Origin of the sequence: Caballeronia sp. S22, assembly GCF_964261745.1 — a bacterium.
GTDB classification, from domain to species: Bacteria; Pseudomonadota; Gammaproteobacteria; order Burkholderiales; family Burkholderiaceae; genus Caballeronia; species Caballeronia jiangsuensis.
This window is the reverse complement of the sequence record NZ_OZ180035.1, coordinates 739,488-853,618: the sequence shown is the minus strand read 5'-3', so window position 1 is coordinate 853,618 and position 114,131 is coordinate 739,488. Positions and strand designations below refer to the sequence as shown.

The following is a 114,131-nucleotide window of genomic DNA, read 5'->3' as shown; positions in this document are numbered from 1 at the left end:
TTCGCGGCTGGCCTTTTCGGCGGCGCGGGACCGGTTATCGCCCGCGCGTCGAACGAAACCACGCGGCCGTGGCGGCCAGGCCTTCGTCGAGCGTTTGCGGCGCGTTCCAGCCGAGCGTGTCGCGGATGCGGCGCGAGTCGACCCGCAGGCTGCCGGTCAGCCGATCGATCTGCGCGGTCTTGCCGGCGACGCGCGCGACGCCGCGCAAGAGTCCGGCCGGCACCGGCACGAGCCGCGCGGGCTTGCCGAGATGCTCGCCGAGCTTGCGGGCGAGTTCGGCGACGCTCGGATCGTAGCCGTCGGTCACATGGAACAGGCGGCCCGCGGCGGCCGGATTGAGCGCGCATTCGATGCTCGCGCTCGCCAGATTGTCGACGGAGACGAGACTGCGACGCGCATCGATCGCGCCGAGCGGCAACGGCATGCCGCGTGCGATCGCGCGCATCATCGCGAGGAAGTTGGCGCGCACGCCGGGACCGTAGACGAGCGGCGGCCGCACGATCGCGACCTCCAGTCCCGTGCGGGTGCCGAATTCGAGCAGCGTCACTTCGGCTTCCGCCTTCGAGACGCCGTAGGCATCGGGCGGATTGCGCTCGTCGTCCTCGGTGAACGGGCGGCCCGAATCGCATTCGCCGAGCGCCTTGATGCTGCTCATCAGGACGAAACGCGTGACGCCGGCGCGCCGTGCGGCTTCGGCGGCGGCGAGCGTGCCGTCGACGTTGGTCGCGCGGTACGCGTTCAGCAGCGCCTCAGCGTCCTTATGCGCGGCGTCGGTCATCACATGGACGCGCGCGGCGAGGTGAATCACCGCATCGCAGCCAGCGAACGCGTCGGGCGCGATCGATTCGAGGCCGTCGATATGGCGGATATCGACGCCCGGCTCGCACTGCGCGTCATGCCGCACGAGTCCTGTCGCGCCGATGCCGCGCGCGAGCAGCCCACGGCTCACCGCACGGCCGACGAAGCCGTTGGCGCCGGTGATCGCGATACGTCGGCCGGTATCGCTCACAGCCACTTCCAGCCGAAGCGGTTGAAAAACCGGTACGCCGACGTGACGAAGAGCTTGATGTGCACGGAGCCCTTCTTCGCCGCGCCGCCGCCGTGATGCAGGATGCGCACCGACGGCACATAGGCGATGCGTGCGACGCGGCGCGTGCGCAGGCTCAGGTCGTAGTCCTCGAAATAGAGGAAATAGCGCGGATCGAAGCCGCCGAGCGATTCAAGCACGTCGGTGCGAAAGAGCATGAAGCAGCCGCTCACGATCGGCGGATCCCACACGATGTTCGTCTCGCCGATGACATCGCGCATCTCGTAGCGCGCGAGGCGTCCCGCGAACGGTTTGCGCAGCGCGGACGGCAGGAAGCCGCGCACGAAGAGATCGAGCACTGTGGGATAACGGCGGCAGAGAAACTGCTGACGGCCGTCGTCACCGCCGATCCACGGTGCGAGCAGGCCCGTCTCGGGCGAGTCGCGCAGGAAGGCGAGCGCGCGGCGCAGGCCGTCCGCGTTGAGCTCGACGTCGGGGTTCAGAATCAGGTGATAGCGGCTGTTGGCGCGCGCAATCGCGAGATTGTGGCCGCGCCCGTAGCCGACGTTCCCGTGCCCTTTCAGCACCACGGTGTCGAATTCGGCATCGGACGGGGTCGGCAGATCGGCGAGTTCGCCTGGATTGCCGTTGTCGATCAGATACAGACACGGGCGCCCGGCGACGTCGTGCAACTGCGCGAGCGCACTTTCGAGCGTTTCGATGGTGCGTGCGAGCAGCGCGGTATCGGGCCGGTAGACGACGATGGAGATGCTGAGGGTGATCGGTGATGCGTTCGCGTTCATCGGACAGAGGGGGTGTCCGCGCCACGAAAGGAAAACGGACCGCATCGACGAGTGGAAGACGCCAAGATTGTGCTCAATGTGGGGGCTTTCGGCAACCGCGCGGCTCTCGCAATCGCGCGTCGGCACGTCCGGGATGCGAAGGTGCGCGCCTCCCGGTCATCACTTGCCGCTTACTATTTGCGCAAACCTTATTCCACGGCGATGCTCGACCGCTTGTGGGAGTCGCCGACTTGGTCGCTGTATCGGGGTCGATCGAAATCGTCTCGATAATTTGTGCGGACCAGATCGATGGTTTCGTCGTCGTAGTAAGACGAAATCAGCTCGCCGGCGTCGGTTCTGTGCTCGTCGACGTTCTCTAGAAACGACAGAATCTCCAGACTGATCTCCGAGAAGATTATAGGCAGATCGGCGCTCAACGTCTCGAAACTGCCGACGAGATCGTAGTCCATCGGATAAATGCTCAGATGCGGATATTGAGGACGCCAGTGGCCGTTCATCGATTCGACAGGCTGCGCGCGAACCCGCCGCAGAAAGTCCACGAAAGTGACGACATCGTCGGGCGCGACATCGGCAACACCCGACTCCGCCATGAACGCTCGTCGGCGATTCAGACTCGCGGCGATCTTGTCCCGATAGGCGGACAGCACGCGCGTGAACGGGTTGCGAATCAGGCAGAATACTCGGCGCGAGTGCCCGATGAACTGACGGAGTTCGTCATCGTTCGCCGGCCAGCGAAGCAACGACTGATTCCGGTCATGAACGTTGAGGGTATCTGGCAAAGAGGCTACGGGCGGTTTTGAACGAATCCGGACGTGCCGAGCACTTCGATTAGTTTGTTCACTGAAGCCTCGATACTGAGCGAACTCGTGTTCAGAATCAGTTCGGGATTGAGCGGCTCTTCGTAGAGTGACGACACACCGGTGAAGTTCGGGATTTCTCCTCGTCGCGCGCGAGCATAGAGTCCTTTGCGATCACGCCGCTCGCAGGTGGAGAGAGGAGAGTTGACGAATACTTCGATAAATCCTTCGCCTATGATTTTGCGAGCGTTGGCACGCTGGGCAAACGTCGGGGAAATCAGCGCCACGATCACGATGAACCCTTGTTGCTTGAACAACTCGGCGACGTGCGCGATTCGACGCACGTTTTCATCGCGATCTTCGACCGTGTATCCCAGATCGGAATTGAGCCCGCCGCGCATCAGGTCTCCGTCCAGAATGATCGAATGCTCCTGAATGCTATCGAGCCATCTGAATAACGCATTGGCGAGGGTCGACTTGCCGGCGCCGGAAAGCCCGGTCATCCAGATAACCGCGCCGTTTCGCGAAGGGTCGGGCGTGCTTGCAATCTTTTGAATCGTCATTCGCTATTGCGCTCCCCATCAGCTTGCTTTAGCCCGTCGAACGAAGCGCGACTTGCTTTCAGCATCGTGTGATGTCCGGTTTCACTCAGCGATCCCGTGTCCAAATGAACTGTAGCCCATTACCAAGATTCAGCATCGCGTGCCTCGATCGCCGCGCCCGGAACACGCGCAGCCTTTACGCGGTCGGCCATTACGATGGGAATATTGCGCACGCGGCGTGCCGTATCGACAAAAGACCGTGAGCACAACAAATCAGTGTGATATCGGGGAAACCTTGAATGCGGGATCCACATTGGACGAGTTTAAATAATATCGACCGGCATCGCTATAGGTCAAGCAAGAAACTTGGCACTACATTTAGCCCCGATACGTATTCGATTTGACCCGATTACCGGAAAAGCCAGTCGAAGCTCGAAATAACTAAGCTCGACGCGGATAGCCAGTCCAATTATTAACGAATGTTACCAAAGCGCGGAAAGGCGAAAAATCCGCGATTCCGATTTAACTTCTGATCCACGCCGTGTCGCTTCGACTACGGAGCGTGGCAATGACGGTGAGCGCGTGATTCTACGCACGCGCCGCGTCTAACGGCTAGATACGCGAAGCGCGCGAAAGGCGGCAGCGGACGTTTCAGCTTGTGTTAAATTTCGTCACCTAGTAGAGTGTCGTGCCCTGTCGGAACGGCCCCTGACTTCATTTCGGTCCAAAAGCGGGCGATCCGCAGCGGGCTGACTGACCATATCCCGGATGAGCAAGCCCATTGTCGTCGATCTCGACGGTACGCTGATTTACTCAGACATCCTCGTCGAAAGCGGGTTCGCGTTCCTGCGATCGTTTCCGCAGAAGTTCTACAAGCCACTGCAATGGCTATCGAGCGGCGGCAAACCCGCGCTGAAGTCGCGCCTTGCCGAACACGTAAGCATCGACGTCACGACCCTGCCGTACAACGCGCAAGTCATCAACTGGCTGCGCGAAATGCGCGCTGCGGGCCGCACGATCGCGCTCGCAACGGCGAGTCATGAGGCCTTTGCGCGAAGTATTGCCGAGCATCTCGGCATCTTCGATCGCGTGTTCGCGACCGATGAGCACGTCAATCTCTCTTCGCATCGTAAGCGCGATCGGCTCGTCGAAGCGTATGGCGAGAAGGGTTTCGACTATGTCGGCAATTCGCGCGACGACATCGCTGTCTGGGCCGCCGCCGATCGCGCGTACGTGGTCAATCCGCATGCAGGCGTCGTGCGCGCGGCGTCGAAACACGACAACATCGAACAGGTCTTCGAGAATCGCCAGCCGACGCTCAGGGTCTGGGCGAAGTCGCTGCGTCTGCATCAGTGGCTCAAGAACTTGTTGATCTTCGTGCCATTGCTTGCGGGCCACAAGCTTGGCTCACCCGCGATAGTCGGCCTGTCCGTGCTTGCGTTCTTTGCGTTCGGGCTGTGCGCGTCGAGCGTTTATCTGCTCAATGACCTGCTCGACCTGGAAGACGACCGCCATCATCCAGTCAAGCGCAACCGTCCGCTCGCAGCCGGCACGATGCCACTGCTATGGGGAATGGCGCTCTGCCCCTTGTTGCTTATCGCCGCGTTCGGGATAGCGCTTGCGTTTCTGCCGTGGCGCTTCAACGCGGTGCTGCTCGGTTACTACGTATTGACGCTTGCGTATTCGCTTGCGCTCAAGCGTCATGTGATGGTCGATGTCGTTACGCTCGCCGCGCTCTATACGACGCGCATCATCGCGGGCGCCGCGGCGATAAGCGTGCATCTGACGTTCTGGCTGCTCGCCTTCTCGATGTTCTTCTTTCTGAGTCTCGCGCTCGTCAAGCGCTATACAGAGCTGCACGCGACGCTCAGAGCCGGGCGCGAAAAGACGCGCGGGCGCGGATATCTGTCGAGCGATCTCTCAGTGGTGTCGTCGCTCGGCACTGCCTCCGGCTATATCTCTGTGCTCGTACTCGCGATGTATATCCAGGACGAGCGCACGACGGCGCTGTATCGGCATCCGCAGTACATCTGGATCGCATGCCCGGTGATGCTTTACTGGATCAGCCGAGCGTGGGTCATCGCGCACCGCGGCGAAATGAACGACGATCCCATCGTGTTCGCGGCGCGCGATCGCATGAGCCTGCTCGTCGTCGCGCTGTGCGGCGTCGCGTTCTGGCTCGCGATCTGACCGATGAGCGATCTGCTCTCCTGGGGCCGCTACCCGCATCTGCCGCAGACGGCGCACGCCGCCCACTGGCGCGACGAAGCGCAGGCGCGATGGCACGACGTGCAGAGCGCGCACGGCACGACGCTCGCATTCGGCAATGGCCGCAGTTACGGCGACGTCTGCCTCGCCAGTTCGAATCATGTGTTCCAGACGCTCGCGCTCGATCGCATCATCAGCGCCGACTGGACGCGCGGCATCGTGCGCGCGGAGCCAGGCATCACCTTCGAGCAGATTCTCGCGATCGCGGTGCCGCGCGGCTGGATGCTGCCGGTCACGCCGGGCACGAAGTACGTGACGCTCGGCGGCGCCATCGCCAACGATGTGCACGGCAAGAATCATCACGTGCGCGGCACGTTCGGGCGGCATGTGCGCGCGTTCGGCCTCGCGCGCAGCGACGGTACATTGATCGAATGCTCACCTGAATCGAACACCGAGCTCTTCAGCGCGACGATCGGTGGCCTCGGGCTCACCGGTCTCATCCTGTGGGCCGAGTTCTCGTTGATGCCGATCCGCACGAGTCTCATCGACGTGACGAGCATCCGCTTCGGCAAGCTCGACGAGTTCTTCGATCTGTCGGAGGAGTACGACGCGAAGCATGAATACTGCGTCGCGTGGGTCGATTGCGCGAGCCGCGGACCCGCGCTCGGACGCGGCATTTTCATGGCGGGCGATCATGCGATTCACGGCTCGCTCGATGTCGAGCAACGCAACAAGCGCCGCGTGCCGTTCACGCCGCCCGTGTCGCTCATCAACGGCCTCACGCTGCGCGCGTTCAACGAACTGTATTACCGCAAGCAGCGCAAGCCGATCGAGATTTCGCGCGTCGGCTATGACGGATATTTCTATCCGCTCGACAGCCTGCTCGAATGGAATCGCATCTACGGGCCGTCGGGATTTCAGCAGTATCAGTGCGTCGTGCCGGCGGCGAGCGCGCGCGATGCGGTCCGCGCGATGCTCGATCGCATTTCGTCGAGCGGCACGGGTTCGTTCCTCGCGGTGCTCAAGCGTTGCGGGAACATTCCATCGCCGGGATTGCTGTCGTTTCCGATGGAAGGCACGTCGCTCGCGCTCGACTTTCCGCAGCACGAAATGCGCAACTCGTCACTCTTCGGCGCGCTCGATACGATCGTGCGCGAAGACGGCGGACGCATCTATCCGGCCAAGGACGCGCACATGTCGGGCGCCGATTTTCGCGCCGCCTATCCTCGATGGCAGCAACTCGAATCGCTCCGCGATCCGGCGATGCTGTCGCATTTCTGGAAACGAATGACCGGCCTATGAAGAACATCGTCATCGTGGGCGCCACGTCCGCCATTGCCATCGCCTGCGCGCGCGAATGGGCGACCAAGGGCGCGCGCTTCTTTCTCGTCGCGCGCAATCAGGAGCGCATGGAGCAGGTCGCCGCCGATCTGACCGCGCGCGGGGCTGCTTCGGCGGCTGTACATCGGCTCGATATCGACAAGCTCGACGATCACGCCGCGATGCTCGCCGACTGCGCCGCACAGATGGATTCGATCGATATCGTGCTGGTCGCGTCGGGCACGCTGCCGGATCAGGCGGTCTGCCAGAACGATCCTGCCGTCGCGGTGCGCGAGTTTCATACCAATGCGCTCTCGCTGATCGCGCTGATTACGCCGATCGCCAATCGGCTCGAAGTGCAGCGGCATGGCACGCTGGCGGTGATTTCGTCGGTGGCGGGCGATCGCGGGCGGCCGTCGAATTATCTTTATGGCAGCGCGAAGGCAGCGTTGCAGGCGTTTCTCGAAGGCTTGCGCGCGCGGCTTTTCAAAGTGGGCGTGCATGTGGTCGATATCAAGCCCGGCTTCGTCGCCACGCCGATGACCGCGGGTCTGCCGCTGCCGGGACCGCTCGTCGCGACGCCGGAGAAGGTCGCGAAGGATATCGTGCGCGGGATCGAAAGGAAGAGGGATGTGCTTTATACGCCGTGGTTCTGGTGGGGCATCATGCTGATCATTCGCAATGTGCCTCGTTTTGTGTTTAAGCGGGCTTCGCTCTAGGAAACAGGCGGAACACGTAGCGCTTGTAGCCAATCGCGAAACCGATGCGAACGCCTGCGTAGCGCATTTCGGTCGCGGTCATAAGCGACTTGAAGCGACCACGCAGCACACATTCCTGCAGCAACTTACAGCTGGCCGAATAGCCAACGCACGTAACGATCGACGCCTTCCTGAACGGTCAGAAACGGCGCGTCGTAACCCGCCGCGCGCAGGCGCGACTGGTCCGCCTGAGTGAAGCACTGATATTTGCCGCGCAGTGCGTCGGGGAACGGAATGTACTCGATGAGCCCGCGCTGCACCAGTTCCGCGAGCGACAGCGAAACTTCGCCGTTGAGCGCGCGCAACGAGTTCACGACCGTCGACGCGATATCGTTGAACGGCTGGGCGCGTCCCGTGCCGAGATTGAAGATGCCCGACTTCTCCGGATGATCGAAGAAGAACAGGTTCACCTTCACGACATCTTCGACCGAGATGAAATCGCGCGTCTGTTCGCCGGCCGCGTAGCCGTTGTACTCGCCGAAAAGCTTGACCTTGCCTTCCGAGCGGAACTGGTTGAAGTTGTGGAACGCAACCGAGGCCATGCGGCCCTTGTGCGTCTCGCGCTGTCCGTACACGTTGAAGTAGCGAAAGCCGACGATCTGACTCTGCGCCTTCGGCAATACCTGACGCACGATCTGATCGAAAAGGAATTTCGAGTAACCGTAGACATTGAGCGGCTTCTCGACTTCGCGCTCCTCGACGAAGCGGCTCGACCCGCCATAAGTCGCCGCCGACGACGCGTACAGGAACTGCGCGCGCTGCGCGAGGCACGCATCCATTACGTCGCGGCTGTAGCGGAAGTTGTTGTCCATCATGTAGCGGCCGTCGGTTTCCATCGTGTCCGAACAGGCGCCTTCATGGAACACCGCGCGCACCTTCCCGAAATCGCCGCGTTTGAAGCGCTCGACGAACTCGGTTTTATCGAGGTAATCGTCGATCTCGCAATCGACCAGATTCTTGAACTTGTCGGCGCGCGTGAGATTGTCGACCGCGATCACGCGGTTCTCGCCACGTTCGTTGAGCGCCTTGACGATATTGCTGCCGATGAACCCGGCAGCACCGGTAACGATGATGGTCATGATGAAGTTGAGCCGAGTCAGTGGTGATAAAGCCGACGCTTATTCCCGAAGATCGAAATGCGATCGGCGCGACTGCGATAACCGGTCGGTCATCGCGATACATGCGCGACGGCGTGCGATTCGCCGCCGAACGAACGAACGAACGACGGCATTTTGGCATGCGGACGCCCTATTATGAAAATCGATGCCGCAATCGACGACACCTGAGAAACGGTGGAATCTGGTCTGGCGTTCCCACGCGCCTTTGCGCGGTTTTGCTATCCTTTCCGCTTTGCGCGGTTCCGGGCATCAACGAATGCCGTTACCTTGCATTCATCAGCTCACGACAACGTTTCATCGCATGGACAATCCGATCACTCACCTTCACGAGCGCGCCCGCGGTACACGACTGCCGTCCGAGTCCGGTAGCGCCGCCCTACGCGCACACTATCTGAACGTCGTGCTGCCGATATGGCGTTGCTCGGGCTTCAATGCGGCGTTGGGCCTGCCATTCGAAGCCGTCTCGCCGGAAGATCACATGCCGCTGCCGCCCAAGCGCTATCGCGCGATGGCCTGTGCGCGACAACTCTTCGTATTTTCAGATATCGGAGATCTGGCACATGCGGCGACGCTCTTTGCATCGTTGCGGCACTATTTTCATGATAGTCAGAACGGTGGATGGTTCTACAGCGTCGATGCAAATGGCGCTCCGCTCGAGCGCCAAAAAGATCTCTACACGCATGCTTTCATCGTATTTGCCTGTGCGCATTATGCGAGGATCTCGGACACGAAAGCGGCGTTTGATGTCGTAGATGACACCGCGAAGCTCATCGAAGCGCGTTTCGCCGCCGGCGATGGAGTGCTCAATGCCGTGGTCTCCGAGGACTTCTGTGTGACGCAAACCGGACCGCTGCAGAATCCCGTGATGCACTTGGCCGAAGCTTGGTTGGCCGCGCGCGAGGCGACCGGCGACGCGAGCTACGACATTCGCCTTGCCATGCTCTTGAAAAGCGTCGTCCGCACGTTCGTCGATGAGACCACGGGCTGCATCGCCGAATTGCCGATCGGCTCGGTGGACAACCGGATCGAACCAGGCCATCAGTTCGAATGGTTCTTCCTGTGCATGGGAAGCGGCAATCCGGCGTTCATCTCGACGGGTCTCGACCAACGGCTCGCACGCGCATTCGAATTCGCCGAGCGGCATGGCGTGGACGAACGAACGGGCGCAGTGTACGCCGCGCTGGACGAAAAGGGCTGTGTAATCGACGACACGCAGCGCATCTGGCCGCAGACCGAGTACTTGCGCGCGCTCGCGACGCGGGGCATCGCCGCGGATACCCTCGGCGCGCAAATCGAACGATACCGCGCACGATTCCTGCACGCGCGAGGCTGGGTGGAAAGCCGTTCCGCAGACGGCGCCATTTCGCGCGCCGATATGCCTTCGACCACTGCGTACCACCTTGCCACGGCTTACGCTTCGTTGTTCAAGGCTACTGACGAACAATGAGCCTGCATCGTCATGTCGAGAGTCCGGCGTGATCTCGCCGACCAGGGCTGGCCGCGAACTCGTGAGAGAGGTCATCGATGACGGCTTTCCGGAGATTTTCATAGACGCTCCCATCTTCGTCTGCAAATTTCGCAATCCGAAGCGACTCTACGAGCGGGTCCAGGCCGGCGCGATCAAGCAGTTCACAGGATTTCGCGCCTCTATGAGCCGCCGGCCAACCCGACGCTGCGACTAAAGAACCGACGAGTTGTCCATCGACGAGGAAGTCCAGAAACTCTTGAGACTTGTCGGCCGTTCCTTGCTGCCGGACTAGACAGCAACCCTACGTAACGCTACAGGCCGCGCCCAGCCATCTTCGCGAGAAGGTCGTCCGCCAACAGGCCGTTCGCGTAATCTGAGACGTGATCGCCGTAGCTGTAAAGGAATTTTCCGTCCTTGCTGATCGGGCACACGCCTTTCGGCATGTCGCACAGAACGGACGCCGGATCATAGACGAGCATATCGGGATGCATTTCCTGAAGCCGCATCACGAGCCGGCGATAGTCCGCCGTAACCTGCAGATGTTTCGTCAACGGAATCGAGCACAGGTCAGGCAGGCCGTGTCTGCTCCATTCGACGAATTGCCGGCCGCCGGGAACGGTTGCGATATGACGCACCACGCACTGCTTCGGATCCGGCAAGGTCGGATTGTCGATGACGAAAATGACACGCTTGCCCGCGGCCTCCAGTGCGCTGATCGAATTGCTCAGGCCGTCGAGCGCGCCTGTCGGATCGACGCGCCCGCCCGCTTTCTTCGCCAGCGCGATATGGTCGACGTCCCGCATTGCAGCCGCTATGACGACCGTCTGTATGTTGCGGTCAGCCACCATCGACCGAAGTGCGACCTCATTGGCGGACAGGCATTGATCGAGCCCGCGGCCGGAGCGCGGCGACCTCGCTTCGGCGACTCCCGTGAACGGAGCGCAAGAGGCCCGGGAAATCATGGCCCATCGCTTGCCTTCGGATGACTTGCGTAGCGGCCCCCAGTACAGCGCTTCTGTCTTGCTGTCGCCCCACATCACGATGTGCGGCCTTTCGCGTTTATCCTGGACGCAAATCCAGCGAGTTTCCTCGTCCTTCGGGACGCCGCATCCGCCTTCGATGTAGATGTGTCCATCACCGTGCACCGCCGTCGCTGGATCGGGACCGCCAACGTATTTATCGCCGAATGTCGTGGATTCGTACTTGTTCACCGCGGCCCCGCAGCCGCTTACGATCATCAGGGCGACACACGGAAGGGCGACGCTCACCGAGCGGGAGCGTGCGAACCGAACGGGCTTCTCGATGAACAGGTAAGTGGCCCAGGCCAATAGCACACTGACGATGACGAGGGTGAAGCGCATCTGCGGCGCCGGTGCCTGTCCAGTCAGAATCGTGGTGAACGAGAGCAATGGCCAGTGCCACAGATAGAGCGGATAGCTGATCTTGCCGATCCACACCATCGGCCTCAGCGAGAGCAAGTGGCGATTCACCAGACAGTCCGGTCCCGCCCAGATCAGCGCGACGGCGCCCGCAACCGGCAGTAGCGCCCACCAGCCGGGAAACACGCTCGCGGCGGTTATCAAACAGACCGCGCAAACGATGAGCGCGAGTCCCGCGCACGAAACCAGTTCTTTCGCCAGCCTTGCGCCCTGACTCTCCCGCTTCGAAAGAACCGCCAGAAGTCCGCCCGCCGCCAATTCCCAAAATCGACTGAATGGCGAATAGAATGCGGCGGCTGGATGGCTGTGAACCTGTTGCACATTGAACGCGAACGAAGCCAGGAAACAAATCGCGATAGCAGCGATGAGTACCGGTCGACGCTTGTACGCCAGCCTCAGAATCAGCGGCCAAACGATATAGAACTGTTCTTCGATACCAATCGACCACAAGTGAAGGAGAGGCTTGACTTCGGCCGCACGGTCGAAATAGCCAGTCTCGCCCCACAGCGCCAGATTGGCGACAAAAGCCGCCCCGGCCGCGATGTCCCAGCCGAGCTTTTGCAATTCGTCTTTGAACAGGCAAAACCAGCCGGCCAAGCAAACCGCAACAAGAACGATCGTCAGAGCGGGGAAGATTCTTCTGATGCGGCGTCCATAAAACCCACCAAGGCTGTAGCGGCCACCGGTGAGATCGGAAAGCAGGATGCCAGTAATCAGAAACCCCGAAATTACAAAAAATACATCCACACCGACGAATCCGCCCTTGAGAAGCGATGGAAACGCATGGAACGCGACAACTAAAATAACAGCAATGGCCCGAAGGCCGTCGATATCACCGCGATACTTGTGCTGCCCTGCCGCTCCGTGCATTGGACCCGTCGACATCTTTCGCTTGAACTCTCAGTAAGTCAGTTGCGAGGGGAATTTTTCGCGCGAGTATTACACAGAATTTCGGACGCGGGACGTATATGGGGAGTGTCACGCCGAACTGCTGATTCGCGGTGCCGCCCCGCGTTCACGCCACGGGTCCGTACTTATCGAATAGGGCGTCGCGTCTCGCCCAAACCACGCTCGAAGTTCCTCCCGGGAGAGTCGTCGTCCCGCTGTGATACATTACGCGCTTCCTTGTTGCCCGGTCGTTATGATCAGACGAAACCCGCGAATCGTAATCGCCGGAGTTGTCCTCCATGCACGTACCTGGCCGCATTCACCGACCGCATGTCCTACGCTGCCGCGAGCAATCATCAATCGAACGCGGACCGGCGGCAGCCCTGACAATTCGATCAAGCCCGCATGAATATCGCCGTCCTCTATACCCTCTTCGCGATCGTGGCTACCGTGTCGAATATCGCCACGCAAGCTGTGGTCGTTCGCATCGCTCCCGGTGCCTGGGCAATACCCGCTTCGATCGCGGTCGGCACGGTGGTCGGCCTGGTCGTTAAATATGCGCTCGACAAGCGCTGGATCTTTCGCTGGAAACCCCAGAGCGCGCGTCACAACGCCGGCACCTTCCTGCTCTATGCGTTCACCGGAGTCTTCACGACGGCGATCTTCTGGGGCTGCGAATTTCTTTTCTCGCAGTTATCCGGCAGCGAGGGCGTGCGCTATATCGGCGGAGTCATCGGCCTGGCCATCGGCTATGTGCTCAAGTATCAGATGGATCGCGTCTACGTCTTCGCGGAGGTACGTCATGCGAGGCTGGCCCAACGTGCGACCATCGGGCTCGTGGTCGCGCTGCTGACCCTGACGATCGGCAAAATGTTCCTCATCGTCGAATCTCCGCAGATGATAGCCCTATCGAACAACTGGGATTTCATTCGCGTTGAGAGCTGCATGGGGCTATGGCAAGAGTATGGCGACGGCACGCCCAAGACCGAGTCGCATTTGAGCGCCCCCGTGAATCGGCTGATTCTCGATCGTGACGTAAAGATGGATTCGTGCGTGATCTCGATCGACGACATTTATCCGTATGTCGCGACGCGCTTCAGGAAGACCGGCGCACGTGTCGACTTTCGGGTCATCGGCACCCTGAAGTTCGTATCCGTCCTGATCGCCCTGGCCATGCTCCTCAGGCTCGCCCGCGACGCCAGAAGCAAACTGATCGTGTCCGCCATGTTCTTTGCCTCGTTTGGCGACATGATCTATCTGCTTTACTTCAATACGCTTTACAACGAATTCTCGCAGTTCCTGGGCGCATTTCTTTGCGCGACAACGTTATGGTTGTTGTGGACCGGCAGCACACGGTCGGTGCGCGCGACAATTTACGCGCTGGGATCCGGCGCGGTCCTTCTCGGTCTGTCCAAACAACAGTATTCCGGTCTCGCCACGCTGTTCGCCCTGATCGGCGCGCTGCTCGTATTCGTGCGATTCCGGTATCGCCGACCAGCCGTCGTTCTCGCCGTCGTCGGTCTCGCCTGTCCGGTGATTTTTTCGGCGGTGAATCCTTCGGATTACGGCTTGCCGCAGGCGATCAAGATGGCGAACATCACCGACACGATTCTGGGCGAAGTCCTTCCGCATGCATCGAACCGTGAGCAGGCGCTGAAGCTTTTGCATATGCCGCCCGAATGCGAACAAGGGATTGGGAAGACGTGGTACACGCCAGGAATGCAGGCGAATCATCCGTGCCCTTCGTTGATCAACGCAAGTCGAATTCGTCTCATCCCGCTCTTCGCCTTGCAGCCTCAGACGTTCTTCGGGCCGATGTCCGATGGGCTCGAGCGCGCCTACCCGGTTCCTGAAGGCGCATACGGAATATTCGAGCGTCCGGGCACGGCCGACAGTCCGCGTTACAAGATCGCCAAATATACGTCGCTGACGACTTACGTGAACATGCTGCCTGCCGGTCCGTTCCGATGGATCATGATCGCCGCCATGCTCTTTGGCGTCGCAGCCGCCATTCGATGCCTCGTGACCATCAAGCGCACGGGCGCGAGCGCCGAATTGCTCGTCGCCATAGGCGGCGTAACTGTCCTCTACGCCATTGCTTCCTCGGTATTTGGCGACGGTGTGTCGGACCTGACGCGACATACCATCATGTGGCCGTTCGGCTTGAGTCTCATCCTGATTGGCACAGCAGTCGCCGCAACCGAGCTGCTGCGGAAATCGCTCGATAATCCGAAGGAAAATCAGCGCCTCACCCAAAGACACGATTCCGCAACGATGTAGGCATGCCTCAGGGACGCGCGGAACATTCGCGCATCCCGCAGGACAAGGTCTGGGCACGCGCATGCGCAAGTCCACCTTGCAAATCGTTGCGACAATTTTTCGACAGGCCGACAGCCGCGAGGGCAGCGCCAGCGGATCCGGCGATCACAGGCAAGTTAAGACGGCTTCGAATCTGATTCGCGGTCGATCTGCCTGCTGCCTAGAGCAAGCCTGATCAGCCTGACGCCCTCATTTTCAGGGAAACACCGTGGTTTTCAGTTCCGCAATCTTCCTGTACGTGTTCCTGCCCATCACGCTGGCGCTGTACTACGCTCTCGCGCACAGACTCAAGAACATCCTGCTTCTGGCCGCCAGTCTGCTCTTTTACGCATGGGGCGATCCGCGCCATCTGCCCGTGATGGTCGGCTCCATCCTGTTCAACTGGTTCGTTGCACTGCTGATAGCGCGCGCCCCGTCCAGAAAACTGCAGTTCGCCATCTTGAGCGGCGGCGTGGCAACGAATCTGCTGTTTCTTGTGTTCTACAAATATTCTTTCTTTCTATCGGCGAACCTGGACTCGCTCGTCGGGCATCTCTTCGGCGCACATGCAAAGGTTTATCAGGTCGCGTTGCCGATCGGGATTTCGTTTTTTACATTCCACTCCATTTCTTATATAGTCGACGTCTATCGCAAAGACGCCGAAGCGCTCGCCAGCCCGCTCGACATGGGCGTGTACATCTCCCTGTTTCCGCAACTGATCGCCGGGCCGATCATTCGCTACCATGACATCGCCGAGCAGATTCTCCATCGTCGCAATACGCTTGAGCGCTTCAGTTCGGGCGTCGAGCGTTTCGCATTCGGCCTAGGAAAGAAGGTACTGATTGCGAACGTTCTCGGTCAGGTCGCCGACCAGGTGTTCGCCATTCCGCAGCATCAGATTTCGCCATCCATGGCGTGGTTCGGCATTGTTTGCTACACGCTGCAGATCTATTTCGACTTCTCGGGCTATTCGGATATGGCGATCGGACTTGCCCGCATGTTCGGCTTCGAATTGACCGAGAACTTCAACTACCCGTACATTGCCGCGTCAGTGCGAGAGTTCTGGCGGAGATGGCATATCTCGCTGTCCACATGGTTTCGGGATTATCTTTATATTCCGCTGGGCGGCAATCGCGCATCGTCCTTGCGTGTCAGCCTCAACCTCGTAACGGTCTTTCTGCTGTGCGGTCTGTGGCATGGCGCGAGCTGGAACTTTGTGATCTGGGGTGCGTTTCACGGCTCGCTGCTCGTGCTGGAGCGAACCGCCTTCGGAAGACGGCTGGACGCCCTTCCGCGATATATCGGACACACCTATACGATCCTGATGGTCATGATCGGATGGGTCTTTTTCCGGGCCGAGACACTCGGGTTCGCGTGCGCCTATATTGGCGCGCTCTTTGGCTTTACCGATGCTCACGGACTCGGGCCGCAAGTGGGCTTCTACTTCAACGCGCAGGTTCTTTCGACAATCGTCCTTGGCGGGATCCTATCCACACCCATCGCAATTTCGCTTGCCCGCGACTGGAACAATCGGCGCTTTCCCTCTCACGCGAACGAGCCGCTCCCTGCAGCCGTTCTTTCATACTCGTCGGCCCTAGGCGATCAAGGTATCTACTATATTCGCGTGGTCGTAACACTTTTCATTCTTGTGATCTGTGCCTCGGAACTAGCGGCCGGAACGTATAACCCCTTCATCTACTTCCGCTTCTAAGACGATGCGAACCAGGAACGCGGCCAATCTCATTCTGACGACGGTGTTCATTGCGGCAATCTCCGCGCCGCTACTCGGACTGTGGTCCGCCGACGAGAGCAACTCCGAGCAACGCAATCTTGCCAAATTTCCGTCGGCCGATCTGAGCGCCAGCGGCGTGGCGAATTTTCCAAAAGATTTTGACGCGTACGTCAATGACCGATTCGGCTTCCGCAATGAGTTGCTCAGTCTGCATAGCCAACTAATGTATCGGCTGTACCATCTTTCCGGTACCTCGCAGGTCATCGCGGGGCACGGAGACTGGCTATTCATCTCCGATGTCGGGAGCAAACCCGACATCGAACGACGAGCGCAGTTCACGGACGCGGAACTCAAGGACTGGGTCGAAAGCCTGAAACAGCGGTATTCCTGGCTGGCAAGCAAAGGAGTTCCCTACCGTTTCCTCGTGGGCCCGGACAAAAACACGATTTATCCGGAGTACCTCCCGGATCGCGTAAAAGGCCAGGGAATGTCGCGCGTGGAGAGTCTCGAACATGCGCTGGGAGACCAGCCGTTCTTCATCGATCCTACCCGGTCTCTACTCGCTCACAAGGCAGCAGCGCCGTTCGATCTGTACTTCCACACGGATACTCATTGGACTCAGTACGGCGCCTACGTCGGCTACCGGTCGCTGATGAAATCGCTGGATCCTTCCCGGCGCTTCTCCTACGACGATACTTCGTTCGAGTCGATTCCCGCTCTGGCCGCCACGGCCAACACGGGAACCGATATGTCGAAAATGATCCGCGTTGTGAAGACCGAACCGAGACAGGCTCCTGTCGAGACGCTTCCCGAGGAGTGCACCGAGCATCGTCAGGCCTTGTGGCCACTTGGCTTCTCGCTGCCTGACTATCCGCGCTCGATGTTCTCGACTCATTGTCCAGGCAAGCCGGGCACCGTTCTGGTTTTCCGTGACTCTTACTTCACGTCGATCGTGCCTTATCTTTCCCAGAACTACGGACGAGTCATTTACGCGTGGGTCATTCCAGACTCGAGTCTGCTGGCTAAGATGGTGCAGCAGGAGCGGCCATCGCTCGTGATCGAGGAGCGGGTGGAACGGTCGATGTATGCGGTGCCGAAGCCCGATCTTCCAGCGACGCTCGCCTCTCTTTCCGATCAACGCGAGTTTACGACCTACGAGAAGAACCTTCACCTGCGAATGAACGCGTTCCTGGGCGCGAATGTTCGCGTCGAAACGACACCTGAAGGTGTTCGGTTCATCGATGCGAACCGAGTCCTGGCTAAGACTGCTGCACGATCCAGCGCGAATGGCAACGTCGATTCCGTAGCGACGACCTCGTCCAACATTACGTACACCGGTTGGACTGCCTTGCGCGAGAAGAAACAGCTTGCGCAGTTCATCGTTGCGACGTCGGGAGACCAGGTGATCTACGTCGCTCCGGCCCAGAATTTCGAGAGACGCGATGTCGCAATGGCCCTGGATGAAGACTGGCTCCAACGTTCGGGCTTCGTTGTCGAGATCCCCCGCGAGTTCGCCCGCTCCGATCTCCGGCTCTACGCAGTGAACGGCGACGACGCATCCGCGATCAGCATGCCCGTCAACGCCACAGCAAAGGTGCAATGAGACGGCCACGACGGCCGGTGCAGCGTCACCGGCATTCATCGCCGCAGTAGTGCGTGCGACATCGTGCACCGGCGAAACGGAATACGAGGCGTGCTCTCGCACGCCTCGTATCTCTCCGGCGCCGTGCCTGCCGTCCTCACGAAGTCAGGCACCCCGGCATCGATCAGCTTAAACCACGCAGAATCCTGGCACGGATACGGCTTTTGAGCGAAGGCGCGGCTGGCGGCGGACCTGAAGGCGGCTCCGCGTTCCGCGCTGCCGCGTTCTTTGCCGCATGCAACGACGCTTTCAGCCCTTCACGATCCCGCCACAGCGCGGCCGATTGCAAACGTGCGGCTTGCAGGATGCGGAACGCGCCCTCGTCCTTCTCACGTTGAATCCGATTCAACAAGGCGAGCGCGCGCGCTTCGTCAGTGTCGCCACCGATGGAAAGCACCGTCTTGACGTCGTCGATGGCTGTGCGCGTCTCTTCGAGATATCGTCGGCCGTGGCGTCCGTCAGGTTCAAGGTAAGTCCCCTCGCACCACTCGTTCCACGAATGCAGGAAGACGATCCGCTCCTCGTCGGGATAGCGGTCGTAAGTGTCGAGCATCGCTTGGGACAGCCACAACTTGTATGCGTCGCCGCCCGTGTTCACGTGAACGATCGCACGTGAGCCGTAGCGTGCTGTGTTGTCCCAGGGCAGCATGACGGTCCGGAACCGTCGATACTCGGGAAAGGGCCGACTCATATGGAACTTGGCGAATTTCTCGTAATCCACAATCCGGCCCGTAAAATCTTCGCCTAGGCTGGGGAAATCCGCGTTCGCACTAAGGACTTCTTGCGGAATCACGTTGGACGGAATTTCGTAACTGGCATCGAAGCCAAGTTGCCGAGGCTGAACGGGCTCGCCGGTCCAGTCGTCAACCATGACCAGGTACACGCCCGGGAAGCCATGTCTGGCCACTTCGTCGCGCCAGATTTCCGTGGTTGCCAGAATGTCCGGGAACAGGTGAGCCTTGTAAATCATCAGCAGCGGCTTGCCGTTCACCTTTGTATAGCGATCGTCCTCGAACAGAGGCAACAGTTCGCGGATGAAGGCAAGGTCATCTTCCCGCGAATGCTGCTGCGCGATGATCACCTCGTTATTGCCGCCATCCCACCGCTTGCTCCAGTTCTCGTTGGCCCAAAGGAAAAAGAACGGCATCTTCAGGTCCGACTGAATGTAGTTCTCGATCGGCTTATAGAGAAGCTTCTTCCCGTGAAAATAGTAGTAGTAAAAGCAGAAACCCGTTATGCCATGCTGCAACGCGAGATCGACCTGCTGCCGCATGACCTCGAAAGCGCGCAAGTCATAGTAGCCAAGTTCACCCGGGATCTTCGGCTGGTAATGCCCATCGAACAGCGGCTTTGCCTTGATGACGTTATTCCACTCCGTGAACCCCGCGCCGTGCGCCCAGTCGTTCTCCGCGATCGGATGGAACTGCGGCAGGTAAAACGCGAATGTACGGGGAACGCCCTCCGGCACGCGGTCCTTGAGCATCAATGGCGCAGGCGGTTGCTCCAGCACGGCGGAAATACCTGGCTTATCCTCCGCGTAGACCGATTTGGGCTCGATCCACTTGTCGAACGATTGCAGGCTGGCAGAAAGGTGATTGGTGCGTTGCGCCTCACGGCCTTCCTTCTCGCCGAAACGGATGTAGTGGAGCAAAGGATTGAGGCCGGCATCAGCGACGTCCGGGTAGCGCTTGAGGTAGCCGGCCGCGTCGAAATCCGGTCCCGGAAGATAGCCCAACGGACCGCCCACAGAGAAATAATGCTCGGCGGGATCGAGACCCGAGGCCTCCGCATCGGGATGATGGAGGATATACCACGCGGCGTCGAACATGGACGATTCGCGCAGGGTGTTAAGTTCGCCCGCGTCGACATCAACGGCAACAAACGCGCTGGACCGCGAGGTGCCGGCAGCCGCGACCGGCTCCGCTCGCCGTTCGGCAGGCGCCCGCTGGCTCAGAACGTTGCTTACATATCTCGTAGCGTCGATGACCTCGTCGAGCGAGAGCTGCCGTGCGGGTCCCAGCAGATTGCGCACCAGCTTGAGCTCCGGTGCTTCGCTGCCATAGAGACCGGTATAGGGCGTGTACTGACGGAACGCGCCCATCCGTCCGAGCAGGACGACGCCCGGCGTCAGCACCGCGTTCGCGAGATGCGCGGGACCGCTGTCCACGCCAATGAAGAAGCGCGCCCGCCGGATAACTTCCGCCGTCTCGAGAATGCTTGTCTTGTTGAGCAGGTTCATCGCGAAACCGTTGAGCGGAGACGACTGTTCACCCTTGCTGACGCCGATCTCGACGACCTCGAGCTTCAGATCGTTCCTGATCCATTGCACAAGCGACTGCCAGTTTCTGCCGGTCCAGTCCTTCTCCAGATTGTTCGACTCCCGGTGGATGACGCAGTATTCCATTGGCAGATGCAGTGCATCTACGGCGACCTTTTGCGCGTCGCTCAAATAGAGGCGCGGCGCGGCCGACAGTTTCGGCAGGCCCGCGCCAACGCTGAACGCTTCCAGCAGCGCGCCGTAGTCAAGCCATTCGTAGGCGTTAATGAACGGATTGCCGTGCTCCTTGATCAGCGGAATGCGGCAATGCGAGCACAGACGGTAATTGACGTGAAGATCGATGATCTGATCGTAAGAACCATGTCGCGAGATCTTGATCCAGTCAGTCAGGCAATCGACCGCGACGGTCTCATCCACGTAGGGGTTCGAGTCGATCAGGTCCCGATAGGATCGGTTGACCACCCACGACAACTGGCAATTCGGATACTTGAGTTTCAGATATCGCGCGACTGGCTCGCACGCCACGATATCGCCGATATGCTCAACCAAACCAATGGCAATCCTCATCCTCACCTCGTGAATCATTTTTGTAGCGCGCGGCCATCGACCGTGGCGCGCGGTGTTTCAAAAGCCGCTCACGCACGCTTCCCGCGTATCAGTCGGCTGATTGCCCGCAATGGGGCCGTGAAACGCCAGCTCATCGAGCGACGCATTCCCTCGACGGCCGCTTCAGCCCTATCCGCGCGCTCACGCATCTCGCGCACCGCCTCTGTCATCCGGTGCACCTGGTTGCGCAACGCGTCCGATTCCATGCGAAGCTGTTCCAGCGATGCATCGGACTCCGTGCGAAGCTGTTCCAGCGACGCATCGGACTCCAAGCGAAGCCGTTCCACTCTGCGCTCCGCGACTGATTTCGCCTGCTCATGCTCCTCGCGCAGCGATTCGAGTGCGGTCCGCAGCGACTCATGCTCGCTTCGCAGGTCGTCCAGCGCGCGTTGCCTCTCATCGCACACCTGACGAATCAGGCGCGCCTCTTCCAGGCACATCAGACCGCCCGAGCGGGAAGCCGCGCCCTTTCGCAGGACTTCATGCTCGTATTGCGGCTTGTTCAGCAACGCCAGCGCAAGATCGTCCGCCGTTTCGATGTCGATGAGCAGTTCGCACGAACGCAACGCGTAGTCGGCGAAGGGATCATGGGCTGAATCCTCCACGGCGACCAGCGCCACTTCGCGCGCGCCGTCGAAGATGTTGACCGGATCACGCCGAAAATTATCTTCGTTGAACGCCCGTACCACGTGCGCGCGGACGCGATACCCGAAGGATCGCAGCACAGCGACGCTGCGCAGCCCGTCTTCCAGCGAATTGCATTCCGCGTAGATGACGGGTTTGCATCGCTGAACGGTGCGGCGTACACCGGATAGTACGACCTCCTCCATGCCCTCGACGTCAATTTTGATCAGCGAGCATGACGAGACGTTCAGATCGTCGATGGCAAGCGCATGAACGGCGAGCTCGTCGCGTCCGGCGAGCGTGTCATTTCCTGTCTGGCGCGTGACATCGCGCAATGACGCGCTTCCATAGCTGGCGGGTGAGGCAATGTCGATGGAAGGAATCACCTCTTCTCTTGCGCTCGACGACGCGATTGCGTTCTCGAGCCGCACGTTGTGCAAGCCATTCGCCGCGACGTTGCGCTGCAGCAGCTGGAAGCTGCGAGCCTGGGGCTCCACGGAGACGACGTGCCCGCTCGTTCCCACGTGCCGGGCAAATGCAAGGCTGTGCGTGCCGATGAAGGCGCCGACGTCGATTACCGTGTCCCCTTCCCTGACGACCGAGAGTACGAAGCTCAGTTCGTTCTCGGCCCACTCGCCATAGTTCCTCAGCGACTGACTGATCGCACCTGTGTCGTTCGCAAAAAACGTCACGGACCCGTGACGGGTCGATACTGTCTCAAACAGTTCTTCCGAATAACTCACACCTATCCTTAAGTCTGACCGACTGATTTGAGCTCATACGCATGTGCGCGGAGACCCATCGGCGAATTGCCCTGCAGCCGCCATGCGACAGGCGCGCTTCGCTAGAGGGAACGATGCCGGCTGCATTGACTGCGTTCTGCTGTGGTGCGCTTGTTGGGGTGGCCGGCACGCCCGATCAGCGCTCCCGCACCCACCGCCGACGAGGCGCAAAAAATCCCCGCAACGTCGGACAAAAGTCCTGATGGACGCCCGTCGCCTAACAGGTTCAAGCCCTCAGGGGCGTATCAGGGAACAACTCTGAATACTCGACGGTTGCTGTACCAATCTTGCCCACTACGATACCAGCGGCACGATTGGCATGCCGCACGGCGGACGCGAGAGACACGCCTGCGCCGATCATTGCCGCAAGCGTAGCGATGACGGTGTCGCCAGCGCCCGAAACATCATACACTTCACGCGCAACGGCCGGCTCATGCACGGCGCCCGCGTCGGTGTAGAGCGTCATGCCTTCTTCCGAGCGCGTCAGCAGCAGCGCCTCGAGGTCGAGCGCCGCGCGCAGTCGCTCGACACGATCACGAAGATCGTCCTCGGAGCTCCAGCGGCCGACGACCTGCATCAGCTCCGCCCGGTTCGGCGTGATGAGCGAAGCGCCGCGATAGCGTTCCCAGTCGTCGCCTTTAGGGTCGATGAGAACGGGCTTCTTCGCTGCCCGCGCGCTTTCGATCATCTTCGTGACATGCGTCAGACCCCCTTTCGCGTAGTCCGAAAGCAGCACGACATTGTGCCCGGGCAAGAGCGCTTCGAATTTCGTGAGTCCGGCCAGGAGCGCCTCGTGCGTCGGCCATTTCTCGAAATCGACCCGCAACAGTTGCTGCTGGCGTGAAAGGACACGGAGTTTGATCGTGGTAGGCAAGTCGGCATCGCGCTCGATGTGCGACTCGACCGCACTTTGCTCCAGCAACTCGATGATGCGCTCGGCCGCTTCGTCGTCGCCGATAACGCACAGCAAGCCGGCACGCGCGCCCAGAGCCGCTGCGTTGCGCGCAACGTTCGCGGCCGCGCCCAAGCGGTCCTCGGTCCGTTGCACGAGCACGACGGGAACCGGCGCTTCCGGCGAAATGCGGTTGACGTCGCCGAACCAGTAGCGGTCGAGCATGACGTCGCCGACGACGAGTACGCGGGCCGCGCGCAAAGCGTCGCGTTCCACGACAATGCTCGAGCGGTTCGCCGCTTCGGTATGTGAAGAATGAGTATTCAAAGCGATCGAAGCAGGGAAGTATCAACGCACAGACGACTATGCGAAAAGACCTAGCATTATAGTCGATGCCTGCTCGTCCAGAAGGTGCCGGACGAATGTCAACGCCTACGGCGCAAGCGCCTGACGAGACGCCGGCCTTGATGGGCCGCGGGTCTCACGCCCGGTACGGCAAGCACCCGGTCTACTACCCGCTCCACCACCGCACCGACGCGTTTGGACGCGGTCGGAGGCACAAAAGCCGCCGTCGATGCCATTGACAGTTGATCCAGCGCCCGCATGCGTTCGACCAGCGCGTCGTACGACACGGTCGCACGAGCCTGTTCGAGCGCATTAAAGACCTCCCGCGCGGAACGATCCCAGCCTCCACGCTCGCCCGGGGCCGCCGGCGCCTTCCAGCCCGGATCGCTGCGCTGCAGGTCGTCGATCAACTCGTCGGTCGTACAGTAATAGCGGATGTTGTCCGCACCCTTGATCGCCGGCGCCAGTTCGCGATACAGCGCCGAGTCGCGCACGAAGATGGGCCGCTCGCGGGCAAGCGCATGCAGGATCGGGAAGCCGAAGCCTTCGTAGTGGCTCGGGAAGATCACCGCTTCAGCGTCGACATAGAAACGCTCGAACACCTCGTTCGACAGATTTCCGCTTTCCGCGCATTTGACGTTCGCATGCGCCGGCGCCCCTTCGCCGTAACCCACCGCCATGATGGTGCGATCCGGGAACGCCGACGCGACGGCGTCGGCCGTCTGACGGACGAACTTGTGACTGAAGTGATTGCCGATGATGAAGATATGCGGCGCGACGCCCGCGGCGTGCGCGGCGGGTTGCGCGTACTCTGTCACGTCCAGCGAATGCCTCGATACCCGCCGGAGCACACGCGATCCCAGTCTGAATCGGCTGCTAATGCGTTCGAGCGTGTAGCGCGAATTTGTGAACAGCACGTCGATATGTCCGAACACGTACCGCCATATGTTGTGGTCGAACGTGAGGGAGAGGTAACCGCAATCGTACGAGATCGTGTCCAGCATGAATATGCCGACCACGGGGGCACGCTCGATCAACCGCGTGACCGAGTGAGTATCGAACGGCTGTCCGACGCGGACGATGGCTGACACTTTCGCGTTGCCGTCGTGTACGTCCAAACGCTCGACGTTGCCCAGTTTGTCCAGTTGATGGAATTTCCACGCCACCGCGTCCATGTACACGGCGATACGACAGTGTTTCGGCCAGCAACGGACTGCCGCCTCGAGCAATCTGATACCCGATTCGAAAGTACCATTGAAGAACGGGCCGAACGTCGAGAAGTCGAACGCGAACGTAAGGCTTCCGTTACGCGGCTCGACGTATTCCAGCAGCACCTCGGCGCGGTATTCCGGCGATGAGAAGTATCTGTGGATCATCGGCAGATATTCGGGATATCGCGACTGGAGGATCGGTGCATTCTTCGCTTCGCGTGCTTCTTTGGCACGCGCCGACTGCGCAAACGACTGCTCGCCCTGGTGCCACACGAATGCATGATTCGCCAGCACCGCCCGGTAACCACAGCGGCTGCCGCGCATCACGAGATCGTTCTCTTCGTTGTAGCCGGTACCGAAAACCGGATCGAAAAAACCCAGCTCGCTGAACACTGCCCATTTGATGAGCAGGCAGAACCCGACCGCCGTCGGGACGTACGAAAAACGCGGAAGCATGGACGAGCACCGGACGAAATCCGCGTAGCCGTCATGCATCGGCACATCGCCGTCGAGGGATGAATGCGGAAGCGTCGCAAGCGTGGCGTTATTGCTGCGCGGCGAGACGAAACCGAACATCGTGTCGAGCCGCGCGACCTGAATCATTTCACTCAGCGCGCCCGGAAACACGACCGTGTCCGAGTTCAGCAGAATGATGTCGGCGTGCGCCGCTTTCGCATCGGCGAAGGCTCGGTTGCACGTGCCGATGAACCCGAGGTTCGACGGATTCTCGACGATCGTCAGTTCGACTTCGCCGTCGTCGAAACGGCACGCGCTCAATGCGGCCCGCAACGGTGCGTAGTCGGGGCTGTCGTTGTAGAAGAAGACCTTCGCGCCCAGTTCGCGCAGTTCGCTCGACAACCGCTTCAGCGATTGAAATACCTGTGCGACCAACTCTTCCTTCTTGTAGAACGGCACGACGACATGAACCGCATCCGCGATACATGGCGTCCCGACAGCCGCGACCGGATCGGCGTCCGGCGCCACGAGCGCTTCCCGCAAGGAGGCGCGCGGACCTTCGGCTGGCTGCCCTGCCGCCAGCCCCGCGTCCACGGCAGCGCCCGGCTTGACGGAAACGCTGCCGGACATCGACGTTTTTTCGTGGGAGAGCGACTGAAGATGATGAGCAGTGTCCACGCGCTGCAGATCGCGTAAATCGAAGGCATCCGCCCGCTCGGCCGGCAGTAGCAGCAGCATGGCCTGTGCGCGGTCGCCGTAGACGTTGATCGTCGAACGGCGATAGTTGTCCGGGTTGAAAAGGTAGTCCGCGCAACCGAACGCCAGGTAGTCTGACAACGCCGGCCGCGCATCGAGGACAGCCGCCGCTGCGGCCCCCGTCGCGACGATCACGGGACGATGCGCACCAGGCACGGCGAACATCGCACCGCGCAGCCGGGCGGCGGCCGAAGCGTCGTCAAGCACGAGCAGATCGGCAGTCGGCAGCAGGGAAACAATGACGGGATCGGCATGCGTTGCATCAGTGCCGTCCGCATACTCGTGCACGGTAACGATGTCGGCCAGGTGGTTATGCTCGACGTTGGCACGCAGCGCGGCGCGCTTCAATGCGTCCGGCTCGAAGGCATGCACGTGCCCCGCGCCGCGCGTGAGGCGGGCGTATGCGACCGAGTGCGCGCCGATCGACGCGCCGGCCTCCACGACCACGCTCCCGACCCTCACGAACTTGCGCATCAGCGCGAATCGACGCTCGGCCCATTCACCGTAGTGGCGCAACGCTTCGGATTGTTCGTCGTCCTCGGGAACCGGCTGGAAGTAGCCGTACTTGCACTGAATCATCGCGTTTTTAACCATCAGTTGACATCGAACGATACGGACAGGGAGGGTGCGCCGAACGTGCCGTGAACGAGATTCGTCCCCAGTGCTGTCAGCACCATCACGTCGTGCATCAGATGATGCTGCACATGATCGCTGCCGGGGCCTTCCGCGAACGCGACGTCGATCGAATATTCGCCGCGTATCAGCGACGGGAAACGCATCTTGAACACTGCCTGCACCTGGGCGCCCGCTTCGATGCGAATGGCCCGGTCACGAAGATAGCTGTCCGTGCTCTCCGCGATGAGCTTCTGCGCCTTGTTGTCCTTTAAAACGAAGCCGATGGCGGGATACGCCATGTTCTTGGTCACTGTCGCACGTATCACGAGGCGCACCTGATCCTCGGAGTGAAACTCGCTGAGCGTGTTTCCGTCTTCGTCCTCGAAATGAGCGGCGACGATCTGCGCCCCGCCGAGGCCGAAACTGTCGCCGTCTTTTCGGAATGCCGACGCGTGATACGCAACGTGAGGCACGGTATCAAGCGCATAGCGCGTGACGTTGCGATTCGCGTCCGCGACCGCCGGCCTCGACAGCATCGGCTGACCGATGCCCGCGTCCGATCCATTCGGCTGCCCGGTTTCGCTCGTCAGCGATGCGGCCTTCTCTGAGTAGAGATCGCGCAGGTAGACCTTGGCGATTTCCTTAGGCGTGCCCGTCTGATAGGTGTACCGGTCACCCTCGCGTCGCAGGAGAATTGCCGATTCACATAGCGCATTGACGGCGCTCATGTCGTGACTGACGAACAGCAACGTGCCGCCCTTGTCCTTGAAGTCCAGCAGAAAGCGCATGCACTTCTGCTGGAAAAAGGCATCGCCGACACTCAATGCTTCATCGACGATGAGAATATCCGCATCCACATGCGCGATGACCGCAAACGCGAGCCGCACGAACATGCCGCTCGAATAGGTCTTGACGGGCTGATTGACGTAGTCGCCGATGCCCGCAAAAGTCACGATCGCTTCGAAACGCTGATCGATCTGCTCACGCGTCAGCCCATGCAGCGAGGCGGACAGATAGACATTCTCCCGGCCGGTGAACTCCGGGTTGAATCCGGCGCCGAGTTCCAGCAGCGCAGCCACCCGGCCACGCACGTCGATGCGCCCGTCGGTCGGCGTGAGCGTGCCACAGATCATCTGCAGAAGCGTCGACTTGCCCGCGCCGTTTCGTCCGATGATCGCGACGGTCTTGCCGCGTTCGACTGCGAATGATACGTCGCGCACCGCCCAGAACTCGCGGAAGTAGATTCGCCTGCCGCGCGCGAGCATTTGCAGGAGACGGTCCAGGGGCCTGTCGTAAATGTGATAACACTTACTTAGGTTTTCGACTGTGATCGCAAAATCAAAGGACATCTGCAAAGCCTTTACGAGTCCGCTCGAACCACGAGTAACCCAACCAGACGATAACGACGGACATAATTAGAACTGGGAAAAAAAGTTCGGGCGTGATGCCCTGGTGCCACATCAAGACCCGTCGCACCTGTTCGATGATCGGCACCAGCGGATTCAGTTCCGCGAGCGAACGAAACCTTGCCGGGATCGCATCGGCTGGATAGAAGATTGGTGTCATGAACATGAGCACGGTCGTAACGAGACCTGTGATCTGCGCGGTGTCGCGAATGAACACGCCCAGCGCAGAAAAAAACCAGGCGATGCCGAGCGCCAGCAGTACCAGAGGAATCAGGGCAACGGGAAACAGCAGCACCGTAACCGAGGGAACACCGATAGCGATCAGGTAAAACGCGAGCCACACAAGAAAGCTGACGAAAAGATGAAACAGCGATACCGCCACCGTGACGCAGGGTAGAATCTCGAGCGGAAAAACCACGCGCTTCACGTAGTTGGTATTCGAAAGGATGAGGGTCGGTGCCCGGTTCAGACATTCGGCGAACATATTGAAGACAAGCAGGCCGGAAAACAGGACGAGCGCAAACTCTGCTCTGGAACCTGTGCCGCCCGGCCAGCGAGACTGAAAGATGAGCCCGAACACGAACGTGTACACGGCCAGCATGAGGATGGGTTGAACGATCGACCAGAAGAGCCCGAGTACGGAGCCGCGGTAACGACCGAGCACTTCACGGACGGTCAGAGCCAGGATCAGTCGACGGTGCACTATGAGAGACCGCAACATCCTCTGCGGAGACGAAAGTAGATTCAGCATGTCACCTTGAATGACTGATGGCATGCGACGCGCAATTTCGCGCCGCATTCGATGACGCGACAGCAGCGGTCAACTGAACTGCACGCGACCGTAATTGTCTTGCAGACGGACGATATCGTCCTCGCCCAGATACGAGCCCGACTGCACTTCAATCATTTCCAGCGGCACCTTGCCAGGGTTTTCGAGGCGATGCGGTGTGCCGAGGGGAATGTAAGTCGATTGATTTTCGGACAGCAAGATGATGTCTTCGCCGTTGACCACGCGCGCCGTGCCGCTCACGACGATCCAGTGCTCAGCGCGGTGATAATGCAACTGCAGAGACAGCGAGGCGCCCGGATTCACCACGATACGTTTCACCTGGAAGCGATCGCCGCGATCCACGCCCTCATAGCTGCCCCACGGCCGATACACCTTGCGATGCGTCTGGCCTTCCGACCGTCCTTGCGCTTTCAGTTGCTCGACGACTTTCTTGACATCGTCCGCAGCGTCCTTCGCGGCGATCATGATGGCGTCCGCCGTTTCGACCACGATCAGATTGTCGACGCCGACAACGGACACCATTCGATGCTCGCTGCGCACGAAGGTATCGCGCGTGTTCAACGCGACGACATCGCCGGAGAACGTATTACCCTGTGCATCGCGTTCGCTTATTTCGGCGAGTGCGCTCCAAGTCCCGATGTCACTCCATCCGAGATCAGCTGCTTCGACCACGACCGAATGCTGCGTGTGCTCCATGACCATGTAGTCGATGGAGTCCGAGCGTGCGGCCGAGAAGCTCTCCGGATCCAGACGCAGGAAGTCGAGATCCTGTCGCGACTTGCCGACCGCTTCCTTCACATGCGCGAGCACATCCGGCGCGAACTTTTCGAGTTCGCTCAGGTAGGCGTCGGCCCGGAAAAGAAACATGCCACTGTTCCAGTAATGATCGCCGTTCGCGACGAATTGCTCCGCGCGCTCGAGGTTCGGCTTTTCCACGAACGCCGCGACGCGGTACGCCGAGTCTGCGTCGATAAGAGCTTCGCCGCGACGGATATAGCCGTAGCTCGTGCGCGGACCAGTCGGCCGGATGCCGAAAGTGACCAATTCACCGGCCGCCGCCTGCGTCAGTCCGCGTTGAATCGCTTCGCGGAAACGCTCCTTATGAAGGATGACGTGATCGGCGGGTAACACGAGCAGCGTCGCGTCAGGGTCCTGCCGAAGCGCGATCAGCGCCGCCGCCGAGATTGCCGGTCCCGTATTTCGACCGACGGGCTCCAACACGACGCGCGCGCCGTCGAACGCAAGTTGCCGCAACTGCTCCGCCACGAGAAACCGCTGTTCGTCGTTTGCAATGACGATGGGCGCCGCAACCTGCTCGAGGCCATCCAGACGCTTCACTGTCTGCTGAAGCAATGAAGACTCCCCATACAGATTCAAGAACTGCTTTGGGTAGCCGCTGCGAGACAGCGGCCACATGCGTGTGCCCGAGCCGCCGCAAAGCACAACTGGAGTAATCATCATACCTGTACTCAAAATTTATTCGCTCTTCCTTCCGCGCATGCCCAGGCTGAAACGCCAGGTGGCAAAGGTATAATTATCGCATGCGGGAAGAGTCGTGCGGCCGCGGCGGGTACGCATGCCAAATGCAGGACACCGACGCCATCGCCAACACGGTTCGCAACCGCCGCGGCAGTCACCGCATCCTTTCCGCAGATATCCAGTGTTGTCGCGACGCTTCGATGTCTTCCTCGGCGGTTGCGAACCCGACATCGTGTAGTTGCCGCGGCTCACCGGCAATATGTCGCGACGAATGGGCGGAGCTCCCGTCACCGTCATCAGGTCACGCAATTTGCATCAGCGGGCAGACGCGTTGCCTTCCGCGTTCGCAGGGCACCTTCGGCAGGCGCACACCGGCATTGGAGCGTGAATCACCGGCATCCGAACATGGCCTACGAAAAACTGAAAGAAAAATATACGGCGCCCGCCGCCATTGAGGAGGCGAACCAGGCCTCGCGCATCGCGGAACTCGAAGCCTTGCTCGCCGACGCGCTCGAAAACAGCAAGGCGAACAGCGTCCTTCAGAACAAGATCCTCGAACTCGAGACCGAACTCTCGGGCGTGCATGAGTCGCTTTCATGGCGAATCACGCGTCCTTTGCGCGCCCTGAACCGCCTCGGCACCGCATATTGTCTTGCCATTCAGACCGTCCGTCGACAGGTGTTGATGCGCGGCGGCCTGACGCATGCGCTCGCTTATTACGTATCGACCATTCGACGCGAAGGCATCGGCGGCATTCGCGCCCGAGTGGCCCGGCTGCAAAGCGGCATCGGATTCGCTGATGGACCGCCGTCCGACGAGGCATACGGGGAGTGGATCGCGCGCTATGACACCATCGACGACGAAGCTGTTCAGCGAATGCGCGCGGCCATGCAGGGCTTCGCCCGCCAGCCGCTGATCTCGGTGGTCGTACCGGTCTACAACAGCGACCCGGTGTTTCTGCAAGAGATGATCGAGTCGGTCCGGGCGCAGGTTTATCCGCACTGGGAGCTATGCATCGCCGACGATGCATCGACGAACCCCGAGGTACGCGACATCCTGCAGGCAGCAGCCGCGGCGGACAGCCGCATCAGACTCGCCTTTCGCAAAGAAAACGGTCACATTTCCGAGGCGAGCAATACAGCTCTGGCGCTCGCGACCGGCGAACTCGTGGCGCTGCTCGATCACGATGACGTGCTTCCGCCCCACGCGCTGTTTATGGTGGCTTTGTACAGCAACCGTCACCCGGATGCGCGCATGTTCTACAGCGACGAGGACAAACTCGACGCCGGCGGACGACGCACGATGCCGTTCTTCAAAAGCGACTGGAACCCGGAGATGTTCCTGTCGCGGAACATGTTCTCGCATCTTGGCGTCATCTCGCTCGATCTCATTCGTCAAGTCGGCGGCTTTCGCCGCGGCTTCGAAGGGAGTCAGGACTACGATCTGGCGTTGCGATGCGTCGAGGCGGTCGGCGACGGTGGAGTAGTCCACATTCCTCACATTCTTTATCACTGGCGCATCGTGCCGGGCAGCACTGCAGGAAGCGCCGGCGAGAAACCGTATGCCCAGATTGCGGCCCGCCGTGCCCTGGAGGAACATCTCATCCGCCAAAAACTGCCAGCGACGCTGGAAGAGCCGTCAGAACATCTGCCCGTCTTCCGGATTCGCTATGCAGTAGCGCAGCCGGAACCGCTCGTCACGATCATCGTTTCCACACGAGACGGCGGGGAACCGCTTCTAAGATGCCTCGGCAGCATCCGGAAGCGAACGATCTATCGGAATTACGAGATCATCGTGATCGAAAGCGGAAGCGAACACGCGAAGTCGTTAGCTTCGGTCGGAAGTCTCGGCCTTGCAGACAATGTGCGCGTGATCCACGACCCTTCGCCATTCAGTTTCGTGGCGTTGTGCAATCGTGCTGTGGCCGAGGCGCGAGGCGCCTATTTGTGCCTTCTGGATAGCGACATCGAAGTCATGTCGCCTGGCTGGCTCAACGAAATGGTGAGCCTCGCAGCGCGGCCCGGTACAGGCGCCGTCGGCGCGCGTCTCTGGTATCTGGACGGCAAATTGCGGCATGGCGGCTTCATCATCGGGCTGGGCGGCGTCGCGGGGCCAATGCATCACATGTTGGCACGCGGGCAGTCGGGCTATTTTCAGCGCGCCATCGTCACGCAGAATCTCTCCGCCGTCACGGCCGCGTGCCTCGTCGTCGGCAAGAAGGCTTACTACGAGGTGGGCGGTCTCGACGAGTCGCTTGCGCTGGCGTTCAATGACGTGGACTTCTGTCTGAGACTACTTGAAGCGGGCTACCGAAATGTGTGGACGCCGTATGCCGAGCTTCATCACCACGAGCCGGCGAGGCGCGGCTCGAATCTGGAGCCGGAGAAACAGCAGCGCTTCATGCAGGATATTCATTCGATGGAAGCTCGCTGGGGTCAGCGCTTTGGCTCTGATCCTGCGTACAACCCCAATTTGTCATTGGCTGTTGACGCTCAGCCCTTCACGCTTGCTTCCCCTCCCAGAGTCGGCCAGTTCGATTGACCGCGTCATGTCGAGCAGGCGCCGTTACGCAAGCGGTCCCAGCTTGCCCCGCCATCCGTCGGAGAGTCCGCGGATTGCCATCTTCAGATGCTTCATCCGTTCGGACGGAAACAGCGAATAAATAACGATTCGGATCGGCAACTTCATCAACTCAGTCGATTTCCAGCTAAACGGAAGATAAGGCCGCCGAATCAGCGCGATGGCGTTGCGAAACAGGTAGTAGTGCCGCAACGGACTGTGCATCGGATAAATGCGTCCGAGCACACGCACGGGTTCGCTGCCAAGTTCATGCGCCAGGCGGATCCAAGGCGCGCCCAGCACCCGAAAACCCGCGCGCTTTGCTCTCACGCACCATTCGAGATCGACAAAATCGATGAAAAGCGCATCGTCCATCGGGCCAATCGTCGACCAGTATTTCAGGTTGATGCAAGAACCCGAAGTGATCAGGAAATCGACATCGATCAGTTCGGACCCTTCGGGTGCGATACGTTCGAGCTTCCACGGCCGGAAACGGACAAACGGCGCCACGCCGCCTAGCCGCTTGTCTTCATAAGCAGGGCCGATCAACGCGACGCGATCGCCGGACGCGTTGGCGGCAGCGATGAGCGACGGCAATTCAGTCAGCAATTCGGACGGGGGCTCACTGTCCTGATCGAAGAGAATGGCGGATTCAGCGCCCCGGCGAAGCAACGCCTCCACACCCTGGTTGAGCGCCCGCGCGATACCGACGTTCTCGCCGTTCGGCAGATATTCGATTTCAGACGAAAGGACCAGCGGCCTCCCCGATGGCATCGCGGGCGTGTTATCGATGACCACGCAATGCATGACGGAGGCGAGTCGGTTGACGCGCTCGACACATGCCGCATCGGGATGATAGAAAACGACGACGGCGCCAGTACGCGGCCTGTGCGATTGCTCGGTCAAAGTTCAGCCATACAGAGACGAAGCGCTTCCCGCCAATCCGGCGCGCACAGGCCGAACGCCGACGCCAGTTTGTCGTTCGACATGCGCGAATTCGCGGGACGCTTCGCAGGCGTTGGATACGCGGTGGCCTGAATCGGCTTCACGACCGGCTTCCTGTCGAGCCAAGCGTAATCGAAAATGGCTTGCGCAAATCCATGCCACGAAGTCGAATCGCCTGCCGTCAGATGGTACACGCCGGACTTCTCGGACCACCAGCCATCGCCTGCCGTGACGGCCTGAGCGAGCACATTCGCCGTCAGTGCGGCGATAGTGACCGACCAGGTCGGCGCGCCGATCTGATCCGCGACGACGTTCAGTTCGTCCCGCTCCTTGCCGAGCCGCAGCATCGTCAAAAGGAAGTTCTTGCCGCGCGAGCCATAGACCCAGCTCGTGCGAAAAATCAGATGGTTGCAGCCCGACGCTGCAATGGCTCGTTCCCCGGCCAGCTTGCCCTTGCCGTAAACGTTCTGCGGGTTCACCGCGTCGTCTTCGACATACGCACCGTCTTTCGTGCCATCGAACACGTAATCGGTCGAATAATGGATCAATGCCGCGTTCAGCCGCTTCGCCTCTTCGGCGAGCACTCCAGGCGCTTCGCCGTTGGCGCGCATAGCAGCATCGATGTTGGATTCGGCCATGTCGACTGCTGTGTACGCCGCAGGATTCACGATAAGCGCAGGCCGCACTTCGCGCACGACACGGCGAATCTGATCGAGATCGCAGAGGTCGAGCGCACTGCGATCGACCGCGACCACGCGTCCCAGACCCTGTAACGTGCGCGCCAGTTCAAAGCCGACCTGACCGCTAACGCCGGTCAGGAGGATGGTTCGATCCAAAGATTCGCTCATTCAGAACACCTCGGCATCTGCCAGCCTCTTGGCCGCCGCATCTTTTGCGGCAAGCATCGGTTCGAAGTCGATCGGCCATTCGATGCCGATCTCGGGGTCGTTCCACACGATGCTGCGCTCGTGCTGCTGATACCAGTAATCCGTCGTCTTATAAAGAAACTGCGCCGTCTCCGACAACACGACGAACCCATGAGCAAACCCCGATGGCACCCACAGCTGGCGATGATTCTGCTCCGACAGATTCACGCCGACCCACTTCCCGAAATTCGGCGAAGTCTTTCGGATATCGACGGCGACGTCGAACACCTCACCCTCGACGACACGCACAAGTTTTCCCTGTGCATGCTGGATTTGATAATGCAGCCCGCGCAGCACGCCCTTCGCCGAACGTGAATGATTGTCCTGCACGAACTCGACGCCCGCTTCCACATGCTCCGCAAACTCCCGTGCATTGAAGCTCTCGTAGAAGAAGCCGCGCGCATCGCCGAAAACCTTCGGCTCGATGATCTTGACTTCAGGCAGCGCCGTAGGCGTTACGTGGATGGCCATGCGACTTGGTCCTTCGGAAGGTTGAGCAAATACTGACCGTATGCGTTCTTCGCGAGCGGCCTGGCGAGCGCGAGCAGCTGTTCGTCGCTAATCCACTTGCGCCGGTATGCGATCTCTTCGGGACATGCGACGACAAGCCCCTGCCGCTTCTGCAGTGTGGCGATGAAGATCGCGGCATCGATCAGCGAGTCATGCGTGCCGGTATCGAGCCATGCATAGCCGCGGCCCATGATTTCGACGTCCAGCTTCTTCTGCGCCAGATAGCACGAGTTGATGTCGGTGATTTCCAGTTCGCCGCGCGCCGACGGCTTGATGTTGGCGGCAATGTCGCACACGGATTTGTCGTAGAAGTACAGCCCCGTTACCGCATAGTTCGAGCGAGGCTTGGCCGGCTTTTCTTCGATCGACAGCGCGCGGAATTTGTCATCGAAGTCGACGACACCGTAACGCTCCGGATCGTGAACGTGATACGCGAATACCGTCGCCCCGTCCGTACGCGCGCTGGCGCGTTCCAGTTGCTTGACCAGATCGTGACCGTAAAAGATGTTGTCCCCGAGAATCAGCGCGGACGGGTCGTTGCCAACGAATTCACGGCCGATGATGAACGCCTGCGCGAGCCCGTCGGGCGACGGCTGAACGGCGTACCGGATATTCATGCCCCATCGGTTGCCGTCGCCGAGCATGGCTTCGAAGCGAGGCGTGTCCTGCGGCGTCGAGATGATGAGTACGTCGCGAATACCCGCGATCATCAACGTAGACAGCGGGTAATAGATCATCGGCTTGTCGTAGACCGGAAGCAACTGCTTCGACACGACATGCGTGATGGGATACAGGCGTGTACCGGACCCGCCCGCGAGAATGATGCCTTTGCGCGCCATCGTTTTGCCTCACGCGCGTTGCGCGTAGTTTGTCTCGACCCACTTGCGGTATTCGCCCGAAGCGACTTCATCGACCCATTCCTGATTGTCGAGATACCACTGGACGGTCTTCGCCAGGCCCGTTTCAAAAGTATCGGCAGGCTTCCAGCCAAGCTCGCGTGCGAGCTTGTTCGCGTCGATTGCGTAGCGGCGGTCATGACCCGGCCGATCCGTCACGTAGTTGATCTGATCGCGATACGAACCTTGCGCCTTAGGTCGTTTTGCGTCCAGGAGACTGCACAGCGCATGCACGACCTCGAGATTTTTTTTCTCGTTCCAGCCGCCGACGTTGTAGGTTTCGCCCGGCACGCCGCGCGCCAGCACCTCGCGAATGGCGCTGCAATGATCCCCCACGTACAGCCAGTCACGGACGTTCTGTCCGTCCCCATATACGGGCAGAGGCTTTCCGGCCAGCGCATTCGCGATCATCAGCGGAATGAGCTTTTCGGGGAACTGGTACGGTCCGTAGTTGTTCGAACAGTTGGTGGTGAGCGTTGGCAGTCCGTACGTGTGGTGGTAAGCCCGCACCAAGTGATCGGAACCTGCCTTGGTCGCGGAATACGGGCTATTGGGCGCGTAAGGTGTGGTTTCCGAGAACTGCGGGTCTGTGGCGGAAAGCGAGCCGAACACCTCGTCCGTCGACACGTGCAGAAAGCGGAACGCCATCTTGTCCGCTGCGTCTAGCGTGTTCCAGTACGACCGTGCAGCCTCGAGAAGCGTGAACGTACCGACAACGTTTGTCTGCACGAAGTCGGCGGGTCCGTGGATGGAACGGTCGACATGACTCTCGGCCGCGAAGTGCAGCACCGCGCGCGGCTTATGGTCGGCGAACAGCGCGTCGAGTGCTGCGCGATCGCAGATGTCGGCGCGCACGAAAATGTGCCGAGAATTGTCCCGCTGCGATTCCAGTGTACGCAGGTTACCCGCATACGTAAGCTTGTCCACGTTCAGAACAGGCTCATCAGAGCCGTCTAACCAGTCAAGCACGAAATTAGCGCCGATAAAGCCGGCGCCGCCTGTTACCAGGATCATGAACTTCCTTCGAAATGGAGGGGCCGAACGACTGACTCGCGCCGCAACTGTCGCGACCGGCCTGCAGGCCGCGTGTAACTAGCAATTATAAAGGCGAGGGAAAAGAACGCCAGCACGCTAACAAACTGATGCAGTCGGTAAGTGGCAACTTCCGTTCGCCGACTTCATCGATTACGCCCGCGACCGACGCACGCTATCATCGCGCATTGTGCGACGCCGCATCCGTGCGGCGTCGACGTTTCGCAACCGCAGCGAAGCAGTATCGCTCACCGCCGACCGCCGCGCACCTCTTCGATCTTTTTTCCGATGACTGCTCCATACAACTGTGCCCCGCTCGCTTTCGGCGATATCCAGGGTTGCCGCAACCAGTTCCGGCAGCTCCTAGCGAAAGCTGCGCCGCCACCCAAAGCGCCGCTCTGGTTCGCCGGCGATCTGATCAACCGGGGTCACGACTCGCTCGGCACGTTGCGTGACGTCATCGAGCTGGGCGAGCGCGCCGTGCCCGTCCTCGGCAACCACGATCTGCATCTGCTGTCGGTGTCTGCGGGTATCCGCAAGACCAAGAAGGGCGACACGATCGACGAGATCCTGAATGCACCCGACGCTCCTGAGTTGCTGCACTGGATCCGCCACCGCCCGTTCGCGCACTTCGAGAACGGCATGCTGCTCGTGCATGCCGGGGTTTTGCCGCAATGGGACCTCGATCAGACGCTGGAGCTGGCCGACGAACTGCAGCGCGCGCTGCGCGGCCCGGACTGGAAAGAGATGTTGGCGGGGCTGTATGGGAATATGCCGAATCAGTGGAGTGCGGAACTGATGGGCATCGAACGACTTCGCGTCGCCTGCAGCGCGCTGACGCGCGTGCGCTTCTGCGATGCACACGGCGTGATGGACTTCTCGTCGAGCGGCGCCGTTCAGTCAGCACCGAAAGGGTACATGCCCTGGTTCGACGTGCCGTCGCGCAAGACGCAGAACGTCACCGTCGTGTTCGGTCACTGGGCGGCGCTCGGGCTCTACATCCGCGAGAAAGTCATCGGGCTCGATTCAGGGTGCGTCTGGGGCGCCCAGTTGTCGGCGGTGCGGCTTGAGAGCGAACCAGCCAGACGCACTATCGTGCAGGTCGAATGTGCCGACCGCAAGGCGACAATCTAGCCGCGAGCAAAACCCATTGGCATTCGGACGCACCGCCAGCGTATGACCGGCTCGCAGCAGCGCGCAGTCGATCAGGCGCGGAGCCGATACAGCGCCCACGCGCGAAATGCGCTCGCGCAGGCCCGCAGGGTCGGCGGCGGTTCGGGCGCCTCTCCGGGCGGCAGGCTCGGCGGTGGCTCGGGCGCCGCGCTGGCCAGCTCATGCTGCTCCGCGCGTGCCAGTCGTGAGCGCAAATCTTCTATCTCGTTCAGCCGCTGCCCGGCGATCATGCGCGCATCCGCCAATGCAGCATCCATTAGCGCGAATCGTTGTGCTGCAGCCGTCACGACCGCAACGAAATCCTTCGAGAATAGATTATCGAGTGTGACGACCGGTTGCATTCCGTCATCGGGCGGCGGCGCACTGCCGAGTCCGCGCCACTCGCCGAACGCTCGCTCGGGCGGCGGCTCTTCGACGAGTGATGGCAACCCAAATCGCTGCGCAAGTTCGCGATTGCATGACGCGAAATGCCGGACGTACGAGCGAAGCGTCTTGCCGCTCATGCGTGGACGCACGGGAATGCTCGCATCGATCAATTCGATCAGCCGCTCATCCGCATTGGTCAGTTTCCGCTGCAACTGGGCGCGGCAGAAATTTTTCAGTGCATCGACGAGCGGATCGCCGGTATTTACGCGTTCCTCGGTCAGCGCGATCTCACGCGGCCAGCCGATGATGTCGAGAAACCCCGGCAACACACTGGACGAGCGGACTGCATCGTAATCGCGAACAATGAGTTCGATGCCACTCGAATCGTCGAGCCGCGCGATCAGCTTGCGATAGTCCAGCGGAAACTCGGCCAGCTCGGTGTCGAGCCGCGTCTGTGCGTAGGTCGAGAAATCGAGGCAAAAGCCGCTCTTCAGGCGCTCGACGTAGTTGCTTTCGATGAACCCGGCCTGTTTGCGCAGATACAGAATGACGACAATCTTGTCGACGACGGACGAGAGCCTGTTCACGAGATGCTGAAAGCCGGACGCGTTTCGCCACAACATGTGCGAAAACTCTTCGCTAGAGAGGATAACGTGCCTGCGAGAGCCCGAAATCTCGGTGATGAGCGTCTCAACGAGCACGCCCAGCTCGTCTGAATTTGACTGTTGCGCGAGCCCGTGTTGCCCGGAGTCGTCCGTGAATCGTCCGGCCAGAGGAAAAATGTAGCCAGCTTCTTGTAGGACTTTGGGTTGCGTCGCGAGGACACGCTGAATGGACGAGGTACCAGTCTTGTGAGTCCCGATATGCAGGTAGCAGTGACGCATCGACCCTTTCGATCCGTGCCGGAGAAACCTTCAGTTTACACGCGCGGGCCGTTTTCGGCCGGCCGCCGACGGCGCACCGGTGCAAGTGCCTATCGTTACGCTGCATTATCGGCGCGCTGCTGCAACCTACCTGATCGAGTCCCTTAGCGCAGCCGTCTACACGATGGCCGGACCTTGCTTTTCAGAAGCAGGCATCCGCGCATCGTGAGACCTGGGGCCCGCCTCTCTGCGCATGACTCGCAAAGCGCTTTCCACCGCCGCCTGCGCCTCACTCGCAAGCAACCGCCGATCCGCCCCCGGCGCAAGCGGATCACACACATACAGATGCGCGGTGATCTCCCCCGCGCCGAGCAACGCGTTCAGCGAATCGTCGAGCGACATATCGCCGATATACGCAGGCGCGGTCGATTGCCGCCCTTGCGCGTCCTCGTACATCAGGCAGATCGGCTGCACCGGACACGACGCCGACACCGCCGCCTGAAACATGTTGGCGTGAAACGGCAGCAGCGACGTGCCATCGGTGGTCGTGCCTTCCGGGAACACGCACATCATTTCGCCCGCGAGCAGCCGGTCGGCCAGCTCGTGCATGATGCGCTTCGCGTCACTACGCTTCTCGCGCTGCACGAACACCGTGCCGAGCTGTTGCGCGAGCCAGCCGACGACCGGCCACTTTCGTATCTCCGCCTTCGACACGAACGGCGTCGGACGCCACGCGTTGATCACGTAGATATCGATCCACGAGATGTGATTGCCGACGACGAGCACGCCCGCATCGAGCCGGGCTTCGTCGTTATGCACGACGAGCTTCATACCGGAAAGCCGCAACATCTCGAGCGACCACACGCGATTCATCTCGGCGCGCTCGCTCGCGGACGCGCGCGGAAAGCGCCTCGCGACAACCCACATGCCATACAGCAAGTGGATAACGAGCCGCAGCTTGCGCCCAGCGAACATGATCAGCGGCTCTCGAACGCGACGTGACCGCCGACGATCGTCGCACGCACGCGCGCCGGCAACTCGTAGCCGAGGAACGGCGTGTTGCGGCCCTGGCTCTTCAGCTTCGTCGGATCGACGCGCCATTCGCCCGCCGCGTCGAACACGCAGAGATCCGCGATCGCGCCCGTCGCGATGCGGCCCGCGGGCAACTTGAGCACGTCGGCGGGCGCAGACGAGATGCGCGCGAGCGCCTTCGCGAGCGGCACGTTCGCGTCGAGCGCCCACTTCACTGTCAGCGAAAGCAGCATTTCGAGACCGGTCGCGCCCGGGGTGGCTTCAGCGAAGGGCAGCAGCTTTTCGTCGTCGTCGAGCGGCGTGTGATCGGAGCAGATCGCGTCGATGGTGCCGTCCGCGAGGCCCGCGCGGATCGCGTCGCGGTCGCGCTGCGAGCGCAGCGGCGGATCGAGACGGAATTGCGAATCGAAGTAGCCGATGTCGATATCGGTCAGATGGACATGATTGACCGTCACGTCGCACGAGACCGCGAGACCCTCGGCCTTCGCCGCGCGCACGAGTTCGACGCCCGCCGCCGACGACAGATGCGACAGATGCACGCGCGCACCGGTCACGCGCATCAATTCGAAGATGGTATGCAGCGCGATGGTTTCCGCCGCCACGGGCACGCCCGACAATCCGAGCCGCGACGCCACCGCGCCGCTCGCCGCCACCCCGCCCTTCGACATGTAAGCGTCCTGCGGGCGCAGCCACACGGTGTAGCCGTACGTGGTCGCGTATTGCAGCGCGCGTTGCAGCGTGCGCGTATCGACGATCGGGTTATCGGCCTGCGAAAAACCGATGCAGCCCGCCTCGGTCAACTGGACCATCTCGGTGATGGCCTCGCCCTTCAAGCCGACGGTCAGCGCGCCGAGCGGATACACATGCGCGAGATGCAGCTTCTGCGCGCGAAACTTGAGCATTTCGACGAGGCCCGGCTCGTCGAGCGTCGGGTCGGTGTCGGGCGGACACACGAGGCTCGTCACGCCGCCGGCCATCGCGGCGGCCATTTCGGATTCGAGCGTCGCCTTGTGCTCGAAGCCCGGCTCGCGCAACCGCGCGGACAGATCGACGAAACCCGGCGCGATGTAGAGCCCCGACGCGTCGATGACCTTCGCCGCGTTGAAATCCGCGGGCGCCGCGCCGATGCCGACGATCCTGCCCGCCGCGATGAAAACGTCCTTGCGTTCTTCCGTGCCCGCGGCCGGATCGATGATCGTGCCGTTTTGAATCTGGATCTTCATGTCGTCTTCTTCAGTCGCTGTTGCCGGCCACGATGCCCATCACCGCCATGCGCACGGCGATGCCGAAGGTCACCTGATTCAGGATCACCGATTGCGGGCCGTCGGCCACCTGCGAGTCGATTTCCACGCCACGGTTCATCGGGCCCGGATGCATGACGATCGCATCGGGCGCGGCGAGCGCAAGACGCTCGGGCGTGAGTCCCCAACTCTTGAAATACTCCTGCGCGGACGGCAGGAGCGCGCCGCTCATGCGCTCGTTCTGCAGGCGCAGCATGATGATCACGTCGACGCCCTTCAGGCCTTCGTCGAGATTGTGATAGACGTGCACGCCCATCTGGTCGAGGTTGCCCGGCAGGAGCGTGCGCGGGCCGATCGCGCGCACTTCCGGCACGCCCAGCGTGGTCAGCGCGTGAATGTCCGAGCGCGCGACGCGCGAATGCAGAATGTCGCCGACGATCGCCACGCGCAGCTTCGTGAAGTCGCGCTTGTAATGGCGGATCGTGTACATGTCGAGCAGGCCTTGCGTCGGATGCGCATGGCGGCCATCGCCCGCATTGATCACGTGCACGTGCGGCGCGCAATGCTCCGCGATCAGATACGGCGCGCCGCTCGACGCGTGACGCACGACGAACATGTCCGCGTGCATCGCGGAGAGGTTGTTGATCGTGTCGAGCAGCGATTCGCCCTTGCTCGTCGATGACGCGTTGATGTTCAGGTTCAGCACATCCGCCGACAAGCGCTTCGCCGCGATCTCGAACGTGGTGCGCGTGCGCGTCGAGTTCTCGAAGAAGAGATTGAACACCGACTTGCCGCGCAGGAGCGGCACCTTCTTCACTTCGCGGTCGGTCACGCTCACGAACTGCTCGGCGGTATCCAGAATGTGCGTGACGATCGAGCGCGGCAGTCCTTCGATGGTCAGCAAGTGCTTGAGCTCGCCGTTCTTCGTGAGCTGCGGGTTGCCCTTGAGAAAGCCGTACCGGAACTTGTCTTGGGTAGGCGCGCCCGTCTCGGTTGCGCCCTGAGTGGCGGTGTTCATGGTGATCCCGGGTGTTACTGGAAAGAAGCTGCGAGCGTCGCTCAGCGGGCTTCGGTCGTGAAAGTGAATCCGCCGTCCTCGCGACGCGCGAGCACGAGGTTCTGGTTCGCGGGCACTTCAACCGTCGCGCCGGTGAAGCGCGCGCCGATCGGCATTTCGCGCCCGCCGCGATCGGCGAGCACCGCGAGGTCGATCGACGCCGGGCGGCCGTAGTCGTACAGCTCGTTGATCGCCGCGCGCACAGTGCGCCCCGTCGACAGCACGTCGTCGATCAGGATGATGCGACGGCCGTTCACATCGAAAGGCAACTCGGTCGGGCGGGCCTGGCTGTGCAGGCCCTTTTTCGCGTAGTCGTCGCGATGCAGCGCGACATTCACCACGCCGAAGTGCGGTGCGCTCAGATCCTTCGCGAGCCGCTCCGCCAGCCACACGCCGCCGCTGTAGATGCCGGCGAGAACCGGGCCATCCGATGCGGCAAGCGATTGTCCGAACGCAGCGCGAATCTGTTCGACCAGCGCGCGATAGAGCGACTCGGCGTCAATGGAACTCATGATCGTCGGGAAGTCCGTCGAGATATTGTTGAAGAATGACGCGGGCCGCTTCGGCGTCGATATCGTCGAAGCGGCCGCGTGCGTTGGTGCGCACGCCGCGTTCGCGCAAATCGGCTTTGGCGTCGACGGACGAGTAGCGCTCGTCCACCCATTGCACGGGCACGTTGAAACGGCCGTTCACCTGATTGCCGAAGCGCTTCGCGAGCGCGCTCATTTCATGCGGCGTGCCGTCGGGATGCATCGGCATGCCGACGACCACGGTATCGGGCTTCCACTCGTCGAGCAGCTTGCCCACTTCGACGAAGCGATATTCGCGATCGCGATTTTCCAGCGTGACGAGCGCACGCGCGTGTTTTGTGAGCGTATTGCCGACGGCGACACCGATTCGCTTCTCGCCGTAATCGAATGCCAGCAGCGTGGCTTCGCGGCTCATGCGTGCCCTGCTTCGCCGGACAACATCGAGCGCGACACGCCAAGCAGCGAGAGCGCTGCTTCGAGGCGGTCTTCGGCCGGCACGTCGAAGATGATGCGCGGATCGGCTTCCACTGTGAGCCAGCCGTTCTTCGAGATTTCCTCTTCGAGTTGCCCCGCACCCCAGCCGGCGTGACCGAGCGTGAGCAGGAAACGCTCGGGGCCCTTGCCGCTCGCGACCGCTTCGAGCACGTCCTTCGATGTGGTCATGGCGAGGCCGCCGGGCACGCTCATCGACGAACTGTACGGTTCGCCCTCGCCCGCTTCGTGCAGCACGAAGCCGCGCTCGGTCTGCACGGGACCGCCGAAATACACGGGCAAATGGACGAGCGGCTCGATCTCCAGCTTGAGATCGATGCGGTTGAAGAGCGACTGGAGATCGATATCGGTCGGCCGGTTGATGACGAGGCCGAGCGCGCCTTTCTCCGTGTGATCGCACAGGTAGACCACCGTTCCTGAAAACGTCGGATCGGCCATGTTGGGCATGGCGATCAGGAACTGATTCGTCAAATTGATGCGATCGGAAGTCTTGGACATAATTCAGAATTTTAACAAAGGCGCTGCGAGATGGCCGACTTTGATGTAGGTCTGGTCTGGTTTCGGCGGGACCTGCGCGCGGCAGACAATGCTGCACTCTATCATGCGCTTACACGGTGCCGCCGCGTGCTGTGTGCGTTCATTTTCGATCGCGATATTCTCTCGCCGCTCGAAAAAAAGGACCGGCGCGTGCCCTTTATCCATGCGAGCGTCGTCGAACTGGACCGCACGCTGCGCGAGGCCGGCGGCGCGCTGATCGTGCGGCACGGTCATCCGGTTCACGATATTCCGGCGCTCGCACGCGAATGCGGCGTCGATGCCGTGTTCGCCAACCGCGATTACGAACCGGCCGCGAAGGCGCGCGACGAGGCCGTCGCGAAGAAGCTCGCGAGTCAGGACATCGCTTTTTTCACGTTCCGCGATCAGGCCGTTTTCGATCATGACGACGTGATGACAGGCGCAGGCAAGCCCTACACCGTCTTCACGCCATACAAGCGCAAGTGGCTCGCCACCCTCACGCCGGATGCGCTGAAGCCGTATGCGTCGGAGGATCATCTGAGCGCGCTCGCGAAGCCGCCGGCGGGCGTGAAGCACGCGGTTCCGTCGCTCGCCGCGCTCGGCTTTCCCGACGCGCACGGCCCCGCGTTTCCCGCCGGCACGAGCGGCGCTTACGAACTGTTCGACGATTTTCGCGACCGCATGACCGATTACGGCCGCACGCGCGATTTCCCCGCGCTGAAGGGCCCGAGCTATCTCGGCGTGCATCTGCGGCACGGCACCATGTCGATCCGCGCGCTCGCCCGCAGCGCCCACGATGCGCAGCGTCACGGCGACAAGGGCGCGGAAACCTGGCTCGGCGAGCTGATCTGGCGCGAGTTCTATTTCTCCGTGCTGCACCATTTTCCGCATGTCGGCGTGGCGGGCGATCATCGCGCGTTCAAGCCGGAATACGACCGCATACGCTGGGAAACGGGCGACGCCGCCGACGCGAGCTTCGCCGCGTGGTGCGCGGGTCAGACGGGCTATCCGCTCGTCGATGCGGCAATGCGGCAGATCAACACGTCCGGTTACATGCACAACCGGTTGCGCATGGTGGTCGCGAGTTTTCTGACAAAGGATCTCGGTATCGACTGGCGTCGCGGCGAGGCGTATTTCGAAGCGCTGCTGAACGACTTCGAGCTATCGAACAACAACGGCGGCTGGCAATGGGCCGCGTCGAGCGGCTGTGACGCGCAACCGTATTTCCGTATTTTCAATCCGGTCACGCAGTCGCGGAAATTCGATGCCGCGGGCAAGTTCATCCGGCATTACGTGCCGGAGATCGCGGGCCTTTCGGATCGCGATATCCACGCGCCGTGGCTCGCGAAGCCGGATGCGCTGAAGGCCGCGAAAATCTCGATCGGCGCCGATTATCCGCAGCCGATCGTCGATCACGACGCCGCCAGAAAGCGCACGCTCGCGCGCTATGACGTCGTGCGCAAGCCCGGCGCGAAAGACGCCGCGCCGCCCGAGGACGACTAACGCGCGACGAGCGCCGGCTTCTCGATCATCGCGGTGAGGGCGACGATCGATCCGCGCCCTTCGGAAGGCGCGATGCCAGCCGCCGCCTGATGCAGCATCGAACGCAGCATTTGCGCGGCGCGCTCGGGCACGGTGGCATCGATGCCGCGTGTCGCGCCTTCGGCGCCATCGGCGTGCGTTTCTCCGTGATGCGCGACGCGCCGCCACGCCAGGCCGAGCGTATCCGCCAGCAGCGCGACATGCCCGAGGCCCAGCGCGCACGCCGCCGCGCCCAGCCGATGCGACGCGTCCGCCGCGGAAAGCGCCGCGGCTTCGTCGACCGTGCCGGTTTCGCTCGCCTGCGTGCCGCGCTCGACGAGCGCATCGATCGATGTCTCCGCGCTCTGCAGGAAATCCTCGTAGGCGGCCGCGTTCACGCGCAGCACGCCGAGATCGCGGGTCGCGGCATCGCGCGAGGCTTCCTCGCTCGCCTGCGCGGCGCCCGCTTCCCACGCGGCCTCCGATGCCGGCGTCGCGGCGACGTGCCATGCCACGGTCAAGCCGTAGTCGCGCAGCACGTCGACGTGCTCGGTGTCTTCGGGCGCCGCGCCGTATAGCGCGAAATCGCGCCACAGCAGCGCAAGCGTCGCGCGCACGAGCGAACGCGGCGCGTACGTCAGCGCGTGCGCCTGGTCCGCCAGCACGAGATTGAAGCGCGCGTAGAGACGCTTCGCATCGGCGATATGGTCGAGCGCGCCGCCGCTGCGTTCGGCGCGCTCACGCAGCGCCCGCACCGTCGACGACGCGAGCCGCCAGAAATCGTAGGGATCGGAACCGCGCAGTTCGTCGAGACAGGTATCGAGGCGCGCGAAGGCATTGGCGGATTCTTCGGCCGATCCGCGCAGCAATTTGAGCAGCGTCGCCTCGTAATGCGCCCGCAGGTGCGCGAGCCGCTCGGGCGCGATACCGCGCAGCGTCGCCGGCGCGATCGCGCGGCCCGCAAGCGCGAGGTCGTCGTAGGAAACGGGCGCGACCCGCGTGTGCGCGGCCAGGAGCGCGTGCAGCCCGCGATAGTGATCGAAAAGCCCGGTCGAGCACGAGAGTTCGCGCAGATTGTGGCGTTCGACCGCGCCGCGAAACACCGCGATCGCGTCGGCGATGCGCGCGTGGCTTCCCTCCGATTCGTCGCCGAGCGGCGCGACGAGCGCGAGCGCCTCGGCGAAACGCTGCCCGGGCAGCCAGCCCGCAGAATGCAGCGCGGCGATGGCGCGCTTCAACGCGGCCCCGGTTTCGCCCTGGCGCTGAAACGCGTGCAGCGCGTCGGTCAGCGCCATTTCGGCGAGTCGCACCGATCCACCGCGCGGATTGGGCAGGGCTTCGAAGGGAACGGGCAGATCGGGACGAGATGTCATAACAAGCGCTCACAAGCCGGTTCGCGGGCGCGGTGATCGAACGCCGCCGTCGCACGCCGTTGAAAATGCGTCATCGGTAGGCGGGACGAGCGTCGTCACGCCTGCTTCAAGCGTATGCCTCATCGGGCGGGAGCGGAAATCGAATGCGCCCGCCGAGGCTTTTCGCACCTTTCACCTTTGTTCGCCAACATCGCGCGACGCCGGAATCGCCGCAACGAACTCGCCTTACGCTACAAAAACCGAGAAATCGCGCGAGCCGCACGGCGGCAGCATGCGCGCGGCACGCGTCGTCATATTCGAACGCGGTCCGCAAAAAACGCGCGCCGCATGACGCGAGTCATGCGGCGCGGCAGAACGACAAGATCAGATCTGAACCATCTCGAAATCTTCCTTGCGGGCTCCGCATTCGGGACAGGTCCAGTTGATCGGAACGTCCTCCCAGCGCGTGCCCGGCGCGATGCCCTCTTCGGGCAATCCCGCCTCCTCGTCGTAGATCCAGCCGCAGATCAGGCACATCCAGCTTCTGTATTCCATACTTATGCCGCGTCGATAGGTCGGTTGAAATTAGGACATGATGGTACCGTGTTGCCGTGTCGATGCCTAGCAAGCGGGCCGTCCGGGGTGCGCGCATCGTGATATCGGTCGAAACGGTCACCGCGACGGCTTTCCGCGACCCAGGCTCGCGCGCCCGAAAAAAGTGCGCAAAGAGAACAGCCGGGCGACATTAGGCCGCATAATCAGACATGACCGAGCGGGCATTCGCTCACGCGCTCAAGGCGCGGGCGAGTGCCCTTAGAGCCGACCGTCCAATCAAGCAATCAATACCATAATGTCCGTTTTTGCCATGACCGGCGACTCCCCTCCGATCGTACTCACCTTCGGCCTTTTCGATCCCACGGGCGGCTCGGGCCTGCAAGCCGACCTGCTGACGCTCGCAAGCATGGGCTGCCACGGCGCAACCGTGCTCACCGGCTACGCGGTGCGCGACTCCGCCACCTGCGATGAAGTGACCGGGCTCGATCCGGACACGGTCGCGACCCAGGCGCGCATGTTGCTGGAGGACATGCCGATCGCCGCGTTCAAGATCGGTGCGGCGACGCGCGCGGAGCTCGTGTCGGCCATCGCCGAAGTCGTCTCCGATTACGACGACGTGCCGCTGATCCTCGCGCCCGATTTCACGCTCGACGACGAACACGTATTGTCCGCCGACGAACTCCGCGAATCGCTTGCCGATCTGCTCGTGCCGCAGACCACCATGCTGATCGCCGATCACGCCACGCTACTGCAACTCGCCCAGCCGGACAGCGACGCCGAATCGCCGACGCTCGATTCCGCGATTTCCCACATCCTGGCGCAAGGCTGCGAGTACGTGCTCGCGATGGAAACCGGCACGCACCGGCATGTGAACACGCTCTACAGCGAAGAGGGACAAGTGCGTCAGGACACGTGGGAGCGCGGCGTGCAGCGCATCATGGGTCTGACCGATACGCTCGGTTCGGCCGTCGCTGCTTTGCTTGCGAACGGCCAGGAGCCCGCCGAGGCCGCGCGCGAGGCGCAGGAATACGTGTTCCAGGCCGCGCGCGCCGCTTTTCGGCCCGGCATGGGCGCGTATCTGCCGGACCGCTTCTTCTGGGCGCGCTCGAACGACGCCGACGAAGACGGCGAAACATCCGCGCTACCTGATGATCCGACGGGGCTGCCCGGAGAAGCCCGACACTGACACCCGAACAATAAGGGAGGCGACGCGAGCGCATGCCATATCGACTGCCCCATCTGCACAAGCCCGGCCCGCAAGGCGCAATCCGCATCGGCTGCGCGGGCTGGGGCCTGTCGAGCGCCGTCTCCGCGAGCTTTCCGCACGAAGGCACGCACCTCCAACGCTATTCGCATGTGCTGACCTGCGTCGAGATCAACTCCAGTTTCTACAAGCCGCATCGCGAGCAGACCTACGCGCACTGGGCGGAGAGCGTGCCCGAATCGTTCCGCTTTTCGGTCAAGTTGCCGAAGGCGATCACGCATGATGCGCGTCTCGTCGATACCGCTTCCCTGCTCGATGAATTCCTTCAGGCAGCCGGGCACCTGGGCGACAAGCTCGGCTGCTGGCTCGTGCAACTGCCGCCGAGCCTGCCCTTCGATCACGAGATCGCCGAAACTTTTCTCAAGGCTCTGCGCGAGCGCACGAAGCTGCCGGTCGCATTCGAGGCGCGCGAGCATAGCTGGTTCACGACGCACGCGGCGGCGCTGCTGAAGGCGCATCACATCGCGTACGTGGACGCCGATCCGATCCCCGATGAATGCGAGATCAAGCATCGCGCGGACGCGTCGCTGGTTTATGTGCGGCTGCACGGCTCGCCCGAGCTCTACAAGTCTTCCTACGACTACACCTATCTCGACGATCTCGCGCGCACCCTGCATAACCGCGCGAAAAAGACGCCCGAAGTCTGGTGCATCTTCGATAACACCGCCGAGGGCCATGCGCAGCCCAACGCGCTGCATCTGATGGAGCGCTTGCGGATTCATCACAAAGTCTGACCACGTTCGACGCTACGGAGGGTTTCCCGATGCATAAGCCGGCAGCACGAATCGCCCGTTTGCTTGGAGCCACGCTGTTCGTTTCGCTGTTCAACCTTGCCCTGCCCGCTCACGCCCAGAATGCCGCGCCGCCGCCCGGCGCCACGCCGGCGGGCGACGGCACGTTCCTGCTGACGATCTTCCTCAAGCACGATGAATCGAAGACGCTGCCGCAGATCAATCAGCAACTGAAGGAACAAGGCTACTTCAAGCAGTTTCCGCCGCCGGGCGTGGAAGTGGTGTCGTGGTACGTGATGATGGGCATCGGGCAGGTGGTGACGCTGCGCGTGCCCGCCGATCGGCTGCGCGAAGTGAACCGCGCGATCGAGAGCACCGCGTGGGGCGGCTATCGCACGGAGTTTTATCCGACCTACGACTACAAGGCCGCCGCGCAGAAACTCCGCGACGAGATGAACAAATAGCCTTTGTATGGACGAAAAAAAACCCGCATCGCTGCGGGTTTTTTCTTGGCACGGCGCGAAACCTCTTTCGAAGTCCGCGCCGATGCAATCGGCCAAAGCCAGATTACATGTCCATGCCCATGCCGCCCATGCCGCCGGGCATGCCGCCAGGCATCGGCGAGTCTTCCTTCGGCAGTTCGGCAACGGCTGCGTCGGTCGTCAGCAGCAGGCCTGCCACCGATGCCGCGTTTTGCAGCGCGGTGCGCGTGACCTTCGTCGGGTCGACGACGCCGGCTTCCACCAGGTCACCGTACTCGCCGGTGGCCGCGTTGTAGCCGTAGTTGCCCGTACCTTGAGCAACAGCCGCCACCACGACGGAAGCTTCTTCGCCGCCGTTCGTGACGATCTGGCGCAGCGGCTCTTCCATTGCACGCAGAACGATCTTGATGCCTGCGTCCTGATCGGCGTTGGCGCCCTTCAGGCCGTCGATCGCACGACGAGCACGGATCAGCGCAACACCGCCGCCCGCCACGATGCCTTCTTCCACAGCTGCGCGCGTTGCGTGCAGTGCGTCTTCGACACGTGCCTTCTTTTCCTTCATTTCGACTTCGGTCGCAGCGCCGACCTTGATCACCGCAACGCCGCCAGCCAGCTTGGCCACGCGCTCTTGCAGCTTTTCACGGTCGTAGTCCGACGTCGCTTCTTCGATCTGCGTGCGCACTTGCTTCACGCGCGCTTCGATGTTCGCGGCTTCGCCAGCGCCATCGATGATCGTCGTGTTTTCCTTGCCCACTTCGATGCGCTTCGCCTGGCCCAGTTCAGCCAGCGTCGCCTTTTCGAGCGTCAGGCCGGTTTCTTCCGCAATCACTTGACCGCCGGTCAGGATCGCGATGTCTTCCAGCATGGCCTTGCGACGGTCGCCGAAGCCCGGAGCCTTGACGGCAACCGTCTTCAGGATGCCGCGGATGTTGTTGACGACCAGCGTAGCGAGCGCTTCGCCTTCGACGTCTTCTGCGATGATCAGCAGCGGACGGCCAGCCTTCGCCACTTGTTCCAGAACCGGGAGGAGGTCACGAATGTTCGAGACCTTCTTGTCGTGCAGCAGCACGAACGGGTTGTCCAGAACGGCGACTTGCTTGTCCGGGTTGTTGATGAAGTACGGCGACAGGTAGCCGCGGTCGAACTGCATGCCTTCCACGACGTCCAGCTCGTCTTGCAGCGACTTGCCGTCTTCGACGGTGATGACGCCTTCCTTGCCGACCTTGTCCATCGCTTCAGCGATGCGCTCGCCGATCGACGTGTCGCTGTTCGCCGAGATCGAGCCGACTTGCGCGATTTCCTTGTTGGTCGTGCAGGGCTTGCTGATCTTGCGCAGTTCTTCGATTGCTGCGGTGACGGCCTTGTCGATGCCGCGCTTCAGGTCCATCGGGTTCATGCCCGATGCGACGTACTTCATGCCTTCGCGAACGATGGATTGCGCGAGCACGGTAGCGGTCGTGGTGCCGTCACCTGCGTTGTCGCTGGTCTTGGAAGCCACTTCCTTGACCATTTGCGCGCCCATGTTCTGGAGCTTGTCCTTCAGTTCGATTTCCTTCGCGACCGAGACACCGTCCTTGGTGACCGTCGGGCCGCCGAACGAGCGCTCGAGCACGACATTGCGGCCCTTCGGACCCAGCGTGACCTTGACGGCGTTGGCCAGGATGTTCACGCCTTCGACCATCTTGGCGCGTGCGGAATCGCCAAAAGTGACTTCTTTAGCTGCCATATCCAAACTCCTTGATTCGATTCGATTTTCCGGCTTCGCTCAGCGCGCCCGAAACGGGCTGCGGCTTGATGGCGAAGCCGAACGTGCAGGAAGGATGCTTACTTGACCAGAACGGCCATGATGTCTTCTTCGCGCATGACGAGCAGTTCCTGCCCGTCGACCTTGACGGTCTGGCCAGCGTACTTGCCGAACAGGACGCGGTCGCCGACCTTCACGTCGAGGGCGTTCTGCACGCCCTTGTCATCGCGCTTGCCCGGGCCGATGGCCAGGACTTCGCCTTGATCCGGCTTCTCAGCCGCTGCTTCCGGGATCACGATGCCCGATGCGGTCTTGGTTTCCTGGTCCAGACGTTTGACGATGACGCGATCGTGCAAAGGACGAAGGTTCATACACACTCCTCTCTTGATTGAGACTGAAAACGCGGGAAAACCCGTCCGTTGAGAACAATCTCGCGGACGGCAATCTTGTTAGCACTCTCGTGCAGTGAGTGCTAATTATATGGACCGAGTTTGACAATTTCAAGGAGGGTACGAGCGGGGAATCCCGTAGTGGCCGGATTTATCGAACTTTGCGCTTCGTGTTCGGCGTGTTGCGCGGGGACTCCATCGGACATTGCGCGCCTGAATAAGTTTTCGACGGAGCGCGAATGATCCGCATAGTTAGGGTAAACCTTGCGTACCGCCGTCAATTTGCTATGCGGCGTTCCACGCCTGACGCATGAAGTTCACGCTCTCGCGCATCGACGCCAGCGGTTCACCCTTGAAGCCGCACTCCGCACTGAGCAAACCCTGATAGCCACATGCTTTGAGATGACCGAAAAAACTCGGGTAATCGTAGGAACCCGAGCCGGGATTCAGACGGCCGGTGTCGGCGAGATGAATATGCGCGAGCCACGCGCAGTGCTCGCGTAATTCGTCGAGCGGCTCGTTCTCTTCGTCCATGTGATAGAAGTCCGCAAGTCCGCGCACTTCGGGCCGGTTCAGCTTCCTCGCGAGCCGCGCGCCATCGCCGACGCTGTTCACCAGATTCGACTCCTTGCGATTCAACGGCTCGATCGCGAGCGTAGTGCCGCTGCCTCGCAAGGCGTCCGCGCACCATTCGAGCGCGCTCAAGAATTCGTCTTCCGCCTGCGCCTGAGTCCAGCCTTCGGGAATGTTGCGCGTCCAGCCGCTGCCGAGCACGACCACGCGCGCTCGCGCCATCGTCAGCAATTCGACGACGCGATCGAAATACGCACGATTGCGACGCTCGTCTTTCTCCGGACCGACGATGCGCGCATCGTGCGGGAACAAATAACTGAAGGCGCTCGCGGGCAACGGCAGGTCGGCCACCCTCGCCTTTGCATCGGTGAAGGATGTGTCGTCTTCGAGTTTCATCGGCACGAGCTGCGCCTCGATGTAGTCGAGCCCGGCCTCCTTCATCAAGCTCGCGTTTTGCAGCGGCCCGCACCAGCCGAACTGAGGTGTCGTCGTCATGTCGCTTTCTCGTAAGAGGATGGGCTCGAGCGCAGCACTTCCGGCGTCGTCGTCGGCCGCGCGCGCCGCGCAGTTGCCAAATGTGCGCGTTTGCATCGACTTCCTCAAGCAGGAACTTGCGCACGGAGAATTTGCCTTGTGGAAGGCGGTGTCGGCGACTGACGAACGCGACGCCTGATCGCGCAATCTCGCTCAGCGCAGGCTGCTGAAGAGCTGCGCCATCAGATCGCGCAGCCAGCGATTGCCCGCTTCATGGTGATACCGCGCGTGCCAGTGCTGCCGCACGGCAAAACCCTCCACGGGAATCGGGCACGGATGAAGCGAAAGGCCATTGACCTTTGCGAGCGTCTGCCCGATGTGCCGCGGCAGCGTGGCGATCAAATCGGTTGTCTGGATGATCGCGCCCAGTCCGAGAAAGCCGGGCAATTCCAGTACGACATCCCGCTCGATCTGCTCGCGCACGAGCGCCTGCTCCAGCAGTTGAGCGCCGGTGCCAGCCGCGATCGCGACGTGGCCTTCCGCACGGTACTGCTTCACACCGAGCTTTGCGCGCACACGCGGATGATGCGGATTGGTCAGGCACACCCAATCCTGCGTGTAGAGCTGTTGCTGATAGATGCCGCCGCCTAGCCAGGGCACATGGCCGACGGCAAGATCGGCCTCGCCCGACTCCAGCGCACGTTCCGTGTTGCCGTCGATTCTCGCCGCCTCCAGACGGATGCCCGGCGCCTGCGCACGGACATGCGCAAGCATTCGCGGCAGCAGCGTGATGTGGCTCGCATCGGTCATGCAGATGCGAAATCGTCGCTTCGCCGTAGCGGGATCGAACGCGATCTCCCACGCGGTGAAGCGCCGCAACGATTCGAGAATCTCCCGGCACGGCCCGATCAGCGCATCGGCCTGCGGGGTCGGCGCCATGCCGCCTGGCGTACGGATAAACAACGGGTCTTGCAGATGCTCGCGCAGACGTCCGAGCCAGATGCTGATGGTCGGCTGACTCTGGCCGAGCTTCTCGGCCACGCGCGTGACGTTGCGAGCATCGTAAAGAAGGTCGAAAAGCTGCAGCAGCTTCAGGTCCGGCAGTTCGGTCGGAATCATGGCGTTATTACCATACGCAATGACGTCATTGTAGCCATTGCATTGCCATGATGAGCGGCAACTCCTATCGTGGCGTCAACACATCAGGGAGACGCCATTGAAGATCGCAATTCTCGGGGCCGGCGCGCTGGGCTGCGCCATCGGTTCCACACTCTCGCAGGGCGGTCACGAAACCTGGCTGATCGACCGCTCGCCGGCGCACGTCGATGCGATGCGTCGCGACGGCCTGCAAGTCGACGATACCGATGGTTCCCGACGCGTCGAAGTCCGCGCGGCCACGAAAGCCGCTGAAGTCGGCGCGGTGGATCTTGTCGTCGTGCTGGTCAAGTCCTTCCATACCGATTCGGCCATGCGCGGCGCGCTCGATCTCATCGGCCCTGAAACGCTGGTGCTTTCGTTGCAGAACGGTCTCGGCCATGAAGACGTGCTCGCCGACGTCGTGAGCCGCGAGCGCGTGCTGGCGGGCAAGACGTATGTCGGCGGCGTGCTGCGCGGTCCCGGACACATACAGTCCGGCGTGAAAGGGAAACTGACCTACATCGGCGAACTCGACGGCCGGCTCACCGCGCGGGTGCAGGCGATTGCCGACGCCTTCAATGCGTCGGGGCTGATGACCACGGTGAGCGACAACATCCTCGGCACGATGTGGGACAAGTTGCTGATCAACGTCGCGACGGGCGCGATAACGGGCATCACCCGTCTCACTTACGGACAGCTCTACGAGGAACCCGTTCTCAAGGCGACCGCGCTCGCGGCCGTCGCCGAAGCGATGGCCGCAGCGAAGGCGGCGGGCGTCACGCTATCCATCACGGACCCGGAACAGGCGTGGACGCTCGCGTCCGAAGGACTGCCCTCGGCCTTCAAGACCTCGATGCTGCAAAGCCTCGAAAAAGGCTCGATCACCGAGATCGACTTCATCAACGGAGCGGTCGTGCGCTGGGGCGAACGCCTCGGCGTGCCGACTCCGGTCAACGCCACGCTGGTTGCATGCATCAAGGGCATCGAGCGCGCCATGACGGACCTTCAACGTGAAGGAGCGCGAGCATGAGCGCATCGAAAGCCTATCTGGAGCATGTCGCCATCTTCGTGAAGGACATTCACTGGCACATCAGCTTCTTCGAAGACGTGCTCGGCATGACGATGCGCGAAGTCGACGGCACCGTCGATGAACCCCGCCAGTACTGGACGCTCGGCGGCCTGCAATTCATCCATGACCCGAAGCACGAAGCGCCGGAAGGCCGGCTCGCGCATCTCGGCGTGATGTGCGAAGACCTCGAAGCCGCGTTGAGCGCCGCGCAACGCTACGACGCCACGGCAATGGCGCAGGGCCGCAACTGGCTGCGTCTGCCCGACGGCCTCGCCATCGAACTGATCCAGGCGAAGCCGGCCTCGTGCGTTGCGCGGGCCCTCGAAATCAATCCGCGTGCGGAGGCTTGAACATGAACATCATCGATAAATACTGGGACGATGCGCGCGAAGGCGACGAGTGCGTAAGCCCGACATACACCGTCACCAAAGCGCGCATTCTGGCGTACGCCGATCTCACCGGCGATCACACGCCCGTGCATGTCGACGAGGAATACGCCAACGCGAGTCACTTCGGTTCGATCGTCGCGCATGGCCTCTTCGGACTGTCGATCGCCGATGGCCTCAAGACGCAAAGCGACTATCGCTTTCTGCCGGGCATGTCGCTCGGCTGGACGTGGGACTTCAATCTGCCGATCAAGGTCGACGACGTGCTGCACGTCAAATTCCGCGTGGGCGCGATGCGCGCGAGCAGGAGCCGGCCTGACTGGGGCATCGTCGTGTTGCCGTCCGAGCTGATCAATCAGCATGGCGAGGTCGTGCAGCATGGCGAGCATCGTCTGATGGTGCCGCGCCGTCCGGGAGCGTTCTGATGCAGGCCCGTCCTCTCGAAGGTATTCGCGTCGTCGATTACAGCCACTTTCTCGCCGGTCCGTATGTCGGACGCTGCCTCGCGGCGCTTGGCGCGGAAGTCATCAAGGTCGAACGTCCCGGCAGCGGCGATGCCGGACGCCAGCACGCCACCGTGCTCGACGATCAGCAAAGCGCCTACTTCCTGCAGCTCAACATGGGCAAGCGCGGCGTGAGCGTCGATATGAAAGACCCGCGCGGCAAGGCGTTCATGCAGCGTCTGTGCGACTCGGCGGACGTGTTCATCGAAAACTACCGGCCCGGCGCGCTCGACAAGCTCGGTCTCGGTTATGCGGCGTTGTCGGAACGCAATCCGAAGCTCGTCTATTGCTCGATCTCGGCCTACGGTCATACGGGACCGGATGCGCATCGCGCGGGCTTCGGCCTGATCGCGGAAGCCAAGAGCGGCATCATGCAGATGATCGGCAATCCCGGCGAGCCGCCGCCCTTGATGCGCATCTCGCTCGGCGACATGTACACGGGCATTCACGCGGTGGCCGCGATCAACGCCGCGCTGCTCGGCCGCGTAAAAAGCGGGCGCGGTCAGCACATCGACATGGCGCTGTACGACACGCTCGTGTCGATGCACGAATACGCCGTACAGTGCTACACGACGCAAGGCGTGCTGCCCGAGCAGACCGGCCACGACATGCCGACATCGACGCTCTACGGCGTATTCCGCGCCGCCGATGGCGATCTCGTGATCGCCGCTCAGGTCGATGATTCGTGGAAGCGCTTCGCCGCGCTGATCGAGGCGAACGGCGGCCCGGCAGGCTTCGGCGCCGATGCGCGATTCCACACGCTCAACGGGCGCAATGCGCATCGCGTGGAAATCCTCGACGCGGTGAAGCCCTGGGTGGCCGCGCGAGCGGTCGCGCAAGTGCTGGCGTTGCTGGACAGCGTGGATGTGCCTTGCGCCAAGGTGCAGCGCATCGACGAGGTGCTGGCCGATCCGCAGATCGTCGCGCGCGGCATGGTGATCGAGCAGCAGCATCCGCGCTTCGGCACGCTGCGCCTGCCGAACCTGCCCTTCCGCTTTTCCGATTGCGACACGACGATCCGCGAAGTCGGGCCGGACCTCGGTCAGCACAATGCGGAAGTCGCGGTGTCACTCGGTTTCGATGCGGCCGAGATCGACGCCATGCAGACCGAAGGCGTTCTATTTTCGAAGTGAGGCGATGATGACGGACCAGTACGCGGTGATCGGCAATCCGATCGGACACACCAAATCTCCCCTGATTCATGGCCTTTTCGCGGAGGAAACGCAGCAGGACATGGCTTACACGGCGATCGAAGGGCCGCTGGAACCCGAGCAAGCCTTTGCCGAAACCGTGCGGGCGTTCGCGGCGGCGGGTGGCCGGGGCATGAACGTTACCGCGCCGTTCAAGCTGAAGGCCTTCGCGATGGCGGACGAACGCAGCGAGCGCGCGGAACTCGCCGGTGCCGTCAACGCGATGAAGTTCGAGGACGGCCGCATTATCGCCGAGAATTTCGATGGCATCGGACTCGTGCGTGACATCGAAGTCAATCTGGAACTGCCGATGGCAGGCAGGCGCGTCCTGCTGCTGGGCGCTGGCGGCGCGGCGCGCGGAGCGTTGTTGCCGTTCCTGTCGGCGCGGCCGGCTGAACTCGTCATCGCCAATCGTCACGTGGACAAGGGGCAGGCGCTTGCGGCGCAGGTGGCTGCGCGCGGTCCGATCGTCGCTTGCGGCTACGGCGATCTCGAAGCAATGGGACGCTTCGATCTCGTGGTCAACGCGACATCGGCCAGTCTCACGGGCGACCTGCCGCCCGTTCCGCCGAGCGTGTTCAGCCATGAAGGCGCGGCTTATGAACTGGCCTACGGAAAGCGGCTGACGCCCTTTCTGCGGCTCGCGCGCAATGCCGGTGTGCGCACGGTCGCCGACGGCGTCGGCATGCTGGTCGAACAGGCCGCCGAAGCGTTCGACTGGTGGCGCGGCATCCGTCCGAAAACGCGAACCGTCATCGACCGGCTCACGGTGCCACTGGACTAACGCGTACGACGGAGCGACGAATGAAGAACATCCTGATGCTGCACGGTATCAATCACAACATGTTCGGCAAGCGCGACCCGGTGCAGTACGGCACCATCACGCTGGCTGAAATCGATACGCGGCTGCGGGCGCTCGGCGCCGAACTCGGCGTGCAGGTCGAATCGTTTCAGACGAATAGCGAAGGCGCGATGTGCGAGCGCATTCACCAGGCGTTCGAACAGCATTGCGACGCCGTGCTGATCAACGCCGGTGCATGGACCCACTATAGCTACGGCATCCGCGATGCGCTGGCCATTCTCACGTGCCCGGTCGTGGAGCTCCACATGTCCAACATCCACGCGCGTGAGGCGTTTCGGCATCACTCGGTATTCGCCGAGGTCGTCGACGGGCAGATTTGCGGCTTCGGCGTGGATAGCTATCTGCTGGCGTTGCGGGCAGCGGTCGCTCACAGCAAGAGCAACTAAGGTAATCGCGCCTCACTTGCTCATGTATTTGTGCGCCAATGCCTCGTACAGCGGCGGCGCGAAGAGCCGCGACACCTGACTCGAAATCAACGCCGTGGCCATCAGCGACAACACGAGCGCATGACCATTGATCATCTCGATGACGATCACGAATGCCGTAATCGGACTCTGCGTGACGGCGGCGAGATAGCCCACCATGCCGAGCGCGATCAGCATCGGCAACTGCATGCCGCCGAAGACCTGATGAAGCGCGTTGCCGATGCCCGCTCCGATCGCGAGCGACGGCGCGAAGAGCCCGCCGGGCGCGCCGGGAAGATACGAACCGACCATCGACGCCATTTTCAGCAGCGGATAGCTCGCGCCGAGTGTGGAATTGCCTTCGAGCATGCCGCGCGCTTCCGCATAGCCGCTGCCGAACGTGTGACCGCCCGCGACCACACCGATCACGGCGATGAACAGGCCGCACGCCGCGCCGAACGCCACCGGATGCGACTGACGCCAGCCGACGAGCCACGCGGGCATCCAGCGCTGCGTGTTCAGCAATAGCCAGCAGAATATCCCGCCGGCGACGCCCGTCACCGCGCCGAGCAGGATGACCGCGAGCGCGAGCGAATCGGGAAAATGCCCGTCCAGACTGATCGTGCCGAAATAGGTGTAGTTGCCTTGCAGCGCGAGCGACACGATACCGGCGAAGATGATCGCCGTGATCAGCACGCCGCTCGTGCGCTGCTCGAAGCTGCGCGTGAGCTCTTCGATGGCGAAAACCACGCCGGCCAGCGGCGCATTGAACGCGGCCGACAATCCGGCGGCCGCGCCCGCAAGCGCCAGCTTGCGCTCCATCGCGCCGCCGCGAATGCTGAGCAAGCGCGACGGATAGAAACGACGCAGGCTGTACATGAGCGCCGCGCCGACGTGGATGGTCGGCCCTTCGCGCCCGATCGTGAAGCCCCCGAGAATCGACAGAAATGATATGACGATCTTGCCAACGAGAATACGGATGGTAAGCAGCCGCGGCCCGAGTTCCCGCCCTTCATGCAGTGTCGCGATGACCTGCGGAATGCCGCTGCCTTCCGAACCTGGAAAAAAACGGCGCGTGAGCCAGACGCAGAACGCGGCGATGGCGGGCGTGATCACCAAAGGCAGCCACCAGTAGATGGCCGTGAAGCGCAGGAACGTGTCGTACCCGAAGTCGATCAGCCGCGCGTACATGACCGCGACGAGCCCGGTCGCGACCGCGCCGAGCCAGAACACGCCGTAGTGCAGCCATAGCCGCCTGCCGCGCAATATCGTGCGTCGGTCGATGAATCCGGGAATGCGCATCACAAATAGCCGAACTTGAATTTAAGGCACATTGTGACATAAATTCGAATCGGCCCGGCGCGTGCGCTATCGGCTCATTCCTGTCTTTCGTTGAACACCCAGCCGAACGATCCGTAGTGCGTTTTGTGTTCGGCCGCGAGCTTGAGCAGACATCGCTCGCCTTTCGCCGTCAGATGCACTTGCACCTGCCGGCGATCGGTCTTGTCGGTTTTGCGCGTGACGAGGCCCGCCGCCTCGCAACGCGACACCAAGGCTGCGGTTCCGTTGGGCGCAGCCTGCAATCGCTCCGCGAGTTCGCCGACGGTCGCCCACTGCCGCTCGGGAAATCCGCGAACGTGCAGAAGCAACTGATATTGAAGCGACGTGATTCCGGCGACATTGGAGATTTCTTCCGACACACGCAGGAACTTGCGCAGCTCGTAGCGGAAGAGGGACATCGCTTCCAGATCGTGCTTGTCCGGAAGCGAGGTTTTCTGTTTCGTGCTCGATGACATAGGTGATCCTGATTCGACATCATATCGGCGGATCATACCTAGTTTTGATTCGCGGCCAGCAGCATCCGATAGTTTATTTCGTCATGCAAACTTTTCGTGCTGGAACCGGACGTGCAACGCCCGGTCCCGCTCTCCTTCGTCTTACTGCGACATCGCGCCCGATGCGGGATGGTCCATGCCCATCGCATCGTTCTTCTTCATCTTGTCGCCCTTGCCCATCGAGTCCTTGGACATGGCGCCCTTCTTCATTGAATCGTGAGACATGCTGTCTTTCTTCATCGTGTCGTGGGACATCGCGTCGTTCGACATCGTGCCGCTTGCCTGTGCGAACACGGACGATGCACCCATTGCCAGCGCCGCTGCGAATACTGCCGTCATCAATTGCTTCATGGTTTCTCTCCTTGGTGAGTCAAAAATGGCATCCGGACAATCCGGAACCGTTGATCGATTCGGCGCTCAGGATCCGCCGAACCAGTTGTACCCCTGGTCGACCCAATAGCCGCCCGGATAGGTGTTGGTCACGAATATCTCGACGATGTGCTTCGGGTTTTTGTAGCCGAGCTTGGTCGGCATGCGCAGCTTCATCGGATAGCCATATTTCGCCGGAAGACGCTGGCCGTCGTACTCGAACGTGAGGAGCGTCTGCCGATGCAGCGCCGTCGGCATGTCGATGCTTTCGTAGTAGTCGTCGGCGCAGCGGAAGCCGACGTACTTCGCCGTCGTGTCCGCGCCCACGCGCCGCAGGAACTCGGAGAACGGCGTGCCGCCCCAGCGCCCGATCGCGCTCCAGCCTTCGACGCAGATGTGCCGCGTGATCTGCTCTTCGTGCGGCAGCGCATACAGTTCCGGCAACGTCCACACGCGCTGTCCCGTCACGAGCCCGCTCACCTTCAGGCGATAGTCGCTGCCGTTCACCGCGGGCACCTCGTCGATCCCGTAGAAGGCATTGAACGGAAACGGCCGCGTGAGCTGCGCTTCGGTGTAGGTCGGCGCGAGCTGGTTCGGATCGAAGAGAAGCGCCTGCGCGCGATCGTTCAGGCGCGATACGGCGGTGAGAAACTTGTTGACGGAATCGTCGTCCGTGATCGAGCAGCCGGTCAGGAGCGAAAGGCCGCCCAAGGTCAGCATGCGTTTGCCGAAGAGCCGTCGCGACGGCATGTCCAGTTCGCGGCGCGCATCCGCCAGCACCGAAGCACGATCGACCGTGATGATTCGCTTGTCGTTGGATTTCATGGCATGTTCCTGAAATACATCAGCGGCCGCGCAGCATCGTCAGAAGCGAGCGCGGCACGAGCGCGACCATCGCTACATGCACGACGACGAACGCCGCCATCACCGCCATCGCGCAAAAGTGCACGACGCGCGCGCTGTCATAACCGCCCATGAGTTCGCGCAAGAGCGGGAATTGCACGGACTTCCAGATCGCGAGCCCCGAAAGCACGAGCACGATCAGATCGGCGACGACCACGAGATACGCTAGCTTCTGCACCGCGTTGTACTGGCGCAGATCGGCGTGCGCGAGCTTGCCCCTCAGCGCCGCGACGAGATCGCGCAGCACCGCGCGTGGCGACAAGGGAAAGAACTTCGAGAAGAACCGGCCGCTCGCGACGTTGAGCGCGACATAGACGATGCCGTTGAACACGAGCAGCCACATCGCCGCGAAATGCCACTGCAACGCGCCGCCGAGCCAGCCGCCGAGCGTGATCGAAGGCGGAATGACGATGTCCCGGAACACGGGCGACGCGTCGTAAATGCGCCATCCGGACAGCATCATGATCAACGCCGCGACTGCATTGAGCCAGTGCGTGATGCGCAGCCACAGCGGATGGATCGGTGTCGTTTCGGACGCTGGCGCCAGTGGCGCTTTCATCGTTTCCATGTCGGTCCCCTGAATCTCGAACTACCAGTTAATTCGTCGCCGATACGTCGCCGGTTACAGCATTCGATCGATTAATTCGATGCGCGAAAAATTACAGACCGTGTGTAACCCGTGGAGGGCGGAGAACGAACTAGCGATAGGCAGGAGGGAACCGACGAACATGAATCAGGACGGCGTCATTGCAGCGCACCACGGCTTCGGATACTGTGTGACGACCGAACCAAAACACAGCGCGGCGCTCGCTCCGGCAGCGGCGCGCAAAACTTCGTCCCGTAATCCCGCCCATACAGGAACCATGTCGCACGACGCGGAAAGCCGGCTGAAAGCGTTGTTCATCAGCGGACTCGATGGCGATCAGAACGCATATCGCGGCTTTCTGCAGGCGCTCACGCGGCATTTGCGGGGCTATCTGCGAAAGCGCATTCCGCATCGTCTCGACGATGTCGAGGACCTCGTCCAGGAAATTCTGCTGGCCGTGCATAACGCGCGTCACACCTATCGGCCGGACGAGCCGTTGACGGCCTGGCTGCACGCGATCGCGCGCTACAAGCTGATGGACTTCTTCCGCTCCCACGCGCGACGCGAGTCGCTGAACGTTCCGCTCGACGATCACGAGGAACTGCTCGCCGCCGCCGACGATGAACCCGCCGAGGCGCGGCATGACATCGGCAAGCTGCTCGAACATCTCCCGGACAAGCAGCGCCTGCCGATCGTTCACATGAAGCTCGAAGGGTTGTCGGTGACGGAAACCGCGCGCCTCACCGGGCTTTCCGAATCGGCGGTCAAGGTGGGCGTGCATCGCGGACTCAAGGCGCTCGCGGCTAAAATCCGGGGACTAAGATGAAGACCGGCGAACTCATCTCCCTCCTTTCGAATCAGGTGACACAGGTCGACCGTGCGGCCATCGCGCGCCGGTTCGTTCACGCGTTGCTGATCGGCGCAGCGGGCTCGCTGGTTTTGATGAGCATCGTGTTCGGCATTCGTCACGATCTCGGCAGCGTCGCGCGCACGGGTATTTTCTGGGCGAAGCTGGCGTTTCCGCTGGCCGTTGCAATCGGCGCGATGTTCACCATCGCCCGGATCGGCCGGCCCGGTGCACGCGCGGGTTATTCGTGGGCGCTCGTCGCGTTGCCGTTCGCCGCGGTGTGGATCGCGGGCTGGATGGCCGTCGACAGCGCCGGCTCGAACGCGCGTGCAGCGCTGGTGCTCGGCCAGACGTGGCGCACCTGCCCGTTCAATATCCTGCTTCTTTCGATACCGACCTTCCCCGCCGCGTTCTGGGCCATGCGCTCGCTCGCGCCGACGCGATTGCGGCTCGCCGGTGCCGTCGCCGGGTTGCTGGCAAGTTCGACGGCGACGATCGTCTATTGCCTGCATTGCCCCGAAATGAGCCCCGCGTTCTGGGGCGTGTGGTACGCGATCGGCATGCTGATGCCGGCGCTCATCGGCGCATGGCTGGGCCCAAGGCTTCTGCGCTGGTGATGCGCTACCCGAAGACGCGCGCCCATGCCACCCGAACGCGGCGCGCCCGATCTTCGAGAAGATACGAAGCGACCAGCGCCAGAAGTCCCGAGACGACGCCCGTCAGTAGATGCTCGACGTAGGGCAAACGGTAATGGCTCGCGTGCGCGTAGGTATCGCCGATTGCAGTCAGCAAGCCGACGATCGCCGCATTGCCGTAGCGGTTTTCATAGAGCTTCGCGGCGGGCGTGAAGGTCAGAAGCACCGCCAGAAGGCCCGTGAGCAGTCCGGTCTTGAAGGCTACCGACCAGTGCGCCATGCTCGCGATATTGCTCCAGCTTCCCGGCATGCAGGTCATGCACGCGCTGGTCGGCTGCCAGAAACGTTGCACGAACAATTTGACCCGACGCTTCAACTCGATTGACATGATCGACGTCCCACACTCGTTGATCAATGAAGATTCGACTCGCCCGAGAGCGCGCCATCGATTGCTTCCAGCGCGTAAATGAAACCGGACTTCCGGCCCTCGTGCCCGATCCGCTGAAGCTCGTTCATCAGCGCAGCGTCCCTATCACCCCTTCCATACGAGACGAGCGCATGTGCGCGCGCCACGTAGAACCGGGAAAAGAGCGATGGTTCACGGCACGCATATTCCTCGAAAGCCGCGGCGTGATGCGCGGCCGCATCCCAGCGACGCCGGTCGATACATGCCTCTATCGCGTCACGTCGAAAGAGAAAATGATTGTGGCTGACCGCACCGGCCGCGAGCAGCGCCTCGCCTTCCGCCAGCGCGTCTTCGAAGACATCGATGTCGTCTGTCGCACGCGCGAGGATGCCGAGATAGTGTGCGCCCAGATAAGCCATGCCGGTCTCGCGGCTGATCGACAGCGCTTCTGCGATATCGTCCAGCGCTTCGCGCCTTCGCCCGGCGACTCGATGCAACTCCGCACGCAGCGCGAGCGCTTCGCCTTCGAACCTTCTCGACTTCAACTCGCGCGCACATTGCAGCGCAGGATCGACATGTTCTGAGGCGCGGTCCCATTCGGCGAGATCGTGCAGGCAATGCCACGCCGCGTGATGAGCGACCGCGAGCGCCCGCAGATGCCTCACTTTCTCCGCCGCCGCGACACTCGCGAGCGCGGCATCGAGCCCGGCCTCCGTCTTGCCTGCGAACCATGCCGTGATGGCGCGCATCGGAAGATTGGCCACCTCGATTCGTCCGAAGCCGTGGCGTTTGCACAGCTCGATGCATCGGCTGAACGCGTCGTGGGCACTGATCATCCGGCCGCGCATGTACTCCGCGTCGCCGAGCCCGCCCAGCGCCGCCGCCTCCTGCTCGGGGTCGTCCGCTTCGCGCGCGAGTGCGAGGCTGCGTCCGTGTTCGCGCACGCAGCCGTCGATATCGCCGCGCGGAAAACATAGATTGCCGCGCAGGAAGTGGATGCGCGCGGCGTCGCGCTGAAGGCCGTGGGCCGCGGCGGCGTCGGCGGCGAGGTGAAGATCGGCCCATGCGCCGTCGAGATCGTCCGTGACGCGCTTGACGGTAGCGCGCCCGATCCAGGCCGCGCAACGCTGCGCATCCGACTCCGCGACTTCGAGCGCGGCTTCGAATGCCGCGAGCGCCGATCGCATGTCGCCAGCGTCATGCAGGATATCGCCGCGAAGACATTCGAGTTCGACGCGGTCGCTGCTTTCGTTCGCGAGTTGAAGCCCGCGTTCGACGAGCCGCAGCGCGGATTCATGGCGGTACGCGCTCGCCTGCGAGCGCGCCGCGTCGCAATAGGCGCGCGCCGCCTCGCTATCCGCCGCGCGATCGAGGTGTTCGGCCCGCAGGAGCGGGTCGCGTCCGGCGTACCACTGCGCGGCGCGACGATGCAGTTCGCGTCGCCGGCTTTTCAGCAGGCCGTCGTAGACGGCATCGCGAATGAGTGCGTGATGGAAGATGAACCCGGCGCCCTGGCGTCGCAACAAGAGACTCATCACGAGCGGCTCCATTGCGGCGCCGGCGCCATCGACGAGATATTCGACCGCGTCTTTATCGAAGAGTTGACCGAGTACCGAGGCCGCCTGCAGGACGGTCTTGTCGACGGCATCGAGCCGATCCAGCCGCGCCTGCACGAGACTTCGCACCGTGCCGGGCACGCCGGTCTCGTCGCTTGCCTCCGCATTGCCGAGAAGTTGCTCCAGAAACAGCGGATTGCCCGCCGCCCGCGCGATGCAGCGCGCCGCCAGATCCGCCGCCGCACCGGGAAACGATGCGGCCATCACGTGCGCCTCGCTGGCGCTGAGCGGACCCAGATCGACGAGCGAATGCGCTGCGCCGCCCGCCGCGCGCCATGATTCATCGAACATCGGGTCCGACGGCCGCGCGGTCAGCACCAGCATCGCCGGACACGCCGCCACCGTCGCCGACAGTCCGGCGAGGTCGCGGAACGTCGATCCATCCGACCAGTGGATGTCCTCGACCGAAAGCAGTCGAGGCTGCCGCCGGCTCGCGCGCTCGACGAGCCGGGTCACGACATTTCGCCGTCCGCTGACGCGCATCGCGTTGTCCATTGCCTCGTAGATCGTGCGGTCGTCGAGCGACATCGGCACATCGACCAGATCCTTGAGAAAAAGCGCGTCGCCGCGATCGATCAGGCCGTCGCCGATCGCACGCTCCACGCAGGCATTTGCATCGGTTGTATCGTCGAGCGCGAGAAGCCCGCGCACGATGGACTGAATCGCGCCGCGTCCGGTAGCAGCGCCGAAATCGAGCACGAGGCCGCCGTGGCAAAGGAAGCCCGAATCGTGCGCCTCGCGTTTGAACTCATCGAGAAGACGCGTCTTGCCGATTCCGGCCTCGCCGCGCAGCAGAACGGTGCGTCCGGTTCCGGCGTCGCGGCACGCGTTCAGCATCGCGCGAAACTCGCGCAGTTCGTCGATGCGGCCTATGAAAGGACGATCCGGCGCGCCGTGCCGAAGACCCGCGATACACCACACCGAAACCGGCTCCGCGAAACCCTTGACGGCCAGCGCGCCGCGTTCGACGCACTCGACGCGGCCGGCCAGAGAGCGTCGCACGGCCGCCGAAATCAGTATCTCCGACCGCCCGGCCGCGTCGGTGAGACGCGAGGCGAGATTGACCGTATCGCCGGTCACGGTGTACTTGCGATGCGCAGCGCTTCCCGTGCCGCTCGCGACGACCTCGCCGCCCGCAATGCCGATATGCACCGAGAGCGGACGAGCGAGCAGGCGAGATAGCGCGGGCATCGCGTCGCCGATCGCGAGGGCCGCCCGCACGGCGCGTTCGACGTCGTTGCCATGCGAAACCGGCGCGCCGAATACCGCCATGATCGAGTCGCCGACATGCTTGTCGATGTAGCCGCCGTGCTGCTCGACGATGCGATCGACCTTCTCGAAGTATCGGTCGAGCACGGCGACGATTTCTTCCGGATCGGCTTCCCGGCTCATTTTCGTGAAGCCGCACAGATCGGCGAAGAGCACCGTGACCTGCCGCCGTTCTCCCGTCGCCTCGTTCGGGCTCGTGCCAGCGCCTGAGGGTGCCGTTCGCGCGCGCAACGCGTCGAGCGCGTCGAGCAACTTCCGGCGATGCCCGACCGACGCGACTCCGAGATCCTTCAGATCGTCGGCGGTGAGACTGCGCAGCACATCGGCGTCGATGGCGTTCTCGACGAACGCCGCTTCGTACCGTTCCATTCCGAGGCTGCGCAGCCAGGCGGCGACGTCCACGATATCTCCGGGCGAACGAATCCGAGTCACTTCAAAGATAGCATGTCGGCCTGCCGTCAATCGGCGGACCGTTTTGATTGAAGCGATTAATGTCAATCCGGGAATTCTGATTTGGGTGAATCAGGGTTTTTACCTACAAAACCGCGTCCTACACTGCCTCTCAACGACGAAGCAAGTGGAGAGAAACCTCACCACACCGCGACGTTCCCCAAGTCAGCAATCGGAGGTCATCATGTTCAAGTCCATCGTTCCCGCCATCGCCATCGTTGCCGTTCTCGCCGCTCCCGGGTTCGCCCAGGCGCGTGAAGACGGCCCGGTCACCCGCGCGCAGGTGCGCGCCGAACTGGTCCAGCTCGAACGCGCGGGGTACAACCCGGCGGCCGATCAGACCACCTACCCGGCCGATATCCAGCGCGCCGAAGCCCGCGTCGCCGCGCAGCAAGGCGCTGCCGCGTCGTCCTACGGCGGTGCGAGCGAAGGCGCATCGGCGTCGGGTCCCGCTAGCCGGTCGGGCTTTCTCGACCGCATCGTCCGCCCGGAGGCCGCGAATCCGGTCGACTTCAATCGTCCGTAAGCCGCTTCTCGCGCAGTAACGAACGCCCGGCCGCGCGCCGGGCTTTGCGCTTTCCAGACCGATGATCGACCCGTCCGGCTCGCTTTCATCACGCTGTAAACCTCGGATTCGACGATGTTTTCAGACTGCGCTTTTTCATCGGCCAGTCCGGCGGCACTACAATTTGTGTCTGCCGTTGACACAAATTTTGGAACCGCTGCCTCATGCCCATGCCGTCGCTGCGCCTCGTTTTCGCTTCCCTCGGACTCATCTCCCTCGCTGCCTGCGGAGGCCGAGGCTCGGTCGCGCCGAGCTATCAGCAGGAACTCTTCAACACTGGCGCGAGCCCTTTCGCGCGCAATTTCGACGCCACCGTGAACGAAACCTGCGAGGCCGCGCGCCGCGCGCTGCTGTCGCAAGGCTTTCTCACGACGATGGGCCAGCCCGACACCGTCGACGCGACCAAGAATTTCCAGCCGAGCGCCGAAACGCACGTCGTCGTGTCCTTCCATGTGGTGTGCACGCCCGGCGAGAACGCGACGAATCAGAGCATCGCGTACGTGAACGCCGTGCAGGACGGCTATGCGCTCAAGAAAAGCGATACGTCGGCGAGCGTCGGGTTGAGCGTGCTCGGCTCGCTGTCGCTGCCGATCCGCTCGAATAGCGACGCGATGGTCAAGATTTCGAGCGAGACCGTGCCCGCCGGCAAGTTCTACGACCGCTTCTTCAACCTGATGGGTCACTATCTGAACACGGTGCCGCGCAGCGCGCCCGTCGCAGCCGACGAAGTGAAGAGCAAGCCGCTCGTTCCGTCGCTCATCGTCAGCTCGCCCGAGCTCACGCCGACACCGATCGTCGTACAGACGCCGGCCGCCGCAACGGCGATCCAGGCGTCGGATGCGGTTGCGGCGGGTGCGTCGGACGTTCCCGCGGCTGCGGCGGCCGCGACGCCCGCCGCGCCGCGAACCACCGCGACTCAATAAGCCAAGCGCCGCGTCAGTTCGGCACGTTGACGATGCCGCCCGCCGTCGTGATGGCGTTCGCGCCCGGATCGGTGGCGATCGGCGGCAGATTCGACGTCGTGAGCGCGGGCGCCGATCCCGCCGCGCCGCCCCGCGCGACCGTGCGCACCACCTGGGAAGGCGGCAGCGGCGCGTTGTTCTTCAGGTGATTCCACATCAGGTTGAGCGCCTGAATGTTGTAGTAGTGGATCGGAATGAAGCGCGTGTCGAAGCCGGCGACGCTCAGGAACGCGTCGAAGTGCTGACCGTTCGTGATCTCGTAGAGTGAAAGCTGGCTGTTGTTGCCCTCCGCCACGCGATTCGCGCCGAGATACGGCCGAGACGCATGATTGATCGGCACGAGCGCATCGGCGCGGCCCTGCACGATGATCGCGGGCTTGCCGCGCAGGTTCGCGTTCACGCGGATCGCGTTCACGCTGCCCACCATCGTCGCATTGCCGTTGGTCCACAGCGAGCGCAGGCATGCGGCGCCCGCGTAGCTGGCATCGGGCGTCGCCAGCCGATGATCCGCCGCGCCCGTCGTCCCCGCGTTGTAGACCAGGTTGATGCCGTTCGTCGGCGGCACGCCGTTGCCATTGCCGAAGAGCGTCGGCATCGGCGAGACGAGCGGCGCGACGCCCGCCGCGCCCGTCACCGCGTTGGTCGTGCCGAAGCTGAAGTTGCACAGGTTGTCGAGCACGCTCGCAGTCATGTATGCGTCGGCATAGGTGACGGCGACGGCCGGCACGGCCTGCGAGTCCCACATCGGCGCATGAAGCGTGTCGGAGTCGGTCTCGTAGCCCGCCTGATGCAACTGGTTGAGCGCGTCGGTGGCTTGCGCGACGGTATTGCCGCCCGTGATGAGCCCGCTCGCGGCGAGCGTCGCGCAACGAGCCGTGCGGATCGCGTTGGTGGTCGCCAGGGGCAGCGCCGTCAGATACGGCGCGCCGGCCGCGGCGGGCGCGAGCGCCGCGCAGGGCTGCAGCAGATTGGCGAGCGTCATGTAATCCGCGAGCGGCCGCCCGAACGAGCCGACCGGCAAGCCGCCCTGCCGCACCGAAACCTGCGACGGCAGATTCAGATTGATCTGCGGCTCCCCGACGACGACCGCCGTGATCCAGCCATCGCTATCCTGCTCCGCCGCCGCCAGCGACGCGCCGCCGCCGTTGCTCACCGACGCCGCGATCGTCGTGATGCTGCCCTTGTTGTAGCGCACCTGATGGCTCGAACCGCTGACCGCGCCGAACATGTCGTTGAGCGCCCAGTACGCGAACTGAATCGCCTGCAAGGTGTTCTTGCCCCACTCCTTTTCCGGATTCTGTTGCGAATGCGCGTGCTTGTACGCGTAGCGATTCGGGAACGCCGAATTGAACGAAGACAGGGCCGACGCGCTCACGTTCGCCTTGAAGATCGCCTTGGTCCCGGCGATGCTGGCGCCGGCGAGCGTGCCGTCGATCAGCGTGACGAGATCGGTGGCCAATTCGTGGCCGCCGTTGCCGCTGCCCTTGTCGGTGTAAGCCACCGCGCAGCCGCGCTTCAGGCCCCACTCGCCCGCCGCCGAAATCGCGCCATAGACGCCGCGCGACCCCGATGACGTCGCCGTAACGATGCACGGCTGATCGGGGTTGAAGCTCTGCGGAATCTGCACGAGCATGCTGACGTTCTGCATGCCGCTGCCGTCGTCCGCGTAAGCGATGTATTCCTTGCCCGCGATCTTCCCTTCGCCGAGCGTGTCGTTGCCGTTCAGATCGACATTCGGTCCCCAGAAGCGCCCATAGCCGCCGTTCGACGACATATCGACGAGCGCGCGGTAGTTCGAATAGATCGCGAGACGGCGCAATTCGGCTGCCGTCGGCGCTGCCGGCTTGGCGAACGAAGGCGCGGTCGCCGACGCGAGGCCCGTCTTGCCGAGACCCGCCGTGAGCAGGTCGTCCGATACGCCGTCGTAAGTCTGCGTGTTGACCGAGCCGGAGACGAAGCTCGGCAAGGTGTTGGTCGGCTGGCTGCTGCCGCCGTTATCGTCGTCGCCGCCGTGACATGCGGCGAGCGTCACCGCGACGAGCACCGCCAGCGAGCCGAGCGCGGCCGTGCGCGGTACGTTCTGCAAAGTCTGCAACCTCTGGGTACGCGCGAATCTTTTCATTGTGGGTCTCCGCCATACGTTCCGATGAGTGGTGCAACCTGACGACTGCAACGCGTCCGATAGTGCAAGTATCGCGCGTTATCGTCGCTCGCCGCAGCGAACGAAAGCGCCAAACGACAACGGGCTCCGGCGGGAAAGCCGGAGCCCGTTTCAAGCACCCGCGTGACGAGCGAAGCCAGCGGCAGTCGCGCGACGCCGCTGGCTTCTATTGACTCGTGCTATTAACCTCCGCCGCCTTGCACGCCGAGGGTGATCTTGTTGGAAACCGACTTCACGCCCGGCACGCCCTTCGCCACTTCTTCGGCCTGGGCGATCTGGCCGCCTTCCGGCACCGTGCCGGTCAGCGTGACCGCGCCGCTGCGTGCGCGCACGAACACGTTCGACACATCGAAGCCCTGCGCCTTCGACAACGCGCGGCGCACGTCGTAGCCGAGCTTGCGGTCGGTCTTCTTGGTCGCGGATTTCTGGGCTTTCGCCTGCGCCGCCGAATCGGCGCTCGTGGCCGCCGCGTCGCTCGATTGGGCATAGGCGCTCGAAGCCACGGCCACGCACACCACGACACCCAGCGCCTTTAACAGATCGACTGCTTTCATGATTTCTCCTTTTGTTTCGCTTGTTGACTTCGCACAGTTGCTACTTCGCTCGGTTTGCACTTCAAAACCGGGCCGCATTCCCAGCGGCAGGGCGACGACTTCGAGCGACTGCCCGTGGCCACGCGCGCCCGAGGCCCGAAAAGGCGCAGGCATGACGGCGGCAAGCCGGCGAATGCGGCTCACGGTGCTGCGAGAGACTGGCGAAAGAAACAAACTGCGGCCGGTTGGTCGGGCGAAAAAACCCGTCGGCTCGAATATGACCTGCCGCATGGCGGCTTCCCGGCGCGACTCACGAACCCACATTCCGGGTTGCGGCGCGCGAAGCCTTGTCGTGCGGTGGCGAACGTCAATTTAGCCCAGCGCGGCCATAAGCGCAAAGCTTTTAACGACGCGGCCCTGCGCGAAGCCGCGCCCGCGCAACAGCATCGCCGGCGCGGACACACATCCGTCACACGCGGCGCGCGCCGGGCGGCGCGTCCGGACGCCCATCGATCTCATGTACCATCGACGCCATGCCGGCCGCCCGGACGCGCCGCTCGCGCGTCATGCCGAAGCCGTTCGAGGAGATGTCCGCGCATCGCGATCGGGTAAGCTCGCGGGCACACAGTTTTGCAATTACCGACGAGATGACCCACCCTTCAGGAAACAATCCGGGCACCGATCCGGACGTCCCACCGCGCGGCAAGCCGCAACAGCGGATCGTCGCGCGCTTTGTCGCGATTTCCTGGCGCGACCTCGCGCTCACCTTCGGCCCGATCCTGCTCGTCTGCGCGGTCGCGCTCTATGTGGCCGTGCGGCTGATCCAGCCCGCGCCGCCGAGCACGCTGACCATCGCCGCCGGGCCGAAAGGCAGTTCGTTCTGGTCCAGCGCGCAGAAATACAAGGCGATCCTCGCGCGCAACCGCGTGACGCTGAACGTGCTGGAAACGCAAGGCTCGCTCGACAACCTGACGCGTCTCGAAGATCCGAAATCGAATGTCGATGTCGGTTTCGTGCAGGGCGGCCTGACCAAGCCCGGCGCGACGCACGACAATCTGGAATCGCTCGGCAGCGTGTCCTACGTGCCGCTCGCGGTGTTCTATCGCGGCGCGACGCCCGTCACCCGTTTGTCGGAGCTGAAGGGCAAGCGGCTCGCGATCGGCGCGGAAGGCAGCGGCACGCGCGTGCTCGCGCTGAACATGCTGAAGGCGAACGGCATCGAACCGGGCGGCGACACGGAACTGCTGCCGCTCGCCGGCGACGAAGCCGCGAAAGCGCTCGAAGACGGCCGGATTGACGCCGTCTTTCTGACCGGCGATTCCGCCCAGCCGCCGACGATGGCGAAGCTTCTGCGCACGACGGGCATCCGCTTCATGGATTTCGTTCAGGCCGATGCTTACGCGCGCCGCTTTCCGTACCTGACGGAAATCGAGCTGCCGATGGGCGCGTTCGATTTCTCCCGCAACCTGCCGCCGCGACCGGTCCATATGGTCGCGCCGACGGCCGAGCTGGTCGCGCGCGACAGCCTGCACCCGGCGCTCTCCGACCTGCTGATCGAAGCCGCGCGCGAGGTGCACGGGCGCGCCAATCTGCTGCAACGCGCCAACGAATTCCCTGCGCCGCTCGTGCACGAATTCCGCATCAGCGACAACGCCGAGCGGTATTACAAATCGGGCAAGAGCTTCCTGTACCGCACGCTGCCGTTCTGGCTCGCGAGTCTCGCCGATCGCGTGCTCGTTCTGCTGGTGCCGCTGATCGTGGTGCTGATTCCGGGCTTGCGGCTCGTGCCGGGGCTGTACCGCTGGCGTGTGAAATCGCGTATCTATCGCTGGTATGGCGCGCTGATTGCGATAGAGCGCGAAGCGATCAGCGGCCCCGATACCGCCCAGCGCGATGCCCTGCTCGACCGCATCGACGCGATCGAATCGGCGGTGAATCGCATGAAGATGCCGCTCGCGTTCGCGGATCAGTTCTACGTGTTGCGCGAGCACATCGGCTTCGTGCGGCAGCGCCTCGCGCACGCGCCCGTCGCGCAGGCCGATCAAGCCCCCGCGCGCAACATGGCGCAACCGGATACGTCCGGTGTCGCTGCGCGGGCAGACACGGAACAAGGCAGCACGTAATATCTATTGAAGGGATGCAACGCCGCGCGTGTCGCATCCGCCATGCAGGACACGACAAAAAACGAACAGATGAGGCTCGGGCGAGCGCTGGCGCGAGCAGAGCCAAGGAATCTCAGGGAGAAGGGAACATGAGTGCCCCGCATTCGACCAGTCATGGTCAGCCGTACTTTTTCTTCGACTTCATTTCGCCGTTTTCGTACTTGCTGCTGGAACAGCATGAAAAATGGCCGGACATGCCGTTCGAGCTCGTGCCCGTCCAGTTGATGAAGCTGCTCGATCGCTGGGGCCAGCCGCACGCCGCGACGATTCCCTCCAAACGCGTCTTCACCTACCGGCACGCGCTGTTCCGCGCGGAACAACTGGGCATTCCGTTCAAGATGCCGCCCGCGCATCCGTTCGATCCGTCCAAGGCGCTGCGGCTTGCCGTGCTGGCGAACGGCGAAATCGCCCGCGTGCGCGAAATCTTCCGCTACATCTGGCGCGAGGGGCGCGATCCCGCAACGCCGGAGGGCTTTCGTGCGTTATGCGAGCGCGTGGGCATGCCGGAAGGCGAAACGCGCATCGAGGACGAGGACATCAAGGCGAAGCTGCGCGACAACAACGACCGCGCCGTGTCGATGGGCGTATTCGGCGTGCCGACCTTCCTCGTCAACGATCAGATCTTCTGGGGCGAGGACACGCTGCCGATGGTGCTCTACGTCGCGCGCTCGCCGAACTGGCTCGACGGCGCGGAAGTGAAGCGCATCAGCGCGCTGCCGATCGCGCCGCGAGACGCCGATTTCGGCTGAATGCCGCAGGGCTGGCGGGCGCGCCTATGCCGTGCATAGCGCGCTCGCTATGGCGTCAAAAATGGATAAGCGTTTAACTTCGGGTGAGGGATCGCGAGTTCGCGCCCGCGCGTCCTGAATACAACCGCTTCGCAGGCCATGAACGATCCCGCCGACTCACTCGACATCTGGCTCATCCGCGTATTGCGCACCCTGTTGCTGGAGCGCAGTGTGACCCAGACCGCGCAGCGGCTGAACCAGACGCAGCCGGCGATCAGCACCGCGTTGCGGCGCCTGCGCGAAATCCTGAACGATCCGATTCTCGTGCGCGGCAAGCAGGGCATGGTGCCGACGGAGTACGGCGAGTCGCTGCTCGCGCCCGCGCAACGCGCATTGCGGGAAGTGGAATTCGTCGCGACGCCGCACGGCGATTTCGATCCGGAAAGCTCGCGCCGCACCTTTCGCGTCGCCGCGCCCGATTATCTGAACGATTTCTTCATGCCGACGCTCGTCGCGGCTTTTCGCGATGCGGCGCCCAATGCGCGTCTGGAGATCGAGTCGCTGACGCCGATGCGCGACCACGAGCGCATGCTCGACGAAGGCGAGATCGATCTGATGGTCGCCAACTGGACGAAGCCCGAGCCGCGCTTCGAGCGCCAGGACCTGTTCACCGACGTATTCGTCTGCCTCATGCGGGCGAACCATCCGCTCGCGCGCGAGCCGCTGACGGCGGAACGCTATGCGCTCGCCGCGCATCTCGCGCCGACGCCGTATAGCGGCGGCAGGCGGCATCCGATCGACATCGGCCTCGCGCGCGCGGGCATCGAGCGTCGCATCGTCACGACGATTCCCTACTTCGGCCTCGTGCCGCAGGTGCTGCTGCAGTCGGATCTCATCTTCACCGCGCCGCGCCGCTTCGCGCAGCACTATGCGGCGATGCTGCCGCTCGCGGTGCTCGACTCGCCGGTGCCGTTTCCGCGCATCAAGTGCTATCAGCTTTCGGTGCCGCAGCCCGATCAGCCGACGGATGTCGCGTGGCTGCGCACGCTGATGTCGACCGTGTCCGATTCGCTCACCGGCAAGAAGGCCGTCGCGGCGCCTTCGGCAGACGAAACCCGCGAACTGGGCGAAGTCGCGAAGTAACGCACGCCTGGCGGGACTTCGGTACTATCCGGAACGATATCCTCGGCCCGACCTGCTCTCATGGACGCACTCGACAAACTGATCCAGCTCGCGAGCCTCTCCGGCACGCTCGATCTGCGCTGCCTGTTGAGCGGCCCGCTGGAGCTCGATCACGCGCCCGCGCCCGCCGGCGAAGCGGTGTATCACGTCGTGCTCGATGGCGCGTGCATGGTGCTTCGGAAAGGTCACGCGCCGCTGGAACTGCGGGCGGGCGACATTTTCTTTCTGCCGCGCGGAGACGCGCACGTGCTGAGCATTCAGCCTCGCGAAAAAGGCGCAGCGAACACGGAGATGGAAGTGCGCCACAACGGCGCGGTGACGGTGGAGAGCAATTGCGGCGGGCAGCAGCCGGGCGTGGACTTGCTGTGCGGGCGCTTCCTCTATGCCCCGCGCGCGCTGCTGATCGATGTGCTGCCGAATGTCGTGCACGTGTCGTTTGCCGATGCATCGGCGACCTACCTCGCGCCGCTGGTCCAGACGATGCGCCGCGAGGCGGAAGAAGCGCAACTGGGCGCGCCGTCGATCGTCACGGCGTTGTCGACCGCGCTCTTCACGATGGTGCTGCGCGCGTGGCTCGACGGCCAGCCCTCACTCGCGGGCGTGCTCGGCTTGCTGGCGAATCGACGGCTCGGCGCGTCGATCATCGCGATGCTGGAGCGGCCCGCCGAGCCGTGGACGCTGGAAATGCTGGCGAAGGAAGCGGCGATGTCGCGCGCGACGTTCATGCGCGCGTTCTCGGCGCATTCGGATAGCTCACCGCTCGCGTTGCTGAGCCACGTGCGCATGCAGCTCGCGAGCACGATGCTCACGCATACGAAAAAGAGTATCGCGGATGTGGCGGCGGATGTGGGTTATCAATCCGAGGCGGCGTTTTCTAAGCGGTTCAAGGAGCTATATGGGGTCGCGCCGGGGCGCTTCAGGGCGGTCAACGGGTTGGGATAGTGGGTGTTCACGCTTCGCTGGCGCGCTTCCAGCTTTTTGCCGGATCCCGTTTTCGTGTTGGTCTATTGGCACTGCCCCTGTGCGGGGCGGCAGTCACTTTCTTTGCTGCTGCAAAGAAAGTAACCAAAGAAAGCAGCTTCTCATCGCCCGCGGTCACACGCAGTTTAGCCATGCTTGCCAGCCGCTCGTGGCACTCGCCTAAGTGTCGCCCTCACAGACCCAATCGGGCTTGGCTCGCGCACGGTCTGCCGCCCGAGACGTTTCAGCGCGCTGGTTCAGCACCAAAGAGCTTCGGCACAGCGCTACGCGCTGCCGTTGGGTATGCGAGGGAAACCGTCGAGGAAGAGGCGCACGCAAACCCGATTGACCCATCGGCCGCGAAGCGGGCTGGAGCCATTTTGTGCTGAACCAGTTTGTGGTGTAGTGCGATCTGACAGACCGTGCGCGAGCCAAGCCCGGTAAGTCCTTCGAGGGCGACACTTAGGCGAGGGCCACCGCGGGCTGGCAAGCATGGCTAACGTGCGTGTGACCGCGGGCCAGAACGAGCTGCTTTCTTTGGTTACTTGTATATTGATTCCAGGTGGGCGGAAACTGATCTCTTCCCCTCACCCGAAGCGGTAGCCCGTTTGTGTTACATGGGCTCGCAGCCCGAAAGAAAGCTGGTGGCGCCGCTTCTTCTTACCGCTTTGAACCCGGACAGTTGACTGAGCCTCGAGCTCGTATCTTTACAAGTATGGGTGCTGTGGTGAACCAAATTCCTTCCGCCTTCGCTTCGCCCTTGTTCGTCGGTATCGATCTCCACACCAACGAACTCTGGCGCAAAAACGAAGCCCTGCTGCGCTCCACTCCGGGCGTCGGCAAGACCACAGCCGCGACGCTCATCGCCTTCCTGCCTGAATTGGGCTCCCTCAACAACCGACAGATCGCCTCGCTCGTCGGCCTCGCCCCATTCAACTCCGACAGTGGCACGCACCGCGGCGAACGCCATACCAAAGGCGGGCGTCACTTCGTGCGCCGCGCCCTTTACATGGCCTGTGTCGCCGCGCAACGAGCCAATCCCTATCTCAAGGCGTTCTGCGATCAGCTACGCGCCAGAGGCAAAAAAACCAAGGTCGCCTTCGTCGCAGGCATGCGAAAACTCCTCACGCAGCTCAACGCCATGATGCGCGATGGCACAGCCTGGAATCCCCCAAAACCTTGATTCTTTGCTCCCCACCGCTTGACTCTCAATACAGTTGCTTTCTTTGCAGCAGCAAAGAAAGTGACCCCCGCCCCGGGGAGGGGCAGTGCTAATAGACCGACACGAATACAGGCCATCCACAGAAGCCTAGGCGGACAAAAACCTCACGCCACCACCCGCGCAGCCCTGACCTCCGACATCCCCAACCGCGCCGTCATCTCCCTCACCCTCAGCAACTGCGCCGCGACCGCCAGCCCGATCGACCACGGCGCCTTATCGACGATTCCTTCCACGCCGATCGGACACGTGATCTCCGCCAGCCGATCCGCCGCCACACCGCGCTCCATCAAACGCCGCTCGAACTTCACGCGCTTGGTCTTCGAGCCGATCAACCCAAAGTACGCGAAGTCATCGCGCCGCATGATGCGCTGCGTGAGCGAGAAGTCGAGCGAGTGGTCATGCGTCATCACGATGAAGTACGCGCCCGCCGGCGCCTCGTCGACGATCGCATCGGGCAGATCCGTCGCTTCGATCTGCACATTCGCCGGAACTTCGTCCGGGAAGAGTTCGTCGCGCGCATCGACCCACTGCACGACGCACGGCAGCGTGCCGAGCACCTTCACGAGCGCGTGGCCGACGTGACCCGCGCCGAACAGAACGACGTGCATCATGACCGTGCGCCCCTCACCGCGTTGACCGCTTTCAGGATTTCTTCCGCCGTCGCAGGTGCGTTCAGGGGCGGATTCACCTTGTGATCGCCGACCGCGGAAACGGCGTCGCGGATCGCGAAGAACACCGAGAACGGCAGCAGAAGCGGCGGCTCGCCCACGGCCTTCGAGCGATGGATGCTGTCCTCCACGTTGCGGTTCTTGAACAGATCGACGCGGAAATCGGCGGGCATGTCGTTCGTCGTCGGAATCTTGTAGGTGGACGGCGCGTGCGTCATCAGCTTGCCCTTGTCGTTCCACCAGAGTTCTTCCGTCGTCAGCCAGCCCATGCCCTGCACGAACGCGCCTTCGACCTGGCCTTTGTCCAGCGCCGGGTTCAGCGATGCGCCCACGTCATGCAGCGCGTCCGCGCGCAGCACGCGCATTTCGCCGGTCAGCGTATCGATCACCACTTCCGACACCGCCGCGCCATACGAGTAGTAGAAGAACGGACGGCCCTGCATCGTCGCCTGATCCCAGTAGAGCTTGGGCGTTGCGTAGAAGCCGTCGGACCACAACTGCACGCGCGCGAGATAAGCCTTCTGCACGACTTCGCCGAACGGGATCGCATCGTCGCCGACGATCACGCGATCGTTCGCGAAGCGCACCTGCGCGGGCGTCACGGTGCCGCCGCCGAACTTCTCCGCCGCGAACTTGGCGAGGCGTTCGCGCAACTGGCGCGCGGCGTCCTGCGCGGCCTTGCCGTTCAGGTCCGTTCCCGTCGATGCCGCCGTCGCCGACGTATTCGCGACCTTGCTCGTGTCGGTGGCCGTCACGCGCACGCGCTCGAAGTTCACGCCGAGCTCATGCGCGACGACCTGCGCGACCTTCGTGTTCAGGCCCTGGCCCATCTCGGTGCCGCCGTGATTCACGAGCATCGAGCCATCGGTATAGATGTGAACCAGCGCGCCCGCCTGATTGAAGTGCGTCACGTTGAACGCGATGCCGAACTTCACCGGCGTCAGCGCGAGGCCTTTCTTCAGGATTTCATTGTTCGCGTTGAATTCGTTGATGGCCGCGCGCCGCCGACGATAATCGCTCGTCTCTTCCAGCTCGGCGATCAGCTCGTGGATGACGTTGTCTTCCACCGTCTGGCCATACGGCGTCTTGTTGTTCTCCGTCTTGCCGTAGAGATTCGCGCGGCGCACGTCGAGCGAGTCGCGGCCGACCGAACGCGCGACGTTATCCATGATGTACTCGATCGCGAACGCGCCCTGCGGCCCGCCGAAGCCGCGGAATGCGGTGTTCGACTGCGTGTTCGTCTTGCCGCAATAGCCTTCGATCTTCACATCCGACAGCCAGTACGCATTGTCGAAGTGGCACACGGCGCGCGTCATCACCGGACCGGAGAGGTCGGCGGAGAAGCCGCAGCGCGAAGTCATGTCGACGGCGACGCCATCGATCCTGCCGTCGTCGTCGTATCCGACTTCGAAGTCGTACACGAAGTCGTGGCGCTTGCCGGTGATCATCATGTCGTCGTCGCGGTCCGGACGCAGCTTCACCGGGCACAGCAGCTTCCACGCGGCGAGCGCCGCGCAGCACGCGAAAATGCCCGACTGCGATTCCTTGCCGCCGAACCCGCCGCCCATGCGGCGGCATTCGACCAGCACGTTGTGCGAATGCACGTTGAGCACGTGCGCGACGAGATGCTGCATTTCCGTCGGGTGCTGCGTCGAGCAGTAGACGTGCATGCCGTCGTCGTCCTTCGGCACGGCGTACGCGATCTGGCCTTCGAGATAGAACTGTTCCTGGCCGCCGAGCTTCATCGCGCCGCGCTCGTGATGCGAGGCTTTTGCCATGCGCCCTTCGGCATCGCCGCGCGACAGCTTGAGCGGATTCAGTACATACGATTCGGCCTTGCGCGCGTCCTCCGGCGTCAGGACCGGCACGAGGTCTTCGAACTCGATCGTCGCGCGACGCGCGGCGAGACGCGCCGTATCGTGCGACGTCGCGACGACGATGAACATCGGCTGGCCGACGAACTGCACGATGCCCTGCGCGAGCACCGGATCGTCGTGGATGATCGGGCCGCAATCGTTCACGCCGGGAATGTCCTCGGCGGTGAAAACGGCGACGACGCCCGGCGTCGCGCGCACGGCGTCGAAGTTCATCGACACGATCTTCGCGTGCGCCTTCGGGCTCGTGCCGAGCGCGGCGTGCAGCGTGCCCGCGATCGGCGGAATATCGTCGGTGTAGCTCGCGCGGCCGCTGACGTGCAGATGCGCCGACTCGTGCGGACGCGACACGTGGACCTGCTTGAAAGCGTCGATTTCGTTCGCGAGCGACTGGGCTTCCGCGAGAAAGGCTTCGGCTTGCTGATTCATTGTCTTGTTCTCCCTTTCGCTTACTTCGCTTCGACCAGTTCGATTGCACGCACATCCAGCTTCGATTTATCGAGCGGATTGTGCGGACGCGTCTCCAGCCAGAAGCGATACAACAGGCTCTTCGCGGTGTCGAGCCGATAGTCGCTGCTCGCGCGCATGTCGGTGAGCGGCTGGTAGTCCTTGCCCAATGCGATCATCGCGGCCTGGGCGGTGGCTTCGTGCCAGTGCGCGTCCGTCAGAACGGCTTCGGCGTGCGCTGCGCGCTTCGGCGTCGCGGCCATGCCGCCGTAGACGAGGCGCGGCTCGCGAATCATGTCGCCATCGGCGATGAAGCTGTACGCGGCGTACACGGCGGAAATATCGGAGTCGAAACGCTTCGACAGCTTATATGCGCGGAACTGAAGATTCGCGCGCTTGCCGTGGCGCGTCGGCACGCGAATGGCGGCGACGAACTCGTTCGGGTGCATGTCCTTCTTCTGATACGCGATGTACAGGTCTTCGAGCGGCATCTCGCGCGTGCCGTCCACGCTCTGCAGCACGACGCGTGCATTCAGCGCGATGAGGCCGGGCATCGAATCGCCGATCGGCGAGCCGTTCGCGACGTTGCCGCCGAGCGTGCCCGCATTGCGGATCGGCAGCGACGCGAAGCGCAGGCGCGTTTCTTCGAGTTCGGGATAGATCTTCACGAGTTCGTCATACGCGCGATCGACCGACACGCCCGCGCCGATCTCGACCCACTCGTCCGTCGTCTCGACGTGCTTGAACGATTCGATCTGCCCGACATAGACGATATCGCCCAGATCGCGCAGTTGCTTCGTCACCCACAAACCGACGTCGGTGCTGCCCGCGAGAATGCGCACGTTCGGATTCTTGTCCTTGATCGCGGCGAGTGCCTCGGCGGTGCGCGGCGCCTCGAACTGGCGGCCGGCGTGCTCGTAGTGGAACGTATCGTCGCGCCGGATGCTTTCGAGCGTGCGGGCCAGCGCCGGCACGTTGACGGGCGCGAGCGGCGCGTGATCGAACATCTGCTCCGCCGCTTCGATGATCGGCCGATAACCCGTGCAGCGGCACAGATTGCCCGTCAGCGCATCGCTGATTTCCTGGCGCGACGGTTTCGTCTTCTCGCACTTGCCGGCGCAGCCGGTCGTCGCATGGCCGTGCTTTTCGTAGAGCGCGAACATCGACATCGCAAAACCCGGCGTGCAGAAGCCGCACTGCGAGCCGTGGCAATCGACAAGCGCCTGCTGCACCGGATGCAGCGTGCCGTCCGGCTGGCGCAGGTCTTCGACGGTGAAGAGCGCGCGGCCATCGAGCGTCGGCAGGAACTGCACGCACGCGTTCACGGCCTTGAACGCGACGCCGCCCGCGCCGTCCGGCTCGCCGATGACGACCGTGCACGCGCCGCAGTCGCCTTCCGCGCAGCCTTCCTTGGTGCCGGTGCAGCGCGCGTCTTCGCGCAGGTATTGCAGGACGGTGCGCGTCGTCGACGCGCCGCTCACTTCCTGGATCGCATTGCGGTGATAGAAGCGGATCGGCTGGGTCATGGGATGTCTCGGGGCTCTTCGATGCTTTTTTGCTGGTTGCGCGGGATACGCAGCCGGTGGCATTCGCGACTTCGGGGACTTTTTCGGACTGGTCCTGTCGCTTCGATGATTCGAAAGCTATCACCACCAAAAACCACAACCCATAGCCGGCATTGCATGAACGACATATTCTTCGTCCGATATGTGCGCTGAGCCTTGTGCAGCAAGCCTGCGGAGGCTGCCGTCCGATCGTTCGGGCAGGCGATTTGTTCCACCTGGTTACAAAACGCGTGCGACGTTGCGTCGCGACATATGGGACAATCACGACTTCGCGCCAAATACAACCCCGCAATTTCCCTATGTCCTCCGAGCCTCGCACCAAGCCGCAGGGCGATTTCGCAGTCACGCTGCGGATTCTGCCTGTCGTGCTGTACACGTTCCTTTGCTACCTGACGATCGGCATTCCGCTCGCGGTGCTGCCGGGCTATGTGCATACGGATCTGGGCTACGGCTCGGTCATGGCGGGCGCGGCGATCAGCGTCCAGTATTTCGCAACGCTGATGTCGCGGCCGCTCGCGGGTCGCACCGCCGATACGCTCGGCCCCAAGAAAACCGTGCTGTACGGTCTCGCGGCCTGCGCGGCGAGCGGCGTGTTGCTGCTCGCCTCGGCGCTCGCGGCGCAATGGCACGCGGTGAGCCTCGTGCTGCTGGTGATCGCGCGGCTCGTGCTGGGCTTCGGCGAAAGCTGGGTCGGCACGGGATCGATCACGTGGGGCATCGGGCGCGTCGGGGTGACCAATAACGCGAAGGTGATTTCGTGGAACGGCATCGCGACTTATGGCGCACTGGCGATCGGCGCGCCGCTCGGCGTCGCGATCGATCATTCGCTCGGGTTCGCATCGCTCGGGGTGATCGTGATCGCGCTCGGCGGCTTCGGCTACTGGCTCGCGACCCGCATGGCGAGCGTGCCGGTCGTGCATGGCGAGCGCATGTCCTATCGCAGCGTGTTCTTCCGCGTGTTGCCGCACGGGCTGGGGCTCGCGCTCGGTTCGGCGGGCTTCGGCTCCATCGCGACATTCATCACGCTCTACTACGCCGCGCACAACTGGCCGAACGCGGCGCTGTCGCTCACGGTGTTCGGCACGATGTTCATCGGGGCGCGGCTGCTGTTCGCCAACACCATCAAGGCGTATGGCGGGTTTCGCGTGGCGATCGTCTCGTTTGCTTTCGAATGCGGCGGGCTGTTGATGTTGTGGCTCGCGGCCGAGCCCACTTTTGCGCTTGCTGGCGCGGCGTTGACCGGCTTCGGCTTTGCGCTGGTGTTTCCCGCGCTGGGCGTCGAGGCGGTCGGACTCGTGCCGCCTGCGAGCCGTGGCGCAGCGCTTTCCGCGTATTCCGTGTTTCTCGATTTGTCGCTCGGCCTGACCGGGCCGCTCGCGGGCTATGTCGCGGGTGAGTTCGGGTATGGGTCGGTGTTTCTGTTTGCCGCGCTGGCGGCAGCCGCGGCGGTGGCCCTGTCGGTTGCGCTTTATATGCGCGCGGGGCGCGGGGTCGGTGGGCCGGCTACGGCCTGATGCGGTTTGCCTGCCGGCGCGTCATCGCGATGCATCCGATGCGGGCGAAACACACACGAGCGGGCCCGCGAGCGCCCCATCGAGCGCTTCGGCTTGCGCGATGAATACCGCAAACGAAGCCGCGATGCGCGCGTCGTCCTCGCCGTTGCGATCTTCGTCGACGGCAAGATCGCAGTCGTGCTGCAACGTGACGCACGCGCGCATGAACGGCGTCGCGCCGATCACCGCCGCCGCGCCCTTCATGCGATGCGCGATATCGCGCAGATGCGCGTGGTCGCACGCGTCGAAGGCGGCGCGCGCGTCGGCCAGATCCTGCGCATTGGCGGCCTTCAATGTATCGATGAGCGTACCGGCCTGATCGCCGAAACCGGCCAGCAACGCGCGGTCGAACACCGGTGCGTCCGAATCCGGCTCAACTGCGGACACCTGCGCAGCCGCCGTCGTAGCGCCCGGCACGCGGCCGTCGCGCGTCGCGTCGAGCAAGGCGGCGCGCAGACCGTCGAGACCGAGCGGCTTCACGAGACACGCCGTCATGCCCGATGCGACCGCGCGCATCGCCGCGTCGGGTTGCGCGTTCGCCGTCAGGCCGACGATCGGCACGGCGCGTAGCCCCGATCCCTCTTTCGCCTCGTCTTCCCGGATCGTGCGCGCCAGTTCCTCTCCGCTCATTTCGGGCATCGAACAGTCGGTGAGAATCACGTCGAATGCGCGACGCGCGGCGCGCCAGCGTGCAAGTGCGCTCTTGCCGTCGACGGCCATTTGCGCGCTGCCGCCGAGCAGCCTGATCTGCCCTTCGAGCACGATCCGATTGGCGGGATGATCGTCGACGACGAGCACGCGCAGTCCCGCGAGCGATCCGGCAAGCGCGCCCGCCGGCGCGGACGGCGCATCGACCGCCGACGCCATCGCCTCCGTCTCCGGAAAATCGATGCGTACGGTAAAACGCGTGCCGCGCCCCGGCTCGCTCGACAGTTCGATCGTGCCGCCCATCATCGTGGTGAGCCGCTTGCTGATGGTGAGGCCGAGCCCGGTGCCGCCGAGATTGCGCGCGCGGCCATCGTAGGCCTGCACGTATGGCGTGAACAGCATCGCCTGCTTCTCGGGCTCGATGCCGATGCCCGTGTCGCTCACCGCGAGCGTCACCGCACGCTTGCCGTCCTGTGCCGGCGCGACCCGGTATTCGAGGGTGACCGCGCCGACATCGGTGAATTTGATCGCGTTCGAAAGCAGATTGCCGACGATCTGCCGCAGACGCTGGCCATCGGCGAGCAGCCAGACCGGGCCCGCATCGGAGCGGCGCCTGACGACGAGCGCGAGCCCCTTCGCGCGCGCGGCCGGCTCGTAGATCGCCGCGACGCCCGCAACCCACGCGTCGATTTCGAGCGGCGCGGGCGCGAGCACGAGGCGCTCGGCCTCGATCTTCGCGACATCCAGCAGATCGTCGATCATGCCGAGCAGATCGCGCGCGGCGCGATGCGCGATCGACAGCGCGCGCTCGGTCGCGGCGCGCTCGCCCGGCGCACGCAGTTCCATTTCCAGCAGACCGAGCACGGCATTCATCGGCGTGCGGATTTCGTGGCTCATCGTCGCGAGGAAAGTGGATTTCGCGCGGTTCGCCGTTTCCGCTTCTTCCTTCGCGGCGCGCATCGCCCCTTCGGCGGCGATCCGGCGCGCGACCTGCACGCGCATCGTCAGCGCCCAGCCCGCGAGCACGAGCACGAGCGCCACGCCGAGCAGCGCGCCGAGCTCGACTTGCGGACGATGGCGCTCCCAAAGCATCTCGGGATGCTCGGAGAGCTTCCAGCGCGCGCGGATCGTCTCCAGCTCCGGCGGCGGCAGACTCTCGATCGCGCGATTGACGATGCCGAGCAGCACCGGTTCGCTCGCCGCGACGATCAGGCCGTGCGGGACCGGCTGCGTCGACAGCGTGCCGCTCAGCACGAGCGAATCGCGAAACGGGTTTTCTACCGCATAGTTGGCGATGGCCAGATCGGCGATGGTCGCATCGGCATTGCCATTCGCCACGGCGCGAAACTGGCCCTCGAACGGTTGCGTGTTGACTATCCGCACATCGGGCGCGCTCTGCCGCAGGAGCGGCTCCAGCAGCGACGAGGCCGGCAGCGCGACACGTTTGCCCTTGAGCGCGGCGGCGTCGCGCAGCGGCGGCTGGCTGGCTGACGTCACGATCATGAAGATGCCGTCGCCGGTCGGCTTGCTGAGCACGGCGCCGGGCAGCGCCGACGTCTCGCCCACGCCGTAGGGCAGGATCGCGGAGGCGCCGCTGCGCAGGTCGGCCACCAGTTGTTCGGGCGTATCGCGCATGCGGGGCTCGAAGCGCAGGCCGGTCACGCGCGAGATCGCATCGAGGATATCCGCCGCGATGCCCGCCGGCTCCCCGCGCGCATCGCGAAACGTCCACGGCGCGCCCTGCACGAGCATCGAATAGTGCACCACCGGATGCGCGCGCACCCACGCAAGCTCTTGCGCCGTGAGCTCGATCGGCCTCTCCCGCGTGACCGCGAAGGCGCCCGGATTCCAGCGTGCGCGCGCGAGAAGAATGAACTCGGGCGGCAACCCCGCGAGGGCGCCGTCGACCCGCTGCCGCAACGCGAGCGCGCTTTGACGATCCGCCGCGAAGGCGAAGCGGTAGCCGTCTCCATCGAAGGCGGCAAGGTCGGTAATGGTCAGATTCGGCAGGTAGTAATGAGTGATCGCGTAGCCGGAAGCAATCATGTCGCCCACGAACGCGTCGGCGTCGCCCAGCGAGACGGCGAGCAGCGCGCCGATCAGGTCTGGATACGCGACCGGCCGCATCGACGGATAAGCGGACTGCAGGCGCGCCGGCGAAACCTGCGCGTCGACGTAAGCGAGTCGGTGCCTCGACGGACGTTTCGCGAGCGGCTCGACGTAGATCTGCTTGATCGGCAGGTACTGGCGGGTGTATGCGAGCGCGGCGCCGCTGTCCACGCCGGTCGCGCCCGTCGCCATGTCGATTTCGCCGCGCGCGAGCGCCGCCATCAGCGCGGCGCGGTTCGGATAGATACGCCATTGCGTGTCGAGGTCGAGCGCGCGGGCGATGGCATCCACGTAATCGGCCGAGATCCCGCGCGGCGCGGTGTCATGCGGGTACGCCATGTCGAGCGGCGGCGCAACGCCCGGCGCCGCACCGACGACGATGCGCTCCTTCGCGCCCGCCGCCGACGCGCACAGCGCCCAGGTCAGAACGATGACGACGACGCCCATGCACGCCCGCCATTGCACGCGCGCGCCCCGCGCATCGCCGCCACGATGTCTCGCACGATCGAACAAGCCCTCTCCCCGGAATGAGCGGTACGGTCAGTGTCTCAAAAAGACCGGTGTGCGTATATCGCCGGTGGGGCCACGGTCGCACGTATCATTGCGAGGCACGAAACGCCGCGCCGTTACGCGGATCGGGCCGCATGTCTTAAAATCCCCGCTTGGCCCATTAGCGTCCGCTTTATGAACCCGACCTCGGAAGACCGCTGGTGCGACTTGCGCCCGGACCCGGACAGCGACACTCCGCTCTATCTTCAACTCGCTCGCAAGCTCGCCAACGCCATCCACGACAATCGGTGGAACGCCGGCGAAGCGCTGCCTTCGGAGCGCGTGCTGTCGGAAGCGCTTGGCGTCTCGCGGATCACGTCCCGGAAAGCGATCGCGCTGCTCGTCGAGCAAGGGCTGATTCGCCGCGAGCAAGGCGCGGGCAGTTTCATCACGCCGCGTTACGAAGATCCGCTCTCGCGCCTGTCGAGCTTCTCCGAGATGCTGCGGCGGCGCGGCTTCAAGCCCAGCTCGAAATGGCTTTCGCGCACCATCGAGCCCGCCAATCGCGATGAAGTCATCCAGCTCGGTCTCTCGCCCGCGGCCACCGTCACGCGCCTGAAACGGCTGCGCCTCGCCGACGACATCGTGATGGCCGTCGAGAACTCCACGTTTCCCGCGTCGTGCATCCCCGATCCGCAGGCCATCGGCGATTCGCTCTACAGCTATCTCGATGCGCGCGGGCTCTCCATCGTGCGCGCGCTTCAGCATTTTCGCGCGGTGAACGCGAGCCCGGAAATCGCGCAGCAAATGGGCATCGCGCCGCACGACGCGCTTCTGCTCATCACGCGCGTCGGCTACACGGCCGATCAGCGCGCGATCGAGCTCACCGATACCTACTGCCGCAACGACTACTACGATTTCGTCGCCGAGCTGCGAAAGTGATCTCCGCCCAATGACCGACACCGCCGCAGCCCAGCCGTCCGACCGATCGCTTTCAATCATGCTGTGGCTCGTCGCCACGGGCTTCTTCATGCAGACGCTCGATTCGACGATCGTCAATACCGCGCTCCCCGCGATGGCCCGCAGCTTAGGCGAAGCGCCATTGCGCATGCAGGGCGTCGTGATCGCCTACTCGCTCACGATGGCGATGATGATCCCCGTCTCGGGCTGGCTCGCCGACAAGCTCGGCACCAGGCGCGTGTTCTTCAGCGCGATTCTCGTGTTCACGATCGGCTCGCTGTTGTGCGCGAAAGCGCAGTCGTTGCAGGCGCTCGTCGCGTATCGCGTGGTGCAGGGCGTGGGCGGCGCGATGCTGCTGCCGGTCGGACGTCTCGCCGTGCTGCGCGTGTTTCCAGCGGAACGGTATCTCTCGGCGCTCGCGTTCGTCGCGATTCCGGGGCTGATCGGCCCGCTGATCGGCCCGACGCTCGGCGGCTGGCTCGTGCAGATCGCGTCGTGGCACTGGATCTTTCTCATCAACGTGCCGGTCGGCGTGATCGGCTGCATCGCGACGAATCTGTACATGCCGGACAGCCGCAATCCGGCGACCGCGCCCTTCGATCTCGCCGGCTATCTGCTGCTCGCCGTCGGCATGGTCGCGCTGACGATCTCGCTCGACGGTCTCGCCGATCTCGGCCTGCAACATGCGATCGTCATCGTGCTGCTCGTGCTCTCGTTCGGCTGCTTCGTCGCCTACGGCCTGCACGCGACGCGCGCCGCCCAGCCGATCTTCTCGCTCGATCTCTTCAAGATTCACACCTTCAGCGTCGGGCTGCTCGGCAATCTGTTCGCGCGTATCGGCAGCGGCGCGATGCCGTATCTGATTCCGCTGCTGCTGCAGGTGAGCCTCGGCTACACGGCGTTCCAGGCCGGCATGATGATGCTGCCCGTCGCGGCCGCCGGCATGGCGTCGAAGCGCGCGGTCACGCGTCTCATCGAAAAGCACGGCTATCGGCGCGTGCTGGTCGTGAATACGGTGCTGGTCGGGTTGATGATGGCGAGCTTCGGACTCGCGAGCGCGCACCAGCCGCTCTGGCTGCGGCTCGTGCAACTGGCGGTCTTCGGCTCAGTCAATTCGATGCAGTTCACCGCGATGAACACGCTCACGCTGAAGGATCTCGGCACCGGCGGCGCGAGCAGCGGCAACAGCCTTTTCTCGCTCGTGCAGATGCTTTCGATGAGTCTCGGCGTGACCGTCGCGGGGGCGATACTGTCGACGTTCACGGGACTCTTGCCGCAAGTCACCGAAACGAACTCGTTGCCCGCGTTCCACGCGACATTCATGTGCGTCGGCATCATTACGGCTGCGACGGCGTGGATCTTCGGGCAACTCGCGCCGGAAGTGCGGGCAACGCGCAGGAAGCCCGATCCGTCCGAATCGAACTGAATCCGATCGGTTCGGCAAAGGATCGCGCACCACGGCGGTGCCCCTTGCGCACGATTGCGCGGCGCGCGTTCCCGCGTCTGCGGCACGACCGTCCAATCCGCACACGAATAGGCGCGCCCGACGCACCCGATAACCGCTGCGGCCCGCCTGGATATTGAATTTGCACGCTTTTTGCTCGAACTGCCGGATGCCGATCCGGTAAACTATCTCGATAAAATTCACCGCCTTGCGCCCCGACACCATGAGCATGGTTGATCTCGACCCTCCACGCTTCCAGCCGCCCCGGCCCGTCGCCGGCGACGATGGATCGCGTCGCACCGTGCTGTACGGCGAGTACACCGTTTTCAGCGTGTTCCAGCCCGTGTTTTCCGTGTCGCACCGGCGCGCGATCGGCTATCACGCGTCCTTGCGCGCCCGCGACGACGCGCATCGCCACATTCCGTCTCACGAAGTCTTCACGCAAGCCGCGCGGCGCGGCGATCTGCTCGAACTCGGCCGGCTCGCTGAGTCGCTGCATCTGGGCAACTTCAACGCGTTCGACAGCCACGACGAATGGCTTTTCCTCAGCCTGCATCCCGCCGCGCTGATGGATACGAGTTACGGCGACGCCCTGCTCGCATCGCTCAAGGATATCGGCCTGCCGCCGCAGCGCGTCGTGCTCGAAGTCCCCGAGCAGGCGGGCGGCGAAACGACGCGATTCGCCGAAATCGTCGATTCGCTGCGCAAGTCGGGCTTTCTGATCGCGCTGGACGGCTTCGGCGTGAAGCATTCGAACATCGATCGCGTGTGGCATCTGCGGCCCGATATCGTGACGCTCGACCGCTGCATCCTGCAGCAGGCGACCGAGCATTCGCATATCGAGCGCGTGCTGCCGCGTCTCGTATCGCTGCTCCACGAATCCGGCCAGCTCGTCTTGATGGGCGGTCTCGCGACCGAGCGCGACGCGTTGATCGCACTCGAATGCAACGTCGACTTCGTGCAAGGCGCGTATTTCGCGCAGCCGAGCGTCGATGCCGTACACAGCGAAGTCGCGGCGGGCGTGATGGACGCGCTGTCGGCGGCATCGCGCGAACGCGTCGCGGCGCGCGAACGGGCGCAGGTCACGCGTCTCGGACCGTACGTGAGCGGGCTGGAGCGCGCATCGGTCAAGCTGATGGAAGGCGAATCGCTCGTCACCGCGACGAGCGAGTTGCTGCAACTCGCCGACACCGCCCGATGCTTCCTGCTCGATCAGGCCGGACGGCAGATCGGCGACAACGTCGTGCCGATCGTGCGCACGTCGCAACGCGCGAAGCGTTTCAGCCCGCTATTGCATTCGGAGGGCGCGAGCTGGGAACGCCGGCCGTATTTCATCGAGGCGCTGCGCGCGCCGGGGCGTGTGCATCTGACGGCGCCGTATCTCTCGATCAACGATGCGCACCTTTGCGTGACGGCGTCGATCGCGGCGCAGACACCTTATGGATTACAGGTGCTGTGCGTGGATATCAACTGGGAAGGCGCTAAGCAGCGATAGGTCTACGCGCCGTTGCCGGAATCGGGACGAAGCAGATCGAAACCGGCGAGTACCAGCACGCCGGAGAGCGCGATGAGCGCGGCGGAATGGCGGCCAAAATACAGCAGCGCGGCCGCCGACCAGGCCGCGAGGCACAGGCCTGCGAAGCTTTTCATGGCGATGCGATTCGGAACATGACGACAAGCCGACATTTTAGGCTCGCGTTTCAGCCCGTGCAGCGACGGCCTGCGCTCAGGCGCCGAGCGTCGCCCTGCCGCGATGCTTGCTCCGGCTCAGATACCGGCCCAGTCGAATCGACGGCTTTTCGATCGCATAGTATCCGGCGATGCTGACCGGAAGAATCAGCACGGCGGCGATCAACATCGACATGCCGTGATACGTTTCGCCGAAATAATGCAGCACGCCCAGCAGCACGATACAGTGCAGCAGATACAGGCTGAAGGAAATCTTGCCGAGAAATACCAATGGCCGCGCAGCCAGAAAATCGGCAAACGGCCTGAGCGAAATCGCCAGAATCAAAATGCCGGTCACGGCCGGAAGAACGACCCAATCGTCGGCAAAACCGCGCAGCACGTCGTTGGATATCAAATGGCGATTCACCGAACCAACGAGGACATATAAAGCGAGAGAAATCACCAATGCGCCGAAAAGCCAGCGCGGAGAAATCGGCGCAAGTTTCGACACGATGGCGTCGCGATATCGCGCAATCAAGGCGCCCAGCACGAACATCGAAATGTAATGAATGGTTGGAATCCACTCGCCCCGAAGACTCGCTTCCATGAGCGTCCGATGCAGAGGGAAGTAATAACCGAACGCCGCGAGTGACAGGCCGGCACTCAGCGCTATGGAAAACCAGAGCGGCATGGCAAACACTACGACTATCAGAATCGGAAAGAGCAGCGAGATACGCATCTCGTAGACCAGCGACCAGAGCACCGGGTCCAGCGTGCTGTTGCTGAATGGAATCAGGAAGTAGATATGGTTCAGCAGATCATGCCGATCGATACCTGCATGCCATGCCTCGTTGACCCACTCGCCGGTCCACGACAGATTCGACCGGTAAAGCACGCAATACGCTGCATATGCGGCGAGTACCGCAAACAAGTAAGGTATATAAATCCGGCAGACGCGCTTGACTACGAACTCGGCGAGACCTGGCCTGCTTTCTCCGGTGACCTGCAAAGTCAGCGCAAAGCCGCTCAGCGCGAAGAACAGAATCACGGCGGAATGTCCCTCCGCGATTACGCGCCACGGGACATGCTGAAGCCATCGTGTCAGTGTGATTTGCGAATAGTGATTGAATACGACGGTCAAAGCGGCAATGCCGCGCAATGAATCGAGTTGGTGATAGCGTGTCGTCAATGTTCAGCTCGCGTCTTTGGTTGGCCGGGCCAATATGCAGAATCGGAAGCCAGTTCGGCGACCCCGATCCCGTTAGACTGAGTGAGACTTCGACGTTCCCCAAAAAGCGCCGCACACTTAAAATGCCGGGCGCACCAATAAGAAAGCCCTCTTTCGAGGGCTTTCTTTTCGCTTGCGGCGCTCTGAAAACCAAAGAACGCCGCAACCGATTTTCACGCGCAATCAGGCACCGAAATTCTTCGCTGCGAAATCCCAGTTCACGATATTCCAGTAAGCCTCGATGAACTTCGGACGCGCATTGCGATAGTCGATGTAATAAGCATGTTCCCACACGTCGATGGTCACGAGCGCCTTCGCGTCGGTCGTGAGCGGCGTGGCGGCATTGCTCGTCGACACGATATCCACCGTGCCATCGGTTTTCTTCACGAGCCAGGTCCAGCCCGAACCGAACGTGCCGGTTGCGACCTTGGCGAATTCTTCCTTGAACTTGTCGTAGGAACCGTACTTTGCGTTGATCGCGTCAGCCAGCGCGCCGGTCGGTGCGCCACCGCCGTTCGGCGACAGGCTGTTCCAGAAGAACGTGTGATTCCAGACTTGCGCGGAGTTGTTGAACACGCCGCCCGACGATTTCTTCACGATCTCTTCGAGAGGCAGGTTCTCGAATTCGGTGCCGGGAATCAGCTTGTTCAGGTTCGTCACATAGGTCTGGTGGTGCTTGCCATAGTGATACTCGAGCGTTTCTTCCGACATGTGCGGAGCGAGCGCGTTCTTGTCGAACGGCAGCGGCGGGAGCGTATGTTCCATGATGCGAGCTTCCTTTCTATGTGGATTGTGGGATTGTGAGGATTGAAGCGTGGAGCAATGGATTGTAGGCGAGTTGGGATAACCCAGCAAACCGTGTGCCCTTTATGAGCAAGATTGCTTTCCATATGCCTCACACGGCGTAAAAAGTGCTCTGGCGAGCCTCTTCGGGCACGTCAAATGTACGCCGATTTCTCGTGTCGCGCCGGCTTCAGAATTCGTCTGACAGACGCGGCTGGACATCGGCGAGCAGCACGTCCGCGGAGCCTTCCGCGAGATGAACGGTGAGCGGCCGCCTCGGTTTCAACGCGTTCGGCGCACGCACGGCGCGGCCGGTTTGAGCGTCGATCAATGCGGCATAGCCGCGTTCCAGCGTGCGCTGCGGACTGAGCACCTGCAAGCGCGCCGCCAGTTCCGAGACGCACGCTTTCTCGCGCTCCGCGCGTCGCTCATGCGCGCCGCCGATCCGCTGCGCGAGCCGCAGCAGATGCTCGCGTTCGGTAGCCACGTTCGGACGCTTGCGCTGCCAGCGATATTGCACCAGCGCGAAATGCGCGCGCGCATCGCGCACGGGCCGCGCGCCCGCGGTACTGAGACGGCTCGCCAGTTGCCGCAGATGCGCACGCTGCCGCGCGAGCCGCTCCGCCGGACTCACGAGTCTGCGCGCGAGCCAGTCGAGTTGCTGCGCGCGCCGCTCCATCATCCGGCCGAAGCCGCGCGCGAGCGCCGCATGCCGATGATCCAGCTCGCGCAACAGCAACACGCGTTGCGGGCTGACGAGTTCGGCGGCGGCGGTCGGCGTCGGCGCGCGCACGTCGGCGGCGAAATCGGCGATGGTGAAATCCGTTTCGTGACCGACGCCGCTCACCACCGGCAACTCGCTCGCCGCGATCGCACGCGCGAGCACTTCCTCATTGAACGCCCACAGATCCTCGATCGATCCGCCGCCACGGCACACGATCAGCACATCGACTTCGCGACGCGCATTCGCGGCTTCGACCATCGCCGCGAGCTTCGCGCCGACGCCCGCGCCCTGCACCGGCGCCGGATACACGACGACCGGCACATGCGGCGCACGACGCGCGAGCGTCGTCAGCACGTCGCGCAAAGCGGCGGCCTGCAACGACGTCACGATGCCGATGCCGCGCGGATGCGTCGGCAGCGCGCGTTTGCGCTCGGCCGCGAAGAGTCCTTCGCTTTCGAGTTGCGCCTTCAGCCGCAGGAACGCCTCGTAGAGCCGGCCCTGCCCCGTGCGCCGCACCGCTTCCACGTTGAGCTGCAACTCGCCGCGCGGTTCGTACATCGTGACGAGCGCGCGCACCTCGATCTTGTCGCCTTCGCGCGGCATGAACTCGGCGTATTGCGCACGGCCGCGAAACATCACGCAGCGCATCTGCGCATTCGCGTCCTTGATCGAAAAGTACCAATGGCCGCTCGCCGCACGCGTGAAGTTCGACACTTCGCCCGACACCCAGACGAGCGGGAACGATCGTTCGAGCATCGAGCTGATTGCGCGATTGAGCGCTGAAACGGGGATGACGGCATCGCCGCTTTGCGACGGCAGGGAATCGGGATTCATGTCTGATGGGAAAAATATTTGCGCGGCGGCCGCCGTGTCCGATGGACAAATGCCGCTGAACGAGGTACGCAAGTGTAGCAAGTGTCCACACAGAAAGACTTACCGCAGTGCGCGCCGCAGCATCGCTGGAGGCCCGTGACTTCGTCCTAAACCATTGATTTTTAGTCGATAATTTTTCATGAACACTGTAATCCCCGAAGCAACTCTTTCCTGACGCGGTGATGCGCCCGACGCGCCGCAAGTTCTTCACAGACTTATCCACAGGCGCTCGAATTGCACCGGGCCGAATCCTCACCCATGCTCGCGACTGGCGCCCACGGCTCACGCGCGCTAGAGTGCCGGGTTCCAGCACCCGCCAACCGTACTCCGAGGAGCTGCCGTTGCACGCCATGCCGTACCCGACCTGCCGCCCGCCAGCGTTCAGCGCGAAGGCGGTCCATGTCTGATTTCAAGCCGCCGATCGAGAACTTTCTCGCCCGCGAATGGCGCCGTCGCGGTCCCGTCGCCTGGGCGCTGACGCCCTTCGCCTGCATTTTCGGCGCGATCGCAGCCACGCGGCGCGCCTTCTACGAACTCGGCTGGATCAAGCGCGTCGATGTCGGCGTGCCGGTGGTCGTCGTGGGCAACGTGACCGTCGGCGGGACGGGCAAGACGCCGACAGTCATCGCGCTCGTCGAGGCGTTGCGCGCCGCCGGGTTTCAGCCGGGCGTGGTCTCGCGCGGCTACGGCGCGAAGGTCGCGAAGCCGACGAGCGTCACGCCGACGTCCGCCGCCGCGCAGGTCGGCGACGAGCCGCTCCTGATCGCACGGCGCACGCACGCGCCGGTGTTCGTCTGTCCGGATCGCGTCGCCGCCGCGAAGGCGCTGATCGAAGCGCATCCGAACGTCGATGTCCTCGTCTCCGACGACGGCCTGCAGCACTACCGCCTCGCGCGCGCGTTCGAACTCGTCGTGTTCGATGCCCGCCTCGGCGGCAACGGCTTTCTGCTGCCCGCGGGTCCGTTGCGCGAGCCGATGTCGCGCCGCCGCGACGCGACGCTCATCAACAGTCCATACGAGCGCACGCTGCCGCCGTGGCCGGACACGTTCGCGCTCGAACTCGAATCCGGCGACGCATGGCTGCTCGACGATCCGCATCAGCGTCGTCCGCTCGATCAGTTCGCGGGCGAGAAAGTGGTCGCGGCGGCGGGCATCGGCTCGCCGGAGCGCTTCTTCGCGACGCTGCGCGCGGCGGGCATCACGCCCGCGACACGCGCGTTCCCCGATCACTATTCGTATCGCGAGAATCCGTTCGCGGGCGTCGAAGCCGATGCGATCCTGATCACCGAAAAGGATGCAGTAAAATTTGGGGCCTGGCGCGACGCACGCATCTGGGTCGTTCCGGTGCAAGCCGTGCTCAGACCGCGCCTCATCGCTCTTGTTGTGGAGAAACTCCGTGGACGCACGTCTGCTTGAAATCCTCGTTTGCCCGATCTGCAAAGGCCCGCTCAGTTACGATCGCGCGGCGCAGGAACTCGTCTGCAGCGCCGACAAGCTCGCCTATCCGATCCGCGACGGCATTCCCGTGATGCTCGTCGACGAAGCGCGGCAGACGGTCGAAGGCACGCCCGTCGAGCCGATCAAGCCCAACGGCGACGCCTGAGCGCTGACATGTCCGTTCCGTTCATCGCGGTCATTCCGGCGCGTCTCGCTTCCACCCGTCTGCCGAACAAGCCGCTCGCCGATATCGGCGGCAAGCCGATGGTCGTGCGCGTCGCCGAGCGCGCGCGCGAATCCGGCGCGAGCCAGGTGCTCGTCGCGACCGATTCCGACCGCGTGGTCGAGGCCGTGCGCGATCACGGCATCGAAGTGATGATGACGCGCTCGGATCATCCCACCGGCACGGACCGTCTCGCCGAAGTGGCGACGCGCCTGAACTGGGACGACGACGCGATCGTCGTCAACGTGCAGGGCGACGAGCCGCTCATCGATCCGCAACTCGTGCGCGATGTCGCCGCGCACCTCGCCGCGCGTCCAGAATGCGCGATCGCCACGGCCGCGCATCCGATTCACGATCCCGCCGACGTCTTCAATCCGAATGTGGTGAAGGTCGTGCTCGATGCGAAGAGCGTCGCGCTCTACTTCTCGCGCGCGCCGATTCCGTGGACGCGCGATCTCTGGCAGCCGCACTGGCCGGACGTCGACGCGCTCGGAAAACTGCCTTCAGTGCCCGAGAACGTGCTGCGCCACATCGGGCTCTATGCCTATCGCGCGAAGTTTCTGCGCGACTTTCCCACGCTCGCGCAAGCGCCGATCGAAGCCGCCGAAGCGCTCGAGCAACTGCGCGCGCTGTGGCACGGCGAGCGCATCGCGGTGCGCGTGACGCAGGACGCGCCGCCGCCGGGCGTCGATACACCCGCCGATCTCGAGCGCGTCCAGGCGCTTTTCCCCACAGCCGACTGAGCGCTGCCGCACAACCCGTGTAAACCCCGCCGACGCCCGATTGACGGGCGTTTTTGGCGATTTCTATCCGCGTTATTACGGTCGCGATCGTAAGGAGCCGTGGCATAATCAAGCGATTGCGCGAGCCTTCCGGTCAGCGCCACGCTCAACGTTGCGCCGCTGTCCGCAGGTGCCCGCCGTCTCCTTTCGGCCGCGCGCCCTGTCGTCGACGCCGCACGAGCCAAGCCACCGGATGTCAAATCAGCCTCGCGGCTTGAAGCGGTTTATAGACGATTCGGAGAGATCACCATGCGTTTGATCCTGTTGGGCGCACCCGGTGCGGGCAAGGGCACCCAGGCAAACTTCATCAAGGAGAAATTCGGCATTCCGCAGATTTCGACCGGCGACATGCTGCGCGCAGCCGTCAAGGCAGGCTCGCCGCTCGGCGTCGAGGCGAAGCGCTACATGGACGCGGGCGAGCTGGTGCCGGATTCGCTCATCATCAATCTCGTGAAGGAACGTCTGCAGGCGGACGACTGCCAGAACGGCTATCTCTTCGACGGCTTTCCGCGCACGCTGCCGCAAGCCGAAGCCATGAAAGACGCAGGCGTCGCGATCGACTACGTGCTCGAGATCGATGTTCCCTTCGACGAAATCATCACCCGCATGAGCGGCCGCCGCGTGCATGCCGCATCGGGCCGCACGTATCACGTCAAGTTCAATCCGCCGAAGGTCGACATGACCGACGACGTCACCGGCGAGCCGCTGATCCAGCGCGACGACGACAAGGAAGAGACCGTGAAGAAGCGTCTCGACGTGTATGTCGCGCAGACCAAGCCGCTGATCGCGTACTACAACGACTGGGCGAAGAGCGGCGACGCGCCGAACGGTTTGAAGGCGCCGGCGTACCGCAAGATCGCGGGCACCGGCACCGTCGATGAAATCCGCACGCGCGTGTTCGACGCGCTGAAGTAAAGCGCGCCACGTTTAAGGCCCGAAGAAAACCCGCTCTCGACGAGCGGGTTTTTTTACGCCTGTGAATCCGCATGATCGATGTGCGATTTTGCGATCACGGGCTTCGCTACAATCGACGCGTTTCCCACAAGGACTACATCGGCGCGAGCGGCACATATCCCTGCCCTCGCACGCTCGAATCACATAACGGAGAAGCAGCATGGAGATGCAAGGCAATGTCTTTCTGATTACCGGTGGCGCGTCGGGACTCGGCGCGGCAACGGCGCGGCTCATTACGGCGCAAGGCGGCAAGGTCGTGCTCGCCGACATGAACGAGGCGGCGGGCGTCGCCCTCGCGAACGAGCTGTCCGGCGCCTTCGTCAAATGCGACGTGAGCCAGGAAAGCGACGGTCAGCGCGCCGTCGAAACCGCGACGAGTCTCGGCACGTTGCGCGGCCTCGTGAACTGCGCGGGCATCGCGCCGGCGGCGAAGACGGTCGGTCGCGACGGTCCGCACGCGCTCGATCTGTTCTCGAAAGTGATTTCGGTGAACCTCATCGGCACCTTCAACATGATCCGGCTCGCGGCCAGCGTGATGTCGAAGAACGAAGCCAACGATGCGGGCGAGCGCGGCGTGATCGTGAATACGGCATCGGTGGCGGCGTATGACGGGCAGATCGGCCAGGCGGCCTATGCAGCGTCGAAGAGCGGCGTGGCGGGCATGACGCTGCCGATCGCGCGCGATCTGAGCAAGAGCGGCATCCGCGTGATGACGATCGCGCCGGGCCTGTTCGAAACGCCGATGCTGCTCGGCATGCCGAAGGAAGTGCAGGACGCGCTCGGCGCGATGGTGCCGTTCCCGTCGCGCCTCGGCAAGCCGGACGAATACGCGATGCTCGTCAAGCAGATCTTCGATAACCCGATGCTCAACGGCGAAGTGATCCGTCTCGACGGCGCGATCCGCATGCAGCCGAAATGACGCTTTGAATGTGAAAACGGCGGGCTTCTCCCGAAGCCCGCCGTTTTCATTCAGTCGCCGTTGTGCTGCGTGCGCTGTCGCAGCTCATGCAATTCGGTCTCGACGACCGTCGCGTCCTCGGCATCCGGGCGTATCTCGATGTAACGCTGCAAATCTTCGAGCGCCGGCCGCAGATAATCGAGGCGCGCGTACGCGAAGCCGCGATCGCGCACTTCCTCGATGCTGTTCGGTAGCGCGATCACGAGCCGCTGCTGAACCGCGAGCAGCCGCTGCCAGCGTTCCGTCTGCAAGTAGGTGCCCTTCAGATTCCGCAGCATGCGCGCGACGATCTCGCGGCGCGTCGCGGGCTGCAACAGCACGCGCAGCGCGCTGCCGATCGATTCGCCCACACGCTGCACATACGGCTCCAGCATCTCGACCATCTGCGCTTCGGAGAGCGTTTGGCCGGTAGTCGGATCGAGCATCAGATCCTGGCCCGGTGTGGCGACGCGCAGCAGGAAATGCCCCGGAAACGACACGCCGCGCACCGGCAAGCCGAGTTGCTCGGCCATTTCCAGATAGATCACCGCGAGCGAAATCGGAATGCCGCGACGCCGGCGCAGCACCACGTTCAGATGGCTGTTGTCGGGATCGTAGTAATCGTTGAGGTTGCTGGAAAAACCCAGCTCGCGAAAGAAGTATCGATTGAGCGCATCGACCTTGTGCTCCACGCTCGCGTCGTCGGGCATGCGGCGGCGGGCGCGCACGACGAGTTCGTCGATCTCCGCGAGCGTAGCCTGCATGTCGAGATCGGGATATGCATCCTGCGCGAGCGACAAAGCCGCTTCCGTGAGCGGAAGGCTCTCGTCGTCCGCCATCAGCGAAGAGAAGTAGTCGAGGATACGCGTTGTCGTCATCAAAGCGTGCGTCTCTTGAAATAGGCGTACTTGAAGCCCATTGCGGACAGAATACCGAAATATAGCGCGGCGAACACGACGAGGCTTGCACCGAGGAGCGCGATGCGCATGAACGGCGTCGCGCGCATGCCGACCCAGTCGAAATTGATCGCCACCCAATGCATCGTGCCCGCAAGAATCAGGCACGCGCCGATCAGTTGCACGAAAAAGCGCAGCCAGCCCGGTGAAGGCGCATAGATCTTGCGGCGGCGCAGACCCGCGAACAACAGGAGCGCATTGGCGAGCGCGCCGAGGCCGATCGAAAGCGTCAGACCGGCATGGGAAAAAATCGGCACGAAGATGTAGTTGCTCACCTGCGTCATGATCAGCACGAAGATCGCGATCTTCACCGGCGTCTTGATGTCCTGCTTCGCGTAGAAGCCCGGCGCGAGAATCTTGATGAGGATGAGCCCGATCAGCCCGATTCCGTACGCCGCCAACGCGCGGCTGACCATCACGACGGAATGGCTGTCGAACTTGCCGTAGTGAAAGAGCGTCGCGGTAAGCGGCTCGGCGAAGAAGAAGAGCGCGATCGCGCTGGGCGCGGCCAGCAGGAACGTGATGCGCAAGCCCCAGTCGAGCAGCGCGGAGTATTCGTCGTGGTTGGCGTCGACGTGCGCCTTCGACAAGCTCGGCAGCAGGATCGTGCCCAGCGCCGCGCCCAGCAGCGCGGTGGGAAATTCCATCAGGCGGTCGGCGTAGTTAATCCACGACACCGCGCCCGCCCCGATGTTCGACGCGATATTCGTGTTGATGATGAGGCTCAACTGCCCCACCGACACCGCGAACATCGCCGGGACCATCTTCAGCAACACGCGCTTGACGCCCGGATGCGCGAGCGCGCGCCGGAAGTTCAGCCCGACGCGCGGCGTCATGTCGATTTTCTTAAGGCCGGGAAGCTGCACGAGCAATTGCAGCACGCCGCCGACGATGACCGCATAAGCGAGCGCATAGACCGGCACCTTCAGATGCGGCGCGACGAACACCGCCGCGAAAATGAACGCGACGTTCAACAGCACGGGGGCGAACGCGGGCAGCGAAAACTGCTTGTACGTGTTGAGCACGCCTGAGGCGAGCGTCGTCATCGAAATGAGGACGATGTACGGAAACATGATGCGCGTCATCTCGACCGCAAGCGTGTATCCGATGCCTTCGTGCTTGAGCCCCGACGCCACCGCGTAGACGACCCAGCTCGCGCCCGCCATGCCGGCTATCGACAGCACGACGAGGAACCACGTGAGCACGGTCGACATCGCGTCGACGAGCGCCTTGGTCGGATCGTGGCCCTTGCTGTTCTTGAACTCGGCGAGGATCGGAACGAACGCCTGCGCGAACGCGCCTTCCGCGGAGAGACGCCGCAGCAGATTGGGAATGCGGAACGCGACATAGAACGCGTCGGTATAGACACTTGCGCCGAAGGCTCGGGCGATCAGCGTTTCGCGGATCAGGCCGGTCACGCGCGACAGCAGCGTGAAGCCGCTGACCGTCAGGAGGGCTCGGAATAGATTCATGGGGCGCTTATTATACGGGCCGCGTGCTACGCGCCCACGAGACTCCGCTTGCTGCGGACCAAATGCACCAAATCGCCCCGGGACGGCGCGATCCACGCGCCGCTTGTCACGTCTCATATTCCCTTGCTATAATTTCCGGTTTCGAAGCTCCAAAATTCTATTGGATTGCGTAGCTTCGCGTCTTTTCCGGCTCAGGCCGGCGATGTTTTAGAGGTTCTCGGGCAATCGTTCCCGGGAGTTCAGATCAAAAGGCAGCGCGATCGAGTGCCCGTGTCAGGGTTTTTCAAGGCCTTCGCCGGCCGCGCGCTCCGGACAAGTAACAGCAGAAACAGGACAAGGAAACCGTCATGGCAAATTCCGCTCAAGCTCGCAAGCGCGCCCGTCAGGCCGCCAAGGCAAACTCGCACAACTCGGCGCTGCGCTCGAAGTTCCGCACGGCCATCAAGGCAGTTCGCAAGGCTATCGAAGCCGGCGATCAGGCCAAGGCCGCCGAAGTGTTCCAGTCGTCGGTCAAGACGCTGGACATCATCGCGGACAAGAAGATCGTCCACAAGAACAAGGCTGCTCGTCACAAGAGCCGCCTGGCTGCAGCAATCAAGGGCCTGCAGGCCCCCGCTGCCCAGTAATTCCGGCTCGCTTCTGGCGGGCGCTTCCGGTCATCGCGAGTTTTCGTTGACACAGGCGTTCGCCGAAGCAGCTTCCTGTTTCCGCTGCGCAGTAACGAAAAAGCCCGCTTCGGCGGGCTTTTTTGCGTCTGCGAACTCTGTTTCTTACTGTCGATTCATCAGGGTTGGTGCTGCTGGGTCTGCGTGCCGTGATGCGGCGGCAGTTCGCACGCCTCGGTCACGAGCAGATCGTTGTCCTTCGCGAAGTTCAGCACGAAGTCAAAAGCCATCGGCTCGATGTCGCGCAGGCGCGAATCGACGATCACGACCTTGATGTCGCCGATCATCGTCGGACGCACGTAGATGGAGTATTGCAGACGGGCGTTGGGCCCTTTTGCCTTGGGGCCGAAGCCCGACATCACACCGCACAGGCGCTCGGACCAATCGCTCGGCCGAAACTTCCTCCCGTTCCTGGTGATGCCTTGTATGAAGTATTCGGTCGGAGATGTTTCAGCCATGTAGAAATACCTTTTGACGGCCGGTGACGCGCACCGGGACGCACATGCCTGACGCAGGGAACCGCATGGGCCGGCGCAGGAGATCGATTCTGTGAGAACCGTCCGCGCCCGCGGCAGGAATGGCGGACTCGACAGCACTGCGCAATCCACCGCGAAATCGAAACGCACGAAGCCACGCCGACCGGATTCTTTCGAACCCTTCGCCGCAAATGCGCGTGAAACGGTGCTGAATGTTGCAGAACTGTTGAAAAACGAGCGAGCGCAATTATACCGCAGCGACCTCTTTTCCGCAGCGCACACAGACATCGCGCGCGTCCATCAGGGCTATTACGAAGCCACGGGCGGGGCCTGCGCGCTCGGCATCGTCCTTTTGGCCAGCCTCGTCAAACATCGCAAAATCCTTTATGCTCAAATGCGATACCACTCACGACGGCGGCGCCGTCCGGCCCTGACGCCTCATGGCGAAGCGGCCGGTTCGAAGCCGCCGCCTGCGTTTCATGACCGCCAAAAAAATTCGCCACTATCTTCAGTTCAAGGATTTTTCGCTCGACGACTACGAGTATCTGCTCGAACGCGCGCGCATCCTGAAGCGCAAGTTCAAGAACTACGAGACCTATCATCCGCTGCACGATCGCACGCTCGCGATGATCTTCGAGAAGAGCTCCACGCGCACGCGTCTCTCGTTCGAAGCGGGCATCTTCCAGCTCGGCGGCCACGCGGTGTTCATGAACACGCGCGACACGCAACTCGGCCGCGGCGAGCCGATCGAGGATTCGGCGCAGGTCATCTCGCGCATGGTGGACATCATCATGATCCGCACGTTCGGCCAGGACATCATCCAGCGCTTCGCCGAAAGCTCGCGGGTGCCCGTCATCAACGGGCTGACCAACGAATATCACCCGTGTCAGGTGCTCGCGGACATCTTCACGTTCTACGAGCATCGCGGTCCGATTCACGGCAAGACCGTCGCGTGGGTCGGTGACGCGAACAACATGCTCTACACGTGGATCGAGGCCGCGCACATCCTCGGCTTCAAGCTGCGCCTCTCGACGCCGCTCGGCTACAAGCTCGACCCCGCGCTGGTCTCCGAGGAAAGCAAGCCGTTCTTCGAAGAGTTCGACGATCCGAACGATGCGTGCGCGGGCGCCGACCTCGTCACGACGGACGTCTGGACCAGCATGGGCTACGAAGCCGAAAACGAGGCGCGCATGAAGGCGTTCGCCGACTATTGCGTCGACGCGGAGATGATGGCGCGCGCCAATCCCGACGCGCTCTTCATGCACTGCCTGCCCGCGCATCGCGGCGAGGAAGTGAGCGCGGAAGTCATCGATGGCCCGCAGAGCGTGGTCTGGGACGAGGCGGAGAACCGTCTGCACGTCCAGAAGGCGCTGATGGAGTATCTCCTGCTCGGCAAACTGAATCACTGAGCAAATCGGCGCTGCCGATGAGCCGCGCCTCCCAATTTTGCGGAAGCGCGGCTTTTTGATGTCAAAATAGCGTTTTTTCCGCGCACTTCATGCCCGTCGCGCGCCCGACGGACGCGAAGCGGCGCACAACCGCCGCACCTGGCTTTTCAGCACACGAGTTCACCATGAGCGATATCAAGAAAGTCGTGCTCGCCTATTCGGGCGGTCTCGACACCTCCGTCATCCTGAAATGGTTGCAGGACAACTACGACGCCGAAGTCGTGACCTTCACGGCCGACATCGGCCAGGGCGAGGAACTGGAGCCCGCGCGCAAGAAGGCGCTCCAGCTCGGCATCAAGCAGGACAACATCTTCATCGAAGACCTGCGTGAAGAGTTCGTCCGCGATTTCGTGTTCCCGATGTTCCGCGCGAACACCATCTACGAAGGCGAGTATCTGCTCGGCACGTCGATCGCGCGTCCGCTGATCGCGAAGCGCCAGATCGAAATCGCCCGCGCGACCGGCGCGCAAGCCGTCTCGCACGGCGCGACCGGCAAGGGCAACGACCAGGTCCGCTTCGAGCTCGGCTACTACTCGCTCGAACCCGGCATCAAGGTGATCGCGCCGTGGCGCGAATGGGACCTGCTCTCGCGCGAAAAGCTGCTCGCGTACGCCGAGAAGGCTGGCATTCCGATCGAAATGAAGCACAAGCAAGGCGGCGCGCCCTACTCGATGGACGCGAACCTGCTCCACATCTCGTTCGAAGGCCGCCATCTGGAAGATCCGAAGGCCGAGGCCGAAGCCGACATGTGGCGCTGGACCGTGTCGCCGGAAGATGCGCCGGATCAGCCGGAATACGTCGATGTCGAATTCGAGAAGGGCGATCCGGTCGCGCTGAACGGCAAGCGCCTGTCGCCCGCCGAGATGCTGACCGAGCTGAACCGCCTCGGCGGCAAGCACGGCATCGGCCGTCTGGATCTGGTCGAGAACCGCTACGTCGGCATGAAGTCGCGCGGCTGCTATGAAACGCCGGGCGGCACGATCATGCTGAAGGCGCACCGCGGCATCGAATCGATCACGCTCGATCGCGAAGTGGCGCACCTGAAGGACGATCTGATGCCGCGTTACGCATCGCTGATCTACAACGGCTACTGGTGGAGCCCGGAGCGCCGCGCGCTGCAGGTGCTGATCGACCACACGCAGGAGAAGGTCAACGGCTGGACGCGCGTGAAGCTCTACAAGGGCAGCGTGTCGGTCGTCGCGCGCGATTCGAAGGAAACGCTGTTCGACAAGACCATCGCGACCTTCGACGACGACGGCGGCGCCTACGACCAGGCCGACGCCGGCGGTTTCATCAAGCTGAACGCGCTGCGCATGCGCATCGCGGAAAACGCACGCCGCAAGCGCGGCGCGTAATTCGCGCGTTTCTGGACGTAAAAAACCCGCCGGACTTTCGTTCGGCGGGTTTTTTTATGCAGTCGGAATCAGAGGCAGACCGGTTCCATCTCCAGTTCGACGTCAAAGCGCGCGAGCACGTCGCGTTTGATGGCTTCAGCGAGTTCGAGCACTTGCGCGCCCGTCGCGCCGCCGCGATTCACGAGGACGAGCGCCTGACGGTCATGCACCGCCGCTCCGCCGATGCCGCGCCCTTTCCAGCCGCATTGGTCGATCAGCCAGCCTGCCGCGAGCTTCACTTGCCCGTCCGCCTGGCGATACGAGACGACGCTGGGTTCGCGCCGTTGCAGCGTCTCGAATGCCGCCGCGCTCACGACCGGATTCTTGAAGAAGCTGCCCGCATTGCCGAGCACGGTCCAGTCGGGCAGCTTGGCGCGCCGCACGGCGACGACCGCATCGAAAATGGCCTGTGCATCCGGTTTTGCGGCGCCGTCGAGCGCGCGCGCGACGTCGGCATAATCGGCGCGCGGCGTCCACGCTTTCGGCAACCTGAACACCACCGACGTGATCATGAAGCGCCCGCGCCCTGCCCGCTTGAAAAAGCTGTCGCGATAACCGAACGCACATGCGGCACGATCGAAGTCCACGCGTTCGCCGGTCGCGAGTTCGACCGCGCTGAGCCGCTCGAAGCGCTCGCCCATTTCGAGCCCGTACGCGCCGATGTTCTGAATCGGCGCCGCGCCGACCGTGCCCGGAATCAACGCGAGGTTTTCGAGGCCCGGCATGCCTTGTGCGAGCGTCCAGGCAACGAAATCGTGCCAGTTTTCGCCCGCGCCGGCTTCGACGAGCCAAGCGCCGTCGTCTTCGCCGATCACGCGTTTGCCCGCGATGCCGACGATCAGCGCGACGCCGTCGAAATCGCGCGTCAGCACGATATTGCTGCCGCCGCCGAGCACGAGTTGCGGCATGTTCGCGATGCGCGCATCGGTGGCGAGCGCGACGGCCGCATCGACGGAATCGATGCGCATCGCATGACGCGCGCGCGCGTCGAAGCCGAACGTGTTGTGAGCGAGCAGAGAGAAATCGGAGAGAAGCTGGAGCGACATGAGCGAGGCGCGTCGGTAGAATGACGACAGGTCCGTGATTATAGCGATTGCGCGAGCCGCGCTTGCCCGGCGCGCTCGCCTCAATGAAGGAGAAAGACAGATGCCATCGTTTGACGTCGTCAGCGAAGCAAACATGATCGAAGTGAAGAACGCGATCGAGCAGTCGAACAAGGAAATCTCGACGCGCTTCGACTTCAAGGGTTCGGATTCACGCGTCGAGCAAAAAGAGCGCGAACTCACGCTCTACGCCGACGACGATTTCAAGCTCGGCCAGGTGAAGGACGTTCTGCTGAACAAGCTGGCCAAGCGCAGCGTCGACGTGCGTTTTCTCGACTACGGCAAGCAGGAGAAGATCGGCGGCGACAAGCTGAAGCAGGTCGTCACGGTGAAGAAAGGCGTGTCGGGCGATCTGGCGAAAAAAATCGTCAAGATCGTGAAGGACAGCAAGATCAAGGTTCAGGCGAGCATTCAGGGCGATGCGGTGCGCGTGCAAGGCACGAAACGCGACGACCTGCAAAGCGCCATCGCGCTGCTGAAGAAGGAAGTCACGGACACGCCGCTCGACTTCAACAACTTCCGCGACTGATTTTTTGCCGCAAGAAGTGAAAAAGCCGTTCCGGTTTGCGCCGGAACGGCTTTTTGCTTTATTCGGGCGCTTGCGCCGCCTTCTTCTTTTCGCCGATGCGGCTTTCCTGCCCCGCCAGCAACTTCGAAATATTGGCGCGGTGCCGCCAGATCAGAAGCAGGCTCATCGCGAGAACAGCGAGCGAGATGCGGCTCGGCCCGAACAGGAAGACCTGAAAAAACGGCGCGAACACGGCCGCGACCAGCGCCGCCAGCGACGAATAACGGAAGAAGAACGCGATGATCAGCCAGGTGAGCAGCGTGGCGATGCCGAGCGCCGGGTGGATCGCGAGCAGCACGCCCGCCGCCGTCGCGACGCCCTTGCCGCCCTGAAACCTGAAGAAAACCGGGTAGAGATGCCCGAGAAAAACCGCGATGGCCGCGAGCGCCGTGGCCGTGTTGATGCCGGCGCTATCCCAGCCAAAGCTCGCGCCGAAGTGCGCGACGATCCACACGGGCAGCCAGCCCTTGAACGCGTCGCCGATCAGCGTGAGGATCGCGGCCTTCTTGTTGCCGGTGCGCAGCACGTTGGTCGCGCCGGGATTGCCCGAGCCGTACGAGCGTGGATCGGCCAGTCCCATCGCGTGACTCACGACGACGGCGAATGAAATCGAGCCGATCAAGTAGGACACGACGGCGACGATCAGAAAAATCATGGTGTCTTTTCAGTTATGGCGAGAGCGGAACGCATTCTAATCGACGCTCGCGCACTGCACGGGCTTCGCGTCGAGCAACTCGGTCAGAACGGACGGCTTCAGGCTCACGAGATAGCCGCGCCGCCCGCCGTTCAGATAGATCCGGTCGAGCTCCAGAATGCTCGATTCGACGTACACAGGCATCGCTTTCTTCGTGCCGAACGGCGAAGTGCCGCCGACGAGAAAACCCGAATGCCGGTTCGCCACGTCGGGCTTGCACGGCTCGATGCGCTTCGCGCCCGTCTGTCGCGCGAGATTCTTCGTGGACACGGTGCGGTCGCCGTGCATGAGGACGATGAGCGGCTTCGCGTGCTCGTCCTCCATCACGAGCGTCTTGACGACGACGTGCTCGTCCACGCCCAGTTGCCGCGCGGATTCCTCCGTGCCGCCGCGCTCGACGTATTCGTAGGGATGCTCGCCGAACTCGACCTTGTGACGGCGCAGGAACTGCGTCGCGGGCGTTTCGGACACGTGTTTGGCTTTCGACATGGACGCATTGTAGCGGCGCGCCGGGCCGCTCACCATTGGCCATCCGGCCGAGTGTGCAGCAACGCGCGGCCGTGGCACGATCGTTCGCGAAGGAAGCGCATCACCCGCGCGGATGATGCTCGCGATGCAGCTTTTGCAGACGCTCGCGCGCGACGTGCGTGTAGATCTGCGTCGTCGAGATGTCCGAGTGGCCGAGCAGCAATTGCACGACGCGCAAGTCCGCGCCGTGATTGAGCAGATGCGTGGCGAACGCATGACGCAGCGTGTGCGGCGAGAGCGGCGCATGCACGTCGCCCTTCAGCGCATGGCGCTTGATGATGTTCCAGAACTGCTGGCGCGTCATGCCTTCGCCGCGCGCGGTGACGAAGAGCGCGTCGGCGGACCGCGCGCCGAGCAGCACCGGACGCGCTTCGCGCAGATAGCGTTCGAGCCAGTCGTGCGCCGTCGCACCGAACGGGATCAGGCGTTCCTTCGAGCCTTTGCCCATCACGCGCACGACGCCTTCGTTCAGGCCGACCTCGACCGTTTTCAGCGTCACGAGCTCGGTCACGCGCAGGCCGCTCGCGTACATCAGTTCGAGCATCGTGCGATCGCGCAGGCCGAGCGGCGTCTCGATGTCCGGCGCGCCGAGCAGCGCTTCGACTTGCGTCTCGTTGAGCGTCGAAGGAAAGCGCGGAGGCTGCTTGGCCGAGCGCAGCTTGAGCGTCGGATCGGAGGACACGCGGTGTTCGCGCAACGCCCACGCGTAATAGCGGCGAAAGACCGACAGGCGCCGGTTCGCGGAGGTCGCCTTGTCGCCGCGACGCGCCGCCATGTAGCCGTTCATGTCGGCTTCGCCGGCGGCGTCGATCGATGCGCCGCGCGTCTTGCCGAGCCATTCGGCGAAAAGTTTGAGATCGCGCCGGTACGCTTCGAGCGAGTTTTTCGCGAGCCCGTGTTCGAGCCAGAGCGCATCGCAAAAGAGATCGATCGCGTCCTGACTCGCGCTCGGTTGCGGCGTTTGTAGTTCTTCAGTCGTTGCGCTCGTCATGCGATCCGTACACCTTCATGCGTCAGAAGCCAGCGCTTCACGTTGCGATAAAAACCTTCGCCGGGACGATGCGCGAAGCCGCCGATCCCGCCCGATGCCACTACCCGGTGGCACGGTATCACGATCGGCAGCGGATTGGAGCCGCACGCCTGCCCTACCGCGCGCGGCACGCTGCCGATCTCGCGCGCGAGCTGGCCGTAAGTCCAGACATGCCCCGCCGCGATGCCGCTGATGCCCCGCCACACGCGCTGCTGAAATTCGGTGGCGCGGATCGCGAGCGGCAGGTTAAAGCGCATCGACGGGGTGTCGAAGTATCGGCGAATCTGCGCGGCGGCTTCCCTGGCGAGCGGCGTGTGCGGCTCGATACTTTCGACGTCGTCGGGCAGATAGACGATCTCGCGCACCGACTGAGCATCGGCGCGAATGCCGACTTTGCCGAACGGCGCGTCGATCACGGCATCGTATGGAATGTTCTTCATGATTGCTCCAGCGCCCAGCGAACGTGTTCGCGGACGAGTTCGGACGAATCATCTTCACGCGCGCGCAACGCGTCGACGATAGCCTGGCGCTCGCCCGCATCCAGCCCGGACGCGCGCAACGCATTGCCCATCGCGACCGCGATATTGCGCAGCCAGCGCTCATGCCCGATGCGCCGGATCGCGCTGCCCTGCATGCGCGTGTCGAAATCTCCGGCGCTCCATGCGAACAGTTCGACGAGCGTCGCGCGATCGAGCCCATGCCGCACATCGAAATCCGCGACGGGCGCGGCCTGCGCGAACTTGTTCCACGGACAGACGAGTTGGCAGTCGTCGCAGCCATAGACGCGATTGCCGATCAGCGGACGCATGTCTTCGGGGATGCTGCCGTGCAGTTCGATCGTCAGATACGAGATGCAGCGCCGCGCATCCACGCGATACGGCGCGACGATCGCGCCGGTCGGACATGCGCCGATGCAGCGCGTGCATTGCCCGCAATGCGCGCCCTCGCGCTCGGGATTCGGATCGACGGGCAAGGGCACATCGACGAAGATTTCGCCGAGAAAGAAGAGCGATCCGGCATCGCGATCGAGCAGCAGCGTGTGCTTGCCGCGCCAGCCAGTGCCTGCCTTCTGCGCGAGCGCGACTTCCAGGACCGGCGCGGAATCCGTGAACGCGCGATGACCGAACGGCCCGATCTCATTCTCGATGCGCTCGGCCAGTTGCTGAAGACGATTGCGCATGACCTTGTGATAATCGCGGCCGCGCGCGTAGATGGAGACCATCGCCTGCGACGGCTTCGCGAGCCGCGTCCATTCGATCGCGCGCCAGTCGTTCTTCTGACCGTCGGCTGTCGCGACACTTTCATCGCCCGTTTTCGCGAGCGTCTGCGCCGGCAGATAGGCCATGCGCACGGTGATGACACGTCGCGTTCCGGCCACAAGCTCGGCCGGTCTTGCGCGTTTCATCCCATGTTTGGCCATATAATCCATTTCGCCGTGATAGCCTGCTTCGAGCCAATCAGTGAGGCCTTTCTCGGCATCCGTCAGGTCGATATCGCTGATACCGACTGCACCGAACCCCAACTCGCGCCCCCAGTTCCTGATGCGTTGCGCGAGTTCTGCCAGCGCGTTTTCATCGATATCGAAAACGCGAGACTCTGATACGGATTCAGCGGCTGCGTCGCTGGACGCGGTCGTGACTTCAACGGAATGTTCCGGCAATCGGTTCATCACGACATTTTACGAGCAATGCCCGAAAGCCCCGCACGAACGACGCAAGACCTTCATCACGCGCTTCTCGAACGCCGCTTCGACCTGCGCGACGAAGCCGCGACGCTCGCTTTCGGAGAACGCTTCGCGCGCGCCATCGACGTCACGCGCCTTCATGCATTGCAATCGTCGTCTGAACGATTTCACGGTCTCCAGGTCCAGTTGATCGGAGATCTGGGGGCGGGCAAGACCACGCTCGTGCGCGCCACGCTGCGCGCGCTCGGCCACGCCGGCCGCGTGAAGAGCCCGACCTACACGCTCGTCGAACCGTACTCGCTCGTCATCGAAAGCGGCCCGCTCGACGTTTATCACTTCGATCTCTATCGCTTCGCCGATCCGGCCGAATGGGCCGATGCCGGCTTCCGCGAATATTTCGATGCGGGCGCGCTGTGCCTCGTCGAGTGGCCGCAACAAGCGGGCGGCCTGCTCGGCGTGCCGGACCTCGTGTTCCAGCTATCGCTGCCGGACGAGCACGGCTCGCCGGGCGATTCGAACGAAGAAGAAGGCCGCGTTCTGACCGCGCGGGCGTTCAGCGAAACAGGAAAGTCATGTCTCGAAAGATGTTGATCAAGCCATTTCATTCGATTGAAGCGGGCGCCGTCGCGCCGCACAACTGGCGCCGCCGCCAGGTGCTGCGCGCGGGCGCCTCGACGCTCGTGCTCGCGCTCGTCGGACCGAAGCTCGCGCACGCGAGCAGCGTGCTCGGCGTGCGCGTGTGGCCCGCGCGCGATTACACCCGCGTGACGATCGAATCGGACCAGCCGCTCCAGAACGCGAACCAGTTGTTGCAGGGACCGGACCGGCTCGTCGTCGATCTCTCCGGCATCGATCTCGATCAGGCGCTGCGGGATCTCGTCTCGAAGATCACGCCGAACGATCCGCAGATTCAGGCGGTGCGCATCGGGCAATATCAGCCGCATGTCGTGCGCATGGTGTTCGACCTGAAGGGATCGGTGAAGCCGCAGGTGTTCAATCTGGGCCCGATCGGCAGCTACAAGTACCGGCTCGTGTTCGACCTGTATCCGGCCGTCGCGCCCGATCCGCTGATGGAACTGCTCGCCCAGACCGAGCGCAAGCAGGAGGCGCTCGACCGCGCGAATCCGAATCCGTCGGTGCCGCCGCCCGCGACGCTCTCGGGACCGTCCACCGCGCAGAAACCGACGACGCCCGATTCCACCGACGAGTTCTTCCAGAAGTACGCGCAGAACGATGCGCCGGCCGAAGCCGCGCCCGCGCCGAAGCCTTCGGTGAAACCGCAGCGCGTGCCGACGCCGCCGCCCGTCATCGCGAAGAAGAACGACGACGATGACCAGTACACCTTCTCCACGCCGAAGCAGTCCGGCACCACGCGTCTGCTGACGGTGGCGATCGATCCGGGCCACGGCGGCGAGGATCCCGGCGCGATCGGCGGCCAGGGCACGTATGAGAAGCACATCGCGCTCGACATCGCGAAGAAGCTGCGCGCGAAGATCGACGCCCAGCCCAACATGCGCGCGATGATGACGCGCGACGCCGACTTCTTCGTGCCGCTCAACGTGCGCGTGCAAAAGGCGCAGCGCGTGTCCGCCGACCTGTTCGTGTCGATTCACGCGGACGCGTTCACGTCGCCCGACGCGCGCGGCTCGTCGGTGTTCGCGTTGTCCGAGCACGGCGCGTCGAGCGCGGCCGCGCGCTGGATGGCGGCCAAGGAAAACTCGTCGGACCAGGTCGGCGGCATCAACGTGAAGTCGCAGGACGCGAGCGTGAACCGCGCGCTCTTCGACATGTCGACGACCGCGCAGATCCGCGATTCCATGCGCTACGGCAGCTTCGTGCTGAACGAGATCGGCGGCATCAACAAGCTGCACAAGGGTTCGGTCGAACAGGCGGGTTTCGCCGTGCTGAAGGCGCCGGACATTCCGTCGATCCTGGTCGAGACCGCGTTCATCAGCAATCCGGACGAGGAAACGCGCCTGAACGACGACGCCTATCGCGACAAGATGGCCAACGCGATCATGAAGGGCATCAAGCGCTACTTCGCCGCGAATCCGCCGCTCGCGAAGAGCCGCATGACGTAAGACGCGTGCCGTGCTTCGTTCAGCGCGCCGGCAGGATGCGCTGAACGAGCCGCGCGCCGAACACGTTCACCGCGAGTCCCGCCATCACGAGCGCCGCGCCGACCACCTGCGCAACGCTCAGCCCCTCGCCGAGAAACACCGCCGCCGACGCGAGCCCGATCACCGGGACGAGCAGCGAAAACGGCGCGACGCTTCCCGCCGGATAGCGCGCGAGCAACTTC

At 62.9% G+C, this 114,131-nt stretch carries 103 protein-coding genes (1 of these 103 only partly in view); 44 read left to right on the top strand and 59 right to left on the bottom strand.

Annotated elements, in window-relative coordinates:
* Positions 1 to 34: 34 nt before the first annotated feature.
* The 4 genes from ACEN42_RS04040 to cysC all read right to left on the bottom strand — a co-directional run bounded on the left by ACEN42_RS04040 (position 35) and on the right by cysC (position 3,190).
* On the bottom strand, positions 35 to 1,009 hold the full coding sequence (locus tag ACEN42_RS04040; protein WP_371880701.1) for an NAD-dependent epimerase/dehydratase family protein: 975 nt from the start codon (positions 1,007 to 1,009) through the stop codon (positions 35 to 37).
* The gene (locus tag ACEN42_RS04035; RefSeq protein WP_187605912.1) at positions 1,006 to 1,830 is read right to left on the bottom strand and encodes a glycosyltransferase family 2 protein; all 825 of its coding nucleotides are present in this window, start codon (positions 1,828 to 1,830) and stop codon (positions 1,006 to 1,008) included. Before ACEN42_RS04035 ends, ACEN42_RS04040 begins: the two co-directional genes overlap by 4 nt.
* A 188-nt stretch (positions 1,831 to 2,018) precedes the next feature.
* Complete coding sequence (locus ACEN42_RS04030; protein ID WP_371880700.1) at positions 2,019 to 2,570, bottom strand: sulfotransferase family 2 domain-containing protein; 552 nt, start codon at positions 2,568 to 2,570, stop codon at positions 2,019 to 2,021.
* A 44-nt stretch (positions 2,571 to 2,614) separates the two neighbouring features.
* Complete coding sequence (gene cysC, locus ACEN42_RS04025) at positions 2,615 to 3,190, bottom strand: adenylyl-sulfate kinase (protein ID WP_371880699.1); 576 nt, start codon at positions 3,188 to 3,190, stop codon at positions 2,615 to 2,617.
* A 747-nt stretch (positions 3,191 to 3,937) separates the two neighbouring features.
* On the opposite strand from cysC, the gene ACEN42_RS04020 reads away from it, so the two are divergent.
* The 3 genes from ACEN42_RS04020 to ACEN42_RS04010 are packed head-to-tail and all read left to right on the top strand — an operon-like array spanning position 3,938 to position 7,416.
* A complete protein-coding gene (locus tag ACEN42_RS04020; RefSeq protein ID WP_371880698.1) occupies positions 3,938 to 5,359 on the top strand; it encodes a UbiA family prenyltransferase in 1,422 nt (473 codons plus the stop codon).
* 3 nt (positions 5,360 to 5,362) lie between these two features.
* Positions 5,363 to 6,679, top strand: a complete 1,317-nt coding sequence (locus ACEN42_RS04015; RefSeq protein WP_371880697.1) for an FAD-dependent oxidoreductase — start codon at positions 5,363 to 5,365, stop codon at positions 6,677 to 6,679.
* Positions 6,676 to 7,416, top strand: a complete 741-nt coding sequence (locus ACEN42_RS04010; RefSeq protein WP_371880696.1) for an SDR family oxidoreductase — start codon at positions 6,676 to 6,678, stop codon at positions 7,414 to 7,416. The genes ACEN42_RS04015 and ACEN42_RS04010 overlap by 4 nt, the downstream gene beginning before the upstream one ends.
* A gap of 125 nt (positions 7,417 to 7,541) precedes the next feature.
* Here the strand turns inward: ACEN42_RS04010 and rfaD are convergent, their stop codons facing one another.
* Positions 7,542 to 8,534, bottom strand: a complete 993-nt coding sequence (gene rfaD, locus ACEN42_RS04005) for an ADP-glyceromanno-heptose 6-epimerase (protein ID WP_371880695.1) — start codon at positions 8,532 to 8,534, stop codon at positions 7,542 to 7,544.
* A 340-nt stretch (positions 8,535 to 8,874) separates the two neighbouring features.
* Between rfaD and ACEN42_RS04000 the strand changes: the two genes are divergently transcribed.
* Together ACEN42_RS04000 and ACEN42_RS03995 are read left to right on the top strand one after the other, a co-directional pair.
* The gene (locus tag ACEN42_RS04000; RefSeq protein WP_371880694.1) at positions 8,875 to 10,020 is read left to right on the top strand and encodes an AGE family epimerase/isomerase; all 1,146 of its coding nucleotides are present in this window, start codon (positions 8,875 to 8,877) and stop codon (positions 10,018 to 10,020) included.
* A gap of 28 nt (positions 10,021 to 10,048) precedes the next feature.
* Positions 10,049 to 10,255 (top strand): adenylyl-sulfate kinase, encoded by a 207-nt coding sequence (locus ACEN42_RS03995; protein WP_371880693.1) that lies wholly within the window; start codon positions 10,049 to 10,051, stop codon positions 10,253 to 10,255.
* Positions 10,256 to 10,352: 97 nt separating this feature from the next.
* Here ACEN42_RS03995 and ACEN42_RS03990 read toward each other — a convergent pair whose 3' ends face one another.
* A complete protein-coding gene (locus tag ACEN42_RS03990; RefSeq protein ID WP_371880692.1) occupies positions 10,353 to 12,350 on the bottom strand; it encodes an acyltransferase family protein in 1,998 nt (665 codons plus the stop codon).
* Between the two features lie 423 nt (positions 12,351 to 12,773).
* Here ACEN42_RS03990 and ACEN42_RS03985 point away from each other — a divergent pair, with 423 nt between their 5' ends.
* The 3 genes from ACEN42_RS03985 to ACEN42_RS03975 all read left to right on the top strand — a co-directional run bounded on the left by ACEN42_RS03985 (position 12,774) and on the right by ACEN42_RS03975 (position 18,001).
* The gene (locus ACEN42_RS03985) at positions 12,774 to 14,648 is read left to right on the top strand and encodes a GtrA family protein (RefSeq protein WP_371880691.1); all 1,875 of its coding nucleotides are present in this window, start codon (positions 12,774 to 12,776) and stop codon (positions 14,646 to 14,648) included.
* A 247-nt stretch (positions 14,649 to 14,895) separates the two neighbouring features.
* A complete protein-coding gene (locus tag ACEN42_RS03980) occupies positions 14,896 to 16,377 on the top strand; it encodes an MBOAT family protein (RefSeq protein WP_371880690.1) in 1,482 nt (493 codons plus the stop codon).
* Between the two features lie 4 nt (positions 16,378 to 16,381).
* Positions 16,382 to 18,001, top strand: coding sequence for an alginate O-acetyltransferase AlgX-related protein (locus ACEN42_RS03975; RefSeq protein WP_371880689.1), 1,620 nt, complete (start codon positions 16,382 to 16,384; stop codon positions 17,999 to 18,001).
* Between the two features lie 163 nt (positions 18,002 to 18,164).
* Here the strand turns inward: ACEN42_RS03975 and ACEN42_RS03970 are convergent, their stop codons facing one another.
* The 7 genes from ACEN42_RS03970 to ACEN42_RS03940 all read right to left on the bottom strand — a co-directional run bounded on the left by ACEN42_RS03970 (position 18,165) and on the right by ACEN42_RS03940 (position 30,262).
* Positions 18,165 to 20,885 (bottom strand): glycoside hydrolase family 99-like domain-containing protein, encoded by a 2,721-nt coding sequence (locus ACEN42_RS03970; RefSeq protein WP_371880688.1) that lies wholly within the window; start codon positions 20,883 to 20,885, stop codon positions 18,165 to 18,167.
* Between the two features lie 68 nt (positions 20,886 to 20,953).
* Positions 20,954 to 22,291: an FkbM family methyltransferase gene (locus ACEN42_RS03965; protein WP_371880687.1), complete on the bottom strand. Its 1,338-nt coding sequence runs from the start codon at positions 22,289 to 22,291 to the stop codon at positions 20,954 to 20,956.
* Positions 22,292 to 22,556: 265 nt separating this feature from the next.
* Positions 22,557 to 23,447 (bottom strand): D-glycero-beta-D-manno-heptose-7-phosphate kinase, encoded by an 891-nt coding sequence (rfaE1, locus tag ACEN42_RS03960; protein ID WP_371881062.1) that lies wholly within the window; start codon positions 23,445 to 23,447, stop codon positions 22,557 to 22,559.
* Between the two features lie 200 nt (positions 23,448 to 23,647).
* The gene (locus ACEN42_RS03955) at positions 23,648 to 26,584 is read right to left on the bottom strand and encodes a glycosyltransferase (RefSeq protein WP_371880686.1); all 2,937 of its coding nucleotides are present in this window, start codon (positions 26,582 to 26,584) and stop codon (positions 23,648 to 23,650) included.
* On the bottom strand, positions 26,584 to 27,825 hold the full coding sequence (locus ACEN42_RS03950; RefSeq protein ID WP_371880685.1) for an ABC transporter ATP-binding protein: 1,242 nt from the start codon (positions 27,823 to 27,825) through the stop codon (positions 26,584 to 26,586). The genes ACEN42_RS03955 and ACEN42_RS03950 overlap by 1 nt, the downstream gene beginning before the upstream one ends.
* A gap of 118 nt (positions 27,826 to 27,943) precedes the next feature.
* Positions 27,944 to 28,762 carry an ABC transporter permease gene (locus ACEN42_RS03945; protein ID WP_371880684.1) on the bottom strand — a complete coding sequence of 273 codons (819 nt, stop codon included), beginning with the start codon at positions 28,760 to 28,762 and terminating at the stop codon, positions 27,944 to 27,946.
* Positions 28,763 to 28,831: 69 nt separating this feature from the next.
* Positions 28,832 to 30,262 (bottom strand): mannose-1-phosphate guanylyltransferase/mannose-6-phosphate isomerase, encoded by a 1,431-nt coding sequence (locus ACEN42_RS03940; protein ID WP_371880683.1) that lies wholly within the window; start codon positions 30,260 to 30,262, stop codon positions 28,832 to 28,834.
* Positions 30,263 to 30,685: 423 nt separating this feature from the next.
* Here ACEN42_RS03940 and ACEN42_RS03935 point away from each other — a divergent pair, with 423 nt between their 5' ends.
* Positions 30,686 to 32,821 (top strand): glycosyltransferase, encoded by a 2,136-nt coding sequence (locus ACEN42_RS03935; protein ID WP_371880682.1) that lies wholly within the window; start codon positions 30,686 to 30,688, stop codon positions 32,819 to 32,821.
* A gap of 24 nt (positions 32,822 to 32,845) precedes the next feature.
* Here the strand turns inward: ACEN42_RS03935 and ACEN42_RS03930 are convergent, their stop codons facing one another.
* Genes ACEN42_RS03930 through rfbB form a run of 5 tightly spaced genes read right to left on the bottom strand, consistent with a single transcriptional unit; the run spans position 32,846 to position 37,130 of the window.
* A complete protein-coding gene (locus tag ACEN42_RS03930) occupies positions 32,846 to 33,745 on the bottom strand; it encodes a glycosyltransferase family 2 protein (RefSeq protein WP_371880681.1) in 900 nt (299 codons plus the stop codon).
* Positions 33,742 to 34,632 (bottom strand): dTDP-4-dehydrorhamnose reductase, encoded by an 891-nt coding sequence (gene rfbD / locus ACEN42_RS03925; protein ID WP_371880680.1) that lies wholly within the window; start codon positions 34,630 to 34,632, stop codon positions 33,742 to 33,744. The genes ACEN42_RS03930 and rfbD overlap by 4 nt, the downstream gene beginning before the upstream one ends.
* Positions 34,633 to 35,181, bottom strand: a complete 549-nt coding sequence (gene rfbC, locus ACEN42_RS03920; protein WP_371880679.1) for a dTDP-4-dehydrorhamnose 3,5-epimerase — start codon at positions 35,179 to 35,181, stop codon at positions 34,633 to 34,635.
* Positions 35,166 to 36,059 carry a glucose-1-phosphate thymidylyltransferase RfbA gene (rfbA, locus tag ACEN42_RS03915; protein WP_371880678.1) on the bottom strand — a complete coding sequence of 298 codons (894 nt, stop codon included), beginning with the start codon at positions 36,057 to 36,059 and terminating at the stop codon, positions 35,166 to 35,168. Before rfbA ends, rfbC begins: the two co-directional genes overlap by 16 nt.
* A 9-nt stretch (positions 36,060 to 36,068) precedes the next feature.
* On the bottom strand, positions 36,069 to 37,130 hold the full coding sequence (rfbB, locus tag ACEN42_RS03910; RefSeq protein WP_371880677.1) for a dTDP-glucose 4,6-dehydratase: 1,062 nt from the start codon (positions 37,128 to 37,130) through the stop codon (positions 36,069 to 36,071).
* A 306-nt stretch (positions 37,131 to 37,436) separates the two neighbouring features.
* Here rfbB and ACEN42_RS03905 point away from each other — a divergent pair, with 306 nt between their 5' ends.
* Entirely contained in the window at positions 37,437 to 38,282 is an 846-nt protein-coding gene (locus tag ACEN42_RS03905) for a symmetrical bis(5'-nucleosyl)-tetraphosphatase (protein ID WP_371880676.1), read from the top strand.
* Positions 38,283 to 38,353: 71 nt separating this feature from the next.
* Here ACEN42_RS03905 and ACEN42_RS03900 read toward each other — a convergent pair whose 3' ends face one another.
* The 7 genes from ACEN42_RS03900 to ACEN42_RS03870 all read right to left on the bottom strand — a co-directional run bounded on the left by ACEN42_RS03900 (position 38,354) and on the right by ACEN42_RS03870 (position 44,400).
* A complete protein-coding gene (locus tag ACEN42_RS03900; protein ID WP_371880675.1) occupies positions 38,354 to 39,310 on the bottom strand; it encodes a hypothetical protein in 957 nt (318 codons plus the stop codon).
* Between the two features lie 417 nt (positions 39,311 to 39,727).
* Entirely contained in the window at positions 39,728 to 40,525 is a 798-nt protein-coding gene (locus ACEN42_RS03895) for a lysophospholipid acyltransferase family protein (protein WP_371880674.1), read from the bottom strand.
* Between the two features lie 2 nt (positions 40,526 to 40,527).
* Complete coding sequence (locus tag ACEN42_RS03890) at positions 40,528 to 41,805, bottom strand: dihydroorotase (protein WP_371880673.1); 1,278 nt, start codon at positions 41,803 to 41,805, stop codon at positions 40,528 to 40,530.
* A gap of 10 nt (positions 41,806 to 41,815) precedes the next feature.
* Positions 41,816 to 42,841, bottom strand: a complete 1,026-nt coding sequence (locus tag ACEN42_RS03885) for an aspartate carbamoyltransferase catalytic subunit (protein ID WP_035500867.1) — start codon at positions 42,839 to 42,841, stop codon at positions 41,816 to 41,818.
* A 41-nt stretch (positions 42,842 to 42,882) separates the two neighbouring features.
* The gene (gene pyrR, locus ACEN42_RS03880) at positions 42,883 to 43,392 is read right to left on the bottom strand and encodes a bifunctional pyr operon transcriptional regulator/uracil phosphoribosyltransferase PyrR (protein ID WP_371880672.1); all 510 of its coding nucleotides are present in this window, start codon (positions 43,390 to 43,392) and stop codon (positions 42,883 to 42,885) included.
* Positions 43,379 to 43,825 (bottom strand): Holliday junction resolvase RuvX, encoded by a 447-nt coding sequence (gene ruvX / locus ACEN42_RS03875; RefSeq protein WP_250484029.1) that lies wholly within the window; start codon positions 43,823 to 43,825, stop codon positions 43,379 to 43,381. The genes pyrR and ruvX overlap by 14 nt, the downstream gene beginning before the upstream one ends.
* Positions 43,822 to 44,400, bottom strand: a complete 579-nt coding sequence (locus tag ACEN42_RS03870; protein ID WP_008342667.1) for a YqgE/AlgH family protein — start codon at positions 44,398 to 44,400, stop codon at positions 43,822 to 43,824. Before ACEN42_RS03870 ends, ruvX begins: the two co-directional genes overlap by 4 nt.
* Before the next feature lie 30 nt (positions 44,401 to 44,430).
* Between ACEN42_RS03870 and ACEN42_RS03865 the strand changes: the two genes are divergently transcribed.
* Complete coding sequence (locus ACEN42_RS03865) at positions 44,431 to 45,921, top strand: deoxyribodipyrimidine photo-lyase (protein ID WP_371880671.1); 1,491 nt, start codon at positions 44,431 to 44,433, stop codon at positions 45,919 to 45,921.
* Here ACEN42_RS03865 and ACEN42_RS03860 read toward each other — a convergent pair.
* Both ACEN42_RS03860 and ACEN42_RS03855 read right to left on the bottom strand, forming a co-directional pair.
* Entirely contained in the window at positions 45,918 to 47,312 is a 1,395-nt protein-coding gene (locus tag ACEN42_RS03860; protein ID WP_238212667.1) for a hypothetical protein, read from the bottom strand. The genes ACEN42_RS03865 and ACEN42_RS03860 overlap by 4 nt on opposite strands.
* Positions 47,313 to 47,675: 363 nt before the next feature.
* On the bottom strand, positions 47,676 to 47,846 hold the full coding sequence (locus ACEN42_RS03855) for a rubredoxin (RefSeq protein WP_025527884.1): 171 nt from the start codon (positions 47,844 to 47,846) through the stop codon (positions 47,676 to 47,678).
* Between the two features lie 310 nt (positions 47,847 to 48,156).
* On the opposite strand from ACEN42_RS03855, the gene ACEN42_RS03850 reads away from it, so the two are divergent.
* The 3 genes from ACEN42_RS03850 to ACEN42_RS03840 are packed head-to-tail and all read left to right on the top strand — an operon-like array spanning position 48,157 to position 50,305.
* Complete coding sequence (locus tag ACEN42_RS03850; RefSeq protein WP_187605938.1) at positions 48,157 to 49,032, top strand: hydroxymethylpyrimidine/phosphomethylpyrimidine kinase; 876 nt, start codon at positions 48,157 to 48,159, stop codon at positions 49,030 to 49,032.
* A gap of 32 nt (positions 49,033 to 49,064) precedes the next feature.
* Entirely contained in the window at positions 49,065 to 49,844 is a 780-nt protein-coding gene (locus ACEN42_RS03845; RefSeq protein ID WP_371880670.1) for a DUF72 domain-containing protein, read from the top strand.
* A 29-nt stretch (positions 49,845 to 49,873) separates the two neighbouring features.
* Positions 49,874 to 50,305, top strand: coding sequence for a hypothetical protein (locus ACEN42_RS03840; protein WP_238212670.1), 432 nt, complete (start codon positions 49,874 to 49,876; stop codon positions 50,303 to 50,305).
* Positions 50,306 to 50,408: 103 nt separating this feature from the next.
* On the opposite strand, the gene groL is transcribed toward ACEN42_RS03840, so the two are convergent.
* From groL to ACEN42_RS03820, 4 genes are all read right to left on the bottom strand, one after another.
* Positions 50,409 to 52,049, bottom strand: coding sequence for a chaperonin GroEL (groL, locus tag ACEN42_RS03835; RefSeq protein WP_187605941.1), 1,641 nt, complete (start codon positions 52,047 to 52,049; stop codon positions 50,409 to 50,411).
* 98 nt (positions 52,050 to 52,147) lie between these two features.
* Positions 52,148 to 52,438: a co-chaperone GroES gene (locus tag ACEN42_RS03830; RefSeq protein WP_035500852.1), complete on the bottom strand. Its 291-nt coding sequence runs from the start codon at positions 52,436 to 52,438 to the stop codon at positions 52,148 to 52,150.
* Positions 52,439 to 52,741: 303 nt separating this feature from the next.
* On the bottom strand, positions 52,742 to 53,524 hold the full coding sequence (locus ACEN42_RS03825; RefSeq protein ID WP_371880669.1) for a sugar phosphate isomerase/epimerase family protein: 783 nt from the start codon (positions 53,522 to 53,524) through the stop codon (positions 52,742 to 52,744).
* A 192-nt stretch (positions 53,525 to 53,716) separates the two neighbouring features.
* A complete protein-coding gene (locus ACEN42_RS03820; RefSeq protein ID WP_238212674.1) occupies positions 53,717 to 54,622 on the bottom strand; it encodes a LysR family transcriptional regulator in 906 nt (301 codons plus the stop codon).
* A gap of 97 nt (positions 54,623 to 54,719) precedes the next feature.
* Here ACEN42_RS03820 and ACEN42_RS03815 point away from each other — a divergent pair, with 97 nt between their 5' ends.
* Genes ACEN42_RS03815 through aroQ form a run of 6 tightly spaced genes read left to right on the top strand, consistent with a single transcriptional unit; the run spans position 54,720 to position 59,036 of the window.
* Positions 54,720 to 55,670 (top strand): ketopantoate reductase family protein, encoded by a 951-nt coding sequence (locus ACEN42_RS03815; RefSeq protein ID WP_371880668.1) that lies wholly within the window; start codon positions 54,720 to 54,722, stop codon positions 55,668 to 55,670.
* Positions 55,667 to 56,059 carry a VOC family protein gene (locus ACEN42_RS03810; protein WP_371880667.1) on the top strand — a complete coding sequence of 131 codons (393 nt, stop codon included), beginning with the start codon at positions 55,667 to 55,669 and terminating at the stop codon, positions 56,057 to 56,059. Before ACEN42_RS03815 ends, ACEN42_RS03810 begins: the two co-directional genes overlap by 4 nt.
* 2 nt (positions 56,060 to 56,061) lie before the next feature.
* Positions 56,062 to 56,520: a MaoC family dehydratase gene (locus ACEN42_RS03805; protein ID WP_371880666.1), complete on the top strand. Its 459-nt coding sequence runs from the start codon at positions 56,062 to 56,064 to the stop codon at positions 56,518 to 56,520.
* On the top strand, positions 56,520 to 57,731 hold the full coding sequence (locus ACEN42_RS03800) for a CaiB/BaiF CoA transferase family protein (RefSeq protein WP_371880665.1): 1,212 nt from the start codon (positions 56,520 to 56,522) through the stop codon (positions 57,729 to 57,731). Before ACEN42_RS03805 ends, ACEN42_RS03800 begins: the two co-directional genes overlap by 1 nt.
* Positions 57,732 to 57,738: 7 nt before the next feature.
* Positions 57,739 to 58,572, top strand: coding sequence for a shikimate dehydrogenase (gene aroE / locus ACEN42_RS03795; RefSeq protein WP_371881061.1), 834 nt, complete (start codon positions 57,739 to 57,741; stop codon positions 58,570 to 58,572).
* 20 nt (positions 58,573 to 58,592) lie between these two features.
* Positions 58,593 to 59,036 carry a type II 3-dehydroquinate dehydratase gene (gene aroQ, locus ACEN42_RS03790; protein ID WP_238212680.1) on the top strand — a complete coding sequence of 148 codons (444 nt, stop codon included), beginning with the start codon at positions 58,593 to 58,595 and terminating at the stop codon, positions 59,034 to 59,036.
* Between the two features lie 12 nt (positions 59,037 to 59,048).
* Here aroQ and ACEN42_RS03785 read toward each other — a convergent pair whose 3' ends face one another.
* The 5 genes from ACEN42_RS03785 to ACEN42_RS03765 all read right to left on the bottom strand — a co-directional run bounded on the left by ACEN42_RS03785 (position 59,049) and on the right by ACEN42_RS03765 (position 62,729).
* On the bottom strand, positions 59,049 to 60,356 hold the full coding sequence (locus ACEN42_RS03785; protein WP_371880664.1) for a chloride channel protein: 1,308 nt from the start codon (positions 60,354 to 60,356) through the stop codon (positions 59,049 to 59,051).
* A 74-nt stretch (positions 60,357 to 60,430) separates the two neighbouring features.
* On the bottom strand, positions 60,431 to 60,850 hold the full coding sequence (locus ACEN42_RS03780; RefSeq protein WP_371880663.1) for a MarR family winged helix-turn-helix transcriptional regulator: 420 nt from the start codon (positions 60,848 to 60,850) through the stop codon (positions 60,431 to 60,433).
* Between the two features lie 141 nt (positions 60,851 to 60,991).
* A complete protein-coding gene (locus ACEN42_RS03775) occupies positions 60,992 to 61,240 on the bottom strand; it encodes a pentapeptide MXKDX repeat protein (RefSeq protein WP_371880662.1) in 249 nt (82 codons plus the stop codon).
* 66 nt (positions 61,241 to 61,306) lie between these two features.
* The gene (locus ACEN42_RS03770) at positions 61,307 to 62,083 is read right to left on the bottom strand and encodes a molybdopterin-dependent oxidoreductase (RefSeq protein ID WP_371880661.1); all 777 of its coding nucleotides are present in this window, start codon (positions 62,081 to 62,083) and stop codon (positions 61,307 to 61,309) included.
* Positions 62,084 to 62,102: 19 nt separating this feature from the next.
* On the bottom strand, positions 62,103 to 62,729 hold the full coding sequence (locus ACEN42_RS03765) for a cytochrome b/b6 domain-containing protein (RefSeq protein ID WP_371880660.1): 627 nt from the start codon (positions 62,727 to 62,729) through the stop codon (positions 62,103 to 62,105).
* Between the two features lie 295 nt (positions 62,730 to 63,024).
* Here ACEN42_RS03765 and ACEN42_RS03760 point away from each other — a divergent pair, with 295 nt between their 5' ends.
* Positions 63,025 to 63,573 carry a sigma-70 family RNA polymerase sigma factor gene (locus ACEN42_RS03760; protein ID WP_187605955.1) on the top strand — a complete coding sequence of 183 codons (549 nt, stop codon included), beginning with the start codon at positions 63,025 to 63,027 and terminating at the stop codon, positions 63,571 to 63,573.
* Positions 63,570 to 64,211 carry a DUF1109 domain-containing protein gene (locus ACEN42_RS03755; RefSeq protein ID WP_371880659.1) on the top strand — a complete coding sequence of 214 codons (642 nt, stop codon included), beginning with the start codon at positions 63,570 to 63,572 and terminating at the stop codon, positions 64,209 to 64,211. The genes ACEN42_RS03760 and ACEN42_RS03755 overlap by 4 nt, the downstream gene beginning before the upstream one ends.
* A 4-nt stretch (positions 64,212 to 64,215) precedes the next feature.
* On the opposite strand, the gene ACEN42_RS03750 is transcribed toward ACEN42_RS03755, so the two are convergent.
* Positions 64,216 to 64,617: a hypothetical protein gene (locus tag ACEN42_RS03750; protein ID WP_371880658.1), complete on the bottom strand. Its 402-nt coding sequence runs from the start codon at positions 64,615 to 64,617 to the stop codon at positions 64,216 to 64,218.
* Positions 64,618 to 64,640: 23 nt separating this feature from the next.
* Entirely contained in the window at positions 64,641 to 67,922 is a 3,282-nt protein-coding gene (locus tag ACEN42_RS03745; RefSeq protein ID WP_371880657.1) for an adenylate/guanylate cyclase domain-containing protein, read from the bottom strand.
* A 232-nt stretch (positions 67,923 to 68,154) separates the two neighbouring features.
* On the opposite strand from ACEN42_RS03745, the gene ACEN42_RS03740 reads away from it, so the two are divergent.
* Positions 68,155 to 68,496 carry a DUF4148 domain-containing protein gene (locus ACEN42_RS03740; protein WP_371880656.1) on the top strand — a complete coding sequence of 114 codons (342 nt, stop codon included), beginning with the start codon at positions 68,155 to 68,157 and terminating at the stop codon, positions 68,494 to 68,496.
* A gap of 203 nt (positions 68,497 to 68,699) precedes the next feature.
* On the top strand, positions 68,700 to 69,458 hold the full coding sequence (locus tag ACEN42_RS03735; protein ID WP_250484066.1) for a DUF2242 domain-containing protein: 759 nt from the start codon (positions 68,700 to 68,702) through the stop codon (positions 69,456 to 69,458).
* Positions 69,459 to 69,471: 13 nt separating this feature from the next.
* Here ACEN42_RS03735 and ACEN42_RS03730 read toward each other — a convergent pair whose 3' ends face one another.
* Together ACEN42_RS03730 and ACEN42_RS03725 are read right to left on the bottom strand one after the other, a co-directional pair.
* A complete protein-coding gene (locus ACEN42_RS03730) occupies positions 69,472 to 71,619 on the bottom strand; it encodes a D-(-)-3-hydroxybutyrate oligomer hydrolase (protein WP_371880655.1) in 2,148 nt (715 codons plus the stop codon).
* Positions 71,620 to 71,840: 221 nt separating this feature from the next.
* Positions 71,841 to 72,212, bottom strand: a complete 372-nt coding sequence (locus tag ACEN42_RS03725; protein WP_187605961.1) for a BON domain-containing protein — start codon at positions 72,210 to 72,212, stop codon at positions 71,841 to 71,843.
* A gap of 626 nt (positions 72,213 to 72,838) precedes the next feature.
* Between ACEN42_RS03725 and ACEN42_RS03720 the strand changes: the two genes are divergently transcribed.
* The 4 genes from ACEN42_RS03720 to ACEN42_RS03705 all read left to right on the top strand — a co-directional run bounded on the left by ACEN42_RS03720 (position 72,839) and on the right by ACEN42_RS03705 (position 77,205).
* Positions 72,839 to 74,314, top strand: a complete 1,476-nt coding sequence (locus ACEN42_RS03720; protein WP_371880654.1) for a TAXI family TRAP transporter solute-binding subunit — start codon at positions 72,839 to 72,841, stop codon at positions 74,312 to 74,314.
* Positions 74,315 to 74,442: 128 nt separating this feature from the next.
* A complete protein-coding gene (locus ACEN42_RS03715; RefSeq protein ID WP_035500826.1) occupies positions 74,443 to 75,102 on the top strand; it encodes a 2-hydroxychromene-2-carboxylate isomerase in 660 nt (219 codons plus the stop codon).
* Between the two features lie 138 nt (positions 75,103 to 75,240).
* Positions 75,241 to 76,224 (top strand): LysR family transcriptional regulator, encoded by a 984-nt coding sequence (locus ACEN42_RS03710; protein ID WP_187605964.1) that lies wholly within the window; start codon positions 75,241 to 75,243, stop codon positions 76,222 to 76,224.
* Between the two features lie 60 nt (positions 76,225 to 76,284).
* A complete protein-coding gene (locus ACEN42_RS03705) occupies positions 76,285 to 77,205 on the top strand; it encodes an AraC family transcriptional regulator (protein ID WP_371880653.1) in 921 nt (306 codons plus the stop codon).
* Positions 77,206 to 77,212: 7 nt separating this feature from the next.
* Here ACEN42_RS03705 and ACEN42_RS03700 read toward each other — a convergent pair whose 3' ends face one another.
* Positions 77,213 to 77,377, bottom strand: a complete 165-nt coding sequence (locus ACEN42_RS03700) for a hypothetical protein (RefSeq protein WP_371880652.1) — start codon at positions 77,375 to 77,377, stop codon at positions 77,213 to 77,215.
* 573 nt (positions 77,378 to 77,950) lie between these two features.
* Between ACEN42_RS03700 and ACEN42_RS03695 the strand changes: the two genes are divergently transcribed.
* Positions 77,951 to 78,406: a transposase gene (locus ACEN42_RS03695; protein WP_371880651.1), complete on the top strand. Its 456-nt coding sequence runs from the start codon at positions 77,951 to 77,953 to the stop codon at positions 78,404 to 78,406.
* Positions 78,407 to 78,549: 143 nt separating this feature from the next.
* On the opposite strand, the gene xdhC is transcribed toward ACEN42_RS03695, so the two are convergent.
* From xdhC to xdhA, 3 genes are read right to left on the bottom strand one after another with little or no spacing between them, the layout of a single operon-like run.
* Positions 78,550 to 79,056 carry a xanthine dehydrogenase accessory protein XdhC gene (xdhC, locus tag ACEN42_RS03690; protein WP_371880650.1) on the bottom strand — a complete coding sequence of 169 codons (507 nt, stop codon included), beginning with the start codon at positions 79,054 to 79,056 and terminating at the stop codon, positions 78,550 to 78,552.
* Entirely contained in the window at positions 79,053 to 81,416 is a 2,364-nt protein-coding gene (gene xdhB / locus ACEN42_RS03685; protein ID WP_187605968.1) for a xanthine dehydrogenase molybdopterin binding subunit, read from the bottom strand. The genes xdhC and xdhB overlap by 4 nt, the downstream gene beginning before the upstream one ends.
* Positions 81,417 to 81,436: 20 nt before the next feature.
* A complete protein-coding gene (gene xdhA / locus ACEN42_RS03680) occupies positions 81,437 to 82,960 on the bottom strand; it encodes a xanthine dehydrogenase small subunit (protein WP_371880649.1) in 1,524 nt (507 codons plus the stop codon).
* 338 nt (positions 82,961 to 83,298) lie between these two features.
* On the opposite strand from xdhA, the gene ACEN42_RS03675 reads away from it, so the two are divergent.
* On the top strand, positions 83,299 to 84,513 hold the full coding sequence (locus ACEN42_RS03675) for an MFS transporter (protein WP_371880648.1): 1,215 nt from the start codon (positions 83,299 to 83,301) through the stop codon (positions 84,511 to 84,513).
* Between the two features lie 21 nt (positions 84,514 to 84,534).
* Here ACEN42_RS03675 and ACEN42_RS03670 read toward each other — a convergent pair whose 3' ends face one another.
* Positions 84,535 to 87,822 carry an ATP-binding protein gene (locus tag ACEN42_RS03670; protein WP_371880647.1) on the bottom strand — a complete coding sequence of 1,096 codons (3,288 nt, stop codon included), beginning with the start codon at positions 87,820 to 87,822 and terminating at the stop codon, positions 84,535 to 84,537.
* Between the two features lie 171 nt (positions 87,823 to 87,993).
* On the opposite strand from ACEN42_RS03670, the gene ACEN42_RS03665 reads away from it, so the two are divergent.
* The 3 genes from ACEN42_RS03665 to ACEN42_RS03655 all read left to right on the top strand — a co-directional run bounded on the left by ACEN42_RS03665 (position 87,994) and on the right by ACEN42_RS03655 (position 91,697).
* A complete protein-coding gene (locus tag ACEN42_RS03665) occupies positions 87,994 to 88,740 on the top strand; it encodes a GntR family transcriptional regulator (protein WP_187605971.1) in 747 nt (248 codons plus the stop codon).
* A gap of 10 nt (positions 88,741 to 88,750) precedes the next feature.
* Positions 88,751 to 90,184: a multidrug transporter subunit MdtD gene (mdtD, locus tag ACEN42_RS03660; protein ID WP_371880646.1), complete on the top strand. Its 1,434-nt coding sequence runs from the start codon at positions 88,751 to 88,753 to the stop codon at positions 90,182 to 90,184.
* 241 nt (positions 90,185 to 90,425) lie between these two features.
* A complete protein-coding gene (locus ACEN42_RS03655; RefSeq protein ID WP_187605973.1) occupies positions 90,426 to 91,697 on the top strand; it encodes an EAL domain-containing protein in 1,272 nt (423 codons plus the stop codon).
* Positions 91,698 to 91,699: 2 nt separating this feature from the next.
* Here the strand turns inward: ACEN42_RS03655 and ACEN42_RS03650 are convergent, their stop codons facing one another.
* The 4 genes from ACEN42_RS03650 to xseA form a co-directional block, all read right to left on the bottom strand.
* Entirely contained in the window at positions 91,700 to 91,852 is a 153-nt protein-coding gene (locus ACEN42_RS03650; RefSeq protein ID WP_371880645.1) for a hypothetical protein, read from the bottom strand.
* A 76-nt stretch (positions 91,853 to 91,928) separates the two neighbouring features.
* Positions 91,929 to 93,059 (bottom strand): acyltransferase family protein, encoded by a 1,131-nt coding sequence (locus tag ACEN42_RS03645; protein ID WP_371880644.1) that lies wholly within the window; start codon positions 93,057 to 93,059, stop codon positions 91,929 to 91,931.
* 222 nt (positions 93,060 to 93,281) lie between these two features.
* Positions 93,282 to 93,863 carry a superoxide dismutase [Fe] gene (gene sodB, locus ACEN42_RS03640; protein WP_035500805.1) on the bottom strand — a complete coding sequence of 194 codons (582 nt, stop codon included), beginning with the start codon at positions 93,861 to 93,863 and terminating at the stop codon, positions 93,282 to 93,284.
* A gap of 208 nt (positions 93,864 to 94,071) precedes the next feature.
* Entirely contained in the window at positions 94,072 to 95,439 is a 1,368-nt protein-coding gene (gene xseA / locus ACEN42_RS03635) for an exodeoxyribonuclease VII large subunit (protein WP_371880643.1), read from the bottom strand.
* A gap of 438 nt (positions 95,440 to 95,877) precedes the next feature.
* On the opposite strand from xseA, the gene lpxK reads away from it, so the two are divergent.
* From lpxK to ACEN42_RS03610, 5 genes are all read left to right on the top strand, one after another.
* Entirely contained in the window at positions 95,878 to 96,894 is a 1,017-nt protein-coding gene (gene lpxK / locus ACEN42_RS03630) for a tetraacyldisaccharide 4'-kinase (protein WP_238212704.1), read from the top strand.
* Positions 96,875 to 97,081 (top strand): Trm112 family protein, encoded by a 207-nt coding sequence (locus ACEN42_RS03625; protein WP_061119386.1) that lies wholly within the window; start codon positions 96,875 to 96,877, stop codon positions 97,079 to 97,081. Before lpxK ends, ACEN42_RS03625 begins: the two co-directional genes overlap by 20 nt.
* 8 nt (positions 97,082 to 97,089) lie before the next feature.
* A complete protein-coding gene (gene kdsB / locus ACEN42_RS03620; RefSeq protein WP_371880642.1) occupies positions 97,090 to 97,881 on the top strand; it encodes a 3-deoxy-manno-octulosonate cytidylyltransferase in 792 nt (263 codons plus the stop codon).
* Between the two features lie 288 nt (positions 97,882 to 98,169).
* Entirely contained in the window at positions 98,170 to 98,835 is a 666-nt protein-coding gene (gene adk, locus ACEN42_RS03615) for an adenylate kinase (protein ID WP_309881303.1), read from the top strand.
* 199 nt (positions 98,836 to 99,034) lie between these two features.
* Positions 99,035 to 99,793 carry a 3-hydroxyacyl-CoA dehydrogenase gene (locus tag ACEN42_RS03610; RefSeq protein ID WP_187605979.1) on the top strand — a complete coding sequence of 253 codons (759 nt, stop codon included), beginning with the start codon at positions 99,035 to 99,037 and terminating at the stop codon, positions 99,791 to 99,793.
* Positions 99,794 to 99,843: 50 nt separating this feature from the next.
* Here the strand turns inward: ACEN42_RS03610 and ACEN42_RS03605 are convergent, their stop codons facing one another.
* On the bottom strand, positions 99,844 to 100,689 hold the full coding sequence (locus ACEN42_RS03605; RefSeq protein ID WP_035500792.1) for a SirB1 family protein: 846 nt from the start codon (positions 100,687 to 100,689) through the stop codon (positions 99,844 to 99,846).
* Complete coding sequence (murJ, locus tag ACEN42_RS03600) at positions 100,689 to 102,239, bottom strand: murein biosynthesis integral membrane protein MurJ (protein ID WP_371880641.1); 1,551 nt, start codon at positions 102,237 to 102,239, stop codon at positions 100,689 to 100,691. Before murJ ends, ACEN42_RS03605 begins: the two co-directional genes overlap by 1 nt.
* A 347-nt stretch (positions 102,240 to 102,586) precedes the next feature.
* Between murJ and rpsT the strand changes: the two genes are divergently transcribed.
* Positions 102,587 to 102,865 (top strand): 30S ribosomal protein S20, encoded by a 279-nt coding sequence (rpsT, locus tag ACEN42_RS03595; protein ID WP_035500787.1) that lies wholly within the window; start codon positions 102,587 to 102,589, stop codon positions 102,863 to 102,865.
* A 158-nt stretch (positions 102,866 to 103,023) separates the two neighbouring features.
* On the opposite strand, the gene ACEN42_RS03590 is transcribed toward rpsT, so the two are convergent.
* Positions 103,024 to 103,362 (bottom strand): DUF3579 domain-containing protein, encoded by a 339-nt coding sequence (locus ACEN42_RS03590; protein ID WP_187605981.1) that lies wholly within the window; start codon positions 103,360 to 103,362, stop codon positions 103,024 to 103,026.
* Positions 103,363 to 103,859: 497 nt separating this feature from the next.
* On the opposite strand from ACEN42_RS03590, the gene argF reads away from it, so the two are divergent.
* Positions 103,860 to 104,789, top strand: coding sequence for an ornithine carbamoyltransferase (gene argF, locus ACEN42_RS03585; RefSeq protein ID WP_187605982.1), 930 nt, complete (start codon positions 103,860 to 103,862; stop codon positions 104,787 to 104,789).
* A gap of 164 nt (positions 104,790 to 104,953) precedes the next feature.
* Positions 104,954 to 106,183 (top strand): argininosuccinate synthase, encoded by a 1,230-nt coding sequence (locus ACEN42_RS03580; RefSeq protein WP_371880640.1) that lies wholly within the window; start codon positions 104,954 to 104,956, stop codon positions 106,181 to 106,183.
* Between the two features lie 68 nt (positions 106,184 to 106,251).
* Here the strand turns inward: ACEN42_RS03580 and murB are convergent, their stop codons facing one another.
* Positions 106,252 to 107,268 carry a UDP-N-acetylmuramate dehydrogenase gene (gene murB / locus ACEN42_RS03575; protein ID WP_371880639.1) on the bottom strand — a complete coding sequence of 339 codons (1,017 nt, stop codon included), beginning with the start codon at positions 107,266 to 107,268 and terminating at the stop codon, positions 106,252 to 106,254.
* 100 nt (positions 107,269 to 107,368) lie between these two features.
* Between murB and ACEN42_RS03570 the strand changes: the two genes are divergently transcribed.
* The gene (locus ACEN42_RS03570; protein WP_014192189.1) at positions 107,369 to 107,854 is read left to right on the top strand and encodes a YajQ family cyclic di-GMP-binding protein; all 486 of its coding nucleotides are present in this window, start codon (positions 107,369 to 107,371) and stop codon (positions 107,852 to 107,854) included.
* A gap of 58 nt (positions 107,855 to 107,912) precedes the next feature.
* Here the strand turns inward: ACEN42_RS03570 and plsY are convergent, their stop codons facing one another.
* The 5 genes from plsY to queG form a co-directional block, all read right to left on the bottom strand.
* Positions 107,913 to 108,548, bottom strand: a complete 636-nt coding sequence (gene plsY, locus ACEN42_RS03565; RefSeq protein WP_250484083.1) for a glycerol-3-phosphate 1-O-acyltransferase PlsY — start codon at positions 108,546 to 108,548, stop codon at positions 107,913 to 107,915.
* A gap of 36 nt (positions 108,549 to 108,584) precedes the next feature.
* Positions 108,585 to 109,076, bottom strand: coding sequence for a Cys-tRNA(Pro) deacylase (gene ybaK / locus ACEN42_RS03560; protein ID WP_238212719.1), 492 nt, complete (start codon positions 109,074 to 109,076; stop codon positions 108,585 to 108,587).
* 100 nt (positions 109,077 to 109,176) lie between these two features.
* Positions 109,177 to 110,106 (bottom strand): site-specific tyrosine recombinase XerD, encoded by a 930-nt coding sequence (xerD, locus tag ACEN42_RS03555; protein ID WP_238212720.1) that lies wholly within the window; start codon positions 110,104 to 110,106, stop codon positions 109,177 to 109,179.
* Positions 110,103 to 110,585 (bottom strand): methylated-DNA--[protein]-cysteine S-methyltransferase, encoded by a 483-nt coding sequence (locus ACEN42_RS03550; RefSeq protein ID WP_371880638.1) that lies wholly within the window; start codon positions 110,583 to 110,585, stop codon positions 110,103 to 110,105. The genes xerD and ACEN42_RS03550 overlap by 4 nt, the downstream gene beginning before the upstream one ends.
* Complete coding sequence (queG, locus tag ACEN42_RS03545; protein WP_371881060.1) at positions 110,582 to 111,814, bottom strand: tRNA epoxyqueuosine(34) reductase QueG; 1,233 nt, start codon at positions 111,812 to 111,814, stop codon at positions 110,582 to 110,584. The genes ACEN42_RS03550 and queG overlap by 4 nt, the downstream gene beginning before the upstream one ends.
* 18 nt (positions 111,815 to 111,832) lie before the next feature.
* On the opposite strand from queG, the gene tsaE reads away from it, so the two are divergent.
* On the top strand, positions 111,833 to 112,420 hold the full coding sequence (tsaE, locus tag ACEN42_RS03540) for a tRNA (adenosine(37)-N6)-threonylcarbamoyltransferase complex ATPase subunit type 1 TsaE (RefSeq protein WP_371880637.1): 588 nt from the start codon (positions 111,833 to 111,835) through the stop codon (positions 112,418 to 112,420).
* Entirely contained in the window at positions 112,402 to 113,910 is a 1,509-nt protein-coding gene (locus ACEN42_RS03535; protein WP_187605991.1) for an N-acetylmuramoyl-L-alanine amidase, read from the top strand. Before tsaE ends, ACEN42_RS03535 begins: the two co-directional genes overlap by 19 nt.
* Positions 113,911 to 113,929: 19 nt before the next feature.
* On the opposite strand, the gene ACEN42_RS03530 is transcribed toward ACEN42_RS03535, so the two are convergent.
* Positions 113,930 to 114,131 carry the final stretch of an EamA family transporter gene (locus ACEN42_RS03530; protein ID WP_371880636.1) on the bottom strand. The gene runs 677 nt beyond the window's last position, so only the last 202 of its 879 coding nucleotides appear in the window; the start codon falls outside the window, past its right edge; the stop codon is at positions 113,930 to 113,932.

Coding starts and splice junctions, on each gene's coding strand:
- pyrR (WP_371880672.1), bottom strand. CDS start 43,392: ATGAGTTCCATTGACGCCGAGTCGCTCTATCGCGCGCTGGTCGAACAG.
- ruvX (WP_250484029.1), bottom strand. CDS start 43,825: ATGAGCCGCGAAGCCACGCTGCTGGCATTCGATTACGGCGAGAAGCGA.
- ACEN42_RS03700 (WP_371880652.1), bottom strand. CDS start 77,377: ATGGCTAAACTGCGTGTGACCGCGGGCGATGAGAAGCTGCTTTCTTTG.
- ACEN42_RS03535 (WP_187605991.1), top strand. CDS start 112,402: ATGTCTCGAAAGATGTTGATCAAGCCATTTCATTCGATTGAAGCGGGC.
- ACEN42_RS03955 (WP_371880686.1), bottom strand. CDS start 26,584: ATGGTTAAAAACGCGATGATTCAGTGCAAGTACGGCTACTTCCAGCCG.
- murB (WP_371880639.1), bottom strand. CDS start 107,268: ATGTCGCTCCAGCTTCTCTCCGATTTCTCTCTGCTCGCTCACAACACG.
- kdsB (WP_371880642.1), top strand. CDS start 97,090: ATGTCCGTTCCGTTCATCGCGGTCATTCCGGCGCGTCTCGCTTCCACC.
- ACEN42_RS03605 (WP_035500792.1), bottom strand. CDS start 100,689: ATGACGACAACGCGTATCCTCGACTACTTCTCTTCGCTGATGGCGGAC.
- ACEN42_RS03845 (WP_371880670.1), top strand. CDS start 49,065: ATGCCATATCGACTGCCCCATCTGCACAAGCCCGGCCCGCAAGGCGCA.
- ACEN42_RS03820 (WP_238212674.1), bottom strand. CDS start 54,622: ATGATTCCGACCGAACTGCCGGACCTGAAGCTGCTGCAGCTTTTCGAC.
- rfaE1 (WP_371881062.1), bottom strand. CDS start 23,447: ATGCTCGACCGCTACTGGTTCGGCGACGTCAACCGCATTTCGCCGGAA.
- sodB (WP_035500805.1), bottom strand. CDS start 93,863: ATGGAACATACGCTCCCGCCGCTGCCGTTCGACAAGAACGCGCTCGCT.
- ACEN42_RS03725 (WP_187605961.1), bottom strand. CDS start 72,212: ATGAAAGCAGTCGATCTGTTAAAGGCGCTGGGTGTCGTGGTGTGCGTG.
- rfbD (WP_371880680.1), bottom strand. CDS start 34,632: ATGAGCGAATCTTTGGATCGAACCATCCTCCTGACCGGCGTTAGCGGT.
- ACEN42_RS03970 (WP_371880688.1), bottom strand. CDS start 20,885: ATGAGGATTGCCATTGGTTTGGTTGAGCATATCGGCGATATCGTGGCG.
- plsY (WP_250484083.1), bottom strand. CDS start 108,548: ATGATTTTTCTGATCGTCGCCGTCGTGTCCTACTTGATCGGCTCGATT.
- ACEN42_RS03890 (WP_371880673.1), bottom strand. CDS start 41,805: ATGAAGATCCAGATTCAAAACGGCACGATCATCGATCCGGCCGCGGGC.
- ACEN42_RS03985 (WP_371880691.1), top strand. CDS start 12,774: ATGAATATCGCCGTCCTCTATACCCTCTTCGCGATCGTGGCTACCGTG.
- aroE (WP_371881061.1), top strand. CDS start 57,739: ATGACGGACCAGTACGCGGTGATCGGCAATCCGATCGGACACACCAAA.
- mdtD (WP_371880646.1), top strand. CDS start 88,751: ATGACCGACACCGCCGCAGCCCAGCCGTCCGACCGATCGCTTTCAATC.
- ACEN42_RS03885 (WP_035500867.1), bottom strand. CDS start 42,841: ATGAACACCGCCACTCAGGGCGCAACCGAGACGGGCGCGCCTACCCAA.
- xdhC (WP_371880650.1), bottom strand. CDS start 79,056: ATGATGCACGTCGTTCTGTTCGGCGCGGGTCACGTCGGCCACGCGCTC.
- ACEN42_RS03855 (WP_025527884.1), bottom strand. CDS start 47,846: ATGGAATACAGAAGCTGGATGTGCCTGATCTGCGGCTGGATCTACGAC.
- ACEN42_RS03675 (WP_371880648.1), top strand. CDS start 83,299: ATGTCCTCCGAGCCTCGCACCAAGCCGCAGGGCGATTTCGCAGTCACG.
- ACEN42_RS03765 (WP_371880660.1), bottom strand. CDS start 62,729: ATGGAAACGATGAAAGCGCCACTGGCGCCAGCGTCCGAAACGACACCG.
- lpxK (WP_238212704.1), top strand. CDS start 95,878: ATGTCTGATTTCAAGCCGCCGATCGAGAACTTTCTCGCCCGCGAATGG.
- ACEN42_RS03860 (WP_238212667.1), bottom strand. CDS start 47,312: ATGACATCTCGTCCCGATCTGCCCGTTCCCTTCGAAGCCCTGCCCAAT.
- ACEN42_RS04000 (WP_371880694.1), top strand. CDS start 8,875: ATGGACAATCCGATCACTCACCTTCACGAGCGCGCCCGCGGTACACGA.
- murJ (WP_371880641.1), bottom strand. CDS start 102,239: ATGAATCTATTCCGAGCCCTCCTGACGGTCAGCGGCTTCACGCTGCTG.
- tsaE (WP_371880637.1), top strand. CDS start 111,833: ATGCCCGAAAGCCCCGCACGAACGACGCAAGACCTTCATCACGCGCTT.
- xdhA (WP_371880649.1), bottom strand. CDS start 82,960: ATGACCCAGCCGATCCGCTTCTATCACCGCAATGCGATCCAGGAAGTG.
- ACEN42_RS03870 (WP_008342667.1), bottom strand. CDS start 44,400: ATGTCCAAGACTTCCGATCGCATCAATTTGACGAATCAGTTCCTGATC.
- ACEN42_RS03975 (WP_371880689.1), top strand. CDS start 16,382: ATGCGAACCAGGAACGCGGCCAATCTCATTCTGACGACGGTGTTCATT.
- ACEN42_RS04035 (WP_187605912.1), bottom strand. CDS start 1,830: ATGAACGCGAACGCATCACCGATCACCCTCAGCATCTCCATCGTCGTC.
- rpsT (WP_035500787.1), top strand. CDS start 102,587: ATGGCAAATTCCGCTCAAGCTCGCAAGCGCGCCCGTCAGGCCGCCAAG.
- ACEN42_RS03740 (WP_371880656.1), top strand. CDS start 68,155: ATGTTCAAGTCCATCGTTCCCGCCATCGCCATCGTTGCCGTTCTCGCC.
- ACEN42_RS03715 (WP_035500826.1), top strand. CDS start 74,443: ATGAGTGCCCCGCATTCGACCAGTCATGGTCAGCCGTACTTTTTCTTC.
- cysC (WP_371880699.1), bottom strand. CDS start 3,190: ATGACGATTCAAAAGATTGCAAGCACGCCCGACCCTTCGCGAAACGGC.
- ACEN42_RS03720 (WP_371880654.1), top strand. CDS start 72,839: ATGACCCACCCTTCAGGAAACAATCCGGGCACCGATCCGGACGTCCCA.
- ACEN42_RS03940 (WP_371880683.1), bottom strand. CDS start 30,262: ATGATGATTACTCCAGTTGTGCTTTGCGGCGGCTCGGGCACACGCATG.
- ACEN42_RS03945 (WP_371880684.1), bottom strand. CDS start 28,762: ATGCTGAATCTACTTTCGTCTCCGCAGAGGATGTTGCGGTCTCTCATA.
- xerD (WP_238212720.1), bottom strand. CDS start 110,106: ATGACGAGCGCAACGACTGAAGAACTACAAACGCCGCAACCGAGCGCG.
- ACEN42_RS03990 (WP_371880692.1), bottom strand. CDS start 12,350: ATGCACGGAGCGGCAGGGCAGCACAAGTATCGCGGTGATATCGACGGC.
- queG (WP_371881060.1), bottom strand. CDS start 111,814: ATGAACCGATTGCCGGAACATTCCGTTGAAGTCACGACCGCGTCCAGC.
- ACEN42_RS03760 (WP_187605955.1), top strand. CDS start 63,025: ATGTCGCACGACGCGGAAAGCCGGCTGAAAGCGTTGTTCATCAGCGGA.
- ACEN42_RS03655 (WP_187605973.1), top strand. CDS start 90,426: ATGAGCATGGTTGATCTCGACCCTCCACGCTTCCAGCCGCCCCGGCCC.
- ybaK (WP_238212719.1), bottom strand. CDS start 109,076: ATGTCGAAAGCCAAACACGTGTCCGAAACGCCCGCGACGCAGTTCCTG.
- ACEN42_RS03705 (WP_371880653.1), top strand. CDS start 76,285: ATGGACGCACTCGACAAACTGATCCAGCTCGCGAGCCTCTCCGGCACG.
- rfbC (WP_371880679.1), bottom strand. CDS start 35,181: ATGGCCATCCACGTAACGCCTACGGCGCTGCCTGAAGTCAAGATCATC.
- rfbA (WP_371880678.1), bottom strand. CDS start 36,059: ATGGCGCGCAAAGGCATCATTCTCGCGGGCGGGTCCGGTACACGCCTG.
- ACEN42_RS03710 (WP_187605964.1), top strand. CDS start 75,241: ATGAACGATCCCGCCGACTCACTCGACATCTGGCTCATCCGCGTATTG.
- aroQ (WP_238212680.1), top strand. CDS start 58,593: ATGAAGAACATCCTGATGCTGCACGGTATCAATCACAACATGTTCGGC.
- xseA (WP_371880643.1), bottom strand. CDS start 95,439: ATGAATCCCGATTCCCTGCCGTCGCAAAGCGGCGATGCCGTCATCCCC.
- ACEN42_RS03800 (WP_371880665.1), top strand. CDS start 56,520: ATGCAGGCCCGTCCTCTCGAAGGTATTCGCGTCGTCGATTACAGCCAC.
- ACEN42_RS04020 (WP_371880698.1), top strand. CDS start 3,938: ATGAGCAAGCCCATTGTCGTCGATCTCGACGGTACGCTGATTTACTCA.
- ACEN42_RS03850 (WP_187605938.1), top strand. CDS start 48,157: ATGACCGGCGACTCCCCTCCGATCGTACTCACCTTCGGCCTTTTCGAT.
- ACEN42_RS03785 (WP_371880664.1), bottom strand. CDS start 60,356: ATGCGCATTCCCGGATTCATCGACCGACGCACGATATTGCGCGGCAGG.
- ACEN42_RS03780 (WP_371880663.1), bottom strand. CDS start 60,850: ATGTCATCGAGCACGAAACAGAAAACCTCGCTTCCGGACAAGCACGAT.
- argF (WP_187605982.1), top strand. CDS start 103,860: ATGACCGCCAAAAAAATTCGCCACTATCTTCAGTTCAAGGATTTTTCG.
- ACEN42_RS03570 (WP_014192189.1), top strand. CDS start 107,369: ATGCCATCGTTTGACGTCGTCAGCGAAGCAAACATGATCGAAGTGAAG.
- ACEN42_RS03590 (WP_187605981.1), bottom strand. CDS start 103,362: ATGGCTGAAACATCTCCGACCGAATACTTCATACAAGGCATCACCAGG.
- ACEN42_RS03840 (WP_238212670.1), top strand. CDS start 49,874: ATGCATAAGCCGGCAGCACGAATCGCCCGTTTGCTTGGAGCCACGCTG.
- ACEN42_RS03895 (WP_371880674.1), bottom strand. CDS start 40,525: ATGTTCGCTGGGCGCAAGCTGCGGCTCGTTATCCACTTGCTGTATGGC.
- ACEN42_RS03775 (WP_371880662.1), bottom strand. CDS start 61,240: ATGAAGCAATTGATGACGGCAGTATTCGCAGCGGCGCTGGCAATGGGT.
- adk (WP_309881303.1), top strand. CDS start 98,170: ATGCGTTTGATCCTGTTGGGCGCACCCGGTGCGGGCAAGGGCACCCAG.
- ACEN42_RS03935 (WP_371880682.1), top strand. CDS start 30,686: ATGGCCTACGAAAAACTGAAAGAAAAATATACGGCGCCCGCCGCCATT.
- ACEN42_RS03755 (WP_371880659.1), top strand. CDS start 63,570: ATGAAGACCGGCGAACTCATCTCCCTCCTTTCGAATCAGGTGACACAG.
- ACEN42_RS03770 (WP_371880661.1), bottom strand. CDS start 62,083: ATGAAATCCAACGACAAGCGAATCATCACGGTCGATCGTGCTTCGGTG.
- ACEN42_RS03805 (WP_371880666.1), top strand. CDS start 56,062: ATGAACATCATCGATAAATACTGGGACGATGCGCGCGAAGGCGACGAG.
- ACEN42_RS03735 (WP_250484066.1), top strand. CDS start 68,700: ATGCCCATGCCGTCGCTGCGCCTCGTTTTCGCTTCCCTCGGACTCATC.
- ACEN42_RS03900 (WP_371880675.1), bottom strand. CDS start 39,310: ATGTTGTGGCGAAACGCGTCCGGCTTTCAGCATCTCGTGAACAGGCTC.
- ACEN42_RS03830 (WP_035500852.1), bottom strand. CDS start 52,438: ATGAACCTTCGTCCTTTGCACGATCGCGTCATCGTCAAACGTCTGGAC.
- ACEN42_RS03865 (WP_371880671.1), top strand. CDS start 44,431: ATGGCCGACTTTGATGTAGGTCTGGTCTGGTTTCGGCGGGACCTGCGC.
- ACEN42_RS03825 (WP_371880669.1), bottom strand. CDS start 53,524: ATGACGACGACACCTCAGTTCGGCTGGTGCGGGCCGCTGCAAAACGCG.
- ACEN42_RS03665 (WP_187605971.1), top strand. CDS start 87,994: ATGAACCCGACCTCGGAAGACCGCTGGTGCGACTTGCGCCCGGACCCG.
- ACEN42_RS03650 (WP_371880645.1), bottom strand. CDS start 91,852: ATGAAAAGCTTCGCAGGCCTGTGCCTCGCGGCCTGGTCGGCGGCCGCG.
- ACEN42_RS03580 (WP_371880640.1), top strand. CDS start 104,954: ATGAGCGATATCAAGAAAGTCGTGCTCGCCTATTCGGGCGGTCTCGAC.
- ACEN42_RS03730 (WP_371880655.1), bottom strand. CDS start 71,619: ATGAAAAGATTCGCGCGTACCCAGAGGTTGCAGACTTTGCAGAACGTA.
- rfbB (WP_371880677.1), bottom strand. CDS start 37,130: ATGATCCTGGTAACAGGCGGCGCCGGCTTTATCGGCGCTAATTTCGTG.
- rfaD (WP_371880695.1), bottom strand. CDS start 8,534: ATGACCATCATCGTTACCGGTGCTGCCGGGTTCATCGGCAGCAATATC.
- ACEN42_RS03810 (WP_371880667.1), top strand. CDS start 55,667: ATGAGCGCATCGAAAGCCTATCTGGAGCATGTCGCCATCTTCGTGAAG.
- ACEN42_RS03610 (WP_187605979.1), top strand. CDS start 99,035: ATGGAGATGCAAGGCAATGTCTTTCTGATTACCGGTGGCGCGTCGGGA.
- groL (WP_187605941.1), bottom strand. CDS start 52,049: ATGGCAGCTAAAGAAGTCACTTTTGGCGATTCCGCACGCGCCAAGATG.
- ACEN42_RS04010 (WP_371880696.1), top strand. CDS start 6,676: ATGAAGAACATCGTCATCGTGGGCGCCACGTCCGCCATTGCCATCGCC.
- xdhB (WP_187605968.1), bottom strand. CDS start 81,416: ATGAATCAGCAAGCCGAAGCCTTTCTCGCGGAAGCCCAGTCGCTCGCG.
- ACEN42_RS03750 (WP_371880658.1), bottom strand. CDS start 64,617: ATGTCAATCGAGTTGAAGCGTCGGGTCAAATTGTTCGTGCAACGTTTC.
- ACEN42_RS03905 (WP_371880676.1), top strand. CDS start 37,437: ATGACTGCTCCATACAACTGTGCCCCGCTCGCTTTCGGCGATATCCAG.
- ACEN42_RS03550 (WP_371880638.1), bottom strand. CDS start 110,585: ATGAAGAACATTCCATACGATGCCGTGATCGACGCGCCGTTCGGCAAA.
- ACEN42_RS04015 (WP_371880697.1), top strand. CDS start 5,363: ATGAGCGATCTGCTCTCCTGGGGCCGCTACCCGCATCTGCCGCAGACG.